This window comes from Falsihalocynthiibacter sp. S25ZX9, from assembly GCF_041205405.1.
In the GTDB taxonomy this organism is placed as follows: Bacteria; Pseudomonadota; Alphaproteobacteria; order Rhodobacterales; family Rhodobacteraceae; genus Falsihalocynthiibacter; species Falsihalocynthiibacter arcticus.
On the sequence record NZ_JBGFCD010000008.1, the window covers coordinates 57,672 to 173,014 of the forward strand.

Consider the following 115,343-nt stretch of genomic DNA (forward strand, 5'->3'; position numbering starts at 1 on the left):
TCAACATTTGATTGACTATGAAAATCGCTTGATTGCCTCGACCTGTTTGACGGGCGCTGTAATCACCCCCACGGCCTCGGGAAATCCCGATACGACCTTGCAACAAGTGGGGCGTGCTGCGGCCAATCTCTTGCTTGAAACCGTGCGTGATGGCGATGTGATTGCGATTACTGGCGGGAAGGCCGTGAGTGCGGTCATCAACAATCTATTGCCGGATACGTTGCGCGATGTGACGGTGGTGCCGCTGACGGGTGGGGTGCAGGGAAAATATTTCACCGATGTGAACCACCTTGCAACGAAAATGGCAGAACGACTTGGCGGCAAGGCCATGTTGGTGCACGCTCCCTTGTTTGCAGAGACCCGCGGCCAGCGGGACATGATCTTGGAAATTGGCCCTGTGAAGGATGTTTTTGATCTGGCACGCAGGGCAGATGTGGCCCTTTTAGGGGTCGGTTCCATGGAGCCTGCGGGATCGAGCTACTATGACTTGAACCCGGTTCCCGAAGCAGATCGAAAAATGCTTGTCGGCGTTGGAGTCGCGGCGGAATTGATGGCGCATCTCATTCGCGACAACGGCGAGGTTGCCGATTACCCGCTCAATAACCGCCTCGTGGCGCTCAACCCAAACGATCTCGCAGGATGTGGCCGCACGATCGGTGTCGCCTCGGGACAGGAAAAAGCGCGGCCTATTCGCGCGGCGCTTAACGGTGGTTATCTCGATGCTTTGGTCATGGATGAAGAAACCGCTTTAACAGTTTTAAATAATGAAAAGAGATCAGACAATGTTGCATGATATGCTGACGCGAACCCTTGGGAAAAGTGGCATTGAGGCCTCGGCGATTGGCCTTGGCACATGGGCAATCGGCGGCTGGATGTGGGGCGGAACGGACGAAGCCAAATCCATTGCAGCCATTCATGCGTCGATTGACGAGGGCGTGAGCCTGATCGACACGGCCCCCGCTTACGGGCAGGGCGTGGCCGAAGATATCGTTGGAAAGGCCATCGAAACACGGCGCGACAAAGTCGTTCTTGTTACCAAATGTGGCCTCGTTTGGCACACGCAAAAGGGCAACCATTTCTTTGATATCGACAGTACGCCGGTACATCGTTACTTGGGCAAGGATGCCATTATCTATGAGGTAGAACAAAGCCTTACGCGTTTACGCACCGATTATATCGACCATTACATCACCCATTGGCAAGATCCGACAACGCCCATTGACGAGACGATGGAAGCGCTGGAACTCTTGAAAAAGCAGGGCAAAATTCGCTCTATTGGAGCAAGCAACACCAGTCCGGAAGACGTAAACGCCTATATTGCGGCGGGGCAGCTTGATAGCATCCAAGAAGAATACAGCATGGTGCAACGTGGCATCGAAAAAACCCTGTTGCCGATTGCGCGCGAGAATGGCGTATCGGTTTTGAGTTACTCGTCGCTCGCCTTGGGGCTTTTGTCGGGAAAAATGACGCCGGATCGTCAGTTTGAAGGCGATGACCAGCGCAAGGACAATCCACGGTTCTCGCAAGATAACCGCAAGAAAATCAAAGCATTGATGGATGACATTACACCGATTGCAGAGCACCACGACGCCACGCTTGCCCAAACCGTGATTGCTTGGACGCTCCAACAGCCCGGCATCACGTTCTCTCTTTGCGGCGCACGAAATGTCGAACAAGCCCGTGAAAATGCAAACGCCGGACGCCTGCGCCTAAGTGCGTCGGATTTAACAACCATTAATACTGCCGCTGACCAACATTTACAAAACCTAGACGCATAAACCGCCTGCTACGTGCAAACTAAATGATGCCGGAACCTGTTTCGGTAAACGGAGAAGTTATGTCTTTTCAACGCCAAGATAGCAAAAACGCATTGGCCCAAAACCCGGATTTTGACGTCATTATTCTGGGTGGTGGTATCAATGGCATCGGAGTTTTTCGCGATCTTGCGTTGCAGGGGCTTCGGGTGCTTTTGGTTGAGCGGAACGATTTTTGCTCGGGGTGCAGTGCGGCGCCGTCGCGGATGATCCACGGCGGCTTGCGCTATCTTGAAAACGGAGAATTCAACCTCGTTCAGGAATCCATCACGGAACGGGATGCCTTACTGCGCAACGCGCCGCATTACGTGCGGCCGTTACCCACCACCATTCCGATCACGTCGTGGTTCACCGGAACGATGAACGCCGCGACCTCATTTCTGGGCGGTTCTGGCCAACCCTCACGGCGCGGCGCCTTGCCGATCAAACTTGGCCTGTCGCTCTATGATTGGGTGACGCGCAAAAACCGTACGCTGCCGAAGCATCAATTTCACAGCGCTAAAACCACCCGCAAAGAGCGCCCGTGGTTGATGCAGGGTTTGCGGTGTTCGGCCACATTTTATGATGCATGGATAAGCCATCCGGAACGGCTTGGTTTGGAGTTGATCCAAGACGCCCGTGCGGCAAACCCGAACGCCATCGCACTCAATTACGCGGAATTATCCCCGTCAGAGGGTGGGTTTACGGTCAAAGATAATTTGGGCTCCGAGCGTTTTCAAATCACGGGCCGTGCTTTGGTGAACGCCACGGGAGCATGGCTCGATCAGACAATCGCCGCTCTCGATCCAGAGGCACGCACCAAAGAGCCGCTGGTTTCAGGCACCAAAGGGTCGCATTTAATCCTCGATAATCCAGATCTTATGACAGCTCTTGATGGCCATATGATCTATTTTGAGAACGAAGATGGTCGGGTTTGCATCGTGTTTCCCTACCTTGGCAAAGTCCTTGCGGGATCGACTGATATTCGTGTGGATGAACCCGTACGCGTGCGATGTTCGCCCAAGGAACGCGACTATATTCTGGCTTCCCTCGCGCGGGTTTTCCCCCATCTTAATGTCTCCAAAGACCAAATCGCCTTTAGTTATAGCGGCATACGCCCATTGCCAAAAAGCACCCAAGATTTCACCGGACGCATTTCGCGTGGCCATGCGACGAAACGTTTGGATGGCCTCATTCCGCAATTCTGTATGGTGGGTGGAAAATGGACAACCTTTCGCGCGTTTGCCGAGCAGACAACCGATGACGTTCTTACGGAACTCGGAGCCACGCGCACCGTTTCAACCCGTAATTTAGCCATTGGTGGGGGCAAAGGTTGTGCCGATGCACAGGACGAACCCGCGCAGGCCTTGGCACGAAAAACCCTTGTCGGGGAATACAAAATCACACCCGAACGTGCCGCACATTTGGCGGCCTCTTATGGGACGGGGGCGCGCAAAATACTGGAATACTGTGACCAATATCCGAACGATGCACCCCTTGTCGTAGGCTCAAATTACACCCACGGCGAAATCGCCTATCTCGCGGAACACGAGTTCGTGGTCACATTGGCCGATGTCGTATTGCGGCGTACGGTTTTGGCGATCACAGGACAGATCAGTTCAGAGATTATCGACCAAATTAGCGAAATTTTGGCGCAGCACCTTGAGTGGTCGCCCAAAGAAACATCCCACCAGCGCGCGGCGCTTCTCACGGAGCTAGACGACTTTCACGATGTGTCGCCACTCGTTCTGGACAACCGAAACAACACAAGGAAATGAACATGAGACCAAATACAAAAGCCCGTATGAACCGTTTGTTCACCCATGGTGGATGCCTTGACGTGGCCATTGATCACGGCGTGTGCAATGAGCCCAGTTTTATGGTCGGGCTTGAGGATATGCCTGCGGTTATGAATGCCCTGATCGCCGCCAAACCCGATGCGATCCAATGCGCTTATGGGCAGGCCGATTTGCTGCAAGCGCGTCCGGAAAAAGACAAACCCGCATTGGTGATGCGGATCGATATGGGCAACCCCTATAACGATCAACGCCACAGTGTCATGTGGTCGATGCTTCAGAATGCCGACGAGCCGATCATTGGCGCGTTGCAGATGGACGCCGCGGCCGTGGTGGTCAATTTGTTCATGTTGCCCGATGAGCCGGAATTGTTCCGCCAATGCATTGAAAACATTAGCCGTGTTCGGGCCTCCTGCGAAAAATACGGCATGCCTCTGATGATTGAACCCTTGGTGATGTTGCCCAACGACGTGCATGGCGGCTATCAAGTGGATGGCGATGCGGAAAAAATCGTGACCTTGACGCGACTTGCCTCTGAGATGGGGGCTGACATCATCAAAGCCGATCCAACGGCAAATCCCGAAGATTTCCATCGCGTTGTTGAAGCAGCACGGGTTCCGGTATTGGTGCGCGGCGGCGGCAAAGAGGACCTCAAAAAGGTTCTGGAAAAATCGGCGGCCATCGTGGCGCAGGGGGCCAAAGGCATGGTCTATGGCCGCAATATTTATCAACATGACAACCCAAAAACCGTGGTTGCGGCCTTGATGGCAATCATCCACAATAGTGCGAGCGGCGAAGAAGCCTGGGATGTGTATAACAATGGCTGAGACATCAAAATATGTGCTGGGACTGGACGCTGGGAACACGGTGATCAAGGCGGTTTTGTTTGACCTGAAGGGCAATCAAATCGCGCTTTGTGCGCTGGACGGGCATTCAACCACACCAGAGCCAGGACATGTCGAGCGTGATTTGAACGAACTCTGGGCCAATGCACAGCAGGCCATTCGGGGCTGTATTGACAAAGCTGGGATTTCGCCTGAGCAAATTGTCGGGGTTGGCTGTGCGGGGCATGGCAACGGGCTTTATCTTTTGGATCAAGAAGGCGCGCCCCTGATTGGGATTCAGTCCCTCGACACGCGGGCCGCAGGTTTGGCGACGGAATTATCGCAACAGGTTGGGGCGCAATTGCACGCGTTGTGTTTGCAGAAACCTTGGCCGTCGCAAACGCCCACATTGTTGGCGTGGGTGAAGCAGAACCAGCCAGATGTTTATGCACGTATTGGCACCGTTTTGCTGTGTAAAGATTTCATCACCTACAAATTAACGGGACGGCGGGTGAGCGATCAATCCGACATGAGTGGCGCAGGCCTCACGCGGATGCCAGAATGCTGCTACGACGATGAATTGCTTGCGCTTTATGGTCTTTCGGATGCACGCAATTTACTGCCGGACCTGTTGGAATCCTCGGACATCGTTGGCGGCCTTTCGGACGCCGCCGCCAGCACCACCGGATTGGCGGCGGGGACTCCGGTGATTGCAGGGTATTTCGATGTGGTTTCGAGCGCGCTGGGATCAGGAGTTGTAACGGCGGGCGAGGCCTCGATCATCGTGGGAACGTGGGGCGTCAATCAGGTATTCTCCAAGGAACCCGTTCGCGACGACAGTGTTTTCATGGTGACAGGATTTGGGCCAGAACGCTTTGTTAATATCGAGTCCAGCGCCACTTCGGCGGCTAATTTGGAATGGTACGTACGCGAATTTGTGGAACGTGGTGGGCACCATGACGCCCCCTTTGATTTTTGTAACGATCGCTTGGGCGAGGTCACACCGCGCCTTGATGATCCGTTTTATCATCCCTTTTTATATGGCGCGCGCTTGGGCGCGGATTACCGTGCAGGATTTTACGGCCTTGCAGGATGGCACACCGAAGGCAACATGCTGCGCGCCTTGTTTGAGGGTGTGATGTTTGAACATAAACGCCACATTTCCGTGCTTAAAAAGGCCGGTGCCAGCTTTAATCACGCGGTTTTGTCTGGCGGCGGGGCACGCAGCCCCCATTGGCCACAGATGTTTTCCGACTGTCTAAATGTGCCGATTACCGTTGCCCAAGCACAAGAAACAGGCGCGTTAGGCGCGGCCATCGGCGCGGGCGTAGCCACTGGCAATTTTCCCGATTATGAGGCCGCGGTGAGCGCAATGACTCGGCCTGCAAGAAACTACAAACCCGACCCAAGCAAACGGGATTTTTACGAAAAACGCTATGCGGCATGGCTTGATCTGACCGAGCGCATGCGTGGATTTTGGAGCAATCTTAATGACGCAAGTTGAGACCCTAGACGGCACCTATGACTACATTATCGTCGGGGCGGGAACGGCGGGATGCGTATTGGCAAACCGATTGACAGAAAACCCGAAAACGCGCGTTTTGTTGATTGAGGCTGGTGGAAATGACAATTACCACTGGGTGAAAATTCCTGTTGGGTATCTGTATTGTATTGGTAATCCGCGCACCGATTGGATGATGAAAACCGCGAAAGAGGCGGGGTTGAACGGCCGGTCGCTGGTCTATCCGCGCGGCAAGGTTTTGGGCGGCTGTACCTCCGTTAACGGCATGATTTACATGCGCGGGCAGGCGGCCGATTACGATCATTGGCGACAGCTTGGCAATGTCGGTTGGGGCTGGGATGACGTCCTGCCGCTGTTTAAAAAATCCGAAGATCACCATGCGGGCACGACGAATGTTCATACCTCTGGCGGCGAGTGGAAAGTCTCCAAGCAACGCCTAAGTTGGGACATATTGAACGCAGTTCAAGAAGGGGCAAAACAGTTTGGGATCATGCCGCGGGACGATTTCAACGATGGCAATAACGAGGGGTCTGGGTTCTTTGAGGTCAATCAAAAGAACGGCGTGCGCTGGAGTACGGCACGCGGTTTTTTGCGGCCTGCGATGAAGCGCCCGAATTTGCGGTTGATGACTCATGCGCATACCGAACATCTCATTCTTGAGGGCAAGTCGGTCAAAGGTATTCGCTTTACGTGCAAGGGCAAAACCTTTGACGCGCGATGTACGGCGGAGGTTTTGCTGGCAGCAGGCGCGATCAACTCGCCCAAAATCCTTGAACATTCAGGGATTGGCCAGCCAGAGCGCCTCATGGATCTCGGGATCACGCCACAACACGAGAGCAATGGTGTCGGTGAAAACCTGCAAGATCACTTGCAAATCCGCACCGTTTACAAAGTCAAAAATGCCAAAACATTGAACACTATGGCCAATTCCCTCGTCGGAAAAGCCAAGATGGGGATTCAATATTTAGCTACCCAAACGGGCCCCTTGTCTATGGCCCCCAGCCAGTTTGGCATGTTCAGTAAATCTTCGACGTCGCTCGAAACGCCAGACTTGGAGTATCACGTGCAACCCCTGTCGACGGACAAGCTCGGCGACCCGTTACACCCGTTCCCCGCGATCACCATGTCGGTCTGTAATTTGCGCCCCGAAAGCGTGGGAAGTTGCCATATTACGACCGCTGACACCGAACTGCACCCTGATATCCGCCCCAATTATCTCTCCGCCGATCAGGACAAACGCGTGGCGATCACCTCGATCCGACAAGCGCGCGAAATCATGACAGCGACAGCGCTTGAGCCTTATAAACCCAACGAGATTTTGCCGGGACCTGCGTATCAAAGCGACGCTGAATTGTTGGAACAGGCGGGAAATATTGCGACCACGATTTTCCATCCGGTTGGCACCTGTAAAATGGGAAGCGACCCGATGGCTGTTGTCGGCGCCGACCTTCGCGTCCACGGATTGCAAGGGCTGCGGGTGATTGATGCGTCCATTATGCCGAAAATCGTGTCGGGAAATACCGCGTCTCCGGTTGTGATGATTGCGGAAAAAGCCGCGCAGATGATCTTGGCCGAAACGCGCCCGTAACCCTTCGGGCAAAACATAAGAATGTGGGGCCGCGTGACGGCGCGCCGCTCCGCGGATTAGATCCGCTCAACGGACTCGCGCTCAACCAAGGCGCAATCCATCCGCATGATGGTGTTTTTGGGCGGCCTTACCTTTTTATTGGCTTCAATATATTCCACGGCCCAAGCGCCCATGGTGCGATGGGGAAGATTGACGGTGCTGAGAGGGGGGTGGAGGTGACGTGCAATTTCCTCGTCGTCATATCCCATCACGGAAATGTCCTGTGGAATTTTAAGCCCCTCTTCCTTCAAGGCCTCATAACATCCGATCGCCATCCGATCATTTTGACAGAAAATGGCCGTGGGCCGATCTTTGAGTGCAAGAAGCTGCATCGTCGCGGCATAGCCAGAACTGGGCGTCCAGTTTCCATGCACGATGAGGCCTTTGTCGAACGTAATATTTTCCTCAGCAAGGGCACGTTTATAGCCCTTTTGCCGGTCTCGCGTGGCTTCCATCCACACCTCACCGGTAATCATTCCGATGCGCTTGTGCCCATGTTCAAGCAGGTGGCGAGTCGCGCGGAAACCGCCAATGGATTCGTCGGGAATAACGGCGGGAAGTCGGTGATCTTGGGAGTAGCAATTCAACAGAACAACTGGGATAGGCAGATCGAGTAAACACGCTGGTATTTCGATTTTCCGCGTGAAAATGGTCATGTAGATCAGACCGGAAATTCCCGTATCGACGAGGGTACGAACGGTTTTTTCCTCAAGTTCTTGATCGTGCATAGTTTGGCCAGACAACAGAATTTGACCATTGTTCCAACAGGCCTGTCGGGCGGCATCAATGGCAATGACAGCTTCTGGGCTGGTTGCGAGCTGATCGACAATAAAACCAACGGCCAGAGTCGCGCTTTGGGCCACATTCGCGTCCGATTTCTGATGGACAAACTTTGTCGAGGAATAGCCAAGCCGGATTGCCGCCTCGATGACGCGTTTGCGTGTGTCTGCGGAAATTTTTACACCCGGTGCGTTTTTAAGAACAAAAGAAACCGTTGCCTGCGAACAGCCCGCCTCATTTGCGACATCCGTCATGGTGAGGCGTCGCGCAGTTTTTGGAGTGGGGGTGATATGCTGCGCCGGTTGGTCTTTCCCGATATTTCCCGCCTTAGCCATACTATTTCCATTCCAAAATTGGCGTGCATGTTATTAGGTGTCATGCTGGTTACACAACCTTTACCGATGATTCAATGGAACGCAATAAATTTTTATAAATTGCTGTTGACTAATAATTATTAATAACACAAATTACCGCCAGTGGCCTTGCCACGCAATCTCGGGAGGAGACTCATTATGACTATTTCACGCAGAAAACTTCTGCTTGCTTCATCGGCCGCAGCCGCCGCAGCGGCGTTCTCGCGCGCCGCCATCGCAGCCGGTCCTACATTGGCAGTTAAAGACACATACAAGGTTGGTTTTGCCCAAACGGAAAGCAATAACCCATGGCGTTTGGCGCAAACCAACTCGATGAAAGCCGAAGCGGAGGCGCGTGGCTGGCAATTGGTTTATACGGATGCGGCAGGGTCTGCGGCCAAGCAGGTGTCCGATGTTAATTCCATGATCGCACAGGGCGTTGACCTTATTTTCCTCGCCCCACGTGAGGAAATCCCCCTCATTCCGGCAATCATGTCAGCCAAAAATGCGGGCATCCCCGTAATCCTGTTGGATCGCAATGTTGACCAATCGCTCGCTGTCGCTGGCGATGACTATGTGACATTCATTGGCTCAGACTTCATCGAAGAAGGTCGCCGCGTTGCGGAGTGGCTCGTCGCCAACAACGATGGAAAAACCAAAATCATCGAGCTGGAAGGGACCGCTGGTTCGTCCCCTGCGAATGATCGTAAATTCGGGTTCGACACCTATATTGCCGAGCATCCAGACTTTGAAATCGTCGCATCTCAAACAGGCGATTTTGCGCGCGACAAAGGCCGCCAAGTTGCCGAAACGCTGCTTCAAGCCAATCCGGACGCCAATGTTATTTATGCGCATAACGATGAGATGGCCATTGGGGCGATCTCGGCCGTTGAGGCGGCAGGCAAAGTGGCGGGCAAGGATGTTATGATCCTTTCGATTGATGGTGGACGTGAAATCATCCAGCTGATCATCGACGGAAAAGTAGCGGCCTGTTGCGAGTGTAACCCACGATTTGGTCCAACAGCCTTCGACACGGCCGTCGCCTTTGCACAGGGGTCGGATATTCCGGTAAAAATCATCAATCCCGATAATTTTTATGACATTTCGAATGCTGCTGAACTGATCGACACGGCCTACTAGAGGTCCTCTCATAGCAGACGTGTCTACATAATAGCCCGGATTTTCTGGGCTATTATGGACGTCTGCCTCGGGCAATATCCAAATTACTTTTCGCCGTCCGCCGTTCTGAGGTTTGCGACGAATTGCAATTCAAAAATAGATTGGCAAAGAATGAAAGAGACACCTCTTTTATCGATTGAAAACCTGCATAAAAGGTTTGGCGGCACGATCGCGCTAAATGGCGCATCCCTTCAGGTCGGCGCGGGTGAGGTTCATGCCCTAATTGGCCAAAATGGCGCCGGAAAATCGACCCTCATTAAGATCCTGACAGGCTATATTACAAAAGACGAAGGGGACGTGCATTTCGCGGGTAAACCGTTTGAAGTGAATGCGCCCAAGGCGGCGCAGAACGCTGGAATCAGTACGATTTATCAAGAAATTAATCTGGTACCCTCCCTTTCCGTGACTGAAAATATATGTCTTGGGCGCGAAATGCGCCGCTATGGTGCCCTTGATTGGCCCGCAATGCACAAAGAGGCCGAGCGCTTATTGGCCCGTTTTTCAATGAAGGTTGATGTGCGGCGGCAGTTGTCGGATTTCAGCACGGCGTCACAACAAATGATCGCAATTGCGCGGGCGATTGGGTTTTCTGCCCAGTTGGTCATTATGGATGAGCCGACCTCTTCCTTGGACGAACGCGAAGCGGCGGTGCTGTTTGATGTGATCCGAAGCCTCAAAGCCGAGGGCGTCTCGGTTGTCTTTGTGAGCCATAAACTCGACGAACTTTACGAGGTGTGTGACCGCGTGACAATCATGCGCGATGGAAAAACAATCCGCGCCTGTAACTTGGATGAAATCGACAAACTTGAGCTTGTCTCCACAATGCTCGGTAAAGAAATCAGTCGCAGCAGCGGACGGATTACAGCTTTTGATAACGAGCACGCGCATTCGGCCGGAACCAAACTTCTAGAAGCGCAGGGCTTGAGTGATGGCCTTCATGTTCGCGATGTGAGTTTCTCTGTGCGCAGCGGCGAAATCGTAGGATTTGCAGGCTTGCTTGGGGCAGGGCGCACAGAGACAGCCAAACTGCTTTTTGGGGCACATCCCCCTTCCGCAGGGCACATGGAATTTGACGGCAAAAACTTCGCGCCCAACTCGCCCGCCGAGGCGATTGCCGCAGGTATTGGGTTTTGCACCGAAGATCGCAAAATCGAAGGGATTGTGCCGGATTTAAGCATTGCCGAAAACATGATGCTTGCCCTCATGCCAAAGCTTGCGCGAGCGGGCATTGTGGATGAGAAAAAGCAGGCGCAAATCGTCGATGGGTTGATCAAAAGCCTTGGGATCAAATGCGCAGGGCCACACCAAAAAATTCGCGAACTGTCGGGTGGGAACCAGCAAAAAGTTCTCCTTGGTCGCTGGTTGGCCATGTCGCCACGCCTCCTTATTCTCGATGAACCAACGCGCGGCATTGATGTCGGCGCGAAAGCGGAAATACAAAAACTGGTAAACAAACTGGCAGACGATGGGCTGGCTGTGTTGATGATTTCTTCGGAATTAGAAGAGGTTACCGAAGGCGCCGACCGCGTTTACGTTTTGCGGGAAGGCCTGTCAGTTGCCGAGCTTACCAACGGAGAAATCAATGAAGATCGAGTCCTCGCCGCGATGGCGCATGGCACGTCTGAAAGGGCCACGGCCAATGTCTGAACGCCAAGTCTATGCCTTTTTGGATCGCTACGCGACGCTAATTATTCTGGGATTCTTGATCCTTTTGAACATCGCGATCACGCCCAATTTCCTCTCGCTACAAACCTTAAACGTGAACCTGACACAGGTTTGCACCATTGTAATCGTCGCCGTCGGGATGACGCTTGTGATCGCAACGGGCGGGATTGACCTTTCTGTGGGGTCACTCATGGCGATCTCTGGCGCGCTCGCGCCGATGATTTTCATGGGTACAATACTAGGAATTGAACCCGTATGGCTCGCGGTCACCGTGGCGATTATTATCTCGGTCGGGGTCGCAGGTTTGCTTGGCGCGTTTAACGGCTGGCTTGTTGCCAAATTCGACATTCAACCCATTGTGGCAACACTGGTTTTGTTCATTGCAGGCCGCGGAATTGCGCAAGTGATGACCAACGGAAACCTACAAGTTTTCCATGTGCCAGAATTTCAATTCATTGGCCTTGGGCGTGTGTTTGGTCTGCCATTTCAGGCAATCATCATGGCTGTGATTGTGATTGGGGCCGCTTGGATGTTTCGCCGCACGGTGTTTGGTCGGCAAATTCTGGCCGTCGGCGGCAACCAAAATGCTGCTGTGCTTTCGGGTGTGCCCGTGAGCCGTGTGAAAATCGCGGTCTATACAATCAGTGGCCTTCTCTCTGGAATAGCGGGCCTCATTGTCATCGCCATCAATTCGGCATCAGATGCCAACCTCGTTGGAATGGGCATGGAGCTTGACGCAATTGCTGCAGTTGCCGTGGGCGGGACTCTCCTGAGTGGGGGCCGCGCGAGCATCTGGGGCACGTTGCTGGGCGCGATGACAATTCAAATTGTACGATACACACTACTTGCAAATGGCGTTCCGGATGCCGCAGCGATGGTGGTTAAAGCGGCGATTATTATTGCAGCTGTCTGGCTCCAAAGAAAGGCACGGACATCATGAGAAACAAGTCAATTTTAAGCGGGTTAATGAACAATTACGGTGTTGTTTTGGCCCTTGCGGTGATTATCCTTTTCGGCTGGCTGCGCTATGATAATTTTTTGGGAACCTTCAATGTGATGAGCGTACTGCGGTATAACTCCATGTTTGCATTGATTTCTTTGGGTATGTGCTTTGTCATTATGACGGGCGGCATTGACCTTTCGGTAGGGGCAACGGCCGCGATGTCGAGCGTCGTAGCCGCCCACGCCAGTCATTACGGCCTTATGCCGGGGCTTTTGGCGGGTTTTGGCGCGGGAGTAATCGTTGGGGTGATTAACGGGCTGATCGTGACGCGGCTGCAAATCATGCCATTCGTGGCGACACTTGCGACAATGCTGGCCGCAGGTGGTATGGCGCTTTTGCTGGCGGGAAATCAATCAATCCCCGCGTCCTATGCCACCAGTTTTACGTGGCTCGGACAGGGCAACATTCTTGGGTTTCCTGTGCCCGCCCTCATTGCCGTCCTCGCGTTTATTGCAGGATCATATGTGCTGAATTTCACCAGTGCAGGGCGCACCGTTTTGGCCATTGGTGGCAACGAAGATGCCGCGCAACTTATGGGGCTTCCGGTCAACAAAATCCTGATGCTGACCTATGTCGCCTGTGGTGCTTTGGCAGGCCTCGCGGGGGTCATTTTGGCAGCACAATTCGGCGCGGGACAACCTATTGAGGGCAAGGGCTGGGAGCTTTTCGCAATCGCCGCCGTCGTTGTTGGGGGCACATTGCTCACCGGCGGCGCGGGTTCTGTCGGCGCAACGCTCGCGGGGGTTTTGTTGATGGGGGTTTTATTCACGATCCTGAATTTTGAAAACGGCAAAGGCTGGATTTCCCTTTCGGCCTATTGGCAGTCGGTTGTGCGGGGGCTTTTTCTCCTCGTCGTTATCATGTTGCAAGCGCGTTTGGCCCGAAAAAGGTCTGTGGGTGCCACCGTGTCAGCGGCGTGAAAGGGCGACTTCAATGGATCAGATAAACACGCGAGCATGCGCATTGCCCCAACCAAAACTGGTAGGGGAGTTTAACGGGGAACTTGTTCACGAAATCACTCTAACGGGGCCAGACGGATCGTCCTGCCGCATTTTAACATGGGGTGCCGTAATCGCGGATTTGCGTGTCAAAATGCCAGATGGACCGCTGCAATCTGTTGTTCTTGGCTTCGAGAAATTTGAAGATTATCCAAAGTATTCGCCCTATTTTGGGGCCGTTGTCGGAAGATACGCAAATCGTATTTCCGGCGGCGGGTTTACCCTCGACGGTCAACGCTACACACTCGATCAAAACGAAGGTCCTAACACCTGTTTGCATGGCGGCGCTGGAGGCCTCTCCCAACGGGTCTGGACAATTGACGCGTACAGCAAAGAGAGCGTTACACTGGGTCTCCACTCGCCTGATGGCGATCAAGGATTCCCCGGAGCGCTGGACGTAAAATGCACATATACTCTATCAGAATCTGCTATTTTATCGCTTGAATTCAATGCCGTATCGACACAGAGCACTATTGTGAACCTATCCCAGCATAGCTATTTCAACCTCGACGGTTCTGGCAGCATTTCCGATCACCGCCTAACCGTTTTTGCCGATCGAATTACCCCTGTCGACAGTGCGCTCATCCCATCTGGAGAGTCCCTGAATGTCCAAGGAACACCCTTTGATTTTATGACGCCAAGGCCAGTTAGTGCGCCACAATGTCCAATGGATTTAGACCACAATTTCATCCTTACACGACCAGAAAATCTCCCTGTTACTCAAGGGTCGCTGGCGGCGATCCTTGAAACTCAAAAAACAGGCCTCACAATGCAAATCTACACCACAAAGCCTGGGTTGCAGGTTTATGACGGACATCAACTCAAGGTGCCAATTGTCGGCCTCAACGGGCAAAAATACGGGCCGCGTTCTGGTATATGCCTTGAGCCACAGTTTTTTCCAGACAGCCCAAATCAACCCGCGTTCCCATCGGCCCAACTTGCTGCAGGGGAGATTTACGCGCATTCAATTGAGTATCGTTTTAGCTGCATCTGAGCGTAACGGTAAGCAACCAAAACAAGCCGGCGCAAACTCATATTTTTCCTAATAAATACAGCGCGTTGCGGCGCGAAATCAATCTAACTACGCCACAAAAAAGCAGGCCCCGTTTTGCGAGGCCTGCTGTCGTGTCACTTAGAAAGATGTGGACTATTGGCTTCCAGGAGAACCCGCAGTCACTGCTTCCATCACACGTTCAAGACTGAAGCTTCCCGGTTTTTGGCGCGGTGGGAACTCTGCAAAGCTTTGCAGCCATTCGCCAACATAGGCCGCAGCGGGCGCAATAATATACATATGCTCGACCCACCAACGTTGATAACCCATCGCATCTTCGGCTTCTGCGCGTTCAAACGGATCCATGCGAAGATTGGTAATTGAAGGTGCACGAAGCACTTCAAATGGGGATGTCCAAACTTTAAACCCTTCGGCATTTTGACGCAGGAAGGTGATTTTCCAGTTGTTGTAGCGCAACGCCGCAACCGAACCATCATCGGTCCAGTAAAGGAAATTATCCCGTGGCCATTCGCCTTCGCCCTTAAGGCCAGGGATCAGGTTATACCCATCAATATGGACTTTATACTCGCGGCCAATGGCTTGTACGCCGCCCGCAAGCAGGTCTTCTACAACAGTTGGGTTACCCGCTGCCGCAAGGAAGGTTGGCAGCATGTCTTCGTGGGCTACGATGTCGTTGATTACTGTGCCGGGTTCAATCACGCCAGGCCAGCGGATCACAGTTGGAACGCGGTAGCCGCCTTCCCATTGTGTGTTTTTCTCGCCTTTGAACATTGTTGTGCCGCCATCGGGCCACGTGAATGTTTCGGCGCCATTATCGGTGGAATACATGACGATTGTATTGTCGGCGATGCCGAGTTCATCAACCTTATCAAGAAGTTCGCCAACCATTCCGTCATGCTCAACCATACCGTCCGCATAGACGCCAAGTCCGGTCACTCCAACAGAGGACTCCTTGAGGTGGGTGAAAATATGCATGCGTGTCGCGTTCCACCACAAGAAGAACGGTTTGTCCTGTGCAACGGCACGGTCCATAAAGTCGATCGCAGCGGCGGTTATTTCCTCGTCCACGGTCTCCATACGTTTTTTGGAGAGGGGGCCGGTATCTTCGATTGTGCCATCCGCAGAGGATTTAATCACCCCACGTGGGCCAAATTTTTCCCGGAATTCCGCGTCTTTGGGATAATCGACGTTCTCGGGTTCTTCTTCGGCATTCAGGTGGTAAAGGTTGCCGTAGAATTCATCAAAACCATTGTTGGTCGGCAGCATTTCATCGCGGTCGCCGAGGTGATTTTTACCGAACTGACCGGTCATATAACCCAAGGGTTTGAGCAGGCCTGCGATGGTTGGATCGTCGATCATCATCCCTTCAGGAGCACCGGGAAGGCCAACTTTGGTCAAGCCAGTGCGCATGGGTGACTGTCCGGTAATGAACGCTGCGCGCCCCGCGGTACAGCTTTGTTGACCGTACCAATCGGTAAACAAGGCGCCTTCTGCGGCGATGCGGTCGATGTTGGGCGTCCGATAGCCCATCATGCCATTGTTGTAGGCGCTGATGTTAAACTGGCCGATGTCGTCGCCCCAAATAACGAGGATATTTGGCTTGTCTTGCGCATGCGCGGCAAGGCTGGCCACAGCGAAAATACTTGCCGAAAATAATAAGTTCACGGTTTTCATTCTAAGGTTTCCTTTGTCAAAATTTTAGTGCGTTTTTACCAAGGTTCAAAAACGCTCAATATGTGATTGTAGCTTATGTTTTTGATTGGCGCAATAAAGTGCGCCCCAATAGGCGAAATAGCCTGTTCAAAATTCAGAACGATACAAATTTTAAGGTTCCAGCGTGAGCCAGAACCTTATTTATTAGACAGAAAAGGGGAAAACGGCCCTTTATTAGCTGGGAAACATTCTGCGATTAGCCGGGTGACATCCCGCGCAAGCGTTCAGAGCGGCGACGCAAGAGTTCCAACGTGGCGAGGAGCAAGACCGAAAGGAAAACCAATATGGTCGCAACCGCTAGAATTGTGGGGCTCACTTGCTCACGCAGGCCGATAAACATCTGCCATGGCAGCGTTTTCTGATTGGCCGACCCCACGAACAAGACCACGACCACCTCGTCAAAGGAGGTAATAAAGGCAAAAAGGGCACCTGAAATCACGCCGGGTAAAATCAGAGGCATTTGCACCTTAAAGAAAGCGCGCACGGGCGAGGCGCCCATGCTTGCCGCGGCCTGAGTGAGGGAGCGATCAAAGCCCACAAGCGTGGCGGTAACAGTGATAATGACAAAGGGAATACCAAGCGCCGCATGCGCCAAGACGACTCCGACATAGGTCCCTGTAAGGGTGATTGGGATCTCAAGCTTGCCGTAGAAAGGGATCGGAATATAGGGGTTGGAATAGAAGAAATACATTCCCGTCGCCGAGATAATCAACGGCACAATCATCGGCGAAATCAGGATCGCCATGATAGAGCGGCGAAACGGTACGTGGGTTTGCGACAGGCCAATCGCGGCAATCGTTCCCAAGGTCACCGAGATGATTGTGGCAACCGGCGCGATCTGGAGGGAGTTCTTCATGGCCAATTGCCAATCGGAACTGTTGAAGAAGTCTTTGTAGTGTTTGAGCGAGAACCCCTCAGGGTTCAGCGCCAGCATTTCCGGCGTGAAGGTAAAGAAGTCTTCGGCATTAAAGCTCAGCGGAATAATCACGATAATTGGCGCGATCAGAAAGAAGAAGATCAGCCCGCAGATGACGCGAAAACTATAGAACCATGCGCGTTGAACGGGCGAGGCATAGGGTGGAAGTGAAGACATTTTTTAGCCCCCCAATTTAACGTTATCAATACCAACCAAGCGATCATAAACCCAATATAAGATGAGTACGATGACCAGTAGGATCGAGCCCAGAGCGGCGGCTAGGCCCCAATTCAGTGAGCTTGAGATATGGTAGGCAATCCGGTTTGAGATGAAGACACCTTTGGTGCCGCCGACGAGTTCGGGCGTAATGTAATAGCCGATGGACAAGATAAAGACCAAGATCGATCCCGCGCCAATCCCAGGGAGGGATTGAGGGAAATAGACCCGCCAGAAGGCTGTCCAATCGTTCGCACCGAGGGATTTCGCGGCCCTCAAATAGCTTGGTGGGATGGTTTTCATCACCGAATACAGGGGCAGCACCATGAAAGGCAAAAGAATATGCGTCATGGCAATGGTCGTCCCCGTGGCGTTTTGGATCAGTTGTAATCGGTCAAGATCGCCCACAAGACCAATCCAAACCAGCAGATCATTGATCACGCCTTGTTCTTGCAACAACACCTTCCAAGCGGAGGTCCGCACCAAAAGCGAGGTCCAAAACGGCAGCAAAACCAAGATCATCAGCACGTTCGCGGAACGGTTGGGCAAGTTGGCCATGAGCCAAGCCACTGGATAGCCCAGCATAATACAGGTGGCGGTAATCGTTACCGACAGTACAATCGTGCGCCACAAAAGCCGCAAATAAATCCGTTGGCTTTCTGGTCGCGCTTCGATCCCGTCAGGACCTCTCAACATGTCAACGGCGTTCAGGAAATACCCATCGGTCAGTGGACCCGCGAAGGTTTTAATCACCGTCCATGTGGTTGGATCGAGCCAATCGGCCTTTGCGGCGCCGAATTGCTCGCGCAGGGAGACGGTCTCAAAACCAGACACATCCACGGCGGGCATCGAAGGCGCCACGGCCCCCGAGGCGAAATCATTGTAAAGTGCTGTGTAAACAATCGGGCTGAGTTTTTTCGTAGCAGGATCGGCGTCTTTGACGTCTTCGATCATTTCGGCCCAACCCTCATAGGCGCTGGCGGTGAGGGGCAGGGCTTTACGGTTGTCTTTTTCTGCCATCCATGTGGCCCACATCGCAGGGTCGCCATAGGCGGCGTCCGCTTCGATGAACTGGGTGCCGTAAATTGTGGTGTCAAACTTGCTGATGCTACGCCCCGTAGAGCGGAACAGCGAGGACATGCCACTGGCTTCATAATTCAAACGTGAGCCAAGGCGCGTGTGCAATTTGTTCTCTTCGGCGAGGACAAAATCGGTGTAAAAGGCTGCGTAAATTTCATCTGGAGGGAGGGTTTCGCCATCAGGCTCCCAGTTGCGCATGGCGCGCACGGTGCGTGGGATGGTTTCCATCACAATGCTGTTTTCCACAGAACGGAACAACATATCGCCAATCGGGGCGACAAAACTGACGAGGATGAACAAAAGCAGCGGGGCAATCAGAGCCAGCGCGCGGAGTTTTTGCCGCCGCAGGGCGCGGTTCAGGCTTTGCTTTAATGGGGTGCCGTCAGCAGCCAATACGGGTTTCGAAGCGTCTTGGTCATCGGTCATTGTTTGCGTCATGTCCTGTCCCGTGGTTGTTTTTCTTGGGTCGGGATGCGCAGGGATCTAAGCCCCTGCGCAAGTTGTTTTATCTAGTTATATCAAACGGGTAGCTTATTGAGCCAACCAGTTTTGGAACTTGATATCAACTTCATCGTTGTTGTCTGCCCACCATTCGATGTTGTTCACCAAATAGTTGGTTTGGTTTGCTGGGTTGGTCGGCATGTGCTGACCCATATCAATACCCAACGTGGCGTGATCCCCAACCAAAGGCTGCGAAGACGCACGTGCTGGACCGTATGAGATATACGCGGCCTGATCTGCGAGACGCTGTGTGTCTGTGGCAAATTTCAGGAAGTGCATCGTACGGTTCAAGCGTTTTTCGTCCAAGCCAGCTGGAACAACCCAACCGTCAAAGTCAAACACTTGCCAATCCCAAAGCATGGAAACTGGCTGCTTTTGCTCTTCGATAACCGAGAACAGGCGACCGTTATATGTGGAACCAATTACAACTTCGGCATCTGCCAAAAGTTGTGGTGTTTCCGCACCTGCAGACCACCAAACAACATCGCCTTTGATGGTATCAAGTTTGGCCAAAGCCCGCTCAACGCCGCCGTCCGAAGACAGAACGTCATAGAGATCTTCTTTTGCAACGCCGTCACAAATCAAAGCCCATTCGAGGTTTTTCTTAGGACGTTTTTCCAAAGCACGTTTGCCTGGGAAAGTTTCGGTATCGAAAATCGCGCAAAGGCTGTCTGGTGTTGCGCCATTCCATTCGGCGACATCATTGCGATAGCCAAATGTTGTCGAAAACACGATTTGCGGAATGAAGCATTCGTTGATCAGGCTTGGACCAAAGTCTTCTGTTGGTGTGGAGCCATCATCGCCCGCAGCAAGGGAAGCGTCGGCATCGATTTCAATGGCCAAACCCTCGTCGCACGCACGTTGTGAGTCAGGGCCTTCCGCATCAATCAGGTCATACGCGCTGTTGCCAGCTTCGGCACCCGCACGCATTTTCGCGATCGATTCATTGGAGCTTTCGTCATAAACGACAGTGATGCCGGTTAACGCTGCATAAGGATCGGAATAGGCAGCGATTTGGGATGCTTGATATGCGCCGCCCCATGACATGATGGTCATGCTGTCAGAACAGTTTTCACAGGCAGGTAGGTCCGCAGCAAAAACCGTTGTTGCGGCTAGAGGCGACATCACAAGGGCCGTGGCCCCAAACAAATGTCTAAGTTTCATAGTACTCTCCTAGTTGGTCTTTTTTTATCGTTTTTCCGACAGCCCCGAGCGCGATGGCTGTAAGATATCTTTAGATAACGTCGAGCGCTCGGCAGTCTTCCGTCAGCCAGCCAATTTCGACTTGGCTCCCCGGAACGAGGCGCACTTGGTCGGGTGCATTCCGGGACTTGATGACGAAATCATCATTGCCCGCAACCCGAAGGCGTGTGCGGAATATATCACCCATATAGATGAATTCCAACACTTCGGCCTTGAGCATATGGGCGTCTTCGTGAAGGCGCTGTTTGTCAAACTCAACACGCTCAGGGCGAATAGAGACCCGTGTGCGTTCGCCTACTTTTTTCACATTAATTGGAACGGCGTCGATTTCGTCGCCGTTATCGAGGCGCACACGACATTGGGTTTTGCCCATTTGCGTGATCACGCCTTCGAGTGTGTTGTTCTCGCCGATGAACTGGGCCACAAAGCTGTTTGCTGGCCGTTCGTAAAGCTCGTCCGGCGGCGCAAGTTGTTGAATGCGTCCGTTTTCAAACACGGCAACCCGATCCGACATGGTGAGGGCTTCGGTTTGGTCATGGGTCACATAAACCACCGTAATACCAAGGTTGTGCGCGAGTTTGGTAATTTCAAACTGTAACGTTTCGCGCAGTTGTTTATCCAAGGCGCCCAGAGGCTCATCCATCAGAACCAACTCGGGTTCAAATACAAGAGCGCGTGCGAGGGCGACACGTTGTTGTTGGCCGCCAGAAAGCTGTGCGGGACGGCGATTGCCGAATTCCCCCATCTGCACCATATCGAGTGCGCGCATCACCTTAGCTTCGCGTTCGGATTTACCAAATTTGCGTACTTCTAGCGGGAACGACAGGTTTTCGGCGACCGTCATATGCGGAAAGAGCGCGTAGTTTTGAAAGACCATGCCAATACCGCGCTTGTGTGGCGGAATATCGTTGATCGGCTTGCCACCAAGGCGGATATCGCCGTGGGTAGCCGTTTCAAACCCTGCAAGCATCATCAGGCAAGTGGTTTTGCCAGACCCTGAAGGCCCAAGCATCGTCAGAAACTCGCCCTTAGGCATCGACAGGTTTAAATCTTTTACGACAAGGTTTTCACCGTCGTAACTCTTCTGAACGCGGTCAAATTCGACAAAAGCCGAATCGTTGTTGGGACTGGCCATGCTTAACTTTCTGTTGTTTTCAAACGAGCGGGCATGTCAGCCACCCTAACAGGGATTTAAACGATTAGTAAAATAGTTTTCACTTTATTATCAACAGGTTCACTTGAGGATCAAGTGTTTGGGGCCATAGGGAAAGGCTGTAATGTTATGATTCCCTTGATTGTTTTCGTCCGAAATCACCAGAATATCATGCTCGCGATACCCTCCAGCACCAGGCAAATGGTCGGGAATCGTGATCATCGGTTCCATTGAAATGACCATGCCTGATTCGAGCACCGTGTCGCAGTCTTCTCGCAATTCGAGGCCAGCTTCACGACCGTAATAATGGCTCAAGACACCAAAGGAATGACCGTACCCAAAGCTGCGATATTGGAGCAGGTCTTCGGAGGCGTAGATCTCGTTCAACTCCTTTGCGATATCCGAACACCGCGCACCGGGCACCAAAAGTTCCTTGCCGCGATCGTGTACGCGGCAATTCACTTCCCACATCCGCAAATGCGCATCAGAGACATGTTCGGCAAAAAGCGTCCGTTCCAAAGCGACGTAATAGCCCGCAACCATCGGAAAACAATTGAGTGACAGGATATCACCCGCTTCAATCATGCGACTGGTGACGGGATTGTGGGCGCCGTCAGTATTGAGGCCCGATTGAAACCAAGTCCAAGTGTCGAGCAATTCGCCCTGCGGCCATGTTTTGGCGATTTCGCGCACCATCGTCGCGGTGGAATGCAAGGCGACCTCGCGCTCGGAAACACCCACACGCGCCGCTTCGGCACAGGCCGCACCGCCCAAATCCGCGATCCGTGTCATCTGGGTGATATGCGCAATTTCCTCCGCCGATTTGATCATCCGCAGACGCATGGCGGGTTTGGAAATATCAACAAATTCCATCTCTGGGAAAAAGGCCTCCAACTGCCTTAGCAGCTCAATGTTGACGTGATCAAATTCGATGCCCACCCGATTTGCCGTTCCTGCGAGTTTGTCGACGGCATGGAAATAATTGTCCTTGTTCCAATCGGTGTAGGTAACGTTATTGCCAAAGGTCCGCCGCCACGGCTGCCCCCCATCAATCCCCGCGCTGATCGAGGTTGCGGTCGTGTGATCAACCACCAGCCCATAGCGCCGGCCAAAGGAGCAAAACAGAAAATCGGCGTAATAATTAATGTTGTGGTAGGATGTGAACAGCGCGGCATCTATGTTCTCAGACGCCATATAGGTGCGAATTGCCGTGAGACGCCGTTGCATTTCGGTCGCGGAAAAGGTCGGCGCAGCTTTCAGGCCATTACCTGTGTAATCTTGAAAGATTTCGCGATCCATTCTTGCATCCTTTGTGTGTGAAAATCCGTCGGTGGCGACGATCCGTTGCCACTCTTCCTCTGCCCGAGACCCACACTTGTCAAAGGAGAAGTTTTCACCGTACATGAATTATATTCATGTTAAAGCGAGCTTATAAATGACGCATCTTCCTTTGAACGCACTCAAGACCTTCGAAGCGGTTGCCCGCCTTGGCAGCTTTCAGAAGGCCGCAGACGAGCTGTGCGTCACTCAATCCGCCGTCAGTCATCAGGTGCGTAATCTCGAAGACTGGCTTGGGGTTGCTCTTTTTGAACGCACGGGCCGTCGGCCAATCCTGACGCCGCAGTCTGAGGATCTTGCGCGCGCTGTGACACTCTCTTTTGGTGATATTGCCGCCGCGTGCAAACGGCTTCGCGCACCAGAAGGCACAAAACCGCTCGTGATTGCGGCCATTCCGTCCATCGCCACAAGTTGGCTCATTCCGCGGCTGTCTGCTTTTCGCACCGCACATCCCGAAATTGATATTCAGGTTGTTTACGCGCTGCACGGGCAGGGCATTGATTTCGATGAGGTCGATCTTGCGTTTACCTTCGGTCCGACTCCGACACTTGCGAGCAACCTCAAATCCATTCCCTTTTTGTCTGGTGAGAGCGCGCCCGTTTGCAGCAAATGGGTGTTTCAATCGCTTGGCCGTGCCCATCCGACTCTAGACGATATTTTGGGCATTGGACTGTTGCATGACACGGATACAAACGGTTGGTCGCAATGGTTCAAGGCCGCTGGAGGCCAAACGCCACACGCCCTAAAGGGCCCTATCTTCGAAGATATCAATATGCTCCGAACCGCAGCCTTTTCCGGACAGGGCGCCGCGCTTTGCCCGCTTGCGTTGATCCACGAAGATCTCGCCGCCGGTCGCCTGTCAAAACTCTCAGATGTCACGATTTTGGATGATTTTTTCTATTATCTGATCATGAAAAAGATCCCAGACCTCAACAAAGTGCCAGCCCTAAATGCGTTTGTGAATTGGACGCTCGATGCGCGCTCCACGGAGCAAATATCGCAAAAGACATAGACGTTTGAGATTTTCCCCAATTTTTTTGGGACACTCGAAAAATCGACAACCACTGCATTTTACCCCCTTGTAATCGATTGCATTGCCGCCATAGTGCCTTCAACAAGTCAGTGGGAGGAAATTGCGATGATGTTAAATGGGGTTTGGGCGCTTGAGGATGCTCAGGGCGATTATCGTGTTGAAATGATTCTTCCAGGCGATGGAATATCAGCCCTTTTCGCCGCTGGAGAAATTCCCGACCCTTATTTTGGTCGCAATGAGCACGATCTGAGGTGGATTGCAGACCGAGATTGGCGCGCCACCCGTAGCTTTACCCTTACGGCGACCGATTGCGATTTGGTCCTGACGGGGCCGGACACCATCGTCGATATTTTGATCAATGGCACAAAGGTTTTGAGCGCGCAAAACGTATTTCGAACCTATCGCGTTGACCTGTCTGAAGTTGCGCATGTGGGCGAAAACACCATTGAGCTGTACTTCCATTCAAACACCATAGAAGCGGCAAAACGCTACGCTGAGCATCCCTATCCCGTGCCGTATTTGCACATGAATTGCCCCATTCCGCATGGCAATATGATCCGCAAAGCCCAGTGCGATTTTGGCTGGGATTGGAACATTGCCCTCGCGCCATTCGGGGTGATCGGCGACATCGAACTCTGCCCTCAGAGCCAGACGCGGATCACCGGTGTGATTGTCGATCAGGCTCACGACGGGCAGAATGTGACCGTCACGGTGCGAGCGCCATTTGAGAACTGCGAAACACGCGATATTCCATTTGAAATCGCGCTCTGCGGCCAGAGCATCACAGGCGTAGTTGCGGCGCGAGACGGCGTTCTTGAGGCCGCGATTACCCTCGTATCGCCCGCGCTTTGGTGGCCCGTTGGTATGGGCGCGCAAGCATTGCACGATCTGGATGTGACCCTCGGGGACACTACGCAAACCCGACGCATTGGCTTACGGGACATGGCATTTCTGGCGCAAAAAGATGCGGTCGGCGTCGGCTTTAAATTCCGCGTGAATGGCGTGGACACCTATGCAAAAGGTGCCAATTGGATCCCTGCCGACGCACTCTCTGGGCGGATCACACAGGCGGGCGTGCGCGATCTTTTGCAATCCGCCGTCGACGCCAACATGAACATGATCCGCGTATGGGGCGGCGGGCGTTATGAGCCGGATTGGTTCTATGATTTCTGCGACGAAATGGGACTGATGGTATGGCAGGACTTCATGTTTGCCTGCAACCTTTACCCCGCCGATGCAGCCTTCTTGGCCGAGGTGGATTGCGAAGTGCGCGAAACGGTCACACGGCTTAATCACCACGCGTCACTGGCCCTTTGGTGTGGCGATAACGAGCTCGTCGGGGCGCTTACATGGTACGAGGAATCAAAGGAAAATCGCGACCTTTATCTGGTGGCCTACGACCGCCTGAATACGCAAATCGAACGCGCATTGCGCGCGGTTGTGCCGGAGGCAAACTGGTGGGCCTCCAGCCCCTCTGCAGGGCCTATGAATTTTGGCGACGCGTGGCACGACGACACGGCGGGCGACATGCATTTTTGGTCGGTTTGGCACGAAGGCAAGGATTTTGAGCATTACCGCGATATCAAACCCCGGTTCTGTTCCGAATTTGGCTTCCAATCCTATGCCTCAATGGACGTGATCCGCAGTTTTACCACTGAAAACGACCGTAATATCGCCGCGCCAACCCTCGAAAGCCATCAGAAAAACCATGGCGGGAATGCGCGGATTGCGGAAACCATGTTCCGATATTTCCGTTTCCCGACGGGGTTTGAGGATTTTGTCTATCTGTCGCAAATCCAGCATGGCTTGGCCCTCAAAACTGCCGTTTCCTATTGGCGCAGCCTCAAACCGCATTGTATGGGCGCGCTCATTTGGCAGCTCAATGACACATGGCCTGTCGCCAGCTGGGCCTCTCTTAACTATGGCGGCAGCTGGAAACTGCCGCACTATATGATCGGGGAATTCTTTCAACCCGTGTTTGTGACGATCGTGCCTGAGAGCGAGATTCTTGTGCTTAAAGCTGTGAATGACCTCCGTGAACCCGTTGATATTGCTTTCAAAATAGCCGCGACAAAACCAGATGGATCGTCTCGTATTCTGGTGGAGGTCGACGCTGAAGTCAGCCCAGACGTGGCAAAATCTCTGGCTGAAATCGCGGCCAGTGAATTGGCTGTAGATGAGATTTTGACATATAACTGGACGGGGTCAGACGGCACAAAGGCCAATGACCACTTTATGTTGCGTCCGTATAAGTCCTACGATCTTGTGACGGCGGATTTGAAGCTTGAGGTTGTCCCAAATGAGGAGGGGTACGAGATTTTGGTAACATCCTCGTCGCTAGCGCTTTATGTCGCGCTTGAAGCCAGTATTGCCGGACGGTTTAGCCAAAATGTCATGACGATAACGCCCAAAACCCCTGCCAAAATTCAGTTTATCCCTAAAACTTCGGGAGAAGTGCCCATTTTCACCGTCAAGGATTTGCACAGCGCGACATATGGCTAGAACGCGCGGGTAAAACGGGCTAGCCGAACGAATATTTTGCTAATACGCTTGCATCCCGAGGGCCATCCACGTCAAATGCAACGCAACCTAAAAGGAGGGGCGGCGTGCTGAGTTTGACACGGTGGTTCAGCAAAATAATTGGCATTCAACTGGCGCTTTTGATGTTTGCCCCCAGTGCCCTTGCCGATAAAATCACCGTTGCAGTTGCCTCCAATTTCGCCAGCGCATTCGAGGTGATAGCCCAAGATTTTGAGGCCAAATCAGGGCATAAAGTCGAGACAGCCACAGGCTCAACAGGGAAAATATTCGCGCAAATTCAACAGGGTGCGCCATTTGACCTGTTTCTTGCGGCGGATCAGGATCGACCAAGGGCGCTGGTAGCGGGTAACCCAGCTTATGAGCGCGCGTCCTACGCTCAGGGTCAATTAACCATCGTTTCACGGGTCAATGCACCGCCGCTTGCCGAAGCGCGGATTGGCATCGCAGATCCCGCGACCGCTCCCTATGGCGCAGCAGCCCTTCGGACACTCAAGACCCTCGGATTTGAGCCCGCTGCGTTGAATATTGTGAATGGGCAAAACGTAGCGAATGTGGCGAGTTATTTGCACTCGGGCAACATCGACATCGGCTTTCTTGCTGCGTCGCAACACTTCCCAAATGCCCGTTTTACGACTGAAATTGTAAGGGATATTAGACTGACGCAGGACATGGTCCTTCTGTCGCAAACCCCCGCTGCGATTGCGCTTTTTGCTTATATGCAATCTGACTCCGTTCGAACTGCACTGCCGGATTTGGGGTATTTAGCCCCAAACGGCGAGGAAACCTATATTGAACCCGTTGAGCATTCGTCCGTTACCCTGTGGCCTTCCATTCGCCTGTCTCTCCTTCTTGCCAGCGCGACCACACTGATTTTACTGGCAATTGGTATTCCGATCGCATGGTGGCTCACGATCACGCAGTCGCGGATGCGGCCCGTGGTCGAGACAATTACCGCCTTGCCACTCGTCGTTCCTCCCACGGTTTTGGGCTTTTATTTGTTGGTTATGTTCGCGCCGACGACCCCCATTGGGCGGCTTTGGATCACACTGACAGGCGACACGTTGACCTTCTCTTTTGCGGGCTTGTTGGTGGCTTCTGTTTTATATTCGCTGCCCTTCGCTGTGCAACCGCTTCACACGGGATTTCAAGCTATCGGACGCGGCACGATTGAGGCGGCGCAAACCATGGGGGCCTCGCGTATGTCCCTGTTTCTGCGTGTGATATTGCCCCTATCACGGCGCGGTGTGCTAACGGCCACGGTTCTGAGCTTTGCGCATACAATCGGGGAATTCGGGGTAGTTTTGATGGTTGGAGGCAACCTTCCGGGCAAAACACGGGTCATTTCCATCGAGATTTTCAACCGCGTTGAAGTCCTCGATTATCGTGCGGCCCATGTGCTTGCTGGGGGATTACTCGTGTTTTCTTTCCTTGCGCTTTTCCTGATTTACAGCCTCAACGGTCGTGCGGCCCGCTCCGGAATTGCTGGGGGAAATTCATGATTGATCTAAAAATATCGATAGACCGAAAGGCTTACCACTTGAATGCCGATATTTCCCTTCAAAACCAAGGAATTACAGGCCTTGTGGGACCAAGTGGTAGTGGAAAAACCAGCCTTCTGCGGGTGATTGCGGGCCTTGAGACACCATCTAGTGGGCGGGTGCAATGTGGTTCTGAAACTTGGTTTGATGGCATGCGCAAGCCCGTACCAGCTTCACAGCGCCGAGTGGGCATGGTGTTTCAGGACATGCGCTTATTTGCGCATCTTACAATCCAAGAAAACCTTGATCTCGCGGCTAAATGGGGAGGCACATCCCCCCTCGCGGCTGATTTGATCGCTGCATTGGAACTGTCTGACATCCTTGATCGCCTACCAAATAAGCTTTCGGGCGGCGAAGCACGTCGCGCCGCCCTCGCACGCGCCTTGGCACAAGCGCCCCGTATTTTACTGCTCGATGAACCCCTAACTGGCCTTGATCCAGCTCAAAAATCCCGCATTTTACCAGTGCTTGCGCGGGCTATTGATTTAGCAAATATACCTGCGGTATTTGTGTCCCACGACGCCGATGACGTCGGCCATCTATGTGCGCAATACATTGAAATCTTACCGTCTGGAACGTCCCAAAATACTCAGGACAGCTCGCGGAACTTCACCACAAATGCGCCAAAAGCTGCTGGTCCACAAATTTCGGCCACATGGCAAAGAGACTCTTCTCAGGGTGGGAAAATCATGGTGGGCGGCGAGACGATTACCTTGCCCAAGACCGTGTCCCTCCCACAATTTACGTGGGACACGCCGATCACATTACAGGGGAGTACGGGCCAATCGTTCCTCGCGGGGGAGGACGTTATCGCCCCCAAAGGCTTCGTCAAAATTCCAGCGATTGTGGGGCGCGATGGGAGCATAACATGCGGAGGAAGCCGTGTAGATCTTCCGCATTTAACTGCGCACGTACCCGTGGAAAATCAATCGACTAGGTCAATCCTATACTTTCGCCTCATTGCTGTATTCAACCGGACATAATTCCTATGCGATTCGGCTCTCGAACTGGGGTCGGAGCGCCTATATTCGGTACTATCTTACCCAAATGCTTGTATTGGTAGCATTCCGTGAACAAAGCCGAGGAAATACGGCCAAGATTGTGGCAGCCCTAGAAGTAGCAATCTTTCAAATTTTAGGGGCTTTCTTTCACGCCGTAGTAAAACGACCAAGGTGATGAGTGGCACCCTTCACACATGAATAAACCAACGCAATCTGTTGAAATATATATTTAATTTTTATGACCGCAGCAGAGATACTTTGCGAATCCACAAGAATTTTCTGAGACAATGAGCGGGCTGACTTTCCTATTCAGGCTATTTCCTAATCAAATCGAAATTATCGTTAACAAATTGTTGCCACATTTCGGACATTTTTCCCTTTGTTTGAAGCAATCAATTGGCTAGAAAGAAGATGCCCAACTGGGGGGCGATATCTACTAGTCTACGGGGGTGGACGCACATAAACTACGCGGTGCGTAGGGGTGTTTTAGTGCTGTCGGGGTGTGTCTTACATCTACGAAAATCGTTGAAGAGCGTTTGCGCGCTGTGGCTGCCATGATTTGGCAGGACGATTTATGCATGCTCCCCCTCATTGTGAACGTTTATTTGGGTTCCGCCGTAGGACGTGATGTCGCTTCTCTGAGGGATGTCTTTTTTCGACGTTTGGATTTTTGATGAACCATTTTAACGCATATGGCGTGGTTAAGGTAAAACCCCGCGGTACTCTCGCGCGTTTGGTTTTTTCGTATAGATATCAATCTGTTGTCGAATGGGCAGGGTGCCAGCCCGGGATCATCGTGGGGACGAAGATCTATCCGGTGTCTGGAGCGAACCCAAAGGAAACTGCCGAACACTCTGGAGCCAGGCTGCTGCGGCCCCTTACAGAGCGTTCATAGGAGAAGATCATGCCGAGTAAACTGCTTACATTCGACCAACAAGATTCAACTATTTTAACGCCACAAACGCAATCTGAAGCCTCCGGCTCGGTCGAAACCTTTGACCGTTTTGGGAATTCCATTGGGACGGTTGAATTTACAAACATGGACGAAGTTGTTCCGTGTTTCACGCCTGGGACGGTCATCGCAACGCCTCGTGGGGAGCGTTTGGTTGAGGACCTTGTTGTGGGAGACAAGGTGATTACGCGCGACAATGGCATTCAAGAAATCCGTTGGTTCGGGAAGAAATATCTCGATGAACGTGCCCTAACAAACAACGTGCATTTGCGACCTGTTTTGATCCGCGCGGGCGCGATGGGCAACGGCCTTCCAGAGCGTGATATGCTGGTTTCGCCCAATCACCGGATGCTGGTCGCCAATGACCAAACGGCGCTATACTTTGAAGAACGCGAAGTGCTTGCCTCGGCAAAACACATTGTAAACAACAAGGGGATTACGGCGGTCGCAACTGCTGGAATGACCTATATCCACTTCATGTTCGACAACCACGAAGTTGTCTTGGGCAATGGCGCATGGACAGAAAGTTTCCAACCAGGGGATAAATCCTTGGAAGGCATCGGCAATGCGCAACGCACGGAAATTCTTGAGATTTTTCCTGAATTAAAAACATCAGAAGGCCTTGACGCGTACCCGTCAGCCCGTAAAACACTTGTGAAACATGAGGCGCAACTGCTCGTGCGCTGAGTGCCCGCCTCGGTCCTGCCAGACTGAGGCGACCCAAAGTTTATGCAGCCTTAACCCGCTCTGAGAAATCAGGGCGGGTTTTGCTTTAGGCGCGGGCGCGCCATTTCGCCCAATCCGCAGGGGTATCGAGGTCCAAAATCGCGCGATCATCTGTAAGCGGGATGAGCGCGACTTTATCGGCGTGTTTTTTCAGAATGTCGCGTGGCCCCGTATCGCCTTGAAGCTTCGGCAAGTCCTTGAAGGTCCATTGTGGCAAAACCACAGGATGGCCTGCCGTGCCGTCTGGCGTTGCCGCGCGCAAAATCGGCGTGTCGGGAAACATTGCGAAAGCTGACAACAAGAGCGCCATGTCTTGACCCGTGATGTCGGGCATGTCGGGCAGGGCGACCAGCAGGGCTTTGATCGATTTCGCGAGTTTCGGCGCAATCGCGCGAAAGCTTGCGGACATTCCCGTTTCAGGATCGGCAACCAAAACAGTGGTCACGGCAAGATCGGCAAGCACCTCAAGGCGGGGCGATCCAACAGGAAGCGTCACAAAAACCTGCGCGCCCGTTGCAATCGCTCGTTTGACCACGCGGCGCAAAAGGGGCTCGCCGCCAACGTCCTCAAGGAGCTTATCGCGCCCCTTCATACGGGTAGACGAACCGGCGGCGGGAATGAGAATGGCAAAATTATTCATGCGGCAACCTTGTCGTAGCGCTTCAAAATCAACAAGCCCGAAACACGGGGCTTCGGGCTTGTTTCTTGTTCATTTTGCTGTGGTCTAGGTTTCGGGAACCAAACCACGCGGGCTAAACCTGAGGACCAACAGGAGGACAATCCCCATCGTCATCAAGCGCATATGGGCCGCACTGGCGATGAGATGTGATTTTAGGTCGCCATCGGACATGCCCGACGTGATCGTCTCCATGATGAAGTTGCCCGCAGGTTCCACTTGAACCCAAAGAAACCAAATCAAGAAACCGCCCAAAACAGCGCCATAATTGTTGCCCGACCCACCTACAATCACCATCACCCAAATCAGAAAGGTGAAGCGCAAGGGTTGGTAGGAACTGGGCGTCAATTGCGAGTCCAACGTCACCATCATGGCGCCTGCAATGCCGCAAATGGCCGAGCCAAGCACGAAGATTTGCAGATGCCGTTTGGTAACATTCTTGCCCATTGCTTCGGCGGCGACCTCATTGTCACGGATAGACCGCATCATGCGACCCCATGGCGAATGAAGCGCCAATTGCGCCAAAACAAGCAGTAAAACAAGGACGGCTGTGAACAGGATACTATAGCTGAGCTTCACATAAAGCGTTGATGCCGTGACCGGATCGAGGCCCAACTTGGCAGCGCCTTCGATGAAACCCGCGTTGACCTGCAGGTCCACTTCATAGGCCACGGGCCGTGGAATACCGATGACGTTTTTCACGCCCCGCGCCAGCCAGTCTTCGTTTTTCATTACCGCGATGACAATTTCCGCAATCCCCAAAGTGGCAATCGCAAGATAGTCGGAGCGCAACCCAAGTGCGGTTTTCCCGATCAGCCAAGCAACACCGGCCGCCAGAACACCACCCGCAGGCCAAGCCAGCAACACAGGCAAGTTTAACCCACCGATATTGCCCGTCACCGCGGGGTTGATCGCCTCAATTGAGGAGACTGCAGGATCGAAAACAGCCCGAAACACAAAGAACCCGATGACGAGGATCGAAGAGACACCCAAGATGCGGTATTTCCCCTTGGGAAGGTTTTTGTTGGCGTAAATGGTGGCGATAATCGTCATCGCACCGAGGATAAGGGCGGCGATAATACCAATGCCGCCCGCTTGCCATGCGTCTTTGGTCGCAGGGGTTGCGATCAGCACCGTGGCCAATCCGCCGAGGGCCACAAACCCCATAATCCCGACGTTAAACAGGCCGGCAAACCCCCATTGCAGGTTCACCCCAAGTGCCATAATCGCCGAAATGATCCCCATATTGAGAATGCCAAGCGCGGAGTTCCAGCTTTGGAAAAATCCTGTCCCGATGATTAAAATCGCAACAACAACGGTGAGGGCGGGGGCACGCATGGAATGTTTCATACCGATTTCCCTTTAAACAGACCCGTTGGACGAAACAGGAGGACTATGATGAGGATCACAAAGCTGACGGCAAATTTGTAATCGGTTGAGAGAAGTTGCACCAATCCATCCGGCGCAAGACTGTCCGGAAGAAGATGCCCGAGCACCTTTTTAAAGGCATAGGTCACTGTCACTTCCGAAAACGCGATGACAAAACCGCCCGCGATGGCCCCAATCGGATTACCAAGTCCGCCGACAATCGCACTGGCGAAAATTGGCAAGAGGAGTTGGAAATAAGTGAAAGGTTTGAAGGACTTATCAAGACCATAGAGCACACCCGCGATCGTTGCGAGGGCGGCCACGATGATCCATGTCACCATCACCACCCGTTCTGGATTGATCCCAGACAAAAGCGCGAGGTCTTCGTTGTCACTAAAGGCACGCATGGATTTTCCGGTGCGCGTTTTGTTGAGGAAATAGAATAACAAAGCCACAACGATGATGGCGGTGACCAAGGTTATCCCTTGGGATACTCTGATCGCCAATCCCTCTTCAAGGCCCGTCATCTCTTTGAAATCGCCCGCAGAAATGATAAAACGTGCACCATCGGCGAAGCGTTGATCATCGGTGCCAATGATAAAGCGCACGACACCATTCATCACAAACATCACCCCGAGCGACACAATCACAAGGATCACCGGCGCGGCCTTTTGTTTGCGATAAAACCTATAGACCACGCGATCCGTTCCCAACAAGAACAGGGCCGAGACTGCGATACCAAAGGGCAGGGCGAGGAGCGCCGTTGGCAGGGGGCCAAAACTAATCCCCATCGATTGAAACCACCACGTAAACAGGATGGTCGCCATGGTCCCGAAGGCCATCGTGTCGCCATGGGCGAAGTTTGAGAAGCGCAGAATACCGTAAATGAGGGTCACCCCAAGAGCGCCAAGCGCAAGTTGACTGCCATAGGCAACGGCTGGCACCAAGACATAATTTGCCAGCGCGACGAGTGCGTTTAGAATATCCATATCAGCCCCCCAAGAATGATTTGCGGACTTCAGGATCAGCAAGCAGCGCCTGTCCCGTGTCGGTGAAGCGATTGCGGCCTTGCACGAGGACATATCCTTTGTCCGCGATTTCAAGAGCTTGGCGCGCATTCTGTTCCACCATCAGGATGGAAATGCCCGTTCTGGCAACCTCAATGATGCGATCAAACAGCTCGTCCATCACAATCGGTGACACACCCGCAGTTGGCTCATCGAGCATCAAAAGCTTGGGTTTCGTCATCAATGCGCGTCCAACAGCCACCTGTTGGCGTTGCCCACCCGAAAGTTCACCGGCCGATTGATTGCGTTTATCACGCAGAATGGGGAACAACTCATAGACCTGTTCCATTGTCTCGCGAAAGTCATCGTGGCGAATAAACGCGCCCATTTCGAGGTTTTCCTCAACGGTCATTGAGGTGAAAACGTTCTGTGTTTGCGGCACAAACCCCATACCAATGCTGACCCGCGCTTGCGGTGACATACTTGTAATGTCCTGCCCGTCAAGGGTAACAGAGCCCGTGTGAATATTGAGCATCCCGAAAACGGCCTTCATCGCGGTGGATTTTCCAGCGCCATTTGGCCCCACAATCACAACGATTTCGCCCTTATTTACGGTCAACGTACAGTCATGCAGAATGTCGGCACCCGTGCCGTACCCGCCCGTCATTCCAGCGGCATTTAAGTATGGTTCACTCATTTTTTGGCCCCCACAGTCTTATTTTTAAGGCCCGTCCCGAGGTAGGCTTCGATCACATGCTCGTTGGCTTTTATCTCGTCCAACGTGCCCTGCGCCAAAACCTTGCCCTCGGCCATACAGATCACCGGCTCACAAAGACGCGCGATGAAATCCATGTCGTGCTCAATAACCACAAAGGTATAGCCGCGCTCTTTGTTGAGGCGGATGATCGCATCGCCAATGGTATTGAGGAGCGTGCGGTTCACACCCGCGCCCACTTCGTCGAGAAACACGATTTTCGCGTCAACCATCATCGTGCGACCCAGCTCAAGGAGCTTCTTTTGACCGCCAGAGAGGTTGCCCGCTTTTTCGTTTTTCAAATGATCAATTGTAAGGAATTCAAGGACTTCGTCGGCCTTCTTAAGGGTGGCCGCTTCCTCTAGTGCTATCTGGCCGCGATGGAACCATGTGTTCCAAAGGCTTTCGCCCGATTGTGCGCCCGGAACCATCATTAGGTTTTCTCGGACGGTCATCGACGAGAATTCATGCGCGATCTGGAAGGTTCGCAGCAGGCCTTTTTCGAATAATTCGTGCGGCGGTAGCCCGGTTATGTCTTCGCCACCCATGGTCACTTGGCCGGATGTTGGTGGAAGAACGCCCGCTATCACATTGAAAAGCGTTGTTTTTCCGGCGCCGTTTGGTCCAATGAGCCCCGTGATCGACCCTTCGTTTATCGACAGACTTGCACCGTCAACAGCATGAAAGCCCCCGAACTGCTTGCGCAGATCTTTCACCTCAATCATATATATCCCCATCTGTGTCGCACCTTAAGAATGGGCGGCATCATGTTGAAACAGCTCGGAAATAAATCCGAGCTGTTCAAAGTTTCTAGACGTGATTAACGGTATTTTGCAGTTGTGATCGCGCCGTCTTTGATCTCGATCTCACGGTAGTTACCAGCGCTTTCGCCTGGTCCGATGAGTTCAACAGCGGAGGCACCCACATAGTCAATTTCGCCGCCAGCAGCGAGAATTTCCAATGCTTTGCCCAATTCACCAGGATAGATTTTTTCGCCTGGAGCATTGGCAACAGTCAAGATGTGGTCTTTGAAATCAGCAGATTCCGTGGAGCCCGCAGATTGCATCGCCAACAAGATCAAAGCTGCCGCGTCATAGCTTTCGCCAGCAAAAGCGCCAGTGCCGTCAAAGCCGTTTGCCGCGCCAAGTTCCTGCATAACTGCTGCACCTGGGCTGTCTGTGCCTGGGTGTTGACCGAAAGAGCCGTTGATTTTGGAGCCAAAGTTTTTGATCAACGTGTCCGAAACCATGCCGTCAGGGAAGACGAATGTGTCGAACGCGCCTGTGTCCATGGCAGCTTGGATGATGCCGGAACCGCCTTGGTCAACATAACCCGCAATCACAAGCGCCGCACCGCCAGCCGATGCCAAAGCACCAACCTCAGCAGAATAGTCAGCTTTGCCATCTTCGTGGGCTGTGTTGATTGTTACTGTGCCGCCAGCTTCTTCAAAGGCCGCTGCGAACGCATCCGCAAGACCTTTACCATAGTCATTGTTGGTATAGGTCACCGCAACTTCGTTAATGCCGCGATCCATAATAACGTTTGTCATTACAACGCCTTGGCGCGCGTCAGAAGGCGACGTGCGGAAGAAAAGACCGTTGTCTTCAGCTGTGGACAAGCCAGGGGATGTCGCGGAAGGGGAAACCATAACGATCCCGTTTGGAACCGCAACGTTGGCAAGAGCCGCGCCGGTTACACCAGAACAGTCACCACCGATGAGAGCTTTTACGCCTTCACTTGTGATCAAACGTTCTGCAGCAGCCGTGGCCGCGCCAGCGTCGATACAAGTCGTGTCGCCGCGCACGCCAATAACGGTTGTGCCATCAAGCAAGAGACCGGAGTCTGAAACTTCTTTGATTGCAAGTTCGGCCGCGGGGCCCATCTCTGCAACCATGGATTCGATTGGACCTGTGAAACCAAGGAACACGCCGAGTTTAATTTCTTCAGCAGATGCACCAGCACCTACGAGTACAGCAGCGGTTGTCGCCATCAGTAGTTTTTTCATTTTATTCTCCCTTATTGGACTGGATCGTTCGCCCAGTTAATAGAGTGAGGTTATTCACCCATTTCTAAATAGGGAAGAGAAATATCCTGTTTTTTTGCCAAAATTCAGGAAATAGTCATAATTATAGGGGTTTCTCAAGACGGAATCTCAGAATCAACGGTCCACAACATGCCCGTAATAATTTCAGATCGCGAAAAAAAACTAGGTCGCAGGCACCTCGGCCTTCACGCCGCGTTCTCGGTAGGGCGTCGTGGCGTATTGTGCGCGATAGCATTTTGAGAAATGACTGGGCGAGGAAAACCCACTTGCAAGGGCCACATTGATCACGCTCATATCTGTTTGCATCAACAGGTTACGCGCTTTTTGCAGGCGAATTTCCATGTAAAATCGCTTGGGAGACCGGTTGAGATAGCGTTGGAATAAACGTTCCAGTTGGCGCGTGCTCATACCGACATCTTTGGCCAAAACGGCGGGACTTATGGGGTCTTCGAGGTTGAGTTCCATAGTCTGGATGACGTTGGACAGCTTCAAGTGCCGCACCCCAATTCGACTAGGAATAGACAGGCGCGGCGAATCTTTTTCGGTGCGGATTGAGGTATAGATAAGCTGGTCCGCGACCGCATTCGCCAAATGTTCGCCGTGCCCATCGGCAATAAATTTTAGCATGAGATCAATCGAACTGGTGCCGCCCGCCGTGGTGATCATTTTACCGTCAACAACAAAAACCGAATTCAAAACAGCGATATCTGGGAAATCTTCAACCAGCCCATCGTGGTGTTCCCAGTGGATCGTCGCCCGCTTCCCGTCCAATAACCCCGCTTTTGCCATCGTATAGGCCGCCGTGCACAAACCCGTCACGGAAGAGCCACGCCGACTTTCCTTGCGGATCCAATTAACCAGTTTTGGCGAGCTTGCCGCGCGAATATTCAATCCACCACACAACATAACCGAGTCGTCACGGCAAAGATCCTCAAGTCCGGCATCAACCTTGAAAACAACGCCCGCAGAGCTGATGACAGGCTGCCCGTCCACACTAACAACGCGCCATTCGTAGAGATTTTTGTCTGCCATACGATTTGCAATCCGAAGGGCTTCAACCGCACTGGCAAAGCACATCATTGTAAATTCGTTCATCAAAACGAACACGAAACGGCGTGGTTTCGCGTCCTTTGTTTCGATTATTTCTCCTTGGCGACTCATTGTCATCTAACACCGCACCTAAAAATCATCCTCGACGGAAACAGCTTTAATTGAATGAAGCAAGCATAGAGACACCCGCTGGGCATAAAAAATGTCCGATTTTGCGGTTTTGGGGGGCTTTGTCCTGTTGGCATTTCCAATTCAGGCCGCCATAACTGTTGCACCTTACTTTTTTGGAGCAAAGACGATGACAAATTGGCAAAAATCTGACTGGCGTGCAAAACCACGGATTCAGATGCCCGAGTATACGGATCAGGCCGCGCTGGAGGCTGCGGAGGCCCAGCTGGCGAAATATCCACCACTCGTCTTTGCTGGCGAAGTGCGCACGTTGAAACATCAATTGGCAGCCGCGAGCCGTGGAGAGGCGTTTTTGCTGCAAGGCGGCGATTGTGCCGAAAGCTTTGAGCAATTCTCGGCGGACGGTATTCGCGACACATTCAAAGTGATGTTGCAAATGGCGATGGTGTTGACCTACGGCGCGAAAGTGCCGGTTGTGAAGGTGGGCCGGATGGCTGGGCAATTCGCCAAGCCTCGTTCCGCCCCAACTGAAACGATTAATGGCGTCGAATTGCCAAGCTACCGTGGCGATATCATCAACGATTTGCCGTTCACCGCAGAAGCGCGAATTCCGAACCCGAACAAGATGTTGCAGGCCTATACTCAGGCCGCCGCGACCTTGAATTTGGTGCGGGCCTTTAGCCAAGGAGGCTATGCGGATATGCATCAAGTCCACGCATGGACTTTGGGCTTTACCGAGGCGGATAACGCTGCACGCTATCGTGATTTGGCGGCCCGTATCACCGACGCTTTGGACTTCATGCGTGCCGCTGGCATCACCACAGAAACCGCGCATACGCTGCACTCGGTGGACTTTTATACCTCCCACGAGGGGCTGCTTCTTGAATATGAAGAAGCGCTTTGCCGGATCGATTCGACCACAGGCTTGCCGATTGCGGGCTCTGGTCACATGATCTGGATCGGCGATCGCACCCGTCAACCTGACGGGGCGCATGTTGAATTCTGTCGCGGGGTTCAAAACCCGATCGGTTTGAAATGTGGCCCGACCACAACCGCCGAGGACCTCAAAGTCTTGATGGAAAAACTGAACCCGAAAAACGAAGCGGGCCGTTTGACCCTCATCGCGCGTTTCGGGGCAGGCAGCGTTGGCGATCACTTGCCGCGTTTGATCAAAACAGTTGAGGAAGAGGGCGCCAATGTGCTTTGGACCTGTGATCCGATGCATGGCAACACGATCAAATCGACCACGGGCTATAAAACCCGTCCGTTTGAAAGCGTTCTGCGCGAAGTGCAGGAATTCTTTGCCATTCACGAGGCTTCTGGCACAGTTCCAGGTGGCGTGCATTTCGAAATGACGGGCCAAGACGTGACCGAATGTACCGGTGGCGTGCGGGCGGTAACGGACGAGGACCTTTCGGATCGTTACCACACGGCGTGTGATCCACGTTTGAATGCCAGCCAATCCTTGGAACTTGCTTTCCTTGTTTCCGAAAAACTCGCGGACCGCAGCAACAAGTTAGCAGCCGCAAAGGCAAGCTAAGCGCTTAAAAATTAAAAAAGCCCCGCACTCTTTCTGAATGCGGGGCTTTTTTTACGTGTTAAAACCCAAACAGTTTTGCAACGATGCAAGACATTTTAGGGCAGCCATTGGTGACATACTCAGTCGTCAAAGGAGATAAGGCGCAGATTTGGACGCCCTACATCCTCTTTTGGCGCGGCAATGAAGGTGGACTTCGCCTCTTCAAAACCGGGAATAACGTCGCTTGTGAAACTGGGAGGACTGAACTCCGTTTCAGCAGTTTTTTCCCGCGCGGAAGGAGGTGTCACGAGAGCGGTCGCAATCTGGGTGACCTTGCGGTCCGTAACCCCAAAGCGTCGTGGCGACCGACCGATTTCACCCTCGGTCACAAAACAGCCAAGCGCGCGGGTAATATCTCCCAAGTCACTTTTTAACGGCAGCAGAACAACTTTTCCGTACAGGTCTGGTTTGCCAATCCCCGTATCCGCAGTCACCATAATCTCAACGATTTCAGGGCTTTGAAAGACAGCTTCCAGCGCTGCACCAACCTCTTTGCGCGCGTCTGGTGTGAAAAAAGATGTGAACGGCATGCCGCGCACTTCCATCCCCATAAGATCAGAAAGATGCGCACCCGCGAGGCGAAAACGCGCCATACCCGGCGCGATCCGTTCAAGAATAAACGCATTCGAGAGGGCACTTTCAATGCCGCGTGGATTGACTTCGCTGCGCATCGGCACGGGTCGTCCCCCGCGCAGACCTTCCCAATAGGCTACAACTTCGTTTATGGCAGGAAAAGACACGGTCCGTTGAAACTCCTTAAGCCTAATAACGTTATTTTCTGATCTCATTTTCATACCACTACACCTTTTACAAAACGTCCCATCATCCAAACAAATTGCTTTGTGACAAACTGGGGTTATTGTTCCATGCGGTGGCCTCTGTTAACCTTATGTCCGCAATGATTACTCAAAAGTTAATATAGCCCCTTTGACCCGATTTGGGAGAGAATTCAGTAAATATGGTTAACTCAATGACGAGCTTTTCTGCCCAAACGGGGGGTGTAGGCCTATACGAATGGACATGGGACATGCGAGGCGTCAATGCCCGAGGGCTTGATGTTCGCCCAAGAGTTCCTGACTGGATTAATGGCCTAGAACAAGAGGTTAAGGCCAAAACTTCATTAAAATTTTCACGCGGATCCATTCAGATATCCCTGAAACTAAATCGAATTGCTTCGCCATCCGAATTAACCATAAACCAAGAGGTGCTCGAACGCGTGATCTTGGCTGTTCAGGCGGTTGAAGCGGTGGCCGCGGCACAAAAATTAACCCTTTCGGGGGTTTCGGCACTGGATCTGTTAACCCAGAAAGGCGTGCAAGAGGTCACGCAAGAGGCCGATAATCCCGAAGAATTAAAGGCAGTGATTCTGACTGACTTTGATACTGTGCTCGAAAGTTTCGCGCAAATGCGGGCCGTTGAAGGGGAGGCATTGCTTAAAGTGCTTTCTGAACAGATGGATCGCATCGAAGCCCTGACGATTGCCGCAGCTGCCGAAGCCAAAAAACGCAAAGATGTGGTTGCCACGACTTTGACCGAGAATTTGCGCCATATCCTCAACAATGTAGATGGCGCGGAGCCCGATCGCGTGGCACAAGAGCTCGCGATGTTGGCTGTTAAGGCCGATGTGACCGAAGAAATTGACCGCCTTCACGCCCATGTTGGGGCGGCGCGCGATCTTTTGGCCTCCAATCAACCTATTGGCCGCAAGCTCGATTTCCTGTCCCAGGAATTTAACCGCGAGGCAAATACGCTGTGCGCCAAGGCCCAAGCGGTGTCCCTCACGCGGATCGGGCTTGACCTGAAGGCTGTCATCGATCAGATGCGCGAGCAAGTACAGAACGTGGAGTAAACATGACCGAAGATCTCGCTAAAGACCGCCGTGGAATCCTGATTATCCTGTCGTCCCCTTCGGGTGCCGGAAAATCAACGCTTTCGAAACGATTGATGGCATGGGATTCGTCGATTAAGTTCTCCGTTTCTGCAACAACACGCGCACCGCGCGCGGGCGAAGAACATGGCCGCGAGTATTATTTTCACTCGAAGGATGATTTCCAAGCCTCTGTTGCAAATAACGAAATGCTTGAACATGCGCAGGTCTTTGACAATTTCTACGGCTCACCTAAGGCTCCCGTGATTGCCGCTTTGCAATCTGGTCGCGATGTTCTGTTTGACATTGATTGGCAGGGTGGTCAGCAGGTCCGCAATTCGGTTCGCGCCGAGGATGTGGTGTCGATTTTCGTGCTGCCCCCGTCCATTGCCGAGCTTGAAAGGCGCTTAATTGCGCGCGAGCAGGACAGTGCTGAGGTGATTGATGTCCGTATGAAACGCAGTAAAGATGAGATAAGCCATTGGGCCGAATACGATTACGTTTTGGTTAATCGCGATGTAGATCAGGCCGAAAACGACGTGCGCGCCATAGTCACCGCCGAACGACTGCGACGGAGTCGCCAGATTGGGTTGGTGGATTTAGTACGCAATTTGAACACTGAATTTGAGGAACGCCCGTGACACTTTATGCCCTCGCAGACCGCGCACCACAAATTGATCCCGACAGCTGGATTGCACCCGATGCCAATATTATCGGCGGAGTCATAATCCGCCCTGGGGCATCGGTTTGGTTTGGCACGACACTGCGCGGAGACAACGAGGACATAACCCTCGGCGAGGGCAGCAATATCCAAGAAAACTGTGTGTTACATACGGACATGGGTTTCCCTTTGGTCATCGGGGCGGGATGTACAGTCGGGCACAAGGCCATGTTGCATGGCTGTACCATCGGCGAAAACACGTTAATCGGCATGGGCGCCATCGTTTTGAACGGAGCTAAAATCGGCCGCAATTGTTTGATTGGGGCAGGGGCCTTGATCACCGAAGGCAAAGTGATTCCGGACGGTAGCCTTGTGATGGGCGCGCCGGGAAAAATCATCCGTGACCTTGATGAGAAAGCGATTGCTGGGCTGCGTGCCAGCGCCCTTAGCTATCAAAACAACATGCGCCGATTTCGGGCGACTTTGACTGAAATTTAGGATTTTCCATGTCTGATTCCAATACACCGACTGAAAACCTCGTGCGCCGCACCCCGTGGCCCGAGACAATTTCGCGCGCGGTTGTTACGCCGCTCCAGCCTTCGGTGGTCTATGCCTCTCCCTCACCAGACCGGTTGGACGACCAATACGAAGGCCGCGCCAAAGGCTATACCTACGCCCGAGAAGGCCACCCGAACGCCGATGTTTTGGCGCAAAAAATCGACCAGATGGAAGGCGTGAGCGGTGGGATTATCACGAGTTCGGGAATGTCTGCGGTTTCGGCGGTTCTGCTGGGATTATTACAAAGTGGCGATCATGTTGTCGCCGCGGATCAGCTTTATGGGCGTTCCATGCGGATGTTGACGCAAGATATGCCACGTTTCGGGGTCACCGCGACGTTGGCCGATCCCACAAATGTTGCCGCTATGCGCAAGGCCGTGACGCCCGCGACGAAAATGATCCTTGTTGAGGTTGTCTCAAATCCTACGTTGCGGATTGCCGATATGGAAGGGATTGCCGCCCTCGCGCAAGAGATTGGCGCGCTTTTGGTGGTCGACAATACCTTTACAACGCCGCGCGCGTATCGTCCGTTTGAACATGGTGCGGATGTGGTCGTGCATTCTGTGACCAAGCTTTTGGCCGGGCATTCAGATGTCACACTTGGTTATGCCGTCGCCCGCGATCCCGCTTTGCAGAAGAAGATTTACGACACGTCTGTTACTTTCGGATTTACCGCCAGCCCCTTTGATTGCTGGCTCGCGGAGCGGGGACTGTATTCGTTCAACCTGCGGTTTGATCGCGCCCAAGAAAACGCCCGCGCCCTTGCGGATCACCTTGCGACCCTGCCAAATGTGAAACGAGTTCTTTATCCTACACGGCAGGACCATCCCGACCATAATCGCGCCACGGCAATCCTTGGGGAATATGGCTCAAACATGGTGAGTTTCGAGATCGAGGGCGGGCGAGCTGCGGCGAATGCCATGACTCTAGCGGCCCCAAACATCGCATTTGCGCCCACTCTTGGCGATATCGGCACAACCCTCTCGCACCCCGCCAGCTCGTCCCATCGGGCGCTGACGCCAGAGGCGCGTGCGGCCCTCGGTATGAGTGAAGGGTTCTTTCGCGTGTCGGTTGGTGTTGAGGATATTCGCGTTCTTATTGACGAATTCACAACGGCCATTCATGCGGCGGCACAGGTCAATTGAGGCGGCGCGGATCACTGTCGTCGACGACAAAAAGGTCAAAATCTACACTCGGGCACAGGGACTGAATTTCGCGCATCACCAAATCGGGATTTGGAAGCTTCGGACATAGCGCACGAAAACGGCCTTTGTATTTATATTGCTCAAGTATGACAGCCAAATCAAGGGCATCAAACCCCTGTCCCAGAAGCGGGGTCAGGATAATATCGGGCTCAAAGGACTCAAGTAACCGCTGCGACATTTCGTCGAAACTTACGTAATGCAGACTCGGATCATCCGGCAAACTGCGCCCAGCAGAAAGCCAAGCAGCAGCGTCCCCGACAATCAATGTTACGGGTTCTTTTTCATTGTTGGAGATGTCAGACCTATCTCGTGTCACATTCTTAACTTACTGAGGTTGGCACCGTAATTCATGGAGATTCACTCGCTTAAATGGCCGTTTGTCACAATTAGTTCATTGATTAACAAGAAGTATAGGCAAAACTTTCAACAGGTAAATCGCATAATCGGTGTCGTTAGATTTACTTTTAACAAAACTTGAATCATCGTTGCGACAACGAGACCGCAGGACCCAAAAATGACAGACCAACATTCCGCAGCTCTTCTCGCCGGCGTACCTCTCCCAGCGGTGCTAATCGATACCCAACATATAGCGCGTGTTATCAACCCACTGGCCGTCGAACTCTTTGGAGCGGGACTGGAGGGGAGGCATTATATTACCGCTTTGCGTCAACCTATCTTACTCGATTGCGTTGAAAGGTGCGTGGAAAACACACGTGAAACGCGCGCCAAATTCGTCAAGACCACGACCACGCATGAGACTATTTTCGAGGTCGTTTGTCGGCCCGTTGAAATGGCCGAGGGGCAGGGTGTCCTCCTGACATTTCAAGACATTTCTTCGTTTGAGGAAGCAGGTCAAATGCGCCGCGACTTTGTTGCCAATGTGTCGCACGAGTTGAGAACTCCGCTCACAGCCCTCGCAGGGTTCATAGAAACCTTACGAGGATCGGCAAAGAACGATTCGGTGGCACGCGAGCGTTTCCTTGGGATTATGGATCAAGAAGCCGCCCGCATGAATCGCCTTGTGCGGGATCTTCTGTCGCTTTCTCGCGTAGAATCCCAAGAGCGAATCCGACCTGACGTGCAACTCGATATTGCTTCCGTCATCGATGCCGTCATTGTGGCGCTGCGTCCCTTAGCGGAGGCCTCCGACGTAAGGGTTGCCTTTGACATGCCGACAGAGCCAATTCACCTGACGGGGGACAGTGATCAACTCCAGCAGGTGTTTAGCAATCTGATCGAAAACAGCATTAAATATGGCAAAAAGGGCGGTGTTGTCACGATTACTCTAACCTGCGTTGCGTTTGAACCCAGTCTGCGCTGCCCCGCCGTCCTTGCGACCGTAAGCGACGAAGGCGACGGGATTAAAAGCCACCATTTGCCACGTCTGACCGAGCGGTTTTACCGTGTAGATGGCCATCGCAGCCGTGAATTAGGGGGGACGGGGCTTGGACTTGCGATTGTAAAACACATCGTGAATCGCCATCGCGGACGTCTGAGAATTCAAAGTGACGAGGGAAAAGGCAGCCAGTTCATCGTTATTTTGCCCATTTCTTAGAGAAACACGCCAAAGGTCGTCACTTGTCATAAAACTGTTACGTTGATGTCACAAAACCATTAACGAGCGCTCTTAAACAGCGCGTTGAGGGTCTTGCACAAGGAAGGCCCATAACTGACATTAAGGAGTTCCCATGTCATTTGTGAAATTCAGCGTATCTGCTTTGGCACTTGCTGCCGCTACGACATCTGCATCCGCTCGCGATCAAGTACAGATTGCCGGTTCCTCAACTGTATTGCCTTACGCTGCCATCGTGGCTGAAGCTTTTGGTGAAAACACAGACTTCCCGACACCTGTTGTTGAATCCGGTGGCTCTTCTGCTGGCCTCAAAAAATTCTGCCAAGGTCTTGGCGAAGACACAATTGACGTGGCAAACGCCAGTCGCCCAATCAAAGACGCCGAGATCAAAGCCTGTGCCGAAGCTGGCGTAACCGACATCATCGAAGTACGTATCGGCTATGATGGCATTGTATTTGCTTCCGACATCGACGGCGAAACCTTCGAATTCACCCCTGCCGATTGGTACAACGCTTTGTCCGACACCATCTTGGTTGATGGCGCAATGGTTGCGAACCCAAACACGACTTGGACAGACGTTAACGCGGCTTTCCCCGCGCAAAAACTCGCAGCCTTCATCCCAGGTACAAAGCACGGTACCCGCGAAGTCTTTGAGGAAAAAGTGATCCTTGCTGGTTGTGAAGAAACTGGCGCATTTGAGGTTCTCAAAGCTGCCAACGGCGACGACAAAAAAGCCGCTGAAAAAGCTTGTATGGCGATCCGTACCGACGGTGTGTCCGTAGACATCGACGGTGATTACACCGAGACCCTCGCACGCATCGAAAGCAACAAAGACGGCATCGGCGTGTTCGGCCTCGCATTCTATGAAAACAACACAGACAAGCTGCAAGTTGCAACAATGTCCGGCGTTGCCCCTTCAACAGAAACCATCTCGACTGGCGAATACCCTGTGTCGCGTCCTTTGTACTTCTACATCAAAAAAGCGCACATCGGCGTAATCCCTGGCCTCAAAGAATACGCTGAATTCTTCGTGTCCGACGAGATCGCGGGCTCCGACGGACCCCTCTCCGAGTACGGTCTTGTTGCCGATCCTGATCTTGCTACAACTCAAGAATTGATCGCCACTGAAGGCACATTGGGGATGTAATCCCCCTTAGGAGCTGCCCAATCGTGGGCGGCTCCTTTCTTATTTGACGGAATGAATATGCCGGTATTTTGGATAATCATCACGATCCTTGCGCTCTCGGCCCTTGGCTATGTGTTGGGTCGCAAACGCGCCCTTGCATCCGCCAACGGGAGTTCAAAGCTCCTCCATTCGCTCCCGATCTATTACGGGAGTTTCGCAGCAGGCACGGCGTTTCTCTCGGGGATTTTTGTTTTGCTGGCTTGGCTTTTCATCCAGCCATTCTTTGTCGAAAACGCAGTTAAATCCTCCCTAGAAAATCAACTCCTTGATGCGGGTGCCGCGAGCAGCTTGGTCCTAAGCGACGTGCACCGCATTGCTGACGGGCTTGATTCAGCCGTTGCACGCGGCGTGTTGGATTGGGAGGCGTCGCATACGCTTTCTGGTACACCAGAGGCGCTCAAAGACACACTCGGATCATACGGCGTGGCCGTTGGGCAAGCGGTCGAACCTGCGATCCTTGAGGCCGCACAAGAGATGCGCAAGCTAAGTGCAACCGGCCGGTTTTGGTTATCTCTCGCGAGTATTGGGGCGACCATTGCGGGGCTGCTTTATGCACTCGGGAAGATCACCAAGGATTTCCGCGCCCGCAACCGCGTAGAAGCCGCCATCAAACTGATGTTGATTTTTTCAGCCTCCATCGCGATTTTCACCACAGCGGGCATCGTGCTTTCCATGTTGTTTGAAACGCGCAATTTCTTCTTTCAGTACCCGTTCGTTCAGTTCTTCTTTGGAACCAACTGGGCACCGAATTTCCGGGGGGACAGCGACCTTGGTATCCTGCCGCTCCTCTGGGGTACGCTCTATATCAGCTTCATCGCGCTCCTTTTCGCGGTGCCCGTCGGGTTGTTCGCCGCGATCTATATGTCTGAATATGCAGGCCCTAAAACCCGTGCCATTGCCAAACCTCTGATCGAAGTTCTCGCGGGTATTCCGACGATTGTTTACGGCCTTTTCGCGCTGGTGACAGTTGGCCCGATGTTGCGGGATCATTTCGCACAGCCTTTGGGCCTTGGCGAAAGCAGTGCGTCGGTGATGACGGCGGGCCTCGTGATGGGGATCATGCTTATTCCCTTCGTGAGTTCTTTGTCCGATGACATCATCAATGCGGTCCCCCAAACCATGCGCGATGCCTCGCTTGGCCTCGGCGCCACAAAGTCCGAAACCATCCGCCAAGTTGTGGTGCCAGCAGCGCTTCCTGGCATCGTGGGCGCGGTTTTGCTCGCAGCCAGTCGCGCCATTGGCGAAACCATGATCGTGGTGATGGGGGCAGGGGCCGCGGCCCGCTTGTCGCTCAATCCCTTTGAGGCCATGACAACCGTGACCGTTAAAATCGTTAGCCAATTGACCGGCGATACCGACTTTGCCAGCCCAGAAACGCTCGTCGCTTTTGCGCTTGGCCTTACCCTCTTTACCATCACGTTGGGGCTGAATGTTATCGCCCTCTATATCGTGCGCAAATATCGGGAACAGTACGAATGAGCGATTTTTCAACCAACCGTCCATCGGCCTCGCTGTATGTGCAAACCGACCGCGTGAAAAAGCGCAACGCAGCCGAGAGACGGTTTCGCTATTACGGAATGGCAGCGATCAGTGTGGGCCTTCTTGCCCTCATTGTTTTGGTCACGTCGATTGTGAGCAACGGCGCGGGCGCATTTCGCCAGACCTTTATCACGCTGAATGTGGACCTTCTCGAAAGCAAGCTCGACAAATCCGGCGTGCGCGATTTGGAGGTGATGAAAAAAGCTTCAACGATCACCTACGCGCCACTCCTGACCACAGCCTTGTTGGAAAAACTGGCAGCAGCGGGCGTCACAGATCTGTCTAAAAAAGAAGCAAGCGGGATGATTTCCAAAGAAGCCCCCGCGCAGGTGCGCAATATGGTGTTGAGCAACCCAAACCTCATAGGCCAAACCATCACAATCAACGTTTTGGCGGATGGTCGGGTCGATGGCTATTACAAGGACCGCGTGTCGCTAGAAAGTGCGGCCTTGGACCAAAACGTCACGCCGGAACAACTCCTCGCCGCAGATGCTTTGAAGAAATCTGGCGATATAGTGACCCGTTTTAACTGGGGATTTATCACAGCCCCCGACGCCTCGGACCAGCGCCCCGAAGCGGCGGGCCTTGGCGTCGCGATCTTGGGAAGCCTTTATATGATGGGGGTTGTGTTGCTTTTGGCTTTGCCTATTGGAGTCACGGCCAGTATCTATCTGGAAGAATTCGCACCAAAAAACCGTTGGACGGATCTTATTGAAGTGAACATCAGCAACCTCGCTGCAGTCCCCTCGATTGTTTTCGGTATCCTTGGACTGGCGATTTTCATTAACTTCGCGGGCCTACCGCAGTCGGCACCAATTGTCGGCGGCTTGGTCCTGACACTGATGACGCTTCCCACGATCATCATCTCGACCCGCGCCAGCCTGAAATCCGTACCGCCAAGCATCCGCGACGCGGCGTTGGGGGTCGGCGCCAGCAAGATGCAGGCCGTCTTTCACCACGTGTTACCCCTCGCGGCACCGGGTATTTTGACGGGTACGATTATTGGCCTTGCGCAAGCCCTCGGCGAAACCGCGCCCTTGTTGCTCATCGGGATGGTCGCCTTTGTGCGCGAATTCCCGGGTGCGCCGCCAGAAGGCCTGTTTGATCCGGCATCGGCGCTTCCCGTGCAGGTCTATAACTGGACACAACGGGCCGATCCGGCCTTCTTTGAGCGGGCTTCCGGCGCGATTATCGTACTGTTGTTAATGCTGATTGTGATAAACGCAGGGGCAGTTATGTTGCGCCGCCGCTTTGAACGCCGCTGGTAGAGAGGGCGCAAAAATGAATGATATGAGAATGATGGAGAGAGTCGTGAGTGATCAAAAAACCAAGATTTCTGCGGCAAATGTGCAGGTCTATTACGGAGAGACTCAAGCGCTTAAGGACGTAAACGTCGAGATCTCTGCCCAAACCGTTACGGCCTTTATTGGTCCGTCGGGGTGTGGAAAATCCACCTTCCTGCGCTGTTTGAACCGCATGAACGACACGATTGATATTTGTCGGGTGGAAGGCAAAATCTTGCTGGACAATGAAGACATCTATGACGCAAAAGTGGACCCTGTTCAATTGCGGGCCAAGGTCGGCATGGTGTTTCAAAAGCCAAATCCCTTCCCTAAATCGATCTATGACAATGTGGCCTATGGACCGAAAATTCACGGGATGGCCGCAAACAAAACCGAGCTTAACCAGATTGTCGAAGACAGCCTGCGCAAAGCCGCGCTTTGGGAAGAGGTCAAAGACCGTCTTCTCGCCCCCGGAACGGGCCTTTCGGGCGGCCAGCAACAACGTTTGTGCATCGCCCGCGCCATCGCGACCAGCCCAGAAGTGCTCCTGATGGATGAACCCTGTTCGGCGCTTGATCCCATTGCAACCGCGCAGGTTGAGGAACTCATCGACGATTTGCGCTCCAATTTTTCTGTGGTTATCGTAACGCACTCCATGCAGCAAGCCGCCCGTGTGAGCCAAAAAACAGCGTTTTTCCACCTTGGAAACCTCGTTGAATTTGGCGCGACTGACAGTATTTTCACCAACCCCGTTGATCCCCGTACGGAGGCCTATATTTCGGGCCGGATCGGTTAGGAGACCCCCCATGCAAGAACAACACATCGTATCCTCGTTCGACCGTGATCTTGAAAGTATTCAAGCACTTATCATGAAAATGGGCGGCCTTGTTGAGGTGGCCATTTCCGATGCAACCAGAGCATTGGAAGACCGTGACGAGGAACTCGCACAGCAAGTGCGACTCCGCGATAAGGCGATTGACGCCCTCGAAGATCAGGTAAATTCCGAAGCGGCGCGTGTCATTGCCTTGCGCTCGCCCACGGCAACGGACCTGCGTACGGTTTTGACGGTGATGAAACTCGCGGGGAACCTTGAGCGGGTCGGGGATTATGCCAAAAACCTCGGTAAACGCACATCGTCGCTGGTTCAAATGCCCGATATTGACGGTGCATCTGGCGCGATCCGGCGCATGGGTCGCGAGGTTGAACACATGCTGCGCGATGCTTTGGATGCCTTCGTTCAACGCGACGTCGCAATGGCAGAAGATGTGCGCCGCCGTGATCAAGAAGTTGACCAAATGTACAACGCCCTGTTTCGTGAATTCCTCACCTTCATGATGGAAGACCCGCGCAACATCACCGCCTGTATGCACCTGCATTTTATTGCCAAAAATATCGAGCGCATGGGCGACCACACCACGTCAATTGCAGAACAGGTTATCTATCTTGTGACCGGTGAAATGCCCGCTGAAGAGCGCATCAAAGGATCAATGCCGTCCTATAACCTTGACTTGTAAAGGATTAATTGAATGTCCGCAGACAAACCATCCGTCCTCGTTGTCGAAGATGAGCCCGCACAACGCGAAGTCCTCGTGTATAATCTTGAAGCCGAAGGTTACGAAGTATTCAAGGCCGTGAACGGGGAAGAAGCCCTTCTGATGGTGCGTGAAGAAAATCCCGATTTGGTACTTCTTGATTGGATGCTACCGAATGTGTCTGGCATTGAAATTTGTCGCCGGTTGAAGTCACGGGCCGAAACCCGTGATGTACCCGTCATTATGCTTTCTGCGCGCAGCGAAGAAGTTGACCGCGTACGGGGATTGGAAAATGGCGCCGATGATTATGTTGTGAAACCCTATTCGGTGGCCGAGCTGATGGCCCGCGTGCGCAACAATCTGAGGCGCACACGCCCCGCCGCCGTTGGGCAAACGCTAGAGTTTGAAAACGTTGTGCTTAATAGTGAAAGCCACAAGGTTTTCCGCGCTGGTCAAGAGTTGAAGCTTGGTCCGACAGAGTTTCGCTTGTTGGTGACCTTCATGGAAAAACCGGGTCGGGTTTACAGCCGCGAGCAGCTTTTGGATCGGGTTTGGGGGCGCGATATCTATGTTGATACGCGCACGGTTGACGTTCATATTGGGCGCCTGCGCAAGGCATTGAGCATCAAAGGTTCGGAAGATTTAATCCGAACCGTGCGCGGTGCAGGCTATGCATTGGGATAACGCATTAGGGCAGGGCGCTTAAGGAGCGGCCTGCGTTAACACTGCTTTCGCAAGGCTGGTAAGGGGAAGCTCGCGTTCAACGGCCCCGATAGACTTCGCAACTTTAGGCATTCCATAAACCACACAACTTTCTTGATCTTGGCCATAGGTACGCGATCCGGTCTGCCGCATTTCGAGCAGACCATCAGCGCCATCCTGCCCCATGCCTGTCAAAATAACTCCCGTTGCGCGTTTGCCAATATTTGTAGCTAGAGAACGGAAAAGCACGTCCACCGAGGGGCGATGCCGCGACACAAGACCACCTTCATTCAAAGAAACGATCATTTCCTTTGAATTCAGAGGGTTGTACATAATTTCCATGTGATGAGACCCAGGCGCGAGGAGGGCGAGGCCGTTTCGCAGAACGTCTCCCTGCTTGGCTTCACGCACGTCCATGGGGGCGTATTTGTTGAGGCGCTTCGCAAATGGCCCGGTAAAAACCTCGGGCATATGTTGCACCATGACAATCGGTGGGCAATTGGACGGCATCCCTCCTAAAAGTGTTTTAAGAGCCTCTGGGCCGCCCGTCGAAGATCCAACACCAAGGACCGATAGAGAGTTTTCAACACGTTTTACCTCTTTTGGATCAAGCGCGTAGCTTTTTATAGCGTCCGGGTTTTGAGCAATATTTCGAGATCTTTTTTGCAACTTTGCCAATGCTGCTCCGCGCACGGTGTCACATATCTGCATTTGTAAATCGGCCGCGTGACGCCCATTGCCCACCAATCCTTTTTCAATCACCCCCACAGCGCCCATTTCTAAGGCTTGCATCAGTAAATCGGATCCTTTGGTGACAATCGTTGAACACATCACGACAGGAATCGGCCGGTGGGCCATCAGGCGGCGCAGAAACTCAAGACCGTCCATTTTTGGCATTTCAACATCCAAAGTAATGACGTCAGGCTGTAAACTATCAACCATTTGTTTGGCCTCAAAGGCATCCTTCGCACATCCAACCACCTCTAGGCGTCGGTCTTTTGATAGGATCATTTCAATTGCTTTGCGAAAAAAGGCGCTGTCATCGACAATTAGGACACGGTATTTGGGAAGGGAGACGTTCATTTCCTCTATTCCTTTATAAAAATTGCTGGACCTACACGTTTGGTACCAATGGTTTCAATCGAAAGAACTTCAGTATGTCCAATCATCAGTATTCCACCGGGCCGTAGGCGAGAAAGTACGTGGTTAAAAACGCGCTGCTGGTCGTCCTTGTTGAAATATAACAATACGTTACGCAGGAGAGCTAAATCGAATTGAAGTGTGCTAAACAACGGCGGAGTCAATAAATTATGCGCTACAAAACTGGCGGACTCCAAAAGCGGCGCAGCAATGCGAAATTTTTGATTTTCGGTGCAATTCCGTTGCAAATATTTTGACCGATACTGCGCCGGAAGGCCGCTGATTTCCTCTGCACTGAAAATTGCAGCTTTTGCGCGCGCGAGAATGGTCTTGGAAATATCAGTTCCAACGAGGTTTGCACAATAAGGAACGCCCGCATCCTCTTGAAACTGCGCGATTTCTATTGCTGTACTCCAAAGTTCGGACCCCAACGAGCATGCGGCACTCCAAACATTGAGACAAGAGGCGGGTTTACCATCGGAGAGCCGGTTTAGCCCCCCATTCCGGAGCCACTTAAAATGCGCAGGTTCGCGAAAAAAATCCGTAGTATGCGTTACGAGGCTCTCCATTAACGCGTGTTCTTCAACTTGATCGTCCTGAACGCGTCTGATGTAACCTTCAAAACTTTCGTCCCGATGAACACGCATCCGTCTGCGCACGCGCAGCGTTAGGAAGTCAACTTGATCAGGCGTGATCCGGTTACCAGACAAGCGTTCAGCAATCTCGATAAAGATTGCGGCGTGCTTCTGGGACAGCGGTGTTTGCGCAAAGCTGCGCCTTTGTACAACATTCATTCTTAGGTCCAGCAATTAGATTACGTCCGTACTCGCGGCGTGCAACTTGGTGGCCATAGGAGTGAACGAATTTCCCAAACGATTGGTAAATGGCCGTTTCCTTTATTATCTCAATTTTGCATATTTTTTTACGGGACATGGCATCACACTGATTAAATTGACCTAATTCGGTGAGTAAGCATTAGGAAAATTAAAATTCATTGCCGCAAGCAAGTTCAATGGTCCTGTTTTTTTTGCAAAGGTGTAAGCGAATCTTGTTGGGCTTTAGGGTAGGGCGCTCATCGCAATTCCTCCATCATCTTTTCGCGGCCCCTTTCATCTGGTGTCTTCCAGCCGAGGCATTTACGCGGAGTATTGTTTTGAGACGGTCACTGTTTTTTTGATATCGTGATCCGACATTCTTCGGATGTCTCGTTTGCGGAGCAGCAGACGTCTAGCCCTTGGATTGATGTTTTCAACATAGCCGTAGTATGCCGCGTTCTTAGGCAAGCATTCATCTAGGAAGCGATCACGCCGCAGTTCCCAGTAAATTGTTGATCGACAGCACTTCAACACGCTAGAAATCTCATCAACAGGAACTTTAGCGTGCTTCCAACATTCAACAGCCTAGAAGTTGATTGCTATGCAATCACTGAAAAGGACACCTGCTTTGTTCTGTGAGACTTAACTGAGCATAAGTCGTTCCCACACCGATTCCTCTTGTTAGATAAAATACTGTTTTCTAACAAAAGTCGAAGTTGGAGGTAGCGCGCACCCGCGCACATCCATAAGGCGTATAATTGGTATTATGTTAAATTAATGGGCAGTCAAATATGCACAGATTGATTAAAACGTGTCTTTCTTATTAGAAACGCCTACCATGCAACTGCAATTCCACCCAACTAAACAGATAGCCGACAATTGATTGGAAATCTTTCAATTTCTCAATATAAGTTTCATTATGGGACTGAAAAAAGGTTTGTAGCTATGACATCTATTCTAATTCTTAACGGACCGAACCTAAATCTTCTGGGCACCCGCCAGCCAGAAGTTTACGGAAGTGAAACGCTCTCGGACGTTGAGAAAATGTGTAAAACCCACGGGCAAGCGCTTGATATCGATATCTCGTGCCTTCAATCCAACCATGAAGGTGCCCTTATTGATGCGCTCCATGCCGCCAAGTCCAAATTTAAGGGCGTTGTATTAAACGCTGGCGCTTACACCCACACATCCGTCGCCCTTATGGATGCCATAGCATCGGTTAGCCTGCCCGTGGTCGAAGTGCATCTGTCAAACATTCACGCCCGTGAAACATTTCGGCATAAATCCTTCATTGCCCCTGTGGCGTTAGGCCAGATTTGCGGTTTTGGCTCTCACGGATACATCCTTGCGATTGATGCTCTTGTTAAGCATTTGGCGGGTTCTACTGCATGAATTCTTATCTCGAAAGTCTCATAGAAGCCCAAACACTTGATGACCTTTGGGAGCTCCATGTCGCCCGAATTTCCGAATTTGGCTTTGGGAGAATGTTGTATGGATTTACGCGGGTTTGGGGCGATAACCGATTTGGCAATCCAGATGATATAGTGGTTTTGAGCAACCACCCCGAAGCCTACACCAACGGGTTTATTTTCGAGGAGCACTATGCTCGCTCACCGATCGCGCAATGGGCTTTGCAACATTCCGGCCCAATCAGTTGGAGTCGTGCCCAAATCCCGACCGGCCAAAGTCCTTTGACGAAGGAACAGCAAGAAGCCCTTGATTTCAATAAAGAACATAATATTTTTGCGGGATATACGATTAGCTTTCCGAGCGACCGTTCTCGTGAAAAATCCGCTCTGATTTTGACGGCGGACGTGGGCCTAACACAGGAAGAAGTCGACGCACTTTGGGAGACGCATGGCCGCACTATCAATGCGCTTTGTACCATTTTTCACCTAAAGGCCCAAAGCCTGCCGCACAGCTATTCGCGTAATCTGTTGACCAAGAGACAAAGAGAAGTTTTGGAATGGGTCGGCGACGGGAAAACCACGCAAGACATTGCAACCATCATGGGTCTCAAACCTGAGACTATAGAAAAACACCTCCGTTTAGCTCGTGAAGCGCTTGAGGTAGAAACAACAACACAGGCCGTTTTGAAAGCATCTTTTCAAAAGCAGATTTTCGTTGTAACAACCTAACATGTCATAAAGTTAGGTTGGTATGGTTTTCCATACTTTAAAACAGTCGCCAAACAGGCGATTAATGGTTTGTTCCGTGAGTGAAGTCTTTTTTGGCTAGGAGCAATTGGTCGGTCATACCTGCAATTACAGGATATGACCGACTATCTCGGGAAACCGAATTGCATGTCTTTGAGCGTATAGTCCGCAAAGAGTAGCTGCGACATTGTCTGGTTCTATCCCCAATTGGACCAGGTTTGACGGAGAAAACAGTGTGGTCCTGCCCGGATTGCGCTGTTTTTTTGTGTCTAAAGTCCAAGTGTGTCTGAATCACAATGCAAAACGCCGGCCCATTGGGACCGGCGTTTCAAACTTAAGACGGGAACGAAGCCCCCTGCCCTAGACCTTAGCCTTTGACAGTTTTCATAACTTCTGCTGCGAAATCTTCTTCGACTTTTTCGATGCCTTCGCCAACAGCGAGACGCACAAAGCCAAGGATTTCAACGCCAGCTTCTTTTGCTGCGGCTTCAACTGTGAGGTCTGGATTTACAACGAAGCTTTGACCCAAGAGTGTAACTTCACCCATGAATTTCGCCATCCGGCCAACGATCATTTTTTCGATCACTTGCTCAGGCTTGCCACTTTCGCGGGCTTGCTCGACCAAAATCGCTTTTTCGCGTGCAACGAAGGCTGGGTCTAGATCAGCTTCGCCCAAAGATGCGGGGCTTGCGGCCGCTACGTGCATAGCAACCTGCTTGCCGAACGCTTCATTCTCGCCGCTCAACGCAACCAAAACACCGATGCTGCCCATGTTCGGGGCTGCAGCGTTATGGACGTAGGACACGACAGATGCGCCTTCAACAACAGACATGCGACGCACGTTCATGTTTTCGCCAATGGTCGCAACTTTGTCTTGTACAACTTCGCTGACGGGTTTGCCGTTCAATTCGGCCGCATTCAACGCATCAACGTCATTTACAGTCAGGGCAACAGTCGCAATGCTCGCAACCATTGCTTGGAAGTCTGCGTTTTTGGAAACGAAATCTGTCTCAGAATTCACTTCGACAGCAACGCCTTTGCCACCGGAAACTGCGACGACAACAAGGCCTTCAGCAGCCGTACGGCCAGATTTCTTTGCAGCTTTCGCCAAACCTTTGGTGCGAAGCCAATCAACAGCGGCCTCCATAGCACCATCTGTTTCGACGAGCGCTTTTTTCGCGTCCATCATGCCTGCGCCCGTGGAGTCGCGCAGCTCTTTAACCATTGCAGCAGTGATCGCCATATCGGCTCTCCTAAAAAAATGTGTTATATAGGAGAACGCGCCAGAAATATGGCGCGTTCTATGTCAATTCAATGACAGTTGAAAAGAAAGTCTGCGGGCTTACGCCTCAACAGCAACTTCCTCAACGAGAGCTTCTTCCAACTCGCCCAAATCAACGCCAGCAGCGCCCATTTGTGCTGTCATACCGTCCAAAGCTGCGCGCGCAACAAGGTCAGTATAAAGCGCGATAGCGCGTGCCGCGTCATCGTTACCTGGAATGATATAGTCGATACCGTCTGGCGAACAGTTGGAGTCAACGATCGCAACAACTGGGATACCCAATTTGTTTGCTTCCGCGATGGCCAATTGCTCTTTGTTGACGTCGATAACGAAAAGCAGATCAGGAACACCGCCCATTTCGCGGATCCCACCAAGGCTTGCTTGGAGTTTGCCTTGCTGACGTTCCATGCCAAGACGCTCTTTTTTGGTGAGGCCTTCGCCGCCATTTTCGAGTTTCTCGTCAAAAGTTTTCAGACGGCTGATCGACGCGGACACTGTTTTCCAGTTTGTCAGCGTGCCACCGAGCCAGCGGTGATTCATAAAGTATTGCGCACATTTTTCTGCAGCTTCAGCAACAGGCTTTTGAGCCTGACGTTTTGTGCCAACAAAAAGAATACGACCGCCTTTAGCAGTAGTATCGCGCACAACTTGAAGCGCCTGGTCCAACATAGGAACAGTTTGCGTCAGGTCGAGAATGTGAATGCCGTTACGCGCACCATAGATGTAGGGACCCATCCGTGGGTTCCAACGAGGAGTTTGGTGGCCAAAGTGAACGCCAGCTTCAAGAAGCTGCCGCATGGTAAAATCAGGTAGCGCCATGCTATAAATCCTTTCCGGTTTATCCTGAGCGAAACCATTGAGGGCGTGTGCCCAACCGGTGGACTGTACGGGATTTCTCCCCGCACGGCCCTAGTTTCGCCTGTGAAGTAGCGCGCATCTAGCTCACCTTTCCTGAGTCTGCAAGTCCCCGAGGCCTATTTTCCCGTTTTAAGCAGGTGGATGCGGAAAATAAGCGAGAATTACGCCGAATAGGTGTATTCAACACGTCTTGCACTTTTATCATCTTCACGCGACAAAGTGTTATGAACGCACCTTCCAAAACACCCGAAATTCTTACGATTGGTTCCGTCCTTTGGGATGTGATCGGCCGCGCGGCGTCGCATATGCGTATGGGTTCGGACGTTCCGGGCCGCATTACGCGCCTTCCGGGCGGGGTTGCGATGAATATCGCCATGACCCTAACACGGTTTGGCCAAACACCCGCGCTCCTTACGGCCATTGGCGAAGACAGCCAAGGGAGCGAACTTATGGAAGCTGCGCGTCAACTCGGGATCAATACCGACTATGTCTATCGCTCCGCCGACCTGCCCACCGACCGCTATATGGCGATTGAGGGCGCGAACGGGTTGATCGCAGCCATTGCTGACGCACATTCGCTCGAAGCGGCGGGTGACAAAATTCTGCGGCCTTTAAGCGACGGGCGTTTGGGCAGCATGGAGTCTCCTTATACAGGCTCCATTGCACTTGATGGTAACCTCACGCGCACATTGCTTGAAAATATCGCCACCAGCGCGCTTTTTGCCCAAGCGGACCTGCGCGTTGCTCCTGCCAGTCCGGGCAAGGCCGATCGCCTACACCCGTTCCTCAACCATACTCGCGCCACTCTCTATGTGAACCTCGAAGAAGCGGGGCTTTTGTGCCAACACAGCTTTGATACCGCCGAACTTGCCGCCAAAGGCTTGCTTGCGCGCGGTGCGCGTCGGGTTTTGGTAACCGATGGTGGCAAACAGGCCTGTGATGGCAGCGCCGAGGGTCTGGTGATGGCATGCCCGCCCGAAGTCCTCGTGACGCGGGTGACGGGCGCGGGCGATACCTTTATGGCCGCCCATATCGTGCGCGAATCCCGTGGTGCCCCGCGGGAGGACGCGCTAAAAGCCGCTCTTCAAGCTGCCGCAATTTATGTTTCCGGAGGAACACCCCTATGAGTCTACCTATTGTCCTTGCCCCCGATGTTGCCGCCGCCCGCAAAGCCGGTGCGCCAATTGTTGCGTTGGAAAGCACGATTATCACCCACGGGATGCCCTATCCGCAAAACATCGAAACCGCGCGTTTGGTTGAGGATTGCGTCCGCGAAAACGGCGCGACCCCAGCGACGATCGCAGTTATGAACGGCAAGCTGCATATCGGCCTAACCGACGCGGAACTCACCGAATTGGCCACCGCCAAGAACGTCGCCAAAGTCTCGCGCGCGGATATCGCCGTGGTGCTTGCGAATGGCGGTTATGGCGCGACGACGGTTGCCGCCACGATGATCGCCGCCAACCTCGCAGGCATCAGCGTTTTCGCAACTGGCGGCATCGGTGGTGTCCACAAGGGCGCGGAATTGACCTTTGATATCTCCGCTGACCTTCGCGAATTATCCGAAACGGCCGTAACCGTGGTTGCCGCAGGGGCCAAGGCCATTCTTGACCTTGAGAAAACCTACGAAGTGCTTGAAACCCTTGGTGTTCCTGTGATTGCGGTTGGTCAAGACACCCTGCCCGCGTTCTGGTCCAGAACCTCGCATATGACAGCGCCTTTGCGGATGGATTCCGCCGCCGAAATCGCCCGCGCCCAGAAAATGCGCACGTTGATGGGCCTTCCGGGGGGGCAGTTGATCGCCAATCCCATCCCTGCCGAATCCGAAATCGCCGCCGAGGTTTTAGCGCCCGTAATCGCGCAGGCACTTGCTGAGGCCAATGAACAAGGCATTTCCGCCAAAGACGTCACCCCGTTCCTTTTGGGCCGCATCTTTGAGTTGACGGAGGGCAAGTCGCTTGTGGCAAATATCGCGCTTGTGCTCAACAATGCGCGCCTTGCGGCTGAAATATCTGTTGAAATGGCGAAAACTTAGGCACTTCGTATTTAGAACTGAAAACCAACACTTTTGCAGCGGGCCTCTCTTGTGAGAGGGCCTGCGAGGCTTTACATATTGCCTAAACAAAGGACATGCGTCGATGCAAGACCAAGATCACGATCCGGCGGGCAAGCCGCGCAAACGCGGCGCATTTGCCAGAACGCGCGCTAACTTCCTGACCGGAGTGGTCGTGGTTGCCCCAATCGCCGTAACACTTTGGTTGATCTGGACGGTCATTGGATGGATCGATGGCTGGGTTTTGCCTTTTGTTCCAAATAGTTGGGTGCCGGACTTCAACCTTGGAAATTATGTCAACTGGAATGCACCAGCGCTTGATCAACCCTACCCCACGGGCGAAAATACTAAGTTCCCGGGCTTTGGCGTCGTCATTTTCTTAGTCTTTACGGTCGTTGTTGGATGGCTAACCAAAGGTTTGTTGGGGCGCACACTTTTACACTGGGGCGAGCGGATCGTCGATCGCATGCCCGTGGTAAGGTCGGTCTATAATGGGTTGAAACAAATAGCAGAAACGGTTTTTGCCCAAACCGATACCAGCTTTGAACATTCCTGTCTTATTGAGTATCCCCGCAAGGGTATCTGGTCGATTGGCTTTATTTCGACCCAAGCCAAAGGCGAAATTCGCACCCGCGTACCCAACCAAGATTCTGTAACGTCGGTTTTCCTTCCGACCACGCCAAACCCGACATCGGGCTATTTGTTGTTCGTGCCAACGGCCGATGTGATTGTTTTGGACATGACGGTTGAGGATGCGGCGAAACTTGTGATCTCGGCAGGGCTTGTCTACCCGAGCGACACCGCAAAGCAGCTCGCTCAGGCAAAGAAATCCGACGCCCCTGTTCAGGCTGAATTAAAAGACTAAAGCGCCGTCCAACCGCCGTCGATGCTCAACGTGGTGCCCGTCATCTGGCTTGCGGCATCCGAACAGAGGAACACGGCGGTGACGCCAATCTGTTCGGTCGTGGCAAACTCACCACTAGGTTGACGCGCCAACATGACATCCTGAATGACCGTTTCGCGATCCATATTATGGGTGGCCATTTGATCGGGAATTTGCGCTTCGATGATTGGCGTGAGCACATATCCCGGACAAATCGCATTACAGGTGATCTGTTCGCGCGCGGTCTCAAGCCCTGTGGTCTTGGTCAGGCCAACAACTCCGTGTTTCGCCGCGACGTAGGCCGATTTATACGGCGAGGCCGTTAACCCATGCGCCGAAGCGATGTTAATGATGCGTCCCCACCCTGCGGCCCGCATGATCGGTAAGGCCATTGCAGTGGTGTGAAAAGCCGAGCTGAGATTGATCGCGATGATCGCGTCCCACTTATCCATCGGGAAAGTATCAATCGAGGCGACATGCTGAATACCCGCGTTATTCACGAGAATATCGCATTTACCCGCTTTGGTGATCAAGTCGCGGCACTCTTGGGCTTTTGACATATCCGCAGCGATGTAGCGGACGTTAACCTTGTAGCGCCGCGCCAATGCGTCGGCGAGTTCATGGTCTTCGGGGCGATCCGTGAAAGAATTGAGCACAATGTCCGCGCCCGCTGCCGCCAGAGAATCAGCAACCCCCAGACCGATTCCCGAATTTGATCCTGTGATAACAGCGGTTTTTCCAGAAAGTAACATGCGGTCTCCTTGCAATATTTTCTTAGAAACCTAATTGCTGCAACTGCGAATTGCACGTAAGAAATAAAGGTATATGGGGCGTTTTTCTGCCGATAAAAAATTAACTTTTGCCGAAATTCAGACCAAAAAAAAACGCCAGCACGAAGCTGGCGTTAAGTTATTGAGGCAGGTTTCATACAGGCAAGAAACCTATCGAGCAGTAAGTACTTTATACGCAATTCTTCGCCGCCTTCCAAGCTAAAAGTTTGAAATACCTACAAAGCCTGCGTAATGTCGGCCACATATAACAAAGGGCAGAAGGGGATTGTTGCCAGAATGAAACCAGATATTTTCCAAATAACGAGGCAATCGATCTGTGCGCTCGGTATCGTTCTTGCGGCAGGAGTCGCACAGGCCGAGCCCAAGCACGGCTTGTCCATGTATGGTGAGCCCGCGCTACCACATGATTTTGTGTCCCTCCCCTACGTGAACCCCGACGCGCCCAAGGGCGGACGGATCGTTTTGGGCGAGAGTGGCAGCTTCACCAGCCTCAACCCGCACATGCAAAAATCTCAAGTTCCGTGGATGTTAAGATTTTATGCGTACGAGAGCCTGATGGGCCGCTCCTACGACGAACCCTTTACTCTTTACGGACTTTTGGCCGAATCAGTGGAGACCAGCCCCGAGCGCGACTGGGTGGAATTCACCCTGCGCCCCGAAGCAAAATTCGCCGATGGCACTCCCGTTACGGTTGAAGATGTGATCTGGTCTTATGAGACATTGGGCACCATTGGCCATCCTCGATATTTGGGCGCGTGGAGCAAAGTCGACAAAATCGAAGCGACGGGCGAGCGGACAGTGCGCCTGACCTTCAACATCGACGATCGCGAGTTGGCCTTGATTATGGGCATGCGGCCGATCCTCAAGAAAGCGCAATGGGACGGGCAGGAATTCAACCAAGGCGGTTTTGATATTATCCCGATCACAACCGCGCCCTATCAAATCGGCGATTTTGACGCTGGAAAATACGTTACTTTGGTCCGTAACCCCGATTACTGGGGCAAGGATCTGCCGTTTATGAAGGGCAAAGCCAACCTTGATGAAATCCGCATGGAGTTTTACCTTGATGGTTCGGTAATGTTCGAGGCTTTCAAAGCCGGTTTGCTAACGAGTTTCCGGGAAGGCAATTCCGCCAAATGGGACACCCAATACGGCTTTGACGCGGTCACCCGTGGCGATATCGCCAAATCCGAAATCCCACACCAACGGCCCACAGGGATCGAGGGCTTTGTGATGAACACCCGCAACCCTCTGTTTGAGGATTGGCGCGTACGCGAGGCCTTGATTTCGCTTTATAATTTCGAAGCGATCAACGACACAATCACGGGCGGCGCTTTACCGCGCATCACTTCGTATTTCTCAAACTCGCCTTTGGGCATGCTAGAAGGCCCCGCAGAAGGGCGCGTTGCCGAATTGCTCGCGCCTTTTGCCGACACCCTCAAACCCGGAACGGTAGAGGGCTATACCCTGCCCGTTTCCGACGGCACGCTCACCAATCGCAAAGGCATTCGCCGTGCGGTGGCCCTGTTTAAAGAGGCGGGTTGGGAGATCAAAGACCATGTGATGCAAAACGCCGAAGGCACACCCTTTGCGTTTGAAATCCTTGTGAATACGGGCGCGGACGAGAACCTTCGCATGGGCAATATGTTCGTTGAGTCCCTTATTCCACTGGGGATTGACGCCACGCTTACCCGCATAGACTCGCCACAACTTAAAGAACGCACACAGGTCTATGATTTTGAAATGGCCTATTACCAAGTTGGCCTGTCGCTCTCTCCTGGTAACGAGCAAATGTTGTATTGGGGCCACGAAGGTATTGAAAACCCCGGCACGCGGAACTGGATGGGAATGAACGAACCCGCCGCCGAAGCGATGATTAATGTGATGCTCACCGCCGAGTCTCAGGATGAGTTCAAAGCCGCCGTGCGCGCCTTGGATCGCGTGTTGATTTCTGGCCGCTATGTCATTCCATTTGCGTATTCTAACATCGCACGTATTGCCCATGACAGCAGCCTCAAGTATCCAGAGCATGTGCCAATCTATGGCGACTGGATTATGTATCACCCGGATGTGTGGTGGTCAGAGGAGACAAAATGACTAAGTTCCTATTTATCATCGCGGCCTGTGCAAGTTTGGCCGCCTGCGCAACGGTTGACGGCGTCGGCCAAGATATCTCTACGGGTGCGCGCAAAGTCAGCAACCTGTAAACGTCTAGAGATGAACGACAAGAGGCGGCCTTCGGGCTGCCTTTTTTGTTGTGTGGAGGGTTAAGTGAGCGAGGTGACCCAAAGGATGGCGGCGTCCTCCGGCGAGACCGAAATTACGTTATGGCCCATGGTTCCGTCGTAATACGCACTGTCTCCGCGACGCAACTCAACGGGTTCGTAAAACTCGGTATAGAGCTTCACCACCCCCGTAATCACATAGAGAAACTCCTCGCCATCATGGCGCACCCAGCCGTCAAATTCCTCGATACTGCGGGCGCGAATTTGGGCCCGATAGGGCAGCATTTTCTTCTGGGTCAGGGTTCCCGCGAGCAGTTCATGCTCATAAGTAGCGGTCAAATGGGCCTCACCACTGCCCGCTTTTGTTACCGACATCCGCCCGTTCACTTGCGCCTTTGAAGGGGCGGTAAACAGTTGCGGTACCGAGATTTCCAAACCCTCGGCCAGTTTTTTGAGCGCCTCATAGGTTGGCGACATTTGCCCGTTTTCGATTTTCGAAAGGGTCGAACGCGCAAGACCTGCTTGTTTAGCCGCTTGCTCCAGCGTCCAGTTGCGAGATTTGCGCAACTCGCGCACTCGATTGCCAAGGTTAAGCGGCTCACCGAGCGCTTCTTCGCCATTTTCGCGAGCAATGCGCACGATGCTTGTTTGGTTTGGGTCCATAGCCACCTATTATACAGGCCAATCCGCACGCGCAAGCCATCGCCATAACCGCCGACTTCTGTGGATATTTGCACAATCCCTGTGCAACCGTGCAATTTTCGAACTCAACGGTTTACTTTGGGGCACCCTCTGGTATTTTGCGCCGATATATTTCTGGCCGAACAGATGTTTTGCGCCTTCCGAAACCCCACAAATCCGATCCTAGGGAGGCCACATGGTCCGTCTTGATATTATTTCCGACCCTATTTGTCCTTGGTGCTATGTCGGCAAAGCTAACCTCGACCGTGCGTTAACTGAAAACCCAAATCATCCGTTCTCCATCGAATGGCACCCATATCAGCTCAATCCGGATATGCCGCTTGAGGGCATGGATCGGCGTGCGTATCTAGAGGGTAAATTCGGCGGTAAAGAAGGCGCAGTGACGGCCTATGCGCCGCTTGTAAAAGCCGCCGAAGCGGCTGGCTTGACGCTCAATCTTGAGAGCATCAAAACGACACCCAATACCATCAATGCGCACCGTCTTATTCACTGGGCGGGTCTTGAAGATCGTCAAATCGCCGTAGTTTCTGCGCTTTTTAAGGCGTATTTCGTTGACGGCCGCAATATTGGCGACACGGATGTCCTCGCGGATATCGCGGATTCCGTTGGCATGGATGCCGCCGTTGTGCGCCGCTTGTTAGAGGGCGATCAAGACATCCAAGACATCCAAGACCGCGACAAACACAGTCGCGAAATGGGCGTCACCGGCGTGCCTTGCTTTATTGTAGCAGGGCAACACGCCGTTCCCGGAGCGCAACCGCCAGAAGTCTGGGCCAAGGTCATCGCCGACATCAACGCACAGTCCGCCCAAGAGGCCAAAGACTAGTATTTTCAGCTTCTCGCGCACGCCAGCGCGGAAAGCATTCCTATTAAATTAGCTCCCTGCTGATTACCCCTTCAGAAAGCACACACCATGGCTTCCAAACGCCTTGCCCTCCCCGAATTTGTGTCCCTTGTGGCCATGCTCTTTGCCATGATCGCGTTTTCGATTGACGCCATGCTGCCCGGTTTGCCGATGATGGGGCTCGAATTGACCCCCGATGCGCCAAATCGGATCATGCTGGTTGTCCTTGTTTTTGTACTGGGCATGGGCAGCGGGACGTTTTTCGCAGGCGCGCTTTCTGATGCGTTTGGCCGCAAAACAGTGATCTTGCTTGGGGTCGGAATCTACCTTCTTGGTGCATTGATTTCCTATTGGTCTCAATCCTTGGAAGTGCTCCTCGCGGCGCGTTTTCTGCAAGGTGTTGGTGCCTCTGGACCTCGGATCGCCGCCCTCGCCATGGTGCGGGACCTGTATCAAGGCTCCATGATGGCGCGCGTGATGTCGATTGCGATGACGATTTTCATGATCGTCCCGGCGATTGCACCGATGATCGGTCAAGCGATCATTTTCACCTTTGGCTGGCGCGCTGTTTTCGCCGCTTTTGCACTTGTTTCCTTCGTCGGAGGAATGTGGCTTTTGCTGCGTCAGGCAGAGACCCTCGCGCCAGAAAACAAACGGCCCTTGTCGCTGAAATCCTATTTTTCGGCGGTTGTGGAACTTTGCAAAAACCGCATCGTTATGATCTCAATGTTTGTCCAAACCCTTGTGATCACGTTCCTTTTCTCAACGATTTCCTCCATCCAGCCAACCTTTGAAATGGCCTATAGTCGGGGCGAGAGCTTTCCCTATTATTTCGCCGGTATCGCAGTGATTGCGGGTATATCGAACGTCGTTAATGCGAAATTGGTGGTGCGTCTGGGGATGCGTAAACTGATCACCTCGGCCCTTACGTGCCATGTCATTATGATGAGCATCTTCCTCGCAATAATTGTGTTCTTTGCGATGCCGTTTTGGGTGTATCTTGGGCTTGTCACCGTCAATTTTCTCGTGCTCGGATTTTGCATGGGGAACCTGACTGCCCTCGCGCTTGAACCGATGGGCCATATCGCGGGGATGGCTTCGTCGATTACAGCGGGGATCTCGACGGTTCTCGGGGTGGTACTTGCGATTCCGATCACTCAGAACTTCGACGGAACCGCCTTTGCCCTCACCATTGGGTCTTTCTTGTGTGGTTTGGGATCATTGGGATTGATGATCTACCTTGGGCCACGTCCACCCGTCGAGGCTTAGGGTCCGCGCCGTAGCTCCGAAGGTGCAATCCCTTGGCTGCGCCGAAAAGCCCGCGAAAACGCATCGCTAGAACTATACCCAAAGGTGCGGGCGACCACCGCTATGCGCCCGCCCTCCTCTAGCGCTTCTCGGGCGCGTGCAATGCGAAAACTGCGCAGATAGGTGATCGGAGCTTCGCCCATAACCTCCCGAAATTGCGCCATAAAAACCGATCGCGACATGCCGGCTTCCTGTGCCAAATCCTCCGTACTCCACGCACGCCCTGGACGGAGATGCACCTGTGTCAAAGCTCGCGACAACCGCGCGTCCGACAGGGCCGCCCAGACCCCTTTATCCACGGTTCCCGTCTCAAGAGCCGCGCGCAAGAAGTGCACGATCAGAACCTGTGCATAGCCCGCCAACAGGCTGTCTTGACCACATCTGGGCGCGGAGATTTCCCCCACAAACAACGCAAGCAGCGGATGAAGCGCGTGGTCATTTGGAATGTGCATTTCAAAGCACCCAACCGAGGCCATCAAGGGGGCCACAGCCCCGCGCCCGCGTAAAACGATACTGGCCGCAACGGGTAAGGACGGATTTGCACCCGATTTCAAAACAAACCCATCCGCAGCCTTCATGACGTGAAAATCCGCATCCTCGTTGAAATGAGGCTGTACCCGCGAGATCTGTAAAGTTTGGATGAGGGCTGCAAGTTTGTCCAAAGTCAGGATTCCTGATCGGGTAAAAGAGATTTATCCGACATTAACTCCTGTATAAGAAGGAGGTCAAGCTTTTCAAAGGAACCAAAATGCTTATACCTCGCCAAAAAACCCCAAACCTTACGCTTCCCCTCGTTGGTGGCGGCACGTTCGACCTTGCCACTGACGGCGCAGACCTTGGGACCGTGATTTGCTTCTTTCGCGGCCTTCATTGCCCCGTTTGCGCGACCTACCTCAAAGAGTTGGAACGCCTGACGCCCGAGTTCGCAAAACGTGGTGTGAAAACCGTCGCAGTTTCGTCAGATGGGCTGGAGCGCAGCACGTCGATGGTAGAAAAAATCAGCGCAGATACGTTGCGCGTGGCCTATGACTTGCCGCTGCAAGAAGCCCGCGATTGGGGCCTGTATATCTCGACGTCGCGCGGAAAAACCTCCATCGGCATCGAAGAACCAGCCCTGTTTTCAGAACCAGGGTTGTTCCTCGTCAACAAGGACGGCTCCCTATTCTATCTGGCGGTGCAGTCCATGCCCTTCACCCGTCCGCATTTTTCCGAACTTCTTGCGGCCGTCGATTTCGCGATTGATAAAAGCTATCCAGCGCGCGGTGAATACACCGGCGCGGTTTAAGAAAGGCTCCCGCCGAACGCACGGCACATCAAGATGCTTGGCCCCCGTTGGGCCAAGCATCGCTCCGCTCGGCAGGCGCAAGTTGCCCGACTAGCTTTTTGGTTTGGTCCGCTTTTTCTCGGCGATAAGTTTCTCCGCAAGGTCTTTTGCAACCCCAAAGGCGCCGCGGATTTTATCGTTTTCATTGGCCCATTCACGTTGCACAACGATTTTGTTGTCGCGCACTTTGGCATTCCCTTTTTGATCCGATATGAACTCCACCAGACCTTGGGGCGAGGCAAATTTATCGTTATGGAATTGGATAGTCACGCCTTTAGGCCCTGCATCCAGCTTGGCGATCCCTGCCCGTTTACACATTGCTTTAATGCGCACCACCAGCAGCAAAGTGTTTACTTCGCGTGGTAATTTCCCAAATCTATCAATGAGTTCGGCGGCGAAGCCTTCAAGCTCAACCTTCAACGTGAGACCAGACAGGCGACGGTACAGACCCAAACGCACATCCAAATCGGGCACGTAGGTTTCGGGGATCAGAACCGGAACGCCAAGGTTGATCTGTGGTGCCCATTGATCGTTGTCATCCGAAAGCCCCTCGCCTGCACCGGATCGAATATTGGCAATCGCTTCTTCTAACATCGCTTGGTAGAGTTCAAACCCGACTTCGCGCACATGTCCCGACTGGGCCTCGCCCAACAAGTTGCCCGCGCCGCGAATGTCCAGATCTTGGCTCGCCAGAGTGAAGCCCGCGCCCAGACTGTCCAGACTTCCCAAAACCCGCAACCGTTTCTCGGCTGTTGGCGTCAGGGGCATACGCGGTTTGGTGGTGAGATAGGCATAGGCACGGGTCTTGCTGCGGCCCACACGACCACGAATTTGGTACAATTGCGCCAACCCGAACATATCGGCGCGATGCACAACGAGCGTGTTGGCGGTGGGAATATCCAAGCCGCTTTCAACAATCGTGGTCGCGACGAGCACATCATATTTCCCATCGTAAAACGCATTCATCCGGTCATCAAGTTCGCCTGCTGCCATCTGGCCATGGGCCACGACATAGCTGACTTCGGGCAGTTGGGTGCGCAAGAAATCCTCGACTTCGGGCAGGTCCGCAATACGGGGCACCACGTAAAAACTCTGGCCACCGCGATAGTGTTCGCGCAGAAAACCTTCGCGAATGGTGACGCTGTCAAACTCGCTCACATAGGTATGAATTGCCAAGCGGTCGACGGGCGGTGTGCCGATAATCGACAAATCCCGCACGCCAGACAAGCTCATTTGTAGGGTGCGCGGAATGGGCGTGGCTGTGAGGGTGAGCACGTGGATATCGGTGCGCATCTCTTTGAGGCGCTCTTTGTGGCTTACACCGAAACGTTGTTCTTCATCAATCACCAGCAAGCCAAGGTTCTGAAAACGCACGGTTTTAGCGAGCAACGCATGGGTGCCAATGACGATATCGGCGGTGCCACGCTTGATGGATTCGCGGGTGTTGTGGGCTTCTTTTGCGCCGACAAATCGGCTCAACTGGTGCACTTCAATCGGGAAGCCACGGAAGCGTTCGGCGAAGCTTTTGTAGTGTTGGCGCGCGAGCAAAGTGGTGGGCGCAATAACGGCAACTTGGGCGCCGGACATCGCCGCAACAAAGGCCGCACGCATTGCAACTTCGGTTTTGCCAAAGCCCACGTCGCCACAAATCAGACGGTCCATCGGGCGGCCACTTTCCATGTCGTCTAAGGTGTCGTGGATGGCCGACAATTGATCGTCGGTTTCGGTATAGGGGAAGCGTGCGGCGAAGGCGTCCCACATGCCATCGGGCGGCGACATGATGGGGGCGCGGCGCAGGGCGCGTTCGGCGGCAATGCGGATAAGTTTCTCGGCAACCGCGCGAATACGCTCTTTGAGTTTGGCTTTCTTGGCCTGCCACGCGCCGCCACCAAGCTTGTCGAGCATGCCTTCGTCATGGCCGTAGCGACTTAAAAGCTCAATATTTTCAACGGGTAAGTACAGACGATCGCCACCCGCGTACTCCAACAGCAAACACTCATGGGGTGCACCCATGGCGGTGATTGTCTCAAGCCCTGTGAAGCGCCCAACCCCGTGATCCACGTGCACAACAAGGTCGCCCGCAGAGAGGCTTTGAGTTTCGGTCAGGAAATTATCGGCGCGGCGACGGCGTTTGGTGGAGCGGATAAGACGGTCGCCCAGCACGTCCTGCTCGGAAATAACCGTCAATCCTTCGGCATAAAAACCCTGTTCCAGCGGCCAAACTGCTAGAAATACACCGCCTTTGCCGTCCGGAATATCACGAAAATCTTTGATCAGTTGTGCGCCTTCAACACCCTCATCCGCAATCAACCCCTCTAGTCGTTCGCGCGCCCCTTCCGAGAAACTGGCGACAACGACTTGATCGGACTTGCGGCGTTCGTTGATATGTTGGCCGAGCGCTTCGAACAGGTTTGCGTTTTCGAGTTGACGTTCAGGGCTGAAATTGCGTCCGATCCGCCCGCCCGCATCCACAACGCCGTGACCTGTGGATTGCGGCAGGATCGCGAGGGTAACGACGCGGTGGTTCTCTACAGCTTTGCCCCAGACCACATCATCGAGATACAGTTTTTCGGGCGGACAAGGCTTGTACACACTATCGAGCCGCATTTTTGCGGACATCGCGAGGCGGCGCGTTTCATATTGGTCTACGATCCCGTCCCAACGCGCCAAACGCGCCGGACCGACTTGATCGTCAAGCACCACAGAAGCTGTTGGAATATAATCAAAAAGGGTCTCAAGACAGTCGTAGAAAAACGGCAACCAATGCTCAACACCTTGATGTTTGCGCCCAGCGGAAACCGCCTCATAAAGCGGGTCATCGGTGCCCGCCGCGCCAAATTCAGTCCGGTAATTCTGGCGAAAACTGGTAATCGCGGTGTCGTCCAGAATAACTTCGGAGACGGGCGCGAGTTCGATGTTTTTGATGGTGTCGGTGGTGCGCTGGGTTTCGGCGTCGAAGCGGCGCAAACCGTCTAGCGTATCACCAAAGAAATCCATCCGAATGGGGCCGGTATCGCCGGGAGGAAAGATGTCGATAATGCCGCCGCGCACCGCATAATCGCCGGGTTCAGTAACGGTTGGCGCTTGGGTGAAGCCCATCCGCACCAGAAACGCTCGTAACTGGTCGATATTGATGCGCTCGCCAACCTGTGCCGAAAACGCCGCTTTGCGTAAAACATCACGCGCAGGGACAAATTGCGTAGCCGCAGAAAGCGTTGTCAGAAGGATAAAGCGTTTGGGCATGTCATGCACGAGGGCGGCCAAAACCGCCATCCGCGCCGCCGAGGTATCGGCGTTGGGCGACATACGATCAAACGGCAAACAATCCCACGCGGGAAAGCTCAAAACCGCTGTGTCAGGCGCAAAAAAAGCAAGCGCTGCCTTTAGCGCCGCAAGCCGCTTTGCATCGCGTGCCACATGGATAACCGCGCCGTTGGATTTGGCCAATTCCGCCAACAAAAGATGCGCGTCATAGCCTTCGGGCGCCCCGCTTTGGGTTATGTGCTTGGGCGTTGAAATGGCCACATCGTTCTCCGACCCCATGAGGGGTTATTTTATAATTAGTTGAACAAAACGCTGTAGTTCATGTTCTGGGCCATGCCCCACATTGCGGTCGTAAAGATAGAGAGAACGCCGAGGAGCTGTACATAAATACGGTGGCGCATCAAATGCTTCACAAGGGCGAGGCCCTCTGGTTTTTTTTCGTCAATAAGGCGCGCTGTCGAAATCGAAATAAGTCCGACGATCGACATGGGGAACAGCAAAAGGAACACCGCTTGGGCGAATTCGACATTGTAGTAGAAACCCAGCATGGCAAGGCCTGTGAGCACAAAACAGCTAAATCCAAGCAGCCAAAGTCCGGACACCGAGGAGATATACAGGATGCGATTGCAACTAATCCGCGTGAGGGCCTGAAGATCATCCATCGCCTCGCCGCCGCGTTTCTTCGCCCGTTGAATCATATCCAGCGGCACACCCAAAACCCAATGGCTGGCCGAGGACCAAATCACAGCGAGGCCAATCCAGTACCAAAGGTTAGAAAATGAGCGTAAATCAATCAGTTCACGAACTGTGGCGTACAAGTCCAAGGGGCATTCCTTCATCAGAGTCGCATGCCATTTGGCAAGAACTGCGACATTATATCGGGCTTACGCTGATTCCTACCCTTGAGTGACGGGAAAATCCATGCCAACCAAGGACATGAATTGCATGAGGACGTAAAAATGCCGACAATTATTGCCCCTTTCCCGACCGCGCGCCTGCGCCGCTTGAAAAAATCGCCTGCGTTGCGGGCTTTGGTGCGGGAAAATACGTTGTCGCCCGCCGATTTTATTTGGCCAGTTTTTGTGGTCGCTGGCGAAAATACGCGCCAACCAATTGAAAGCATGCCCGGCGTTGAGCGCCTTTCGGTGGATTTAATCGTCGAGGCCGCCCGCGAGGCCGCCGATCTGGGTATTTCCGCGATCTGCCTGTTCCCCTATACTGATGCGTCTCTGAAAACCGAGGATTGCGCCGAAGCGTGGAATCCGGACAACTTGACCAATCGGGCGATCCGCGCAATAAAATCTGCCGTTCCAGAAATCGCTGTGATGACGGATATCGCCTTGGATCCCTATAATATCAACGGCCATGATGGCTATGTTGTGGACGGCGAAATCGTCAATGACGCAACCGTTGAGGCCTTGGTGAAAATGGCCCTCGCACAGGCCGACGCGGGCGCGGATATTCTGGGCCCGTCGGATATGATGGACGGGCGTATTGGCGCAATCCGCACCGCCCTTGAGGCCGCAGGACACCAAAACGTAACGATCCTGTCCTATGCTGCGAAATACGCCAGTGCGTTTTATGGCCCGTTTCGCGATGCAGTTGGCGCTTCTGGTGCGCTCAAAGGCGACAAAAATACCTATCAAATGGATCCCGCAAACAGCGACGAAGCCCTGCGCCTTGTGGCCCGCGATCTGGCCGAGGGCGCGGATATGGTCATGGTCAAACCGGGCATGGTGTATTTAGATATTTGCCACCGCGTAAAATCCGAATTCGGCGTGCCGACCTTTGCTTATCAAGTGTCCGGCGAATACGCGATGCAAATGGCGGCGTCACAAAACGGCTGGATTGACGGCGACAAAGCCATGATCGAAAGCCTTATGGCCTTTAAGCGCGCAGGTTGTGACGGCATTCTAACCTACTTTGCCCCGCGCGCAGCACGGCTTTTAGCCGGACGTTAAATCGGCACATTTTCGCATTTTTTCGCAACACATACCTATATATAATGACAATATTATGGGACTCCCCTATAGTTTTGAACAAGATCGGGTGTGACCCGACACTAAAAATGGTTTCCAACACGTGTTTGGGACCAACAATTGAGGAATGAAGCAATGAAAACACCAACGCATTTTGAGCGGCTTTCGCGTCGCGGCTTTCTGCTGACAGCAGGTGCTGCTGCGGCAACGACAGCGGCCTGTGGCAATGGCGTGGGCAACGATGGTGCCGCCGTATTGGACCTACAAGTCGACGCTACCGTACGTCATATGTACGCAACGTATCCCGGAACTGTTGACCTTGGCGCAAAATCCACGGGGATGCTGGTAATGCCTGTGGTGACCAAAGCGGGCTTAGGCGTGGGGGGATCGTTTGGCAAAGGCGCGCTGCGCATCAACGACGCGACCGTCGACTACTATTCTGCGACATCCGCCTCGGTTGGCTTTCAAATTGGTGCACAACAACTCGCCTATGTGTTGTTCTTTATGACCGAACCTGCGTTGAACAAATTCCGCGGCGCAAGCGGTTGGGCCGCAGGTGCCGACATCGAATATGCCGTAAATGACAAAGGCAGCAATCTGTCGGTTGCGACAACAACCTCCAATGCGCCAGTGATCGCCGTAGTCTTTGGCCAAGCGGGCTTGATGGCGGGCGCGACGCTCGAAGGATCAAAATACTCGCGCATCATCCCATAAGGGTTTGAGATGTAATAAAAAAGGCGGCTCATGTGAGCCGCCTTTTTTTATGACCGAAGGGAAAAAATTCACCCCATATGGCGCAAACGTTTCAACAAGCTTGAGGTGTCCCAACGATTGCCACCAAGTTTCTGCACGTCTTTGTAGAACTGATCGACAAGCGCGGTCATCGGCAAGCTCGCACCGTTCTCATCCGCCGTATCAAGGCAAATCCCAAGGTCTTTGCGCATCCAATCCACCGCAAACCCGTGATCATATTCATCGGCTAACATGGTTTTATAACGGTTCTGCATCTGCCAGCTTCCAGCAGCGCCCGCCGAGATCGTCTCGATCACCGCCTCGCCATCCAGGCCCGCTTTTTCCGCAAAATGCAGCGCCTCGGAAAGCCCTTGAACGACCCCAGCGATACAGATTTGATTGACCATTTTCGTCAATTGCCCTGCCCCGTTTTCGCCCAAACGACGACAAACCTTGGCATAGACCTGCATGATGGGTTCGGCCGCATCATATTTATCCTGATCACCGCCACACATCACCGAAAGTGCGCCGTTTTCGGCACCTGCTTGGCCGCCGGACACGGGCGCATCGACAAATCCAATGCCGGATTCTGCGGCAATCGCGTAAAGTTCGCGGGTGACGGCCGCCGAAACCGTGGTGTGGTCAACGAAAATCGCGCCCTCCGCCATCGATTGAAACGCCCCGTCTGGCCCCGTGCAAACTGCGCGTAAATCATCGTCATTCCCCACGCAGGAAATCACAAAGTCTGCACCCTTGGCAGCAAGCGCGGGTGTCGGCGCAAAATTGCCACCGTGTTGCTTGGCCCAAGCCTCGGCTTTAGCGGTTGTGCGGTTAAAAACTGTTACCTCATGCCCCGCCGCCGCAAGATGTCCTGCCATGGGATAGCCCATAACGCCTAGACCCAAGAAAGTGATTTTCGCCATAGCTTTTCTCCCAAAGTTTTTTCGCGTAGACACTGGAAACCCATCGGAATTCCATGCCGAGTCTCTTTGGGGCAGACCTTAATGTATACAATCCGCGCGTCAACCTGGAGCCGTCATGTCGACCTTTGTTAAATGGCTTACCCGTCTATTTCTGGCTCTTGCGACCTTGATCGCATTGGCTTTTTTCAGCGTTTACTACTTGGCCAGCCGTTCCATTCCCGAATATGACGCCGATTATGTTGTGACCGGAATCACGGGCGACGTCGAAATTATCCGTGACAACGCCAGTGTGCCTCATATTTTTGGCGCAACCGACGAGGACGTCTATTTCGGCCTTGGATTCGCCCATGCACAGGATCGCTTATGGCAAATGGTTCTGATGCGCCGCACCGCTGAAGGCCGCTTGTCGGAGCTTTTTGGGGAACGCGCTTTGCAAGTCGACGACCTAATGCGCCGCCTTGATATCTATGACTTGGCCAAACGCTCGGTGCGCGACCAAGATCCCGAAACTACGCTGGCGCTCAATGCCTATGCGCGGGGCGTCAACAGTTGGCTTGCGCAAATCAATACGGGGGCGTTGGGACGTGGCGCGCCGGAATTTTTCCTGTTTCCCACAGCCATTGCCCCGTGGACTCCCGCGGATTCCATCGCCGTTGGGAAAATAATGGCGCTGGAATTTTCAGGCCAGCTTGAAGATGAAATTTTGCGCACGCGGGCGATTTTGGCCCTCCCCAAAGAGCGGGTCAAAGACCTGTTGCCCGATCCCTTGGGCATGCCGATCAACGCGTTGCCAGAATACACCAGCCTGTTCCCCAAGTCTGAATACCCGATCTATGCGCAATTCGCGGAACCTCTCGACCCGATGATCGCGGCCCTTACGCCGTTCAAAAAACGCGCTTTTGCAGGCGCGTCGAACGCTTGGGCCGCCGCGCCATCGCGTTCAGCGGCGGGAGCGACACTGCTCGCCAACGATCCGCATTTGGGCTTTTCCGCGCCATCGATCTGGTATCTTGCACGGATCGAGTTGCAACAGGGCGGCATCATTGGCGCCTCAATTCCGGGCGTCCCTGTGATCCTCTCTGGGCGCTCGGACTACATCGGTTGGGGGCTGACGGCAGCGTTCATGGACGATCAAGACCTGTTTATTGAGCAGCTCAACCCCGAAGACTCCGAGGAATACCTGACGCCCACCGGATACAAACGTTTTGAAATTCGCCAAACCATCGTCCATGTGAAGGACAGCGCACCGCGTACCCTAACTTTGCGTTGGACTGAAAATGGCCCTGTCCTACCGCCAAGCCACTATAATGTCGGGAAAATCACCCCCCAAGGCCACGTCGCCACCCTTGGTTGGACCGCGCTTTCAGCGCATGACACCTCCGTGAGCGCCTTGATGAAGCTGATGAAATCCAAAACCATCGACGAGGCCATTGCCGCAGGCGAAACCTATATCGGCAGTGCGCAAAACGTGACGTTGGTGGACGGCAAGGAAATTGCTCTCAAGACCTTCGGCGCGGCCCCGCGTCGCGCCTATAACCACCAAACCCAAGGCCGCACACCGGCCCCCGGATGGCTGGAAAACAACCGTTGGCAAGGGCGCATGCCCTATAGTTTCAACCCCGAATTCCGTGAACCTGCGGGGGGTATTTTGGGCAATACCAACAACCAGATTATCGACCGTCCCTTCCCCAATCATATAAGTTTTTACTGGGGGGATACCGAACGCATTGAGCGTTGGAAAAAGCTGATGCAAAACCGCGAAGTCCACACCCGCGAGAGTTTCATCGAAGGCCAGCTTGATACCGTGAGCTATACCGCGCGCCGCATTCTGCCGTTGATTGCCGCCGATCTATGGTTTTCCGGCGCACAGGCTCCGGACGGCACCATCGAACGCCGCCGCCAAATCGCGCTCGATCTTTTGGCAAATTGGAACGGGGAAATGAATGAACACCTCCCAGAACCGCTGATCTATGCCGCATGGATGCGGGCCCTGCAAAAAAGGTTAATCCAAGACGAACTTGGCCCGCTTGCCGATGAGTTCACCCACGTCAATCCCGTGTTTATCGACCGCGTTTACCGCGATACCGACGGCGCGAGCGCGTGGTGTGACATCGTGCAATCCACCCAGCCCGAGAATTGCAAGGACCTCGCGCGGATTGCCTTGGACGATGCGCTTTTATGGCTAGACCAGACCTATGGTTCCGCGTTGACGTCGTTGCGTTGGGGGGATGCGCATCAGGCCACCCACGACCATGCTGTCCTAGGTAAAACGCCTATTCTCAAATGGTTCGTCAATATTCGCCAAAGCACTTCAGGCGGCGATAACACCCTTATGATGGGCCTCACCTCGGGCACGGAAGACGAACCGTTTTCCAATGTTCAAGGGGCGGGCTATCGTGGTGTTTATGATTTCGCAGACCCTGACAGTTCTGTTTTCATCATCGCAACGGGGCAATCGGGCCATCCGTTAAGTCGCCATTATGATGATATGGGGCAACTTTGGCGCCGTGGGGAATACCTCCCGATGAGCCTTGATCCCGCCCTCGCGCGTGCGGGTTCCGTTGGGATTGCAACCTTGAGTCCGGAACCAAAGTAACGGAATAGGACGCGCCAAATTCATGGCGCGTCACTTTACATATCGCGGAAGTTTTTCTCTTGGCGTGCGGTCCAGTGAACCTTGAGGTGGAACCCGTCTTCGCCTTGGGTCTCAGCCTCGACCAAGCCCTCTGAAAACAGCCACGCGCGTTTTTTACCGTCGCTATACGGCAGCACAAGATCACGGTAGGTTTTGGGATCGGTTAGCGCTTCGGACACCGCATCAAGCAGCGCCTCAATGCCTTGGCCTGTAATCGACGAGGTGGCAAAAATTGCCTCTTCGCGCTCGGATTTGGCAAGAATACCCTCTTGTTCTTGGGCGTCCAAAAGATCGACTTTGTTCCACACTTCAATCAACGGCGTCTCCTTAGACACGCCAAGATCGGTCATGATGGTTGTCACATCGCGCGATTGCTGATCGGTCAACGGATGCGAAATATCGCGCACGTGCAAAATCAAATCGGCCTCAAGAACTTCTTCCAAAGTGGCACGGAATGACGCGACCAATTGTGTGGGAAGTTCGGAAATAAAACCAACCGTATCCGAGAGGATAATCGTTCTGCCGGACGGTAATTCAACCGAACGCATGGTTGGGTCAAGCGTGGCGAACAACATGTCCTTCGCAAAGACATTGGCCCCCGTTAAGCGATTAAAAAGCGTAGATTTCCCTGCGTTCGTGTAGCCAACCAAGGCCACCACAGGGAACGGTACGCGTGCGCGTGATTGCCGATGCAAGGCGCGGGTGCGGACAACTTTTTCAAGCTGGCGTTTGAGATTTTGGATGCGTTCATCAAGAGCACGACGGTCGGCCTCGACCTGCGTTTCCCCCGGTCCGCCCACAAATCCAAGCCCGCCACGTTGCCGCTCAAGGTGGGTCCATGCCCGCACAAGACGGGTGCGTTGGTACGACAATGCTGCCACTTCAACCTGCAACACACCCTCACGGGTACGCGCCCGATCCGAGAAAATCTCAAGGATCAAACCCGTGCGGTCGAGGATTTTGACGTTCCACTCTTCTTCGAGGTTGCGCTGTTGAACGGGCGTTAACGTACCGTCAATGATGACGAGATCAACATGGGTTTCCAAAAACTGTTGTTTAAGCTCTTCGGTTTTGCCTTTGCCAAACAACCACCCAGCCCGAATCTTGGGAACGGGTACAATTGTCGCTCCGACAACATCGGTTTCGGGCATCGCCTCAGCGAGAGAAACCGCCTCTTGCAAAGCGAATTCTGGATCACGGCGAAAGCGGTCGTTACGCAAATCAGGATGCAGCACCCAAACCGGCGTTACGGACTTCTCGGGAATTTCTTCGCCCATTTTTGCCTATTCTTCGCCGTCGTAAAGGCTGATCGGCTGAGACGGCATGATTGTTGAAATCGCGTGTTTATACACCAGCTGAGATTGACCATCGCGACGCAAAAGCACGCAGAAATTGTCAAACCAAGTGATAACACCCTGAAGTTTCACACCGTTAATGAGGAAAATAGTAACTGGAACCTTTGTCTTGCGAACATGATTCAGAAAGGCGTCTTGTAAATTCTGTTTGTCGGCAGCCATTGTTTTATAGCCTTTTTTCTTGTTTTTATATGCCAGCACTAAAGGCTGTTTCGGTCTTATCTGCCAGTATGACTATCCATGCGTATAGTTTCTAGTGCAAAAAAAGCATCAAAATTTATGAAATGGTAATTTTGCCGCTATCGACGCCATGTGTCGGGGTTTAAAAGCGCGATAACGGCAAGGGTTTCGAGCCGTCCCACCACCATTGCCGCCCCTAAAACCAGCTTTACCGTGGGTGACAAGGTCGCATAAGAAATCGGTATTTCCGTCACGACATTTGCCAAGGGTCCAGTTGTCGTTAGCGCCGCGATTGTCAAAATCAGCGCATTGTCGAAACCAACACCGTTATAGGCCAAGAGCAGCATCACGAAGGACACCGAGAGGGCAAACAGCATGAAGAAAATCCACGCAACATAAGCCCCACGCCGCCGTAAATGGCGCACCGCAGGCCCCGATCCCGCGACACTTGTGGGATGGATAATCCGTTCAATTTCGCGCTGCCCGTTTTTATAAAGCGCATAAATCCGCAACAACTTCACTCCGCCCGCCGTGGTGGCCACACCGCCACCAACCATCGCCAAGCCAAGCGGAATAAGCCCCGGTGTCGCGAGGCCCGACCACCGGCTCGCTTGCGTCCAAGAGGCGCTCTCAAAACCTGTGGTCGAAAGGAAAGAAACCGTCGTAAAGATGCTCCCCCAAAGGGCCGAGAGCGCTTGGCGCGCATCCTCTACCGATTGTTCTTCGAGGGCACCAAACCAATGGCGCATAAAAATCAGCGACGGTACCGCCATAATAAGAAAGGTCGCAATGCGGATTTCAGGATCGGTTTTGAGAACATTGATGCTGCGGGCCTTCATATCAGACGAAAAAGTCAGGCGTGACAGGGCAAAACACATGCCAATCAGGACGACAAATTCGCCAAACCCCGCGGATGAGTTGTTTTGCATACCGCCCGTGGCCGAAATCCCGCTGGTTGCAAAGGTCGACATTGAGTGAATAAGCGCCCCAAAAGGTCGGTCACCCGCGATAATTAAAAAGACCCAAAATACCGCCGTTAACCCGCTGTAGATCGGGAGGAGTCGAAGGGCAGCCCGTTGCAAACGCACGGAGCCACCGGCAACGCGGGAGATCTGGGACAGGCTCGATCCCGTTCCGTGCCGCCCCTCAGCCAAGACCTCAAATCCGCCGAGATTCAACGGCGCAAGGATGGCCACGGCACTAACCCAAACGAAAAACCCACCCAGCCACGCCACCAAAGCCCGCCATAAATGCACAGAACGGGGCAGTTGCGCTGGGTCGGCATATTGCGTCGCGCCCGTCGTCGTTATTGACGAAACCATCTCGAAATACGCTTCGCCAAACGTCGACGTCGTTACCGTTTGATGAAAGGGCACCGCGAGCATCATCGGCAGCAGCACAAAACACACAAAAAGCGACAGAAGATGAGAGCCCGTCTCATTACGCGGCTTATAATTTGCGGTTGCCAGCGCGATAATCAACGTAAAAATCAGGAACAACAACCCGCCGTAAAAGAAGACCCGCGCCGTTTGAAAATCACGCGTTGCCCCGGCGTGAAGCGCGGGTAAAAACATCGCCACCGATCCGATCCCCATCAGGATCACAAACAACGGCAGGCCAAGGATACGGGCTAACATGGCTAGAAAAAGTCGATCGAAACCTGCAAGAGGCGCTCGACCTCAGGCACGTCGGCGGCCATGGTGAAAATGGTTAACACATCGCCCTCTTCGATCCGCATGGAGCCTTCGGGCCGCGACACGACGCCCTTGCTCAAAACGGCGCCCACCAAAACACCCTCAGGGAATTCAATATCCCTCAGCGCCCGTCCCGAAATCGGACTTGTCGAGAGCACTTGCGCCTCGATCACTTCGGCTTCTGCGTCGCCAATGGAGTAAACTTCGCGCACACGGCCATGCCGGATATGGCGCAAAATAGAACTCACAGTTGTGGACCGCGGGTTGATATAGGCGTCGATCCCCATGGGGGCCAAAAGTGGCACCAAGGACGGGTCATTCACCAAGCAGATCGCCATTTTACAGCCCAAACCCTTGGCGCGCACCGCGGCCAATAGATTGGTTTTATCATCGTCGGTGACACATAAAATAGCGTCTGAACGATCAATTCCCGCCTCTTCAAGCAATTCAGGACTTAACCCGTCGCCGTTCAAAACGATTGTCCGCTCCAAAGTGTCAGCGGCTTTTTCAGCAATGGCACGGTCGCGCTCAATCACTTTTGTGCGCACGGTGCGGCCTTTTGCTTCCAACGCCAAGGCCACGGCAAGCCCCACATTCCCACCACCCAAAATAACCACACGGTCTTGTTTATGTTGGACTTTTCCAAACACTTCCAAGGTACGTGCCACGTCTTCGCTGTTAGTAAATACGTAAATTTGGTCGCCAGCGAACAACTGATCATTGGGTACTGGCGCAAACAATGTCCCTTTGCGACGCACACCAACCACGTTCGCCGAGAGGGTTGAAAACAAATCCGTCAACTGACGCAAGGGCGTATTTAGAACCGGACAATCCGCATCAAGTTGAAGCCCCAAAAGCTGGCTTTTGCCGTTGAGAAAACTTTCTGTATCAAAGGCAGCAGGCGCCGCGAGGCGTTGCAAGGCCGCAGCAGCAACCTCTTTCTCGGGGGAAATAACCACGTCGATCGGCATGTGATCGCGGCGATAAAGATCGGAGTAAATGGCATCGAGATACGATTTACTGCGCAAACGGGCCACTTTGCGGGGCACGGAAAAAATCGAATGGGCGATTTGGCAGGTCACCATATTCACTTCGTCCGAATGGGTCGCCGCGATGATCATATCCGCATCACTTGCCCCCGCCGCCTTGAGAACATCCGGATAGCTCGCAAACCCTGCAACCCCTTGAACTTCCAAGGTATCCATAGCGCGCCGCACCAGTTCGGCATTGTTATCCACAACCGTTACATCGTTGCGTTCACCCGAAAGATGGCGGGCGATTTGCCAGCCAACTTGTCCCGCGCCACAGATGATGACCTTCATAAAACTGCCCTTTTGTGCTTCTTCAATGGGTTCTCATTTGTAGCAATCTATGGCCTATGCCCTTGAGTGCGTCAATTGGTGATGCTTATTCCAAGTCCTCGCCCTCAAAATCGTCAATATGCGCCACTCGTGCGCCTGTTTTATTGCTGGTCACAATCCCAAGCGACTTGAGTTTGCGATGAAGCGCGCTGCGTTCCATACCAACAAAGGTTGCGGTGCGGCTTATATTTCCGCCGAACCGATTGATTTGCGTCATTAAATACTCGCGTTCAAACAATTCACGCGCTTCACGAAGCGGCAAGGTCGCCAAACCCGCCGAAAGAACAACGCCCGAGCTCCCACCAGACGGCTCGCCCTGTTGTGGCAAATCGCTTGCCTCAATAATCTCGCTGTCATTGCCAAGAATAAGAATGCGTTCGATGACGTTTTTCAACTGGCGCACGTTTCCAGGCCAACTCATGGTCTGCAACAAGGCCTGCGCTTCCTCCGAAAGATGTCGCAAAGGTAGCCCCTGATCCTTGTTAAAGGCTGCGATAAAGGCGACGGCCAACTCGGGAATATCTTCCCGACGGTCTTCAAGCGAGGGCACGGTGATCGGCACGACATTCAAACGATGAAAAAGCTCCTGACGGAAATTTCCAGCTTCAATTTCGGCCTGCAAGTTCCTGTTTGTGCTCGATATAACGCGAATATCAACGCGAACCTTTTCGCCGCCGCCCACGCGTTGAAATTGCTGATCGACTAAAACGCGCAGGATCTTGCTCTGCGTCCCCATCGGCATATCGGCAACTTCATCAAAGTAGATAACGCCGCCATGCGCTTCCTCAAGCAACCCAGGTTCAATCCCGCGTTCTGGGCTTTCGCGCCCAAACAGGACTTCTTCCATCCGCTCGGGTTCAATTGACGCGGAATTAACCACGATAAACGGTGCAGACGCGCGATCACTTTCGCTGTGAATATACCGCGCAGCGCTTTCCTTGCCCGACCCAGCAGGTCCCCGCAGCATAATGCGGCCATTGGATTTGGTGACTTTTTCAAGGTTTGATTTCAAGGCCTTATAGGCGGAACTAGATCCAATCATTTCACTGAGCGTTACGTCCCGACGGCGCAACTCACTATTCTCACGGCGCAAGCGCGACGTTTCCATCGCCCGCGTAATAACGACCAAAAGCTGGTCAATATTGAAGGGTTTCTCAATGAAATCATAGGCACCCTGTTTTATCGCGGCGACGGCGATTTCGATATTCCCGTGACCAGAAATAATCACAATAGGCACATCGGGATGGCTGCGCTTCACCGATTTCAGGATGTCGATGCCGTCCATTTGGCTATCTTTCAGCCAAATATCAAGGATCATCAAACTCGGAGGCTCAGAAGCTATTTGATCCATACACTCGTCAGAGTTACTTGCAAGACGCGTTGTAAAGCCTTCATCTTTAAGGATATCCGATATTAGTTCACGAATATCACGTTCGTCGTCAACAATAAGAATGTCACTCATCAGCTCACCTCTTTCAGTTTTTTTGGCGTGCCCAAAGGAAGGGCAACAGCCACACAAGCGCCTGCATGTGTTGTGTTTCCAAATATTTCTGCATCCAAAAGCGCCAGCGTCCCGCCGTGCTCCTCGATGATTTTCTTAACGATGGGCAGGCCAAGACCCGTGCCCTTATCGCGTGTTGTTACGTACGGCTCAAACAAGCGTGAGCGATCAATAGGAAAGCCAATGCCATTGTCGGAAATACGAATGCGCAGTGTCTCGTCATCTGCTTCCATATTAATTTTCACCATAGGAATAAACCCATCTGGAACGCCATTTTCGACATGTGTTTCAACCGCTTCGCCCGCGTTCTTAATTAAGTTGGTCAAGGCTTGTGCGATCATCGTTGAATCCACATCCGCAAATATAGGCTCCTCTGGCAACTCAGCGACTAACTTCACGGGATCAAGCGCACCCGTTTGCAGATGAACGGCGTCCCGCATAATTTCGGTCAGATCATGACTGCGGAGTTCTGGTTCTGGCATGCGCGCAAACTTGGAAAATTCATCGACAATACGCCGCAAGTCATTGGTTTTGCGCACAATAACATCTGTCATATAGGCCATGCCCTCTGCATCTTCTTCCGAAAGCTTTGAGGAATATTTTCGCTTCAAACGTTCGGCCGATAGCTGGATAGGCGTCAACGGGTTTTTAATTTCATGCGCGATCCGACGCGCCACATCGCCCCAAGCGGCCATGCGTTGGGCAGAAACGAGGTCGGTCACATCATCAAAGGCCACAACGTACCCTTCCAATGCGCCCCCTGAACCGCGTCGAGGAGCAATCCGCACGAGGAGGTTCTCTTGCTTCCCGTCCCGCACGACAAGGACTTCTTCCTGTGCGGATTCTGCACGGTTGGCTTGTGTGCGGGCAAAAAAGTCACCGAACTCAGGCACCGCGAGAGACAGTTTTTGATTGCCAGAGTCGTCTAAATTCAACAACCCCTGCGCCGAACGGTTCACAAAATCAACGCCTCCATCCGCATCCAGCCCGACAACGCCGGAAGTGACCGAGCTTAAAACGGAATCAAAAAGGCGGCGGCGATCCTCAATTTGGCGCGTATTCTGGAGCAAAGTCTCCCGTTGCTCCCGCAATTGCCCCGTCATTTGGTTGAAATATTGCGACAGGAGCGCGATTTCGTCGTCGCCAGCCTCCTCATATACGCGCACGTTCAAATTGCCTGCGCCAACCTGTTGTGCCGCACTGGTCAACCGTCCCACGGGTCGCGCAAGACGCTCCGCAAACCAAAGTCCGAGCCAAATCGCGGCAAGGATCAAAATGACGGCAAACCCGAGGTACAGCAGGCCAAACTCAAACAGAATTTTACCGCGATCCTTTTCCAATTGTTCATAAAGGGAAACGTTTTGTTTTGTTTCGTCCAACAGGCTTAGGATGTCCCCATCAACCTCGCGCGACAGGTACAAGTAGCGATCTGTTAGCCCTGAAAGCGCGACAAGGGCGCGAAATTCGTTATTTTCCCAGTCCTTAATGACAACAGTTTCGCCCTTGCTGGCTTTGTCAAAATCAGAAGATTTGGGTTGTTCATAGTTGAACAAATAAGACCGATCCCCGCGGGCCCGAATGGTCCCTGCCCCGTCAACGACAAAGGCCTCGCGTAGGCCACGTTGCACATTGGCTTGGGCATTGGTCAAAATCTCGCGCAAATCGCCGTCGGACATGCGAAAATTCCCCAAGGCCTCGATGTCGATGTCATTTCCCAATTGCTCGGCGTCGGAAACAAGATCGCGACGATGCTCGGCTTCATAGGCTTGGGCGGCATCCAGTGAGCTTGAAACCACCTGTCGCACACGGTCCGAAAACCAGCCTTCAATCCCGACATTCACCGTCAACATGGCGAACACAGCGACCAGAATGGTCGGCAAAAGCGTCACGAGGGCAAAAACACCCGTCAGTCGAAGGTGGAGTTTTGAACCCGCGGATTTTGCGCGTCGCGCAGACACCATGCGCACGACTTGTTGGAGAACCAAGGCCGCAACGACGAGGGCATAGATCATATCCGCCAGCAGAATCAGCCGCAGACTATTGGGGCCTGTCGAAACTTCCAGTGGCCCAAGAATCACAAACGTCGCAGCAGCCAAAATAGGCCCCAAAACCACCATTCCGAGGGTCGCGAAGTTTTGAAAACGCTTTTGGCGCCTTAAACGTATAAGCCTATTGAATGTCGCACTACGGACCAAACTTGGCACCGCGTCCCCCAAAGATACTGTGCCCTTCGATAGGCACGCCACAATATATACCGTCTGTCACAAGGGTAGCAGCCTTCTTGCAACGGGTATGTTGCTCTTTTACATCAATTTGCGGCGGCGTGTCACGTTAATTTCGAGCTCTGTGATCTTCTTTCTGAGGGTATTTCGGTTAATCCCAAGTAAATCGGCGCATTTCGCCTGATTTCCACCCGTTGCATCAAGTGATATCTCGATCAATGGCGTCTCAACTTCACGCAGAATACGTTGATAAACGCCTGTCGGCGGCAACGCACCGCCATGAAGGTCAAAATAACGACGCAGATGTTTTGCCACCGAGGCCGAGAGCAATTCGCCCTCGCGGCCACCATTCGCGGGTTCGATTACTGGCTGATTCCCGAGGACAAGCTCAACTTCGGCCCGATTAATCTCTTCGCCGACGCTGGTCAAAACCAAACGGCGCACGGAATTCTCCAACTGGCGTACATTTCCAGGCCAGCTAAAGGCGCGAATGAGTTCCATTGCATCCGGTCCAATCCGACGCAAAGAGGCTCCTTCGCGCTCAGCCTTCGCAAGGAAATGTTCAGCAAGAAGCGGGATATCATCGACCCGTTCGCGCAGGGACGGCACCGTGATGGTCACACCACAGAGGCGGTAATAGAGGTCTTGGCGGAACGTCCCTGCCTCCATTTTCAGGCTCAAATTCGACTGACTCGTCGCCATAATACGCGGTGCATTATCGCCAAAACTATCCAACATACGCACTACACGGGCCTGTGCGTCGGCGTCGAGATCGCCCACTTCGTCAAACAGGATCGAGCCGCCTTTGGCGCGTGAAATAACGGTGGCTGGCCCGTCCATGCCCTGCAAATCATTGGCGGAGGCCACAATGAATGGCTGAGTGCGGCGGTCAGAAAAGTCGTGAATTGCTCGCGCGATCAACGACTTGCCCGTGCCACTTTCACCCGAGATCATCACCGTCAAGTCGGTGTTCATCACTCGCGCTACCAGTCGATAGAGGGTTTGCATTTGGGCCGTGCGCCCCACCAACGGCAGATCATCTTGGGTGGATTCTCGCGGCGCGCCGGTCTCGTGGGACAAGGGATTGACGCGGCGCTTAATCTCTAGGGCGCGCGCGGCGCGTTTCATCAAATCGGGCAGGTCAAACGGCTTGGGCAAATAGTCATAGGCCTCGGCTTCGGCGGCTTGGATTGCGGTCATAATCGTGTTTTGGGCGGAAATCACAATTACCGGCAATCCGGGGCGCAATTCTCCGATACGTGGCAGGGCCTCTATGCCATTGCCGTCGGGCATCATCACGTCGGAAATCACCAAATCGCCCTTCCCTTCTTCGACCCAGCGCATCAGCGTCATCAACGACGAGGTTGCGTGCACTTTACAGCCCGCCCGCGTTAACGCTTGAGTTAGAACTGTGCGAATTGTGCGGTCGTCGTCTGCGACAAGAACTGTACCGTCCATTATAGGATCTCCGTTTTATTTTGAGTGTTGGGCGCATCAATTGCGGATTCTTTTGGGGCAACAGGCAGCGAAATCCGAAACACGGTGCGCCCGGGGGACGAGTCAACGGCAATCCAGCCTTGGTGCTCCGAGATGATTTTACTCACCAACGCAAGGCCAAGCCCCGTGCCATTTTCACGCCCAGAAACGAAGGGTTCAAAGATGTCCCCCGCAATTTCGCTCGGCAATCCAGGGCCATCGTCAATGATCTCAATTTGAAGCGGGACCGAGCCAGACCCGTCTGTCCGACGCAGGCGCATCGAGTTTTCATAGAAGGTATGAATACGGATTTTGCCGCCGTTTTTATTGGCCTCCGAGGCGTTTTTCAAAAGGTTGAGGAACGCCTGAAGGAGCTGGTCCATATCACCCCATGTGGGTGGCATGGAGGGATCGTAATCCTCAATGATTTCCATATGTGCGCCAAAACCCACCATCGCCGAACGCCGCGCGCGATCAAGCACATCATGGATATTCACCGCGGTACATTGCGGCTTCAAAACGTTTCCGAATTGCTCGACTTGCTCCAGAAGTTTCACAATCCGACGGCATTCTTGGACAATGAGGTCGGTCATTTCTTGATCATCATTCGACAGGTTCATCGCTAAGAGTTGCGCGGCCCCCGTAATGCCCGCGAGCGGGTTTTTAATCTCATGGGCCAGCATTTCCGCCATCCCGATCGCGGATTTCGCCGAAGTTTTGACCGAATGGCTCCTCCCCAACCGATCGGCAATTTCGCGCGGCGATATCAGTAGGAGGATTTTACCCGTCCGCTCGCCTTTACTAGAACTCAGGGACGCAATTTGAATGTTGCACAGCACCGGCGCGCGCTCGCCACTTCCCACGTCTACATCATTGATAAATAACGCGGAATGATCTTTTCGGACACGCTGAAAGCTGGTTTCCAGCGGCGAGTCGATCATAACTTTGTCCCACACCGACGCCCCTATGAGCATTTTTGCGGAGGAGTTCAAAAAGGCTTCGGCAACGGCATTGCTCTCGAGAATGCAGTCAGCATCGTCAAGGATCAGCGCTGGAATTGGCAGCGACGCCCAGAGGTCAATGTCATATTCAATCATCGGTCAGTCCTTCGATCGGGCTATGGTCAGGAGAAAGAGCATCGGGCAGTAGCGCCAACACAGTTTTGGGGTTTTTCTCGATTAAAACGGCTTTGCGCAGGGCGGCTGGGGTGTGAACGCCATCCATGTACCAGCCCAGATGTTTGCGTGCGACGCGCCCGCCAAGAGGGACGGGATAGAATTCAAGCATGGCTTCATAGTGCCCCGAAACCATGTCGATCAGGGCATTTCCCTGCGGGATTTCGGGGGGTGCGGAGCCAAAAAGATCGGCCGCGACCTGTGCTAGAATCCACGGCGCTCCCTGTGCGCCACGGCCAATCATCACACCATCCGCGCCAGATTGTGCAAGGGCCTGACGCGCGGTATCGGCATTGATAATGTCCCCATTCGCCACGACGGGAATGGAAACGGCGTCTTTGACACTGGCAATCGCTTCCCAGTCGGCGCGACCTTTGTAAAACTGGCAGCGAGTCCGTCCGTGGATAGTAATCATTCGGATGCCCGCAGCCTCTGCGCGGGCCGCGAGTTCGGGCGCGTTAAGCAAAGCGTCGTCCCAGCCCAAGCGGGTTTTAAGCGTGACAGGCACCGAAACGGCCTCAACAACAGCCTCAATCAGGGTCAGCGCATGGTCCAAATCTTTCATCAGGGCGGACCCTGAATAGCCGTTCACGACTTTTTTCGCCGGACAGCCCATATTAATGTCGATCACACGCGCGCCGTTATCTTGGATCATTTTTGCGGCTTCGCCCATCCAATAGGCGTCTTTTCCGGCGATCTGAACCGAGGTATTGCTGCTGTCAAACCCCAGTTCAGCCCGTTCGCGCACGCCGGGTTTGCCCTGAAACATTTCTTGGCTGGCAACCATTTCGCTCACGACCAACCCAGCCCCAAAGGACGACACCAGATTGCGAAACGGCAAATCCGTAATTCCGGCCAATGGCGCCAATAGGACCGGTGGGTCCAAAATGATATCTGCAATATTAATGGTCAAACGCCTAATCCTTGTGCACATTTCAGTGCTACGCCCCACAAAAGCAAAAGGCAATTCCGCGACGGTGCATTCTGCGCGAAAAACACGCATTGCATAAAATTTAGGCAGCAACTCGCCCATTGTTCTCATTGCGCGCATTGCTTAAACAAGGGGCGTGAAAACAACGAAGGTTAACAATCCCCTATGCGCATTGCTGCTTTAATTGTTGCCGCTGGAAATGGGTCTCGCATGGGCGCCGACGGATCTGGGCGTGCGAAACAGTTCCAAATGCTCGCGGGGCGCGCGGTTGTGGCTCACACGGTCGATTGCTTTTCCAACCACCCGTTGATTTCCGAAATAATCGTTGTTGCGCCATCGAGCGGAGTGGAGTGCGCGCGCGACGCCCTCAAAGGCCGAACCGATGTGATATATGTGGAGGGCGGCGATAGTCGCTCCGCCTCGGTCGCCCGCGGACTTACGCAAATTCCTTCCCCGATCACCCATGTTTTAATCCACGATGGCGCACGCCCCTTGGTGGCAAAATCGACCATAGATGGCGTGATTGAAGCTCTTAAAGCTGGCCCCGCCGCCGCTCCTGCTCTTGCCGTAACAGATGCGCTTTGGCGCGGGGCTGACGGGCAGGTAACGGCCCCGCAGGCAAGAGATGGATTATACCGCGCACAAACGCCACAAGGCTTTGAAATAAATATCATTCGTGCGGCACATGCCTCTGGAATAGCCGCCGCAGATGATGTGGAACTCGCCCTTAGTTTAGGGATAGACGTAACCATAACTCAAGGCCACGAAGACAACCTAAAACTCACTTATCCCGCAGATTTTGACCGCGCGGAACGACTCTTAGCGATGAAAGAAGACCCTATGGATATTCGCCTTGGAAATGGCTTTGACGTGCATAGATTTGGCACGGGTGACCATGTTGTTTTATGCGGAGTGCGCGTCCCCTTCGAGCGCGGTCTCCAAGGACATTCGGATGCAGATGTCGGCATGCACGCAGTGACGGATGCAATTTATGGTGCCTTGGCGCAGGGGGATATTGGCCAGCATTTCCCCCCAAGTGATCCCCAATGGAAGGGCGCTGAAAGCCAAATTTTCTTGCGCCACGCGGTGGAACTGGCGACGGAAATGGGGTTTTCAATCTCGAATGTGGATTGCACTTTGATCTGTGAATTCCCCAAAATCGGCCCCCACGCGGCCAATATGCGAACAGTAATGGCCGAAATTATGAACATGGAGGCGGATCGTGTGAGTGTGAAAGCAACAACATCCGAACGCCTCGGATTTACAGGGCGCGGAGAAGGCATTGCCTCAATCGCAACCACAACATTGGTGAAAAAATGAGCAAACTCGCAACCTTCTCGGCCCAAGCCAGCAAACACATCGCTGTATTCTTTGGCGCGGGCCTTATTAAACCCGCTCCGGGCACATGGGGAAGCCTCGCGGCCCTGCCCGTCTTCCTACTCGTCCATTTATACGGGGGGTTTTCGGGGGCTGTATTAGCGACAGTTGCGGTCATCTTTATCGGAGTCTGGGCGATTGAAAAAGAAACCCGTGGCAAGACAGATCACGACCCCAGCGAGATCGTTATTGATGAGGTCGCCGGTATGTGGATCGCGCTTTTGCCCGTGTCTTATGGCGCGCAAATCATGGGGGCGTCGATTTTGGCGCTCTATCCAGGATGGATCGTCGCCTTTGCCGCTTTCCGGCTTTTTGACATCACGAAACCAGGCCCTGTTGGCTGGGCGGACGAGCGCGACGATGCAATTGGCGTCATGCTCGACGACGTGATCGCAGGCGTGATGTCGGCGATTGTGGTTGTCGCCTTTGCTGCGCTTTATCACATTATCCTGACATGAGCTTGGCCGCGCAAATTCTTGAAAAGGCTAAGGTAAAGCAGACATTGATTGCGACAGCTGAAAGCTGCACGGGCGGCATGGTCAGCGCGGCTTTGACCGACGCCGCGGGAAGCTCTGCCATGTTTGATCGCGGTTTCATCACCTATACCAATCAAGCAAAACAGGACATGTTAAACGTCAGCGCCACTACTCTTAAGGCCCACGGCGCTGTCTCGAAGGAAGTGGCACGTGAGATGGCCGACGGCGCGCTCGCCCATTCAAGTGCTACCCTTGCGGTATCGATCACGGGGATCGCCGGCCCCGGTGGTAGCGAATTTAAACCCGAGGGGCGCGTGTGTTTTGGAGTCGCTGGTTTGGGGCAGGACACACATAGTGAAACCGTCGAATTTGGCGCTTTAGGGCGCGACAATGTGCGGATAAAAGCCCGAGACCACGCCCTCGCACTTTTGTTGCGCGCGCTTTCTTAATTTGACGTTTTTTTGTGCAGGTCGCTAAAATATTGCGCATATTTTAGCGTCTTTTAGAACTGCCCGTATTTTAGACCCCAAGGCAGGCCCTTGCCTCTTTCCTCAGCACGCACAAGTCGCTTCAACCCCTTAACACTGGATTTTGGAACGAACGGAGCGGAATATGAACGGGGCAGATACAGCTTGGATTTTGGTCGCAACGGCTTTGGTTTTGTTTATGACAATACCAGGGCTTGCGCTGTTTTATGGCGGACTCGTGCGGGCGCGCAATGTACTCAGCGTCTTCATGCATTGTTATGCAATTGCCTGTTTAATGAGCGTTCTATGGTTCGCCTTTGGCTATACCATCGCGTTTGGCGACGGGAACGCCTATTGGGGCGGCTTGGGCAAAATGTTTCTCGATGGGGTGACTGTCGACAGCCTCACGGGAACTCTGCCGGAAGTATTGTTCTTTGCGTTCCAAATGACCTTCGCGATCATCACCCCCGCGTTGATTGTTGGAGCTTATGTTGAACGGATCGGTTTTGGATTTGTAATGTTGTTTTCGGGCCTGTGGATGCTGTTGTGCTATGCGCCCGTGGTCCACTGGATTTGGGGCGGAGGATTCCTGTCGGACGGCGGGATATTTGGCGCGGTCGGAGTCAAAGACTTCGCGGGCGGCATCGTTGTGCATGAAACGGCAGGGATCGCAGCCCTCGTTTTGGCGGTGATGTTGGGCGCGCGCAGGGTGGCGACCAAGCCGCCCCACTCGCCGCCATTGGTGATGCTCGGCGCATCCATGCTTTGGGTTGGATGGTTTGGCTTTAACGGCGGATCACAACTCGCAGCAGACGGCGGCGCAGCTATGGCGATTACCGTCACACATATTTCAGCGGCAACCGCTTCACTGACGTGGGCCTTCTGGGAACGTGTTAAATATGGCAAAGCCAGCCTCGTGGGGATTGTCACAGGGACCATCGCGGGCCTTGCGTCAATCACGCCCGCTTCGGGATTTGTCGGCCCTGTTGAAGCTATGATTATCGGCGCGATCGCAGGCATTCTGTGTCAGGAAGCCGTGAATTTCATCCGCAACGGCATCAAGCTAGACGACACATTGGATGTGTTCGCGGTGCACGGTGTGGGCGGTATTTTCGGCACGATTATGATTGCGGTGTTTGGCTATGGCACATGGACAGCGCAACTCGGCTCGCTGGCAATCGTGGGCGGATTTACACTGGTTGTCACTGTGGTTTTGGTCAAATTGGCCAGCATGGTCGTGATGTTCCGCGTGACAGAGGAGATGGAGGCAAATGGCCTCGACCTCGAAGAACACGGTGAGCGCGCTTACGAATTCAACTCGTAGTCAGCGAATACAATAATGGGGCCGTGCTTCGCTGCGCGGTCCTATTTTATTGGAAAAACGCAAGGCACCGACTAACTTTTCCGCCGCTTTTCTAAGCTATAACCGGAAACAAGCATTCTAAATCTACCCCTATCTCCGATGCCAAAACTTCCACACATGCTTTCCGCTCCTAAAGAGCCAACCTTGCTCTCCGGTTTTCAATGCAAGATTACGGAGGTGCGTGACACTAGATTCAAGTTTGGAAACGTTAGAGCGTTCTTGCAAACATTCTTGATATAATTTCGTTAGAATCTCATCAATCGTATTGCAGCGCGGCAATCGGACTTGTTGTTTTTTCAAAGCATCAAGTAATAGTTTTGGCGTTATGTCCGACAAATCGGACAGATATTTTTCGCATGATTCCAAATTTGACGCATGCGAAACTTGAGTGAAATCCACGTGAAAGCTATCTAGGAGAAACTTTGCATCATCATCTACTGTAGGACTCAAAAGCCCGCACAGGACGCCAGCATCAAGCTTATCATCACCTGAAGTTGGAAAAGCCATTGATAGAATGTTTATTAGTTTTTGTCTCGCCATAACGCGGTCATGATTACCGAAAATAGTAATAGGTAGCTTATTAAGCCGGTACACAAGCTTCGTTGCAGTCGCCGACAAAGATTCATTCACCCGCTTTCGGTCAATGCGTTCACTGTCCAACCCGCAAATAGCTGCAAAGCCCGTAACGACATCACCATATTCGCTCACAACATCTGCAAAATCTTTTACGATCAAGCTTTCCTTTGGTAGATTTTTACTAAAGTACAATAAGCGCTGCCTATAGACAGGGTCCATATATGGCAGAGTTTTAAGGCCACCGCCTTTAATACGTTCCTGAATTGCAGATGTAGCGAAGTCATTGGGCGCACGCACAAAACAGACAACCTTGACCCGAATACCTCTAGACTTAAAGAAGCGAAGCAATGAACGTTTTTCCTCCCAGAGCAGCATGCTAATGCCTTCTCCAGAAATGATTAACCTTTCAAATTTGGGATCAACTAAATCTTTTTCAAGAACCTCTAGATAGTGTCTCTTTTTGTCATCAATCTCATCTTTGGAAAGGCCCACAATCTTCCAGAGATGATAGTCATATCGCGTTTCGGAAAAAATAGTGGAGAGCGCCATTGAGTGGTTAGTCTCCTCAAAGCGTGCATAAGTCGTGGTGTCATCGGAGTAGTTTTCAAGGCTCGCCTGAATGGATGACGATCCTGTTTTGTGCATTCCGATGTGTAGTATGACTTCCTTCATTTTTTCTTCCTATTTTCAGACATTGTTATCCTTCCTAGTCAAAAAACAAAAAGGAACTCCAATAGGGACCTTTAAGGCATCGGGTATAAATACTTGGCACGGATTTCAAAGGCTCTCACAATGCGATGCATGGCTTCGTTAAAAACGACACCGATGAGTTTCTGCAGAATGATGTTTTTGAACTCAAAATCCACATAGAACTCTACTTCGCAACCACCAGCATCAATGTCACGGAATTTCCAATGGCTTTTGAGGTATTTAAATGGACCATCAAGATATTCTGTCTCAATCAAGCTTTGCGCGGGAAACAAACGCACGCGACTGCCAAAACGCTCGCGAAACACTTTGAAGCTGATCACAAGGTCCGCAAGAACCTCGTCGCCGCCGTCAATCGGCGTAACGGAACGAATGCGTGCACCACTACACCACGGTAGGAACTCTGGGTATTTTGCCACATCAGCGACCAAATCGTACATCTGCTCGGCGGAATAGGGCAATATGCGCGTTTCTTGGTGGCTAGACATTGTGTTTCCAATTTTTACATGGCGTTGCCCCCCCATTTCGTGTACTCCGCGCCCAAATGCAAGGGGGGTTTCATGCCAACGCGTCCATATGTCATCGACCAAATGATCTCGGCCAAATCGATTGCGGCTCGGATTGAAATACTCGCCCACGAGATTGAAGCCGAGTTTCGAGACACGGATAAATTGATTGTTGTCGGCCTTTTGCGCGGCTCCTTTGTGTTTATCGCCGACATTGTGCGCGAATTGGATTTGCCCGTAGAGGTCGATTTTCTCGAGGCGTCCTCCTATGGGAATAGCACAGAGAGCAGTCGCGAAGTGCGCATTTTGAAAGATTTGCGCGGTGCGATTGAAGGCCGCGATGTCCTGGTTGTAGAGGACATTGTCGATACGGGGCACACGCTCTCGCATGTCACGCATATGTTGTTAAGCCGGAACCCAGCGCGCCTAAAAACCTGCGCTTTGCTTGATAAACCCGAACGACGCGAGGTTAATTTCCGCGCCGACTGGACCGGCTTTGAAATCCCAGACGAATTCGTCGTCGGATATGGCATTGATTTTGCTCAACGAAATCGCAATCTCCCGTATATCGGCAAAGTTCGTTTTACTGAGGAATAGATCATGAGCCTTAACCCGCGCCAATTTCTTCGCATACGTTTATGGACGGATAAGCCGCCGTCAAAGCGGCGCGTTTTGGTGGTATTTGGGGTGGTTTTGGCCTGTGGTGCTATTTATTCTGTGGAGCGTTGGGTTGGTTGGCCGCAAGAGTTGAGCAGCGAACGCCCGTCCAAAATTAAGGTTCAGAATTAGGCGATTATCCTAGGTATTCTCGGATTACCGCCAGAAAAGCGCCCGTTCCTACGGGTAAAATCTCGTCTGGGAAATCATAGGTTGGCGTATGAAGTTGGGGTTGATCTGTACCCGACCCAAGCCAGAACATCGCCGTGTGTGCTGACTGTGAATATTGCCCGAAATCCTCGGACCAAAGTTGCGGCTGTTGGGCTATTTCAAAAGGAATTTGCGCCTTTCGCAGGGATTTTTTTAACAGGTTTACCGCCTGAGGGTGATTTTCGCAGGCGTCAAAAACGTCATGGTAGGAAAATTCCAGCTCAAGTCCAACTTCGGCCGCAGCCTGAGTCGCAAGGGTTTCGGCCTGTTGGCACAGGTTTTCCATTGCCGCGTCCGAGCGACTGCGCAGGGTGGCCCAAATCTCAGCATAACCGGGCGCGATTCCAAAGGTTGGCTTTCCGAGCGTTGCATGCGTCAGGGTTACGAGCGAGAAATCGGGCGATTGGACTCCTCCGGAAGGGTCCGCAAGTGCGGCCAAAGCAGGCATCAGACGGGCAACGGTTGGCATGGGGGATAGCCCGTCATGGGGAGCCGCCGCGTGGCTGGTTTTTCCCGTCAGCATAATTTTCAAACCCCGAGAAGCGCAATTGGCAGACGTTGCCGGAATTTGAATTTTCCCCACATCCTGTCCGGGTGCGTTGTGGAGTGAAAACAGGTAATCCAGCTTTAACGCCGCGAATTTCGGATCTTGAACAAGGGCTTTTGCACCCTGCCCTGTTTCCTCGGCGGGTTGGAAAATGAGTGCGACAGTGCCTGACTTGGGCCGCTGTTTTGACAGCTCTTCGGCAAGGGCAAGTACCATGCACATATGCCCGTCATGCCCACATAAATGCGCAACACCGTCGTTTTCGGAGCGGTAGGAAATGTCTGACAACTCATAAATCGGCAACGCGTCAAGCTCGGCGCGAAATCCAATTGTCGGGCCAGCTTGCGCGCCATGAAAAAGGGCAATAACACCCTGCCCGCCGACGGATTTTAGAATCTTATCGGGAGAAAACCGCTTCAACTCCTGCGCAATAAGCGCCGAAGTTTTATGTTCTTGACCCGAGACTTCCGCGATCACGTGCAACGCGTGCCGTAAATCCCGAACCCAGTTGAGGTTCGCGCTCAACGCCCCAATTTCTGTAAACGCGCCGTCCGCAAGCGCGCGAAATCGTCCCCAGCGTGGTAGGAACTGCGGGTGAGCGGCGTGGCTGAAACCATATGGAACCCTTTGCCATAGGCGGCTTTTTCATAGGTTTTGAATTCTTCGGGCGTCACAAACCGATCAATCGCGTGGTGCTTGGGCGTTGGCTGAAGATATTGACCAATGGTCAGGAAATCGATGTCGGCGGCGCGCATGTCTTCCATGACTTGCATCACGGCTTGCTTGTCTTCGCCAAGACCGACCATGATACCCGATTTGGTAAACATCGACGGGTCCATTTCTTTAACCCTCTGCAAAAGGCGCAGAGAATGGAAATAGCGCGCACCGGGGCGGACTTCGGGATAAAGGCCGGGCACCGTTTCGAGATTGTGATTGAACACATCAGGACGCGCCTCAACAACGATTTCGAGAACCTTTGGGTCACAGCGAATAAAGTCGGGCGTCAGAATTTCGATCGTTGTATTGGGCGATTGCTTGCGAATGGCGCGGATGGTCTGGGCGAAGTGTTCGGCACCACCATCCTCAATATCGTCGCGATCCACAGAGGTAATCACCACGTGATTTAGGCCCAATTTCTTGACCGCATGGGCAACACGGCCCGGTTCAAACGCATCCAAATCCTCGGGGGGTTTGCCCGTCGCGATGTTACAGAAAGTACATGCGCGGGTACAAACCTCGCCCATAATCATCATCGTGGCATGCCCTTGGGACCAACATTCGCCAACGTTCGGACAGCCCGCTTCTTCGCAAACCGTGGTCAGCTTATTCTCGCGCATAATCTTATGCGTTTCAGCATAGCCTTTGCCGCCGGGCGCCTTTACGCGGATCCAGCTTGGCTTCTTGGGCTGTGGATTGTCCGGACGTTTTGCCTTTTCAGGATGACGTTCGGCCGGTATTTTAAGATCACGCATAGAATATTTCCCTTGATTAACCACAATATATCGCTTTTTCATGTGGCTACCAGAGCCAAGTTACATATGCATAACGGGCTTGCAATAGGGGGGCGTAAGCTTCCAATGGAGGGATATATTATGAAAAAAGAAATTGCAGAAGTATTTGGCACCTTTGTATTGGTGTTTTTTGGGTGCGGCGCAGCAGTGCTAGGCTTTGAGATTGGGCACGTTGGTATTTCCATGGCGTTTGGCCTTTCAATTGTGGCTGCCGCCTATGGCATCGGCGCGATTTCTGGCGCGCATCTTAACCCAGCAGTGTCGTTGGGGATGGTCACGTCGGGCCGCATGAATGTGGGGGAATTCATCCGTTATTCTGTGGCGCAAATTGTCGGCGCCATCCTTGCCATCACGGCTGTATATTTAATTGCATCGGGAAAAGCGGACTATTCCGTTGCCGCAAATGGCCTTGGTCAAAACGGATATGGAGTTGGTTATAATGGGGAATATACCCTCGTTGCCGCGCTAATATTCGAGATCGTCGCGACATTTATCTTTGTGACCGTCATTCTTGGATCAACGGAAAAAGGCGCACCGGCAGCTTTTGCAGGTCTGGCAATTGGCTTGACGTTATTGGGCATCCACCTTGTTGGCATCAACGTTACGGGTGTTTCGGTGAACCCTGCGCGCTCCATTGCACCTGCGTTGTTCGCAGGAGGAACCGCCCTCGCCCAACTTTGGGTTTTCATCGTGGCACCACTCGCAGGTGGTGCGCTGGCAGGCGTGCTTTACGGCGCAGGCATTACCCGCGCAGACGCAGCTTAACCCACATAGCACAAAGTCGCGCAATACAAGGCCGTCCTTCGGGGCGGCCTTTTTGTCGCACCGCTTTAAGTAAGAAAACTAAAATTCCAAACGGATTCAGCCTTGAAGCCACGCCATTGCACGCTACTTAGAATCGTTATAAACCGCATTCGAATTCAAAAACACGACAGGAGCAGACATGCAAATTGGCGCAAAACTTCCAGACGTAACATTTCACACCCGCGTTCGCGACGAGTCTATTGGCGGCGACAATCCGTTCCGCTGGGAAAACAAAACAACCCGCGATTATTTCGCTGGCAAACGCGTTATTTTGTTCGCCCTCCCCGGTGCGTTTACGCCAACTTGCTCGACGTTTCAGCTCCCAGGGTTTGAAAAAGGCTTTGCTGACTTCCAACATGAAGGCATCGAGGGCATCTATTGTTTGTCCGTCAACGACAGCTTTGTGATGAACAAATGGGCCCAGAGCCAAGACCTTAAAAACGTCAACGTCATTCCCGACGGTTCCGGCGAATTTACCCGCAAAATGGGCATGCTGGTTGAGAAATCCAACGTAGGCTTTGGCATGCGGTCGTGGCGCTATGCAGCCATCGTGAATGACGGTGTGATCGAGGGCTGGTTCGCAGAACCCGGCATTGCCGACAATGGCACTGAGGATACCTATGGCGAGTCCTCACCAGAAAACCTGTTGAACTGGCTCCGCGCAGAGAAATCAGTCGCGGCTTAAGGCTTCACGTTTTATAGACACGAAAAGGGCCTTCCATTGGAAAGGCCCTTTTTTGTTTTCGTATATTTTGCGCATCAACCAATCATCGGTCCGTGTTTTCCATAGGACTTCGTCGCGTGAAAAGCCAACCGTTGCAAGGCGATCTTGAGCACGATTTTGCCACTCCGCGCGGCCCAATCCATCTCTTTTTCGGTGGTTTCAATCCCCTCAAGGAAACAGCAACACCGCAAAACGACATGCCCAAGTCCCGGCCCCAAATCCCGCAGCGCCTCACGGGTGCGATCATGGGCGGCCTTTTGTTTTTCATTGCGAAACGTGGGCGTCGGAACCGTTGAGCCATCTTCGATTTGCATCAAATATTGCTCCCAAATCTTTTGGTCCTGAAGCCCCATTTGAGCCAATTCGAAATCTTCCCGAAGCCGCTCGCCCGCTGCGACTAAATCGTCGTTCAAAAAGGGCTTACCGGTTTTGTCACGGCGACGAGCCAAGGCGATCAGTGGACTTTCCGCCAAAGTATAGCGCTTAATCGGCCGGTCTTCGTCACGATCATTGGACCATGTGGTGGGAGCGGCATCAAAACGCGTGGGGGCCTCGGCAAACCCATGTGCCATCCCGCCCATACGGTTTGGGGCATCCATTGTGGATTTCAGGAAACTACGGCCAGAAACCGTCGCTTCATACTGGGCGATTTTACCGGATTTTTTGCATTTTATCCATTCTTTGAGCGCCATCGCCTCGGCAATATGACGATCAACAATTGCCGTGCGCGCAGATTTCCCACCGGGAAGATCCCGCAGCACAACTGCCTTATCCATATTCCCAGCAACGACCAAAACCGCCCCTGTTTCACAAAGGCGTCGCAACACCCGTTGCGCCTCGGAATGCAGCTCAATATCAGAGGCAGTTTGGTTTGGGTTTCGTTTGGGCGCAGCCATCTGGGTATCCTTGTTTATAGGGCTGTTGGGAAAATGTGCTTTGCCCAAGTCGCGCAGAGCCTTGTCGATTAGAATATCATCGCGACGGTTTTCAAACCGGCGGATTTGACGCAAAACAGTGGACGCGTGGCATCCAGCGTTTCGTGCCACGGCACGAATGGACAGACCCGTTTCCGTGTGAAGTAAATAGCGTTCAGCGGCATCCGGTACCCAGTGGGGCAGCAACGTACGAACCGGTCTGCTATCCAAATTTTCCCCCATTACAGTCTCCTTGAGTTGGCAATGGTCTTATGGCGATTTTGTAGGAAGGAATGATGTTTCAATTGGTTACGCCCTCGTTAAAATCTTGTGACTTCGCTATGATTGTTTCCAAATGCTAAACAATCGGTAAACTAACGTTCGGCGATTATTTTCATCCGCAACACACGCTTAAGTTGAGTCATTCTGTGTAGACATCAAAAACTCACGGAGAAGACCATGAATGATATCCTAACCATGCTGAAAATGTTGAACCGCCCTCGCCTCCTCGTTCGGGCCGCACGCCACGGTTTAAGCGAGTATAATAGGGACCGTCACCTTCCACGCCTGATCAAAGACGCACGTCTTCCGGGCCCTGGACAGGCCGTAATTACCCTCATGAGTGAGGAACAGATTCTTGAAGAAAAGCGGAAATTGGGCGACGCAAGTTACAGTGTAATGCTGCATATTGAGATGCTTGTTGCGCTTATGGGCGAAGCAAAATTATTAGCAGTGCGGACAGCATAAAGGGCGGAAAACCAATTTCCGCCCCAATTTGAGGTAAATTGTGTCTATAAGAACGAATCTGGAACAGAGGCTTTCTTTTCAGCTACATAGCTCCTAAGGGCTCGCTCGATTAGGGGATCAAGTGCTGGAGCACGGTAGTCTGAGAGCAGTTGTTTCACCTTCGTCGCGGCCAAAGATTGGCTATCCCGCGCGCCTTCGTCTTCCCACGTCTCAAAGGGTTTATAGTCGAGGACATTACTGCGCCAAAAGGCCGACTGATAATTTGCTTGGGTATGGGCGCACCCTAAAAAGTGCCCCCCCGGCCCAACTTCAACGATCGCGTCCATAGCTTGGGCGTTTTCATCTATCGCAACGCCTTCAGCGAGTTTGTGCAAAGCCCCCAGTTGGTCCGCATCAAGAACAAACTTCTCAAGCGAAGCTACAAGCCCGCCTTCAAGCCAACCACAGGCATGGAGCATGAAGTTCACGCCGCCCAACAGGGCCGCGTTGAGGGTATTTGCGGTTTCATATCCCGCCTGCGCATCAGGCAGCTTTGAGCCACAGAGCCCGCCACCAGACCTAAACGGAAGGTTAAGGCGGCGCGCGAGCTGGCCCGCACCGTAAAGGATTTGTGAAGCTTCTGGTGTGCCAAAGGTCGGTGCACCCGAATTCATGTCAATCGACGTCACAAATGTCCCGAAAATAACCGGAGCGCCTTTGCGGATCAGCTGGCTATAGGCAACGCCTGCCATAACCTCGGCCAAAACCTGCGCCAATGTCCCCGCGACGGAAACAGGCGCCATCGCCCCGCCAACAACGAAGGGCGAGATGATGCAAGCCTGATTTGCACGCGCATAGACCTCAAGCGACCCCATCATAATCGAGTCAAACGAGAGCGGTGAGTTGATATTGATGAGCGACGTCATCACCGTATTGTCCCGAACGAAGTCCTTGCCGAACAGAATTTCACACATCTCCACACTGTCTTGAGCGCGGCTAGGTTCGGTGACCGATCCCATAAAAGGCTTATCGCTCAACGTCATATGCGCCAATAGCATGTCGAGATGCCGCTTGTTCACTGGTACATCGGTCGGCTCACACACGGTTCCGCCGGAATGGTGCAAGAATTTGGACATATAACCCAAACGCACGAAATTCTCGAAATCCGCCATGGTGGCATAGCGGCGCCCGCCCTCAAGGTCGCGCACGAAGGGCGGACCATAAACAGGCGCGAGCACCAGTTTTTTGCCGCCGATTTCCACATTCCGTTCGGGATTGCGCGCATGCTGGATAAAACTCGACGGCGCTGTTTTGCACAATTCCCGCGCCAATCCACGGGGAATCCGCACGCGATCATCCTCAATTTGCGCACCAGCCGCGCGCCAAAGCTCCAACGCTTCCGGATTTTCGAGGAAATTCACACCTGTTTCTGCCAAAATCGTTTCGGCGTTGCGCTCGATTATTTGAAGCGCTTCCTCGTTGAGGATTTCGTAATTTGGGATCGCGCGATCAATGACGGGTGCAGTCTCAAAACTTACGGCACTGCGTGCGGCACGACGCGCAGAACCGCCGCCTCCCCGTTTGCGACCTGATTCTAACGTCATAAACGTCTCCTATACCGATGTTTACTTTTGTTCTCATGACCGCTGCCTTTGGCGGTGTTAAAAACAGACATTTTTGGACGGAAAGCGACATTTGTGTTTAATTCCATGTGCAGTTTAAAAATTACACGCAAATTGCCGCCCGAGGGTCGCAACCACTTGCACAGAACGCCCATGCACATTATTGCCAAATAATGAATGATATTCCTTCGCATGAGCGCCTGCTAATCATCGACTTTGGGTCCCAAGTGACGCAGCTCATTGCGCGTCGTCTGCGCGAGCTTTCTGTCTATTGTGAAATCCATCCGTTTCAAAAAGTGACTCCTGCTTTCTTGGCCGAATTTGCGCCAAAAGCGGTGATCCTGTCAGGCGGCCCCGCCAGCGTGATTGACGAGGGATCGCCCCGTCCACCAAAAGAGGTATTTGACCTCGACGTGCCTATTTTGGGCATTTGTTACGGTCAACAAGTTATGATGCATATGCTGGGCGGCAAGGTTGAATCCGGCCACGGAACGGCCGAATTTGGGCGCGCCTATGTTGTGCCAACCGGCGAGAAAATCGACCTTTTGGACGGCTGGTTTGCACAAGACAAAGAGCAGGTATGGATGAGCCACGGCGACCACGTGAGCGCCATCGCTGCCGGGTTTGAAGTATATGGCACCTCGCCAAACGCTCCTTTCGCGATCACCGCAGACACGGCACGCGGTTTCTATGCGGTGCAGTTCCACCCTGAAGTTCACCATACCCCTAATGGCGCGAAATTCTACGAAAATTTTGTCAAAATGGCAGGCTTTACAGGCGATTGGACCATGGGCGCGTACCGCGAACAAGCGATTGACGCAATCCGCGAACAAGTCGGTGACAAGCAGGTTATCTGTGGGTTGTCGGGCGGCGTAGACAGCTCGGTCGCAGCGGTTTTGATCCACGAAGCGATTGGTGATCAGCTGACCTGTGTGTTTGTTGACCACGGTTTGCTGCGCAAGGATGAGGCCGAAGAAGTCGTGAAAATGTTCCGCGACAATTATAAAATCAAGCTGATCTATGCGGATGAAAAAGAGCTGTTTCTGGGCGCGCTCGACGGGCAATCTGATCCCGAAACCAAGCGCAAAATCATCGGTGGCTTGTTTATTGATGTGTTCCAGAAATACGCCAATGGAATCGAAGGCGCGGAATTCCTCGCTCAGGGCACGTTGTACCCCGATGTGATTGAATCCGTGAGCTTTTCCGGCGGGCCTTCGGTGACGATCAAAAGCCACCACAATGTGGGCGGCCTGCCTGAGAAGATGGGTCTTAAACTTGTGGAACCCTTGCGCGAATTGTTCAAGGATGAGGTCCGTGCGCTGGGCCGTGAGCTTGGCCTTCCCGCGAGCTTTATTGGCCGTCATCCCTTCCCAGGGCCTGGCCTTGCGATCCGTTGCCCCGGTGAGATTACCCGCGCCAAACTTGAGATCCTGCGCGAAGCGGATGCCGTTTATATCGATCAAATCCGCAAACACGGTCTTTATGACGAGATTTGGCAAGCTTTCGTCGCCATTCTCCCTGTGCGCACCGTCGGTGTGATGGGCGATGGGCGCACCTATGATTTCGCCTGTGCTTTGCGCGCAGTCACGTCGGTGGACGGAATGACGGCGGATTATTATCCATTCACCCATGAATTTCTTGGCGAAACCGCGACGCGGATCATCAATGAAGTTCAGGGCATCAACCGTGTGACCTATGATATCACCTCAAAACCTCCTGGTACGATCGAGTGGGAATAAAGCAACGTTTACGCGCGAGATTAGCTCCACAGGCTCCTGCGCCCGTCGAACCCGTCTTGTTTTCCCAAAGCAGTGACTTGCTTGCGAAGATAGAGTCCGACCTGACCGCGCAATCAACGCGGGGCGAAGCACTTGCGCGTCTTCGGGAGTTGGGGTTGTCGGATTTCGGACTGTTTCTTATTTCGCTGCCCGATGCGACTTACCCCAAGTTGTCGGCCTTGCTTCCGCGCATGGCCGAGACCGAGGTTCAACGCAATTGGACTGGCAACAGCGGCGCGTTCCTTTTGACGCAAACGCTCGATTTCGTGCGATCTGCGGCCTATAACTACTCTGAAATTTCAGGGAAATCCCTGTCAGACGCCAAAATTCTGGACTTTGGTTGTGGCTATGGCCGCATCAGCCGCATGATGTATTTCTTTACCGAGGAAGAAAACTACTTCGGCGTCGACCCTTGGGATCGCTCCATCGAAATCTGTAAAAACGATGGCCTAACCACAAATTTCGCGGTCTCTGATTATTTACCCACAGACTTGCCCGTCGGTGATGCGCGATTTGATTTTATCTTTGCCTTCTCGGTGTTTACGCACCTTTCTGAACGTGCCACGCGCGCGGGAATCTCAACGGTAGCAAAATATCTCACTGCGGATAGCGTTCTCCTTATCACAACGCGCGAGATCGAGTATTGGGCACAGCATTTCAAAGAAACCGCCCCCCAACAGCGTGCGCACTGTGAAGCGTCACACGTTGCAGACGGGTTTGCTTTTGTTCCCCATAGCCGAGAAACAGTTGACGGGGATGTAACTTACGGCGACACATCCATGACCGTTGCGTGGTTCCACGCGCAATTCCCCGACCTCAAAATTGTGAAGCAAGACCGCTCCCTCAACGATCCCTATCAATCTTATTGGTTCGTTCAAAAACGTTAAAACTAGTTTGGACTGAACTATGATCCCTCCGTCAAAAAACACCGCCCATGCGGATTTTATCCATGCTGCGTTTTGGATGTGTGGGGCCGTGTTTGCCTTTAGCGCAATGGCCATCGCGGGGCGCGCGGTCATGCAGGAATTGGATACGTTTGAGTTGATGATGTACCGCTCTTTTACGGGTGTGGTCATTGTTTGCGGCTATATCCTGTGGTCCAAACGCCACTCCGAAATCACGTTGCGCTATTTTCGTCAACATCTGGTGCGCAATCTGTTTCATTTTACGGGGCAAAACCTTTGGTTCGCAGCTCTTTTCCTCATTCCAATCGCCAAAGTGTTTGCCATTGAGTTCACATCGCCCGTTTGGGTGTTGCTTCTCGCTCCGTTCATCTTGGGGGAAAAACTTACCGGAAGCCGCGCTTTGACAGCATTGGTCGGCTTCGCTGGGATTTTGATTGTAACGCGCCCCACATTTGGCAACTTGTCCTTAGGCGAAGGCCTCGCGGCCTTGGCTGCCATTTGTTTTGCCCTCACGAGCCTATTGACACGTCGCCTGACCCGCACTCAGTCAATCACGGCGATCATGTTCTACCTCACCGTCACACAAGCAGTTTTTGGCGTTGTGATGTCGGGCTATGACGGCGAGATTGCTCTGCCCAGCCTCTCCCTCGTACCTGCGGTGATTATCGTTGGCCTCATGGGGTTGATGGCGCACTTATGCTTAACGCGGGCGTTATCCTTAGCCCCTGCGGCGTCCATTATGCCGATCGATTTTGCCCGTCTGCCGGTTATCGCAATATTAGGGTTTATCTTGTTTAACGAAACCGTCGACATCTATGTATGGATCGGAGCGATTATTATCTTTAGTGCAAATTATCTTAATCTTGTGCATGAGTCGCGGATTTCACGGGAGGCTCAAAGCTAAACCCAACAGTTCAGTTATAAGAAACCGGTGACTGAAATAACACAATTACGTTGCGGTACTTTCTGCAAAACTTAACGTCCCAAAATGGTTACGCGGCGTCAAATTTGACTTGGATGCCCCCTAAGCGGCATCTTCACACCGACTTCACTCATAGATGTCTGAACATTCCCAGGGAGGGGAAAATGAAACTTATAACAACCACCGCGGTCCTCATGGCCACGACCACCAGCGCCGCACTCGCGGGTGGTGTAGATCGCTCCTATCAAAGCACTGCCATTCTTTTTGAAGAGGGAAACTATGTTGAAGTTTCTGTCGGCACAGTAAACCCAAGTATCTCGGGCGTCGGCACAGCATATTCGCCAACTCCAGGGGGTGCGTCGGGCGATATGGCTCCTGCTTATACCCAGTTTTCGGGCGCATATAAGCACAGCTTTAGCGACAAACTGGATGCAGCAATCATCATCGACCAACCCTTCGGTGCCAATGTTGCCTATCCCTCGGCTCCCTATTTTGCGACGGGATCCGTTGCCGAACTTAACACGGCGGCCATCACTGGTATCCTGAAATATAATATCAACGAAGGTTACAGCGTTTTCGGCGGTCTGCGCTACGAAACCCTCGAAGCTACCGCGAATATCCCGTTTGTGTCATCATATGACGCCGTTGGCAGCAAAAATGGCGCGTTCGGCTACTTGGTTGGGGCTGCATATGAGCGTCCGGACATCGCTTTGCGGGTCGCATTGACCTACAACTCGAAAATCTCCCACGACCTTGAAACCACCGAGTCCTCGGCAGCCTTGGGCGCGGATAACACCTCCGTAACCGAGGTGAATTCACCACAATCTGTGAACCTCGAATTCCAATCCGGTGTCGCAGAAGACACGTTGGTTTTCGGCTCCATTCGGTGGGTTAACTGGTCGGATTATGACATTTCCCCAACCGACTATTCGACCCTCACAGGTGGCGGTTCGCTGGTATCCTACGAGGACGACGTTTTCACCTACACCCTTGGCGTTGGACGTAAATTTAGCGACTCTTGGTCGGGCGCCATCTCTGCGGGTTATGAAAAATCCAATGGCGGCTACCAGTCCAACCTCAACCCAACCGACGGACAATTCTCGGTGGGTCTCGGCGGAACCTATACGCGCGAAAACATGAAAATCACGGCAGGCGTGAAATATGTCATGATTGGCGATGCGGAAACCACCCTTGGTTTGGGTGGCCCAGCATCGAGCTTCCAAGACAACAATGCGCTGGCCTTTGGTTTGCGGATTGGGTTCGCACTCTAAACACGGCAAAACACCTGATTATGAACTGGGCCTACCGGCAACGGCGGGCCCTTTTCTGTTTCTAGCAATTGACCGCCCTCCTCGCGCTGGGTAGGACGGAGAGGAAGCAATCGAAAGCCACCTCCATGATCCCCTCCGCCCAAGAATGGTCCGAAAACCCCAATAAACACGCCCTGCTTTTTGGGATGTCTGGTCTTGGAAAAACTTATATCTCTAATATGTTGCGCGCGTCCGGCGACTGGTTCCACTATTCCATCGATTATCGGATCGGCACGCGCTACATGGGCGAATTTATCGTCGACAATTTCAAGGCGCATGCGTTGCTGGACCCGTTTCTCGCGGAACTCCTTCTTAGCGACAGCATTTACATTGCCTCAAACCTCACATTTGAAAACCTCGCGCCCCTTTCGACATACCTCGGAAAACCGGGCAGCTCCGCCTTGGGCGGTCTGCCGATAGACGAATATATGCGGCGACAAAAACAGCACCACATCGCCGAGGTGAGTGCGCTGATGGACACGCCGTATTTCATCAAGCGTGCGACCGAGCTTTATGGTTATGACAATTTCATCTGCGACTCTGGTGGTTCTATTTGCGAAGTCGTTGACCCGTGGAATCCCCTCGACCCAACCCTCAAAACGCTGTCAGACAGCACCCTGATGATTTGGATCGAAGGCGGGAATGAACATACCGAGGCCTTGATCGCGCGCTTCAATGCGTCGCCCAAACCCATGTGCTATCAGGCCAGTTTTCTCCTCCCGTTCTGGGACGAATACCTCAAAGAAAACAGCGTGAAACCGGAGGATGTTAATCCAAATGACTTCATCCGAGCCGCATATCGTGCCGCCCTTACAGCGCGTCAACCACGCTATCAAGCAATGGCCGATAATTGGGGCATTTCCGTTCCCGCAAGCGAAGTCGCCCGCCTCAAATCGCCTGACGATTTCAACGCTTTGGTTTCTGATACCCTTGAGAACCGCTCCTAAGCGACCTATCTAATTAGACCAATCTCAGAAAAGAGTTTCCCATGCCGATTAAGATTCCATCCTCCCTTCCCGCTTATGAGGTTCTCTCGAGCGAGGGCGTGATGGTGATGGATGAACAACTTGCCGCACGCCAAGATATTCGCCCGTTGCAAATCGGTCTTCTTAATCTGATGCCCAAGAAAATTCAGACCGAAACCCAGTTTGCGCGTCTGATCGGGGCGACGCCGTTGCAAATTGACCTGACCTTGATCCGTATGAGCGAGCACCAAACAAAAAACACCACTGCGGAACATATGGAAACGTTTTATCGCACGTTCGACGAAATCAAGGACCGCAAATTTGACGGCCTCTTGATTACTGGCGCGCCGATTGAGCATTTGGATTTTGAGGACGTCACCTATTGGGACGAACTGTGCCGCATTATGGACTGGACACAAACCAACGTGCATTCCACATTTGGGATTTGTTGGGGGGGCATGGCCATGATCCACCATCTCCACGGAATCAACAAACACCTGTTGGATCACAAGCTATTTGGTTGTTTTCGCCACCAAAACCTTAACCCCAGCTCCCAGTATTTGCGTGGTTTTTCAGACGATTGCGTCATTCCGGTAAGTCGCTGGACCGAAATCCACCAAGACGAAATCGACACAGCAAAAAACCTCACAACGCTTTTGGGAAGCGAGGACGCAGGCCCCTGTTTGGTTGAAGATCCCGACCATCGCGTGCTCTATATCTTTAACCATTTTGAGTATGATTCAGACACGCTTAAACAGGAATATGACCGCGATATCGAGACGGGAACGGCGATCAATATTCCACAAAACTATTACCCGAACGATGACCCAAGCCAAGTGCCGCAAAACCGTTGGCGCAGCCACGCACATTTGCTTTATGGCAATTGGTTAAACGAAATTTACCAAACGACAAAATACAATATGGACGAAATCGGGACCTAAGCTGATTGAATTGCGGCTAACTGCACGTCATACTTAAAAAAAAGCGAGGAGCCCCGCGATGGATTTACCGTTTGTTGGCGACATAACCCATTTCTACAAAAATGAAGCACCCGACGAGATCCGAAAATCGATTGAGAACGCAGGTGCAAAAGATATTCTTGCGCCGGCTTATCCCTATAAAAAACTGATGGGGCGTAAAGCTTATGACGCGCAAATGGAGCAACTTCAGTTAGAATTGGTCAAATTGCAGTCCGATTTCATCACCAGTGGCAAACGTCTTGTGGTGCTGTTTGAAGGGCGGGACGCGGCTGGCAAAGGCGGGGCGATTTCGCGCCTCAGAGAGAACCTCAATCCGCGTATTGCTAAGAACGTTGCCCTACCCAAACCAACAGAACGCGAAGCTGGCGAGTGGTATTTTCAACGCTATGTCGATCATTTACCCACCAAAGGTGAGGTCAGGATGTTTGATCGCAGCTGGTACAATCGCGGCGTTGTGGAGCATGTTTTTGGCTTCTGTACACCCGATCAACGCGCCCATTTCTTTGCCCAGCTTCCCGACTTCGAGCGTCTGTTGGCGGACGAGGGCTATCACTTGGTCAAAATCTGGCTCAACGTGGGTCGTGCAGAGCAGTTGCGACGATTTCTTGAACGTGAGCAAGACCCGCTAAAGCAATGGAAACTTAGCTGGATTGACGTTGAGGGCCTGAAAAAATGGGACGCTTATAGCGAAGCCATAACCGAAACCCTGACGCGGACCCATACGGAATTCGCACCTTGGACCGTTATCCGCGCCGATGACAAACGTCGCGCGCGCCTTGAGACCATTAAGTCCATACTGAAATGCATTGATTATAAAGAGAAATCAGAAATACCAGAAATTGATTACTCGATTTGTGGTGGACCGGAAATGTGGAATGGTTAAAAAACGTGGATATCATCACGGCAATCTCAAACAAGCATTGGTCGAAGCAGCTCTGAGCCTTATCGAGACCAAAGGCCCCACTGGGTTTACCTTGTCTGAAGCTGCTAAAACGGCGGGTGTGACCCCCGCTGCTGTGTATCGGCATTTTGAGGGACGCGAGGATTTGATCGCGGAAGTGGCGCGCCAAGGGTATGAAATCTTTGGAGAATTGATGGAATACGCCTATGCAACGGGCCAACCCTCAGCGTTGGCAAGCTTTGAAGCTACGGGTCGCGCCTATCTCGCGTTTGCACGCCGCCATCCAGGGCATTATGTGGCGATGTTTGAGAGCGGAATTTCTGTCAACCGCACACCCGAACTCGCGGCAGCGGCAAGAAAGGCCAAAGGCACGTTGGAACACGCGGCCCACGAATTGTCCAAACACATTCCCGCAGACAAACGCCCGCCCGCGAGCATGTTCTCGGCCCATATATTGGCCTTAAGCCATGGAGTCGTTGAGCTTTTTGCCCGCGGCGCACCGGGCACCATCGCCCCTTTCCCACCCGAAGACCTTTTGGAAAGTGGTATCGGGATTTATCTGCGCGGCCTCGGGTTGGTTGATCCGGACGTTTGAAATTTAGCTTCTAAAGGCAAAAAATCAGGCCTCAAAGGAGAACCTCAACACATGACCATGGGGGGCGCATAGACGAGCAGCCCTTTTTCTTCCAAGGCGTCCCGTATACCGGGATCAAGGTTTTTCATACTATAGTCAACGTAAAACTCTTTCAGTCGCGGAAGCTGCAACAGCCCGCGCTGCCATTGAAGAATATCTGCATTCGACGACAACTTCTCCAATGAAGGATGCCCACTAAGGGGTTTGAGATTGCCGACTTCACCATACCCAAACCTGAACCGCTTGAGGGACTTCATATTGGTGACAAAAGCGATGCTGTTTTCCTTTTGGGGAGACAACGCCAGTTCAACCAAGCCAGTGAGCGCCGGAGTCGATAGCGGCTCAAGGCTTGGTTTTTCGCGTAAACTTTCCATGTGAAGAATATCCAAATTCGAAAAAGCGCTGAGCCCGTTCAAGTCCGGAACGTCGGTATACGACATATGAAGCTCTTGAAGCTCTGTCAGGTTTGCGATGTCGCTTAGATTAGCGAAGTTCGTTCTGCTGATCATCAGCGCTTTGACATGGCTCATATCATTTAGCACCGTGAAGTCGTTCAGCCGTGTTCCATCTAGGTCCAAACGTTCGCAACGGGAAGCCTTGCAGGCTTCGACCGCAGCCTCGCCATCTGCAAATCTTTTAGCTTCACGTGCCGCCTCACGTGTTGCGCGCTCTTCGTCAGTCAAACGTTTCGGCGGCGCATCGCACGCGACAAGTACCGAAGCGGTGACAATCACGAACGCGAGAAGTTTTCCAGTCAGTTTCATAGAGCCGCCCGTTGTATTTTCTTTAGAATAATCAGAGAGCTGTAGTTGTAAAGCCTTAACATATAATCCGCGGGGCAAAGAAAAAGGGCTCGCAAAATGCGAACCCTTTGTCTTTTTTGTAGAGTAAAGTACTCGAAGCCAATTAACGCTTGGAGAACTGGAAGCTCTTACGGGCTTTTGCTTTACCGAACTTCTTACGCTCAACAACGCGGCTATCGCGTGTGAGGAAGCCAGCAGCTTTCAGGGCTGCGCGCAAGGAGGGTTCATAAAGTTGAAGCGCTTTAGAGATACCGTGCTTAACCGCGCCAGCTTGGCCGGAAAGACCGCCGCCTTTAACAGTTGCAACAACATCGAATTCGCCATCAACACCAGCAACCGTGAAAGGCTGACGTAGGATCATTTGGAACACGGGGCGTGCAAAATAAACAGGCATGTCTTTGCCGTTTACCGTTACTTTACCGGAACCTGGTTTGATCCAAACGCGGGCAACCGCGTCTTTACGTTTGCCAGTCGCATAGGAGCGGCCAAGGCTATCGCGAACTTGTTCACGAAGGGGAGCGGCTTCTACTGCGGCAACACCTTCAACAATTGTGTTCAGATCGTCGAGTGATTTGATATCTTCAGACATGCTTATGCACCCCGTGAGTTTTTGGAGTTCATGGCTTTAACGTCAAGAACTTCTGGTGCTTGGGCTTCGTGGCCGTGATCTGTGCCCGCATAAACGCGCAGGTTTGTCATAAGCGTGCGGCTCAAACGGTTGCCAGGCAACATGCGCTGAACAGCTTTGGTCAAAACACGCTCAGGGAATTTACCCTCGATGATTTGACGTGCAGTGCGCTGCTTGATCCCACCAGGGTGGCCAGTGTGCCAGTAGTAGATTTTGTCGTCACGTTTTTTGCCAGTCAACTGAACTTTGTCAGCGTTGATAACAATCACGTTGTCACCCATATCCATCGAAGGCGTAAAGGTTGGTTTATGCTTGCCGCGAAGGCGTGTTGCGATGATCGAAGCAAGACGGCCCAAAACAACGCCTTCAGCGTCGATGATGATCCATTTCTTATCGATATCCGCAGGAGTCGCAGAGAAGGTTTTCATGTAGGATACCCTATCGTGGTCGAATGATGGCATGGGGAATCCCATACCGCTAATTGATGTCGGGGTTATAAAGGGGTTTGGCGGGCAAACAAGTGCTAAAAGACGCAATAAATTGTTCTAAAACAACGGCTTATTATTTAGGTATAATAATACCCCACTCATTTTGACGCAATTCCCTAAATTTCGGCGTCTTGCTCAGGATGTTGGAGAATTTGGTTAATCTCGCCAAGGGCCGCCAAGCGCGCCTCGTCGTTCCCCGTTGCATTCACCGCCAAGCGCACTGCATTTGGGGAATCGCCGTCGGGAAGGGCAAATTCATCGGCGGGTTTAACCCGAATGCCACGACTTTTGCAGGCCACAGCAAAGCTAGACCCACGCCAACCCCGCGGCATTTTAAGCCAGATAAACGGCGCATCAGGGCGCCAACGGATATCCCATTGCCCCAAAACATTCACGGTTTGATGCACACGCTCTTGGCAACTTTGTACCACTTTTTTGCGCACCTCACTGGCCGCGCCAGAAAGAATGAGCTCTTCACAGACATCAAGGATGGGTTGCGGCAGGCCGTAAAATGAGGATTGCGCCACTTGTAATGTCAGGGGCGCGGACCCTGTGGGCGGCACAATGAAGCCAAACCGCAAACTCGCCGCGACGCTTTTGGTCAAAGATCCGATGTACCACGCCAAATCAGGCGCAATTGCCCGATAGCTCAAGGCCTTGGGCGTATCAATCCGATGGCAGTCATCTTCGATAATTTGAATGTCGTGACGACGGGCAATATCGGCCAATTCGAGTTTACGCTCCAAGGGCGTATTAATCGTGGTCGGACTATGAACTTCAGCCGAAGTAAGTAGGACTTTTCCGCCATGCATCCGCGCGGCTTCCTCAAAGGAATCGGGGCAAATACCATGGCTGTCCATTTTAAGCCCAACAATTTCAGCCCGCAAAAGCTGTGCGGCGCGGCGCACACCGGGGTAGGTCAATTGTTCGGTCATAATGACGGGATGCGCCCCACGAAGGATGGATTGAAGCGCCAAAATGCTACAGTTTTGCGCGCCCAACCCCAAAACCACATCATCCGGCTCAATGCGCCCCACATGGTCGGGTCCAATCCAATGGCACACCGCCGCGCGTGCCGCACGATCGGTCGCAGCGGTTGGGTAATCGACATAACGATTGCCCGCGCGCGAGGCGACTCGGATCAGGGCCTCCTTTACGATCTCACCCTGCCCCACATCCGAAACCCGACAGCCGCGAAAATCAACGGTGCTTTCTTGCAGCGCATTAATAAGAGGATCGCCCTCAAACACATGCGCAGATGTGCGATCGGCCACAAATGTGCCGCGCCCAACAGCAGCCTGCAAAACACCGTCCTCAACCAGTTTGCGATAGGCCCGCGCGACAGTTCCGGGGGTGATTTTCAATTCCCACGCTAAATCCCGCACCGGAGGGAGGCGCTCCCCCTTTTTAAGATGGCGCATCGCAACTGCATCACGGATCGAACTTGTGAGCGTTTTATACTTGGGACCGTCGGAGGCGGACAGATCGGGAAACCAAATTGTATTCATTACAATCTTTCGTTGGACTTGGATTTTTACCGATTGTATCACTTAATTACGAAATATCAAATGGATTGTATCAACACAAAGGATTGAGACCATGACGATCGCCCCCGCAAGTCACGCACAGCCCCTGCACTATTTGCAGAGCCGCAAAAACATACCCGCCTTGGGTTTGATTGCGTTGCGCGTCGCGGTCACGATCACGCTCTGGGATCAACGGGTGCGAACGCGTCGTAGCCTTAATAGAATGACGAATTCCGATCTTAAAGACATCGGTATCACACGCGGCGAAGCCCTTACGGAGGCCCGCCGTCCGTTCTGGAAGGAATAATATCCCCTCCTGACAGAACCTCTTCCTGGCCGGGGCAATGCTCCGGCCTTTTTTTGTTTTACCGCTTTGGTGGGATGGAATAGGTCATTGAGGCGCGTGCCACGGGTGCGTCCAGTCCCTCGGATTGTATCAATACATCTCCCACCGTCAAAATCCGACCCAATTTCAAGATGCGTGCCGTCGCGATCAAGGTTTTCCCCGCCGCAGGTTTGCGCATGAAATCAATACTGGCATTCGTCGTAACGGCCAGTTCAATGGGGCCAACTCGCGCCAAAATCGCCAAATAAATCGAGACATCCGCAAGGGCAAACATCGTTGGACCTGAAACCGTCCCACCGGGGCGCAAATGTTGATAAGTCATTGGCATCTCAACAACAACATCCAATGGCGTCACGGAACGAACTCTAAATTCGCCCGTAACTTGCGGAAATTCCGCGATCAAAAAAGCGTTTAAGGCCTCAACATCCATTAATACTGCCATACTCACCCTATCTTCCCTTAAACAAACCGCCCAAGAGGCCACGCACAATCCGACGTCCTGTTGTACCATTCAGCTCTTTAAGGACGGCATTGGTCATGGCTTCCCCAAACGAACGCGAAGTGGCTTTTTTCGCCCGACGTGTCGAGGTGGCGCTGGAGCGTCCAACGCGGCTTCCGTTATAGCGGCGCGCCGTTTTGAATTCGCGTTCCATCGGAGTTGCCTCCTCAAGGGCGAGCTCATCTGCTTCAGCAGCCTTCGCCGCGTCTTCCGCCCGTTTTGCGAGCATCTCGTAGGCCGACGCGCGATCAGTCACGGCTTCATATTTTCCCGCAATGGGCGACGCCGCAATCGTGGCTTTGCGCACCGAGTCTTCAATTGGCCCCATTTGGCTACTGGGGGGACGAATCAACGTGCGCTCAACCACACTCGGGATGCCTTTTTTGAGCAACATGCTGGTCAAAGCTTCGCCCACCCCGACTTCGCGCAGCGCCTCCTCGGTGGAAAAGCGCGGATTGTCGCGATAAGTGTCGGCCGCAAGCCGC

106 protein-coding genes (2 of these 106 cut by a window edge) are annotated in these 115,343 nt (G+C 52.9%); 59 read left to right on the forward strand and 47 right to left on the reverse strand.

Annotated features, from left to right (window positions below; translation table 11 throughout):
* The 6 genes in view from AB9F29_RS10595 to AB9F29_RS10620 are tightly spaced (at most 59 nt apart) and all read left to right on the forward strand, a layout consistent with a single transcriptional unit that may run on beyond the window.
* Positions 1-793: the 3' portion of a sugar-binding transcriptional regulator gene (locus AB9F29_RS10595; RefSeq protein ID WP_369755661.1), read on the forward strand. The gene continues 188 nt to the left of window position 1, outside the view; the window shows 793 of its 981 coding nt (coding positions 189-981); the start codon falls outside the window, past its left edge; its stop codon occupies positions 791-793.
* A complete protein-coding gene (locus tag AB9F29_RS10600; protein ID WP_369755663.1) occupies positions 783-1,778 on the forward strand; it encodes an aldo/keto reductase in 996 nt (331 codons plus the stop codon). Before AB9F29_RS10595 ends, AB9F29_RS10600 begins: the two co-directional genes overlap by 11 nt.
* A 59-nt stretch (positions 1,779-1,837) precedes the next feature.
* A complete protein-coding gene (locus AB9F29_RS10605) occupies positions 1,838-3,571 on the forward strand; it encodes a glycerol-3-phosphate dehydrogenase/oxidase (protein ID WP_369755665.1) in 1,734 nt (577 codons plus the stop codon).
* Between the two features lie 2 nt (positions 3,572-3,573).
* Positions 3,574-4,416, forward strand: coding sequence for a class I fructose-bisphosphate aldolase (locus AB9F29_RS10610; RefSeq protein WP_369755666.1), 843 nt, complete (start codon positions 3,574-3,576; stop codon positions 4,414-4,416).
* The gene (locus AB9F29_RS10615; protein ID WP_369755668.1) at positions 4,409-5,917 is read left to right on the forward strand and encodes an FGGY-family carbohydrate kinase; all 1,509 of its coding nucleotides are present in this window, start codon (positions 4,409-4,411) and stop codon (positions 5,915-5,917) included. Before AB9F29_RS10610 ends, AB9F29_RS10615 begins: the two co-directional genes overlap by 8 nt.
* Positions 5,904-7,523 carry a GMC family oxidoreductase gene (locus AB9F29_RS10620; RefSeq protein ID WP_369755669.1) on the forward strand — a complete coding sequence of 540 codons (1,620 nt, stop codon included), beginning with the start codon at positions 5,904-5,906 and terminating at the stop codon, positions 7,521-7,523. Before AB9F29_RS10615 ends, AB9F29_RS10620 begins: the two co-directional genes overlap by 14 nt.
* Positions 7,524-7,579: 56 nt before the next feature.
* Here the strand turns inward: AB9F29_RS10620 and AB9F29_RS10625 are convergent, their stop codons facing one another.
* The gene (locus tag AB9F29_RS10625) at positions 7,580-8,677 is read right to left on the reverse strand and encodes a LacI family DNA-binding transcriptional regulator (RefSeq protein WP_369755670.1); all 1,098 of its coding nucleotides are present in this window, start codon (positions 8,675-8,677) and stop codon (positions 7,580-7,582) included.
* Between the two features lie 177 nt (positions 8,678-8,854).
* On the opposite strand from AB9F29_RS10625, the gene AB9F29_RS10630 reads away from it, so the two are divergent.
* The 5 genes from AB9F29_RS10630 to AB9F29_RS10650 all read left to right on the forward strand — a co-directional run bounded on the left by AB9F29_RS10630 (position 8,855) and on the right by AB9F29_RS10650 (position 14,534).
* The gene (locus AB9F29_RS10630) at positions 8,855-9,835 is read left to right on the forward strand and encodes an ABC transporter substrate-binding protein (protein WP_369755671.1); all 981 of its coding nucleotides are present in this window, start codon (positions 8,855-8,857) and stop codon (positions 9,833-9,835) included.
* Between the two features lie 150 nt (positions 9,836-9,985).
* Positions 9,986-11,521, forward strand: coding sequence for a sugar ABC transporter ATP-binding protein (locus AB9F29_RS10635; RefSeq protein WP_369755672.1), 1,536 nt, complete (start codon positions 9,986-9,988; stop codon positions 11,519-11,521).
* Positions 11,514-12,479: an ABC transporter permease gene (locus AB9F29_RS10640; protein WP_369755673.1), complete on the forward strand. Its 966-nt coding sequence runs from the start codon at positions 11,514-11,516 to the stop codon at positions 12,477-12,479. The genes AB9F29_RS10635 and AB9F29_RS10640 overlap by 8 nt, the downstream gene beginning before the upstream one ends.
* The gene (locus AB9F29_RS10645; RefSeq protein WP_335585586.1) at positions 12,476-13,462 is read left to right on the forward strand and encodes an ABC transporter permease; all 987 of its coding nucleotides are present in this window, start codon (positions 12,476-12,478) and stop codon (positions 13,460-13,462) included. Before AB9F29_RS10640 ends, AB9F29_RS10645 begins: the two co-directional genes overlap by 4 nt.
* A 13-nt stretch (positions 13,463-13,475) precedes the next feature.
* Entirely contained in the window at positions 13,476-14,534 is a 1,059-nt protein-coding gene (locus AB9F29_RS10650) for an aldose epimerase family protein (protein ID WP_369755674.1), read from the forward strand.
* A 153-nt stretch (positions 14,535-14,687) separates the two neighbouring features.
* On the opposite strand, the gene AB9F29_RS10655 is transcribed toward AB9F29_RS10650, so the two are convergent.
* The 6 genes from AB9F29_RS10655 to AB9F29_RS10680 all read right to left on the reverse strand — a co-directional run bounded on the left by AB9F29_RS10655 (position 14,688) and on the right by AB9F29_RS10680 (position 22,633).
* Complete coding sequence (locus AB9F29_RS10655; protein ID WP_369755675.1) at positions 14,688-16,226, reverse strand: arylsulfatase; 1,539 nt, start codon at positions 16,224-16,226, stop codon at positions 14,688-14,690.
* 235 nt (positions 16,227-16,461) lie between these two features.
* On the reverse strand, positions 16,462-17,358 hold the full coding sequence (locus tag AB9F29_RS10660; RefSeq protein WP_335585583.1) for an ABC transporter permease: 897 nt from the start codon (positions 17,356-17,358) through the stop codon (positions 16,462-16,464).
* 3 nt (positions 17,359-17,361) lie between these two features.
* Positions 17,362-18,903: an ABC transporter permease gene (locus AB9F29_RS10665; protein WP_369755755.1), complete on the reverse strand. Its 1,542-nt coding sequence runs from the start codon at positions 18,901-18,903 to the stop codon at positions 17,362-17,364.
* Positions 18,904-19,008: 105 nt separating this feature from the next.
* A complete protein-coding gene (locus AB9F29_RS10670) occupies positions 19,009-20,142 on the reverse strand; it encodes an extracellular solute-binding protein (RefSeq protein ID WP_369755676.1) in 1,134 nt (377 codons plus the stop codon).
* A gap of 70 nt (positions 20,143-20,212) precedes the next feature.
* Positions 20,213-21,316, reverse strand: coding sequence for an ABC transporter ATP-binding protein (locus AB9F29_RS10675; RefSeq protein WP_335585580.1), 1,104 nt, complete (start codon positions 21,314-21,316; stop codon positions 20,213-20,215).
* Between the two features lie 99 nt (positions 21,317-21,415).
* Positions 21,416-22,633 carry an aminopeptidase P family protein gene (locus AB9F29_RS10680; protein ID WP_369755677.1) on the reverse strand — a complete coding sequence of 406 codons (1,218 nt, stop codon included), beginning with the start codon at positions 22,631-22,633 and terminating at the stop codon, positions 21,416-21,418.
* Positions 22,634-22,769: 136 nt separating this feature from the next.
* Here AB9F29_RS10680 and AB9F29_RS10685 point away from each other — a divergent pair, with 136 nt between their 5' ends.
* The 5 genes from AB9F29_RS10685 to AB9F29_RS10705 all read left to right on the forward strand — a co-directional run bounded on the left by AB9F29_RS10685 (position 22,770) and on the right by AB9F29_RS10705 (position 30,424).
* Positions 22,770-23,684, forward strand: coding sequence for a LysR family transcriptional regulator (locus AB9F29_RS10685; RefSeq protein ID WP_335585578.1), 915 nt, complete (start codon positions 22,770-22,772; stop codon positions 23,682-23,684).
* Positions 23,685-23,810: 126 nt separating this feature from the next.
* On the forward strand, positions 23,811-26,207 hold the full coding sequence (locus AB9F29_RS10690) for a glycoside hydrolase family 2 protein (protein WP_369755678.1): 2,397 nt from the start codon (positions 23,811-23,813) through the stop codon (positions 26,205-26,207).
* Between the two features lie 104 nt (positions 26,208-26,311).
* A complete protein-coding gene (gene modB / locus AB9F29_RS10695; RefSeq protein ID WP_369755679.1) occupies positions 26,312-27,745 on the forward strand; it encodes a molybdate ABC transporter permease subunit in 1,434 nt (477 codons plus the stop codon).
* Positions 27,742-28,767 (forward strand): ATP-binding cassette domain-containing protein, encoded by a 1,026-nt coding sequence (locus AB9F29_RS10700; RefSeq protein ID WP_369755680.1) that lies wholly within the window; start codon positions 27,742-27,744, stop codon positions 28,765-28,767. The genes modB and AB9F29_RS10700 overlap by 4 nt, the downstream gene beginning before the upstream one ends.
* 922 nt (positions 28,768-29,689) lie before the next feature.
* On the forward strand, positions 29,690-30,424 hold the full coding sequence (locus AB9F29_RS10705) for a Hint domain-containing protein (RefSeq protein ID WP_369755681.1): 735 nt from the start codon (positions 29,690-29,692) through the stop codon (positions 30,422-30,424).
* An 85-nt stretch (positions 30,425-30,509) separates the two neighbouring features.
* Here the strand turns inward: AB9F29_RS10705 and AB9F29_RS10710 are convergent, their stop codons facing one another.
* From AB9F29_RS10710 to AB9F29_RS10740, 7 genes are all read right to left on the reverse strand, one after another.
* Positions 30,510-31,103 (reverse strand): NTP transferase domain-containing protein, encoded by a 594-nt coding sequence (locus AB9F29_RS10710; protein ID WP_369755682.1) that lies wholly within the window; start codon positions 31,101-31,103, stop codon positions 30,510-30,512.
* 84 nt (positions 31,104-31,187) lie between these two features.
* Complete coding sequence (locus AB9F29_RS10715) at positions 31,188-32,489, reverse strand: branched-chain amino acid ABC transporter permease (protein WP_039003416.1); 1,302 nt, start codon at positions 32,487-32,489, stop codon at positions 31,188-31,190.
* Positions 32,486-33,496, reverse strand: coding sequence for a branched-chain amino acid ABC transporter permease (locus AB9F29_RS10720; RefSeq protein WP_369755683.1), 1,011 nt, complete (start codon positions 33,494-33,496; stop codon positions 32,486-32,488). Before AB9F29_RS10720 ends, AB9F29_RS10715 begins: the two co-directional genes overlap by 4 nt.
* 1 nt (position 33,497) lies before the next feature.
* A complete protein-coding gene (locus AB9F29_RS10725) occupies positions 33,498-34,211 on the reverse strand; it encodes an ABC transporter ATP-binding protein (RefSeq protein WP_039003414.1) in 714 nt (237 codons plus the stop codon).
* Positions 34,208-34,993, reverse strand: a complete 786-nt coding sequence (locus AB9F29_RS10730) for an ABC transporter ATP-binding protein (RefSeq protein WP_039003413.1) — start codon at positions 34,991-34,993, stop codon at positions 34,208-34,210. Before AB9F29_RS10730 ends, AB9F29_RS10725 begins: the two co-directional genes overlap by 4 nt.
* A gap of 95 nt (positions 34,994-35,088) precedes the next feature.
* The gene (locus tag AB9F29_RS10735; protein ID WP_335585570.1) at positions 35,089-36,273 is read right to left on the reverse strand and encodes an ABC transporter substrate-binding protein; all 1,185 of its coding nucleotides are present in this window, start codon (positions 36,271-36,273) and stop codon (positions 35,089-35,091) included.
* Positions 36,274-36,474: 201 nt separating this feature from the next.
* On the reverse strand, positions 36,475-37,473 hold the full coding sequence (locus AB9F29_RS10740; protein WP_369755756.1) for a GlxA family transcriptional regulator: 999 nt from the start codon (positions 37,471-37,473) through the stop codon (positions 36,475-36,477).
* Between the two features lie 187 nt (positions 37,474-37,660).
* On the opposite strand from AB9F29_RS10740, the gene AB9F29_RS10745 reads away from it, so the two are divergent.
* A complete protein-coding gene (locus AB9F29_RS10745) occupies positions 37,661-39,031 on the forward strand; it encodes a class II 3-deoxy-7-phosphoheptulonate synthase (RefSeq protein ID WP_039003424.1) in 1,371 nt (456 codons plus the stop codon).
* A gap of 119 nt (positions 39,032-39,150) precedes the next feature.
* Here the strand turns inward: AB9F29_RS10745 and AB9F29_RS10750 are convergent, their stop codons facing one another.
* A complete protein-coding gene (locus AB9F29_RS10750; RefSeq protein WP_369755684.1) occupies positions 39,151-39,864 on the reverse strand; it encodes a PAS domain-containing protein in 714 nt (237 codons plus the stop codon).
* Positions 39,865-40,040: 176 nt separating this feature from the next.
* Between AB9F29_RS10750 and AB9F29_RS10755 the strand changes: the two genes are divergently transcribed.
* Genes AB9F29_RS10755 through AB9F29_RS10770 form a run of 4 tightly spaced genes read left to right on the forward strand, consistent with a single transcriptional unit; the run spans position 40,041 to position 43,301 of the window.
* The gene (locus tag AB9F29_RS10755) at positions 40,041-40,919 is read left to right on the forward strand and encodes a YicC/YloC family endoribonuclease (RefSeq protein WP_369755685.1); all 879 of its coding nucleotides are present in this window, start codon (positions 40,041-40,043) and stop codon (positions 40,917-40,919) included.
* Between the two features lie 2 nt (positions 40,920-40,921).
* Complete coding sequence (gene gmk, locus AB9F29_RS10760; protein ID WP_335585566.1) at positions 40,922-41,578, forward strand: guanylate kinase; 657 nt, start codon at positions 40,922-40,924, stop codon at positions 41,576-41,578.
* Entirely contained in the window at positions 41,575-42,096 is a 522-nt protein-coding gene (locus tag AB9F29_RS10765; protein ID WP_369755686.1) for a gamma carbonic anhydrase family protein, read from the forward strand. Before gmk ends, AB9F29_RS10765 begins: the two co-directional genes overlap by 4 nt.
* A gap of 8 nt (positions 42,097-42,104) precedes the next feature.
* Positions 42,105-43,301 (forward strand): PLP-dependent aspartate aminotransferase family protein, encoded by a 1,197-nt coding sequence (locus tag AB9F29_RS10770; protein ID WP_369755687.1) that lies wholly within the window; start codon positions 42,105-42,107, stop codon positions 43,299-43,301.
* On the opposite strand, the gene AB9F29_RS10775 is transcribed toward AB9F29_RS10770, so the two are convergent.
* Positions 43,294-43,677 (reverse strand): hypothetical protein, encoded by a 384-nt coding sequence (locus AB9F29_RS10775; protein ID WP_335585563.1) that lies wholly within the window; start codon positions 43,675-43,677, stop codon positions 43,294-43,296. The two genes, AB9F29_RS10770 and AB9F29_RS10775, sit on opposite strands and share 8 nt — an antisense overlap.
* A 198-nt stretch (positions 43,678-43,875) precedes the next feature.
* Here AB9F29_RS10775 and AB9F29_RS10780 point away from each other — a divergent pair, with 198 nt between their 5' ends.
* From AB9F29_RS10780 to phoB, 7 genes are all read left to right on the forward strand, one after another.
* The gene (locus tag AB9F29_RS10780; RefSeq protein ID WP_369755688.1) at positions 43,876-44,916 is read left to right on the forward strand and encodes an ATP-binding protein; all 1,041 of its coding nucleotides are present in this window, start codon (positions 43,876-43,878) and stop codon (positions 44,914-44,916) included.
* Positions 44,917-45,049: 133 nt separating this feature from the next.
* The gene (locus AB9F29_RS10785; RefSeq protein ID WP_335585561.1) at positions 45,050-46,081 is read left to right on the forward strand and encodes a substrate-binding domain-containing protein; all 1,032 of its coding nucleotides are present in this window, start codon (positions 45,050-45,052) and stop codon (positions 46,079-46,081) included.
* 57 nt (positions 46,082-46,138) lie between these two features.
* The gene (pstC, locus tag AB9F29_RS10790) at positions 46,139-47,599 is read left to right on the forward strand and encodes a phosphate ABC transporter permease subunit PstC (protein ID WP_369755689.1); all 1,461 of its coding nucleotides are present in this window, start codon (positions 46,139-46,141) and stop codon (positions 47,597-47,599) included.
* Complete coding sequence (gene pstA / locus AB9F29_RS10795) at positions 47,596-48,927, forward strand: phosphate ABC transporter permease PstA (RefSeq protein WP_369755690.1); 1,332 nt, start codon at positions 47,596-47,598, stop codon at positions 48,925-48,927. The genes pstC and pstA overlap by 4 nt, the downstream gene beginning before the upstream one ends.
* A gap of 13 nt (positions 48,928-48,940) precedes the next feature.
* Positions 48,941-49,738 carry a phosphate ABC transporter ATP-binding protein PstB gene (gene pstB, locus AB9F29_RS10800; RefSeq protein ID WP_369755691.1) on the forward strand — a complete coding sequence of 266 codons (798 nt, stop codon included), beginning with the start codon at positions 48,941-48,943 and terminating at the stop codon, positions 49,736-49,738.
* A 10-nt stretch (positions 49,739-49,748) separates the two neighbouring features.
* Complete coding sequence (phoU, locus tag AB9F29_RS10805; protein WP_369755692.1) at positions 49,749-50,456, forward strand: phosphate signaling complex protein PhoU; 708 nt, start codon at positions 49,749-49,751, stop codon at positions 50,454-50,456.
* 12 nt (positions 50,457-50,468) lie between these two features.
* On the forward strand, positions 50,469-51,158 hold the full coding sequence (gene phoB, locus AB9F29_RS10810; RefSeq protein WP_335585557.1) for a phosphate regulon transcriptional regulator PhoB: 690 nt from the start codon (positions 50,469-50,471) through the stop codon (positions 51,156-51,158).
* 18 nt (positions 51,159-51,176) lie between these two features.
* Here phoB and AB9F29_RS10815 read toward each other — a convergent pair whose 3' ends face one another.
* Together AB9F29_RS10815 and AB9F29_RS10820 are read right to left on the reverse strand one after the other, a co-directional pair.
* A complete protein-coding gene (locus tag AB9F29_RS10815; protein ID WP_335585556.1) occupies positions 51,177-52,259 on the reverse strand; it encodes a chemotaxis response regulator protein-glutamate methylesterase in 1,083 nt (360 codons plus the stop codon).
* Between the two features lie 5 nt (positions 52,260-52,264).
* Complete coding sequence (locus tag AB9F29_RS10820; RefSeq protein WP_369755693.1) at positions 52,265-53,110, reverse strand: protein-glutamate O-methyltransferase CheR; 846 nt, start codon at positions 53,108-53,110, stop codon at positions 52,265-52,267.
* A gap of 966 nt (positions 53,111-54,076) precedes the next feature.
* On the opposite strand from AB9F29_RS10820, the gene aroQ reads away from it, so the two are divergent.
* Together aroQ and AB9F29_RS10830 are read left to right on the forward strand one after the other, a co-directional pair.
* Positions 54,077-54,523, forward strand: a complete 447-nt coding sequence (gene aroQ / locus AB9F29_RS10825; RefSeq protein ID WP_335585554.1) for a type II 3-dehydroquinate dehydratase — start codon at positions 54,077-54,079, stop codon at positions 54,521-54,523.
* Positions 54,520-55,269, forward strand: a complete 750-nt coding sequence (locus tag AB9F29_RS10830) for a LuxR family transcriptional regulator (RefSeq protein ID WP_369755694.1) — start codon at positions 54,520-54,522, stop codon at positions 55,267-55,269. The genes aroQ and AB9F29_RS10830 overlap by 4 nt, the downstream gene beginning before the upstream one ends.
* A 385-nt stretch (positions 55,270-55,654) precedes the next feature.
* On the opposite strand, the gene tsf is transcribed toward AB9F29_RS10830, so the two are convergent.
* The gene (gene tsf, locus AB9F29_RS10835; RefSeq protein ID WP_039003568.1) at positions 55,655-56,530 is read right to left on the reverse strand and encodes a translation elongation factor Ts; all 876 of its coding nucleotides are present in this window, start codon (positions 56,528-56,530) and stop codon (positions 55,655-55,657) included.
* 99 nt (positions 56,531-56,629) lie between these two features.
* Entirely contained in the window at positions 56,630-57,388 is a 759-nt protein-coding gene (gene rpsB, locus AB9F29_RS10840; protein ID WP_369755695.1) for a 30S ribosomal protein S2, read from the reverse strand.
* A 263-nt stretch (positions 57,389-57,651) separates the two neighbouring features.
* Between rpsB and AB9F29_RS10845 the strand changes: the two genes are divergently transcribed.
* From AB9F29_RS10845 to AB9F29_RS10855, 3 genes are all read left to right on the forward strand, one after another.
* Complete coding sequence (locus AB9F29_RS10845) at positions 57,652-58,554, forward strand: PfkB family carbohydrate kinase (RefSeq protein WP_369755696.1); 903 nt, start codon at positions 57,652-57,654, stop codon at positions 58,552-58,554.
* On the forward strand, positions 58,551-59,462 hold the full coding sequence (locus tag AB9F29_RS10850; RefSeq protein WP_369755697.1) for a pseudouridine-5'-phosphate glycosidase: 912 nt from the start codon (positions 58,551-58,553) through the stop codon (positions 59,460-59,462). The genes AB9F29_RS10845 and AB9F29_RS10850 overlap by 4 nt, the downstream gene beginning before the upstream one ends.
* Before the next feature lie 103 nt (positions 59,463-59,565).
* A complete protein-coding gene (locus tag AB9F29_RS10855) occupies positions 59,566-60,345 on the forward strand; it encodes a DUF502 domain-containing protein (RefSeq protein ID WP_369755698.1) in 780 nt (259 codons plus the stop codon).
* On the opposite strand, the gene AB9F29_RS10860 is transcribed toward AB9F29_RS10855, so the two are convergent.
* Entirely contained in the window at positions 60,342-61,115 is a 774-nt protein-coding gene (locus AB9F29_RS10860; RefSeq protein ID WP_039003564.1) for a 3-hydroxybutyrate dehydrogenase, read from the reverse strand. The two genes, AB9F29_RS10855 and AB9F29_RS10860, sit on opposite strands and share 4 nt — an antisense overlap.
* A gap of 315 nt (positions 61,116-61,430) precedes the next feature.
* Between AB9F29_RS10860 and AB9F29_RS10865 the strand changes: the two genes are divergently transcribed.
* Both AB9F29_RS10865 and AB9F29_RS10870 read left to right on the forward strand, forming a co-directional pair.
* Positions 61,431-63,251: an extracellular solute-binding protein gene (locus AB9F29_RS10865; RefSeq protein ID WP_369755699.1), complete on the forward strand. Its 1,821-nt coding sequence runs from the start codon at positions 61,431-61,433 to the stop codon at positions 63,249-63,251.
* Positions 63,248-63,361, forward strand: a complete 114-nt coding sequence (locus AB9F29_RS10870; RefSeq protein WP_062628328.1) for a hypothetical protein — start codon at positions 63,248-63,250, stop codon at positions 63,359-63,361. The genes AB9F29_RS10865 and AB9F29_RS10870 overlap by 4 nt, the downstream gene beginning before the upstream one ends.
* Before the next feature lie 60 nt (positions 63,362-63,421).
* Here AB9F29_RS10870 and AB9F29_RS10875 read toward each other — a convergent pair whose 3' ends face one another.
* Positions 63,422-64,042, reverse strand: coding sequence for an XRE family transcriptional regulator (locus AB9F29_RS10875; RefSeq protein ID WP_335585547.1), 621 nt, complete (start codon positions 64,040-64,042; stop codon positions 63,422-63,424).
* 214 nt (positions 64,043-64,256) lie between these two features.
* Here AB9F29_RS10875 and AB9F29_RS10880 point away from each other — a divergent pair, with 214 nt between their 5' ends.
* Together AB9F29_RS10880 and AB9F29_RS10885 are read left to right on the forward strand one after the other, a co-directional pair.
* Positions 64,257-64,907, forward strand: coding sequence for a DsbA family protein (locus AB9F29_RS10880; RefSeq protein ID WP_369755700.1), 651 nt, complete (start codon positions 64,257-64,259; stop codon positions 64,905-64,907).
* 87 nt (positions 64,908-64,994) lie between these two features.
* Positions 64,995-66,194, forward strand: a complete 1,200-nt coding sequence (locus AB9F29_RS10885; protein WP_369755701.1) for an MFS transporter — start codon at positions 64,995-64,997, stop codon at positions 66,192-66,194.
* Here the strand turns inward: AB9F29_RS10885 and AB9F29_RS10890 are convergent.
* Positions 66,191-66,895, reverse strand: coding sequence for a helix-turn-helix transcriptional regulator (locus tag AB9F29_RS10890; protein ID WP_369755702.1), 705 nt, complete (start codon positions 66,893-66,895; stop codon positions 66,191-66,193). The two genes, AB9F29_RS10885 and AB9F29_RS10890, sit on opposite strands and share 4 nt — an antisense overlap.
* A gap of 86 nt (positions 66,896-66,981) precedes the next feature.
* On the opposite strand from AB9F29_RS10890, the gene AB9F29_RS10895 reads away from it, so the two are divergent.
* Positions 66,982-67,518, forward strand: coding sequence for a peroxiredoxin-like family protein (locus tag AB9F29_RS10895; RefSeq protein ID WP_039003560.1), 537 nt, complete (start codon positions 66,982-66,984; stop codon positions 67,516-67,518).
* A 90-nt stretch (positions 67,519-67,608) separates the two neighbouring features.
* On the opposite strand, the gene mfd is transcribed toward AB9F29_RS10895, so the two are convergent.
* Together mfd and AB9F29_RS10905 are read right to left on the reverse strand one after the other, a co-directional pair.
* Complete coding sequence (gene mfd / locus AB9F29_RS10900; protein ID WP_369755703.1) at positions 67,609-71,100, reverse strand: transcription-repair coupling factor; 3,492 nt, start codon at positions 71,098-71,100, stop codon at positions 67,609-67,611.
* A gap of 17 nt (positions 71,101-71,117) precedes the next feature.
* Positions 71,118-71,645, reverse strand: coding sequence for a component of SufBCD complex (locus AB9F29_RS10905; RefSeq protein WP_369755704.1), 528 nt, complete (start codon positions 71,643-71,645; stop codon positions 71,118-71,120).
* 135 nt (positions 71,646-71,780) lie between these two features.
* On the opposite strand from AB9F29_RS10905, the gene hemB reads away from it, so the two are divergent.
* Together hemB and AB9F29_RS10915 are read left to right on the forward strand one after the other, a co-directional pair.
* On the forward strand, positions 71,781-72,782 hold the full coding sequence (gene hemB, locus AB9F29_RS10910; protein ID WP_335585540.1) for a porphobilinogen synthase: 1,002 nt from the start codon (positions 71,781-71,783) through the stop codon (positions 72,780-72,782).
* Positions 72,783-72,935: 153 nt separating this feature from the next.
* Positions 72,936-73,514, forward strand: coding sequence for a YSC84-related protein (locus AB9F29_RS10915; protein ID WP_039003558.1), 579 nt, complete (start codon positions 72,936-72,938; stop codon positions 73,512-73,514).
* Positions 73,515-73,582: 68 nt separating this feature from the next.
* Here AB9F29_RS10915 and AB9F29_RS10920 read toward each other — a convergent pair whose 3' ends face one another.
* On the reverse strand, positions 73,583-74,488 hold the full coding sequence (locus AB9F29_RS10920; RefSeq protein WP_369755705.1) for an NAD(P)-dependent oxidoreductase: 906 nt from the start codon (positions 74,486-74,488) through the stop codon (positions 73,583-73,585).
* A gap of 82 nt (positions 74,489-74,570) precedes the next feature.
* Here AB9F29_RS10920 and AB9F29_RS10925 point away from each other — a divergent pair, with 82 nt between their 5' ends.
* Positions 74,571-77,051 carry a penicillin acylase family protein gene (locus AB9F29_RS10925; protein WP_369755706.1) on the forward strand — a complete coding sequence of 827 codons (2,481 nt, stop codon included), beginning with the start codon at positions 74,571-74,573 and terminating at the stop codon, positions 77,049-77,051.
* Positions 77,052-77,086: 35 nt separating this feature from the next.
* Here the strand turns inward: AB9F29_RS10925 and hflX are convergent, their stop codons facing one another.
* The 9 genes from hflX to dusB all read right to left on the reverse strand — a co-directional run bounded on the left by hflX (position 77,087) and on the right by dusB (position 88,967).
* The gene (hflX, locus tag AB9F29_RS10930) at positions 77,087-78,367 is read right to left on the reverse strand and encodes a GTPase HflX (protein ID WP_369755707.1); all 1,281 of its coding nucleotides are present in this window, start codon (positions 78,365-78,367) and stop codon (positions 77,087-77,089) included.
* Positions 78,368-78,373: 6 nt separating this feature from the next.
* On the reverse strand, positions 78,374-78,607 hold the full coding sequence (gene hfq, locus AB9F29_RS10935) for an RNA chaperone Hfq (RefSeq protein ID WP_039003554.1): 234 nt from the start codon (positions 78,605-78,607) through the stop codon (positions 78,374-78,376).
* A 137-nt stretch (positions 78,608-78,744) separates the two neighbouring features.
* Positions 78,745-80,262, reverse strand: a complete 1,518-nt coding sequence (locus AB9F29_RS10940) for a TrkH family potassium uptake protein (protein ID WP_369755708.1) — start codon at positions 80,260-80,262, stop codon at positions 78,745-78,747.
* A 2-nt stretch (positions 80,263-80,264) separates the two neighbouring features.
* Positions 80,265-81,641, reverse strand: coding sequence for a Trk system potassium transporter TrkA (trkA, locus tag AB9F29_RS10945; protein ID WP_335585535.1), 1,377 nt, complete (start codon positions 81,639-81,641; stop codon positions 80,265-80,267).
* A gap of 85 nt (positions 81,642-81,726) precedes the next feature.
* Positions 81,727-83,142, reverse strand: coding sequence for a sigma-54-dependent transcriptional regulator (locus AB9F29_RS10950; protein ID WP_369755709.1), 1,416 nt, complete (start codon positions 83,140-83,142; stop codon positions 81,727-81,729).
* Complete coding sequence (locus AB9F29_RS10955; RefSeq protein ID WP_369755710.1) at positions 83,142-85,385, reverse strand: ATP-binding protein; 2,244 nt, start codon at positions 85,383-85,385, stop codon at positions 83,142-83,144. The genes AB9F29_RS10950 and AB9F29_RS10955 overlap by 1 nt, the downstream gene beginning before the upstream one ends.
* A gap of 99 nt (positions 85,386-85,484) precedes the next feature.
* Positions 85,485-86,861 carry a sigma-54-dependent Fis family transcriptional regulator gene (locus AB9F29_RS10960; protein ID WP_039003549.1) on the reverse strand — a complete coding sequence of 459 codons (1,377 nt, stop codon included), beginning with the start codon at positions 86,859-86,861 and terminating at the stop codon, positions 85,485-85,487.
* A complete protein-coding gene (locus tag AB9F29_RS10965; RefSeq protein ID WP_369755711.1) occupies positions 86,861-87,976 on the reverse strand; it encodes a nitrogen regulation protein NR(II) in 1,116 nt (371 codons plus the stop codon). The genes AB9F29_RS10960 and AB9F29_RS10965 overlap by 1 nt, the downstream gene beginning before the upstream one ends.
* Entirely contained in the window at positions 87,969-88,967 is a 999-nt protein-coding gene (gene dusB, locus AB9F29_RS10970) for a tRNA dihydrouridine synthase DusB (RefSeq protein ID WP_369755712.1), read from the reverse strand. The genes AB9F29_RS10965 and dusB overlap by 8 nt, the downstream gene beginning before the upstream one ends.
* Positions 88,968-89,150: 183 nt before the next feature.
* Between dusB and AB9F29_RS10975 the strand changes: the two genes are divergently transcribed.
* The 4 genes from AB9F29_RS10975 to AB9F29_RS10990 all read left to right on the forward strand — a co-directional run bounded on the left by AB9F29_RS10975 (position 89,151) and on the right by AB9F29_RS10990 (position 92,629).
* On the forward strand, positions 89,151-90,305 hold the full coding sequence (locus AB9F29_RS10975) for a bifunctional 2-C-methyl-D-erythritol 4-phosphate cytidylyltransferase/2-C-methyl-D-erythritol 2,4-cyclodiphosphate synthase (RefSeq protein ID WP_369755713.1): 1,155 nt from the start codon (positions 89,151-89,153) through the stop codon (positions 90,303-90,305).
* On the forward strand, positions 90,302-90,820 hold the full coding sequence (locus AB9F29_RS10980; protein ID WP_369755714.1) for a phosphatidylglycerophosphatase A: 519 nt from the start codon (positions 90,302-90,304) through the stop codon (positions 90,818-90,820). Before AB9F29_RS10975 ends, AB9F29_RS10980 begins: the two co-directional genes overlap by 4 nt.
* Entirely contained in the window at positions 90,817-91,287 is a 471-nt protein-coding gene (locus tag AB9F29_RS10985; protein ID WP_369755715.1) for a CinA family protein, read from the forward strand. Before AB9F29_RS10980 ends, AB9F29_RS10985 begins: the two co-directional genes overlap by 4 nt.
* Before the next feature lie 163 nt (positions 91,288-91,450).
* Positions 91,451-92,629 (forward strand): ammonium transporter, encoded by a 1,179-nt coding sequence (locus AB9F29_RS10990; protein WP_369755716.1) that lies wholly within the window; start codon positions 91,451-91,453, stop codon positions 92,627-92,629.
* Between the two features lie 129 nt (positions 92,630-92,758).
* On the opposite strand, the gene AB9F29_RS10995 is transcribed toward AB9F29_RS10990, so the two are convergent.
* Together AB9F29_RS10995 and AB9F29_RS11000 are read right to left on the reverse strand one after the other, a co-directional pair.
* Entirely contained in the window at positions 92,759-93,916 is a 1,158-nt protein-coding gene (locus AB9F29_RS10995) for a hypothetical protein (RefSeq protein ID WP_369755717.1), read from the reverse strand.
* A gap of 71 nt (positions 93,917-93,987) precedes the next feature.
* Positions 93,988-94,440, reverse strand: coding sequence for a type II toxin-antitoxin system RatA family toxin (locus AB9F29_RS11000; RefSeq protein WP_039003581.1), 453 nt, complete (start codon positions 94,438-94,440; stop codon positions 93,988-93,990).
* Positions 94,441-94,512: 72 nt separating this feature from the next.
* On the opposite strand from AB9F29_RS11000, the gene hpt reads away from it, so the two are divergent.
* Both hpt and AB9F29_RS11010 read left to right on the forward strand, forming a co-directional pair.
* Entirely contained in the window at positions 94,513-95,055 is a 543-nt protein-coding gene (gene hpt / locus AB9F29_RS11005; RefSeq protein WP_335585526.1) for a hypoxanthine phosphoribosyltransferase, read from the forward strand.
* A 3-nt stretch (positions 95,056-95,058) separates the two neighbouring features.
* The gene (locus tag AB9F29_RS11010; protein ID WP_369755718.1) at positions 95,059-95,247 is read left to right on the forward strand and encodes a hypothetical protein; all 189 of its coding nucleotides are present in this window, start codon (positions 95,059-95,061) and stop codon (positions 95,245-95,247) included.
* A gap of 4 nt (positions 95,248-95,251) precedes the next feature.
* Here the strand turns inward: AB9F29_RS11010 and AB9F29_RS11015 are convergent, their stop codons facing one another.
* Both AB9F29_RS11015 and lipA read right to left on the reverse strand, forming a co-directional pair.
* Positions 95,252-96,397 carry an amidohydrolase gene (locus tag AB9F29_RS11015; protein ID WP_369755719.1) on the reverse strand — a complete coding sequence of 382 codons (1,146 nt, stop codon included), beginning with the start codon at positions 96,395-96,397 and terminating at the stop codon, positions 95,252-95,254.
* Positions 96,394-97,344: a lipoyl synthase gene (gene lipA, locus AB9F29_RS11020; RefSeq protein ID WP_039003541.1), complete on the reverse strand. Its 951-nt coding sequence runs from the start codon at positions 97,342-97,344 to the stop codon at positions 96,394-96,396. Before lipA ends, AB9F29_RS11015 begins: the two co-directional genes overlap by 4 nt.
* Positions 97,345-97,461: 117 nt before the next feature.
* Here lipA and AB9F29_RS11025 point away from each other — a divergent pair, with 117 nt between their 5' ends.
* Positions 97,462-98,148 (forward strand): aquaporin, encoded by a 687-nt coding sequence (locus AB9F29_RS11025; protein WP_335585591.1) that lies wholly within the window; start codon positions 97,462-97,464, stop codon positions 98,146-98,148.
* A 178-nt stretch (positions 98,149-98,326) separates the two neighbouring features.
* A complete protein-coding gene (locus AB9F29_RS11030; protein ID WP_369755720.1) occupies positions 98,327-98,872 on the forward strand; it encodes a peroxiredoxin in 546 nt (181 codons plus the stop codon).
* A gap of 74 nt (positions 98,873-98,946) precedes the next feature.
* Here AB9F29_RS11030 and AB9F29_RS11035 read toward each other — a convergent pair whose 3' ends face one another.
* Complete coding sequence (locus tag AB9F29_RS11035) at positions 98,947-100,068, reverse strand: DUF6456 domain-containing protein (RefSeq protein WP_369755721.1); 1,122 nt, start codon at positions 100,066-100,068, stop codon at positions 98,947-98,949.
* A 216-nt stretch (positions 100,069-100,284) separates the two neighbouring features.
* Here AB9F29_RS11035 and AB9F29_RS11040 point away from each other — a divergent pair, with 216 nt between their 5' ends.
* Complete coding sequence (locus AB9F29_RS11040; RefSeq protein WP_039003539.1) at positions 100,285-100,572, forward strand: DUF6477 family protein; 288 nt, start codon at positions 100,285-100,287, stop codon at positions 100,570-100,572.
* A gap of 44 nt (positions 100,573-100,616) precedes the next feature.
* On the opposite strand, the gene AB9F29_RS11045 is transcribed toward AB9F29_RS11040, so the two are convergent.
* Complete coding sequence (locus tag AB9F29_RS11045) at positions 100,617-102,155, reverse strand: trimethylamine methyltransferase family protein (RefSeq protein WP_369755722.1); 1,539 nt, start codon at positions 102,153-102,155, stop codon at positions 100,617-100,619.
* A gap of 191 nt (positions 102,156-102,346) precedes the next feature.
* On the opposite strand from AB9F29_RS11045, the gene guaA reads away from it, so the two are divergent.
* From guaA to AB9F29_RS11085, 8 genes are all read left to right on the forward strand, one after another.
* The gene (guaA, locus tag AB9F29_RS11050) at positions 102,347-103,912 is read left to right on the forward strand and encodes a glutamine-hydrolyzing GMP synthase (protein WP_369755723.1); all 1,566 of its coding nucleotides are present in this window, start codon (positions 102,347-102,349) and stop codon (positions 103,910-103,912) included.
* A 77-nt stretch (positions 103,913-103,989) separates the two neighbouring features.
* Complete coding sequence (locus tag AB9F29_RS11055; protein ID WP_369755724.1) at positions 103,990-104,838, forward strand: class I SAM-dependent methyltransferase; 849 nt, start codon at positions 103,990-103,992, stop codon at positions 104,836-104,838.
* A gap of 19 nt (positions 104,839-104,857) precedes the next feature.
* The gene (locus AB9F29_RS11060) at positions 104,858-105,760 is read left to right on the forward strand and encodes a DMT family transporter (RefSeq protein WP_369755725.1); all 903 of its coding nucleotides are present in this window, start codon (positions 104,858-104,860) and stop codon (positions 105,758-105,760) included.
* A 182-nt stretch (positions 105,761-105,942) separates the two neighbouring features.
* Positions 105,943-107,049, forward strand: a complete 1,107-nt coding sequence (locus AB9F29_RS11065; RefSeq protein ID WP_335586694.1) for a hypothetical protein — start codon at positions 105,943-105,945, stop codon at positions 107,047-107,049.
* 125 nt (positions 107,050-107,174) lie between these two features.
* Positions 107,175-108,035, forward strand: a complete 861-nt coding sequence (locus AB9F29_RS11070) for an ATPase (RefSeq protein ID WP_369755726.1) — start codon at positions 107,175-107,177, stop codon at positions 108,033-108,035.
* A 41-nt stretch (positions 108,036-108,076) separates the two neighbouring features.
* Positions 108,077-108,994 (forward strand): homoserine O-succinyltransferase, encoded by a 918-nt coding sequence (metA, locus tag AB9F29_RS11075; RefSeq protein WP_369755727.1) that lies wholly within the window; start codon positions 108,077-108,079, stop codon positions 108,992-108,994.
* Between the two features lie 58 nt (positions 108,995-109,052).
* Positions 109,053-109,916, forward strand: coding sequence for a polyphosphate kinase 2 (gene ppk2, locus AB9F29_RS11080; RefSeq protein ID WP_369755728.1), 864 nt, complete (start codon positions 109,053-109,055; stop codon positions 109,914-109,916).
* The gene (locus AB9F29_RS11085) at positions 109,909-110,529 is read left to right on the forward strand and encodes a TetR/AcrR family transcriptional regulator (protein ID WP_369755729.1); all 621 of its coding nucleotides are present in this window, start codon (positions 109,909-109,911) and stop codon (positions 110,527-110,529) included. Before ppk2 ends, AB9F29_RS11085 begins: the two co-directional genes overlap by 8 nt.
* A 44-nt stretch (positions 110,530-110,573) precedes the next feature.
* Here AB9F29_RS11085 and AB9F29_RS11090 read toward each other — a convergent pair whose 3' ends face one another.
* From AB9F29_RS11090 to AB9F29_RS11105, 4 genes are all read right to left on the reverse strand, one after another.
* A complete protein-coding gene (locus AB9F29_RS11090) occupies positions 110,574-111,332 on the reverse strand; it encodes a hypothetical protein (RefSeq protein ID WP_369755730.1) in 759 nt (252 codons plus the stop codon).
* 142 nt (positions 111,333-111,474) lie between these two features.
* On the reverse strand, positions 111,475-111,960 hold the full coding sequence (gene rpsI / locus AB9F29_RS11095) for a 30S ribosomal protein S9 (RefSeq protein WP_039003530.1): 486 nt from the start codon (positions 111,958-111,960) through the stop codon (positions 111,475-111,477).
* A 2-nt stretch (positions 111,961-111,962) separates the two neighbouring features.
* A complete protein-coding gene (rplM, locus tag AB9F29_RS11100) occupies positions 111,963-112,427 on the reverse strand; it encodes a 50S ribosomal protein L13 (protein WP_039003529.1) in 465 nt (154 codons plus the stop codon).
* Positions 112,428-112,603: 176 nt separating this feature from the next.
* Positions 112,604-113,995, reverse strand: coding sequence for a PLP-dependent aminotransferase family protein (locus AB9F29_RS11105; RefSeq protein ID WP_369755731.1), 1,392 nt, complete (start codon positions 113,993-113,995; stop codon positions 112,604-112,606).
* Positions 113,996-114,086: 91 nt separating this feature from the next.
* Here AB9F29_RS11105 and AB9F29_RS11110 point away from each other — a divergent pair, with 91 nt between their 5' ends.
* Positions 114,087-114,320 carry a DUF1127 domain-containing protein gene (locus tag AB9F29_RS11110; RefSeq protein WP_369755733.1) on the forward strand — a complete coding sequence of 78 codons (234 nt, stop codon included), beginning with the start codon at positions 114,087-114,089 and terminating at the stop codon, positions 114,318-114,320.
* 58 nt (positions 114,321-114,378) lie between these two features.
* Here AB9F29_RS11110 and AB9F29_RS11115 read toward each other — a convergent pair whose 3' ends face one another.
* Positions 114,379-114,801 (reverse strand): PaaI family thioesterase, encoded by a 423-nt coding sequence (locus AB9F29_RS11115; protein WP_369755734.1) that lies wholly within the window; start codon positions 114,799-114,801, stop codon positions 114,379-114,381.
* A gap of 7 nt (positions 114,802-114,808) precedes the next feature.
* On the reverse strand, positions 114,809-115,343 hold the final stretch of the coding sequence (locus AB9F29_RS11120) for a helicase HerA-like domain-containing protein (RefSeq protein ID WP_369755735.1). 1,034 nt of this gene lie beyond the right edge of the window; 535 of the gene's 1,569 nt are visible here — the last part of the coding sequence; its start codon lies off the right edge, out of view; its stop codon occupies positions 114,809-114,811.

What these genes read in the sequence shown, in the direction of transcription:
- AB9F29_RS10640 (WP_369755673.1), top strand. Translation starts at nt 11,514, where the DNA reads ATGTCTGAACGCCAAGTCTATGCCTTTTTGGATCGCTACGCGACGCTA.
- AB9F29_RS10750 (WP_369755684.1), bottom strand. Translation starts at nt 39,864, where the DNA reads ATGAAAATGAGATCAGAAAATAACGTTATTAGGCTTAAGGAGTTTCAA.
- AB9F29_RS10770 (WP_369755687.1), top strand. Translation starts at nt 42,105, where the DNA reads ATGTCTGATTCCAATACACCGACTGAAAACCTCGTGCGCCGCACCCCG.
- AB9F29_RS11030 (WP_369755720.1), top strand. Translation starts at nt 98,327, where the DNA reads ATGCAAATTGGCGCAAAACTTCCAGACGTAACATTTCACACCCGCGTT.
- AB9F29_RS10675 (WP_335585580.1), bottom strand. Translation starts at nt 21,316, where the DNA reads ATGGCCAGTCCCAACAACGATTCGGCTTTTGTCGAATTTGACCGCGTT.
- AB9F29_RS10785 (WP_335585561.1), top strand. Translation starts at nt 45,050, where the DNA reads ATGTCATTTGTGAAATTCAGCGTATCTGCTTTGGCACTTGCTGCCGCT.
- AB9F29_RS10850 (WP_369755697.1), top strand. Translation starts at nt 58,551, where the DNA reads ATGAGTCTACCTATTGTCCTTGCCCCCGATGTTGCCGCCGCCCGCAAA.
- AB9F29_RS10730 (WP_039003413.1), bottom strand. Translation starts at nt 34,993, where the DNA reads ATGATTGAGGTGAAAGATCTGCGCAAGCAGTTCGGGGGCTTTCATGCT.
- AB9F29_RS11060 (WP_369755725.1), top strand. Translation starts at nt 104,858, where the DNA reads ATGATCCCTCCGTCAAAAAACACCGCCCATGCGGATTTTATCCATGCT.
- AB9F29_RS10875 (WP_335585547.1), bottom strand. Translation starts at nt 64,042, where the DNA reads ATGGACCCAAACCAAACAAGCATCGTGCGCATTGCTCGCGAAAATGGC.
- pstA (WP_369755690.1), top strand. Translation starts at nt 47,596, where the DNA reads ATGAGCGATTTTTCAACCAACCGTCCATCGGCCTCGCTGTATGTGCAA.
- AB9F29_RS10815 (WP_335585556.1), bottom strand. Translation starts at nt 52,259, where the DNA reads ATGAACGTCTCCCTTCCCAAATACCGTGTCCTAATTGTCGATGACAGC.
- guaA (WP_369755723.1), top strand. Translation starts at nt 102,347, where the DNA reads ATGAATGATATTCCTTCGCATGAGCGCCTGCTAATCATCGACTTTGGG.
- AB9F29_RS10950 (WP_369755709.1), bottom strand. Translation starts at nt 83,142, where the DNA reads ATGAGTGACATTCTTATTGTTGACGACGAACGTGATATTCGTGAACTA.
- AB9F29_RS10965 (WP_369755711.1), bottom strand. Translation starts at nt 87,976, where the DNA reads ATGATTGAATATGACATTGACCTCTGGGCGTCGCTGCCAATTCCAGCG.
- AB9F29_RS10620 (WP_369755669.1), top strand. Translation starts at nt 5,904, where the DNA reads ATGACGCAAGTTGAGACCCTAGACGGCACCTATGACTACATTATCGTC.
- AB9F29_RS10820 (WP_369755693.1), bottom strand. Translation starts at nt 53,110, where the DNA reads ATGAATGTTGTACAAAGGCGCAGCTTTGCGCAAACACCGCTGTCCCAG.
- AB9F29_RS10645 (WP_335585586.1), top strand. Translation starts at nt 12,476, where the DNA reads ATGAGAAACAAGTCAATTTTAAGCGGGTTAATGAACAATTACGGTGTT.
- AB9F29_RS10720 (WP_369755683.1), bottom strand. Translation starts at nt 33,496, where the DNA reads ATGGATATTCTAAACGCACTCGTCGCGCTGGCAAATTATGTCTTGGTG.
- trkA (WP_335585535.1), bottom strand. Translation starts at nt 81,641, where the DNA reads ATGAAGGTCATCATCTGTGGCGCGGGACAAGTTGGCTGGCAAATCGCC.
- AB9F29_RS10895 (WP_039003560.1), top strand. Translation starts at nt 66,982, where the DNA reads ATGCTTATACCTCGCCAAAAAACCCCAAACCTTACGCTTCCCCTCGTT.
- AB9F29_RS10780 (WP_369755688.1), top strand. Translation starts at nt 43,876, where the DNA reads ATGACAGACCAACATTCCGCAGCTCTTCTCGCCGGCGTACCTCTCCCA.
- lipA (WP_039003541.1), bottom strand. Translation starts at nt 97,344, where the DNA reads ATGCGTGATCTTAAAATACCGGCCGAACGTCATCCTGAAAAGGCAAAA.
- hflX (WP_369755707.1), bottom strand. Translation starts at nt 78,367, where the DNA reads ATGGGCGAAGAAATTCCCGAGAAGTCCGTAACGCCGGTTTGGGTGCTG.
- AB9F29_RS10660 (WP_335585583.1), bottom strand. Translation starts at nt 17,358, where the DNA reads ATGTCTTCACTTCCACCCTATGCCTCGCCCGTTCAACGCGCATGGTTC.
- AB9F29_RS11090 (WP_369755730.1), bottom strand. Translation starts at nt 111,332, where the DNA reads ATGAAACTGACTGGAAAACTTCTCGCGTTCGTGATTGTCACCGCTTCG.
- AB9F29_RS10700 (WP_369755680.1), top strand. Translation starts at nt 27,742, where the DNA reads ATGATTGATCTAAAAATATCGATAGACCGAAAGGCTTACCACTTGAAT.
- AB9F29_RS10960 (WP_039003549.1), bottom strand. Translation starts at nt 86,861, where the DNA reads ATGGACGGTACAGTTCTTGTCGCAGACGACGACCGCACAATTCGCACA.
- AB9F29_RS10865 (WP_369755699.1), top strand. Translation starts at nt 61,431, where the DNA reads ATGAAACCAGATATTTTCCAAATAACGAGGCAATCGATCTGTGCGCTC.
- AB9F29_RS10680 (WP_369755677.1), bottom strand. Translation starts at nt 22,633, where the DNA reads ATGGATCGCGAAATCTTTCAAGATTACACAGGTAATGGCCTGAAAGCT.
- AB9F29_RS10845 (WP_369755696.1), top strand. Translation starts at nt 57,652, where the DNA reads ATGAACGCACCTTCCAAAACACCCGAAATTCTTACGATTGGTTCCGTC.
- AB9F29_RS10830 (WP_369755694.1), top strand. Translation starts at nt 54,520, where the DNA reads ATGAATTCTTATCTCGAAAGTCTCATAGAAGCCCAAACACTTGATGAC.
- AB9F29_RS10705 (WP_369755681.1), top strand. Translation starts at nt 29,690, where the DNA reads ATGCCGAGTAAACTGCTTACATTCGACCAACAAGATTCAACTATTTTA.
- AB9F29_RS10880 (WP_369755700.1), top strand. Translation starts at nt 64,257, where the DNA reads ATGGTCCGTCTTGATATTATTTCCGACCCTATTTGTCCTTGGTGCTAT.
- AB9F29_RS11065 (WP_335586694.1), top strand. Translation starts at nt 105,943, where the DNA reads ATGAAACTTATAACAACCACCGCGGTCCTCATGGCCACGACCACCAGC.
- AB9F29_RS10870 (WP_062628328.1), top strand. Translation starts at nt 63,248, where the DNA reads ATGACTAAGTTCCTATTTATCATCGCGGCCTGTGCAAGTTTGGCCGCC.
- tsf (WP_039003568.1), bottom strand. Translation starts at nt 56,530, where the DNA reads ATGGCGATCACTGCTGCAATGGTTAAAGAGCTGCGCGACTCCACGGGC.
- AB9F29_RS10655 (WP_369755675.1), bottom strand. Translation starts at nt 16,226, where the DNA reads ATGAAAACCGTGAACTTATTATTTTCGGCAAGTATTTTCGCTGTGGCC.
- AB9F29_RS10940 (WP_369755708.1), bottom strand. Translation starts at nt 80,262, where the DNA reads ATGTTAGCCCGTATCCTTGGCCTGCCGTTGTTTGTGATCCTGATGGGG.
- AB9F29_RS11010 (WP_369755718.1), top strand. Translation starts at nt 95,059, where the DNA reads ATGAGCCTTAACCCGCGCCAATTTCTTCGCATACGTTTATGGACGGAT.
- AB9F29_RS11085 (WP_369755729.1), top strand. Translation starts at nt 109,909, where the DNA reads ATGGTTAAAAAACGTGGATATCATCACGGCAATCTCAAACAAGCATTG.
- AB9F29_RS10715 (WP_039003416.1), bottom strand. Translation starts at nt 32,489, where the DNA reads ATGAAACATTCCATGCGTGCCCCCGCCCTCACCGTTGTTGTTGCGATT.
- AB9F29_RS11000 (WP_039003581.1), bottom strand. Translation starts at nt 94,440, where the DNA reads ATGTCTAGCCACCAAGAAACGCGCATATTGCCCTATTCCGCCGAGCAG.
- mfd (WP_369755703.1), bottom strand. Translation starts at nt 71,100, where the DNA reads ATGGGGTCGGAGAACGATGTGGCCATTTCAACGCCCAAGCACATAACC.
- AB9F29_RS10755 (WP_369755685.1), top strand. Translation starts at nt 40,041, where the DNA reads ATGACGAGCTTTTCTGCCCAAACGGGGGGTGTAGGCCTATACGAATGG.
- aroQ (WP_335585554.1), top strand. Translation starts at nt 54,077, where the DNA reads ATGACATCTATTCTAATTCTTAACGGACCGAACCTAAATCTTCTGGGC.
- rpsI (WP_039003530.1), bottom strand. Translation starts at nt 111,960, where the DNA reads ATGTCTGAAGATATCAAATCACTCGACGATCTGAACACAATTGTTGAA.
- pstB (WP_369755691.1), top strand. Translation starts at nt 48,941, where the DNA reads ATGAATGATATGAGAATGATGGAGAGAGTCGTGAGTGATCAAAAAACC.
- AB9F29_RS10740 (WP_369755756.1), bottom strand. Translation starts at nt 37,473, where the DNA reads ATGAGTCGCCAAGGAGAAATAATCGAAACAAAGGACGCGAAACCACGC.
- AB9F29_RS10690 (WP_369755678.1), top strand. Translation starts at nt 23,811, where the DNA reads ATGATGTTAAATGGGGTTTGGGCGCTTGAGGATGCTCAGGGCGATTAT.
- AB9F29_RS10980 (WP_369755714.1), top strand. Translation starts at nt 90,302, where the DNA reads ATGAGCAAACTCGCAACCTTCTCGGCCCAAGCCAGCAAACACATCGCT.
- AB9F29_RS10725 (WP_039003414.1), bottom strand. Translation starts at nt 34,211, where the DNA reads ATGAGTGAACCATACTTAAATGCCGCTGGAATGACGGGCGGGTACGGC.
- AB9F29_RS10860 (WP_039003564.1), bottom strand. Translation starts at nt 61,115, where the DNA reads ATGTTACTTTCTGGAAAAACCGCTGTTATCACAGGATCAAATTCGGGA.
- AB9F29_RS10995 (WP_369755717.1), bottom strand. Translation starts at nt 93,916, where the DNA reads ATGAAGGAAGTCATACTACACATCGGAATGCACAAAACAGGATCGTCA.
- AB9F29_RS10650 (WP_369755674.1), top strand. Translation starts at nt 13,476, where the DNA reads ATGGATCAGATAAACACGCGAGCATGCGCATTGCCCCAACCAAAACTG.
- phoU (WP_369755692.1), top strand. Translation starts at nt 49,749, where the DNA reads ATGCAAGAACAACACATCGTATCCTCGTTCGACCGTGATCTTGAAAGT.
- AB9F29_RS10665 (WP_369755755.1), bottom strand. Translation starts at nt 18,903, where the DNA reads ATGACCGATGACCAAGACGCTTCGAAACCCGTATTGGCTGCTGACGGC.
- AB9F29_RS10635 (WP_369755672.1), top strand. Translation starts at nt 9,986, where the DNA reads ATGAAAGAGACACCTCTTTTATCGATTGAAAACCTGCATAAAAGGTTT.
- AB9F29_RS10925 (WP_369755706.1), top strand. Translation starts at nt 74,571, where the DNA reads ATGTCGACCTTTGTTAAATGGCTTACCCGTCTATTTCTGGCTCTTGCG.
- rplM (WP_039003529.1), bottom strand. Translation starts at nt 112,427, where the DNA reads ATGAAAACCTTCTCTGCGACTCCTGCGGATATCGATAAGAAATGGATC.
- AB9F29_RS10625 (WP_369755670.1), bottom strand. Translation starts at nt 8,677, where the DNA reads ATGGCTAAGGCGGGAAATATCGGGAAAGACCAACCGGCGCAGCATATC.
- AB9F29_RS10855 (WP_369755698.1), top strand. Translation starts at nt 59,566, where the DNA reads ATGCAAGACCAAGATCACGATCCGGCGGGCAAGCCGCGCAAACGCGGC.
- metA (WP_369755727.1), top strand. Translation starts at nt 108,077, where the DNA reads ATGCCGATTAAGATTCCATCCTCCCTTCCCGCTTATGAGGTTCTCTCG.
- AB9F29_RS10990 (WP_369755716.1), top strand. Translation starts at nt 91,451, where the DNA reads ATGAACGGGGCAGATACAGCTTGGATTTTGGTCGCAACGGCTTTGGTT.
- AB9F29_RS11070 (WP_369755726.1), top strand. Translation starts at nt 107,175, where the DNA reads ATGATCCCCTCCGCCCAAGAATGGTCCGAAAACCCCAATAAACACGCC.
- phoB (WP_335585557.1), top strand. Translation starts at nt 50,469, where the DNA reads ATGTCCGCAGACAAACCATCCGTCCTCGTTGTCGAAGATGAGCCCGCA.
- AB9F29_RS10610 (WP_369755666.1), top strand. Translation starts at nt 3,574, where the DNA reads ATGAGACCAAATACAAAAGCCCGTATGAACCGTTTGTTCACCCATGGT.
- gmk (WP_335585566.1), top strand. Translation starts at nt 40,922, where the DNA reads ATGACCGAAGATCTCGCTAAAGACCGCCGTGGAATCCTGATTATCCTG.
- hfq (WP_039003554.1), bottom strand. Translation starts at nt 78,607, where the DNA reads ATGGCTGCCGACAAACAGAATTTACAAGACGCCTTTCTGAATCATGTT.
- AB9F29_RS10915 (WP_039003558.1), top strand. Translation starts at nt 72,936, where the DNA reads ATGAAAACACCAACGCATTTTGAGCGGCTTTCGCGTCGCGGCTTTCTG.
- AB9F29_RS10685 (WP_335585578.1), top strand. Translation starts at nt 22,770, where the DNA reads ATGACGCATCTTCCTTTGAACGCACTCAAGACCTTCGAAGCGGTTGCC.
- AB9F29_RS10615 (WP_369755668.1), top strand. Translation starts at nt 4,409, where the DNA reads ATGGCTGAGACATCAAAATATGTGCTGGGACTGGACGCTGGGAACACG.
- AB9F29_RS11040 (WP_039003539.1), top strand. Translation starts at nt 100,285, where the DNA reads ATGAATGATATCCTAACCATGCTGAAAATGTTGAACCGCCCTCGCCTC.
- hemB (WP_335585540.1), top strand. Translation starts at nt 71,781, where the DNA reads ATGCCGACAATTATTGCCCCTTTCCCGACCGCGCGCCTGCGCCGCTTG.
- AB9F29_RS10985 (WP_369755715.1), top strand. Translation starts at nt 90,817, where the DNA reads ATGAGCTTGGCCGCGCAAATTCTTGAAAAGGCTAAGGTAAAGCAGACA.
- AB9F29_RS11035 (WP_369755721.1), bottom strand. Translation starts at nt 100,068, where the DNA reads ATGGGGGAAAATTTGGATAGCAGACCGGTTCGTACGTTGCTGCCCCAC.
- pstC (WP_369755689.1), top strand. Translation starts at nt 46,139, where the DNA reads ATGCCGGTATTTTGGATAATCATCACGATCCTTGCGCTCTCGGCCCTT.
- hpt (WP_335585526.1), top strand. Translation starts at nt 94,513, where the DNA reads ATGCCAACGCGTCCATATGTCATCGACCAAATGATCTCGGCCAAATCG.
- ppk2 (WP_369755728.1), top strand. Translation starts at nt 109,053, where the DNA reads ATGGATTTACCGTTTGTTGGCGACATAACCCATTTCTACAAAAATGAA.
- AB9F29_RS10670 (WP_369755676.1), bottom strand. Translation starts at nt 20,142, where the DNA reads ATGAAACTTAGACATTTGTTTGGGGCCACGGCCCTTGTGATGTCGCCT.
- AB9F29_RS11105 (WP_369755731.1), bottom strand. Translation starts at nt 113,995, where the DNA reads ATGAATACAATTTGGTTTCCCGATCTGTCCGCCTCCGACGGTCCCAAG.
- AB9F29_RS11045 (WP_369755722.1), bottom strand. Translation starts at nt 102,155, where the DNA reads ATGACGTTAGAATCAGGTCGCAAACGGGGAGGCGGCGGTTCTGCGCGT.
- AB9F29_RS10630 (WP_369755671.1), top strand. Translation starts at nt 8,855, where the DNA reads ATGACTATTTCACGCAGAAAACTTCTGCTTGCTTCATCGGCCGCAGCC.
- AB9F29_RS11110 (WP_369755733.1), top strand. Translation starts at nt 114,087, where the DNA reads ATGACGATCGCCCCCGCAAGTCACGCACAGCCCCTGCACTATTTGCAG.
- AB9F29_RS11115 (WP_369755734.1), bottom strand. Translation starts at nt 114,801, where the DNA reads ATGGCAGTATTAATGGATGTTGAGGCCTTAAACGCTTTTTTGATCGCG.
- AB9F29_RS10885 (WP_369755701.1), top strand. Translation starts at nt 64,995, where the DNA reads ATGGCTTCCAAACGCCTTGCCCTCCCCGAATTTGTGTCCCTTGTGGCC.
- AB9F29_RS10605 (WP_369755665.1), top strand. Translation starts at nt 1,838, where the DNA reads ATGTCTTTTCAACGCCAAGATAGCAAAAACGCATTGGCCCAAAACCCG.
- AB9F29_RS10600 (WP_369755663.1), top strand. Translation starts at nt 783, where the DNA reads ATGTTGCATGATATGCTGACGCGAACCCTTGGGAAAAGTGGCATTGAG.
- AB9F29_RS10710 (WP_369755682.1), bottom strand. Translation starts at nt 31,103, where the DNA reads ATGAATAATTTTGCCATTCTCATTCCCGCCGCCGGTTCGTCTACCCGT.
- AB9F29_RS10735 (WP_335585570.1), bottom strand. Translation starts at nt 36,273, where the DNA reads ATGAAAAAACTACTGATGGCGACAACCGCTGCTGTACTCGTAGGTGCT.
- AB9F29_RS10975 (WP_369755713.1), top strand. Translation starts at nt 89,151, where the DNA reads ATGCGCATTGCTGCTTTAATTGTTGCCGCTGGAAATGGGTCTCGCATG.
- rpsB (WP_369755695.1), bottom strand. Translation starts at nt 57,388, where the DNA reads ATGGCGCTACCTGATTTTACCATGCGGCAGCTTCTTGAAGCTGGCGTT.
- AB9F29_RS10745 (WP_039003424.1), top strand. Translation starts at nt 37,661, where the DNA reads ATGACAAATTGGCAAAAATCTGACTGGCGTGCAAAACCACGGATTCAG.